At 69.8% G+C, this 97,887-nt stretch carries 84 protein-coding genes and 3 pseudogenes (1 of these 87 only partly in view); 48 read left to right on the top strand and 39 right to left on the bottom strand.

Annotation, left to right across the window (positions count from 1 at the left end; genetic code table 11):
• Positions 1-213 (top strand): annotated as a pseudogene (locus tag ABZ833_RS12400) (epoxide hydrolase); the annotation flags it as partial.
• A 30-nt stretch (positions 214-243) separates the two neighbouring features.
• Here ABZ833_RS12400 and ABZ833_RS12395 read toward each other — a convergent pair.
• Entirely contained in the window at positions 244-1,416 is a 1,173-nt protein-coding gene (locus ABZ833_RS12395; RefSeq protein ID WP_361044713.1) for a magnesium and cobalt transport protein CorA, read from the bottom strand.
• A 205-nt stretch (positions 1,417-1,621) separates the two neighbouring features.
• Here ABZ833_RS12395 and ABZ833_RS12390 point away from each other — a divergent pair, with 205 nt between their 5' ends.
• Positions 1,622-2,911, top strand: a complete 1,290-nt coding sequence (locus tag ABZ833_RS12390; RefSeq protein ID WP_361044710.1) for a winged helix DNA-binding domain-containing protein — start codon at positions 1,622-1,624, stop codon at positions 2,909-2,911.
• Between the two features lie 69 nt (positions 2,912-2,980).
• Here the strand turns inward: ABZ833_RS12390 and ABZ833_RS12385 are convergent, their stop codons facing one another.
• Positions 2,981-3,628, bottom strand: coding sequence for a LysE family translocator (locus ABZ833_RS12385; protein WP_361044708.1), 648 nt, complete (start codon positions 3,626-3,628; stop codon positions 2,981-2,983).
• A gap of 96 nt (positions 3,629-3,724) precedes the next feature.
• Complete coding sequence (locus ABZ833_RS12380) at positions 3,725-4,567, bottom strand: helix-turn-helix transcriptional regulator (RefSeq protein ID WP_361044705.1); 843 nt, start codon at positions 4,565-4,567, stop codon at positions 3,725-3,727.
• A gap of 160 nt (positions 4,568-4,727) precedes the next feature.
• Between ABZ833_RS12380 and ABZ833_RS12375 the strand changes: the two genes are divergently transcribed.
• Positions 4,728-6,434 (top strand): AMP-binding protein, encoded by a 1,707-nt coding sequence (locus ABZ833_RS12375; protein ID WP_361044703.1) that lies wholly within the window; start codon positions 4,728-4,730, stop codon positions 6,432-6,434.
• A gap of 117 nt (positions 6,435-6,551) precedes the next feature.
• Here the strand turns inward: ABZ833_RS12375 and ABZ833_RS12370 are convergent, their stop codons facing one another.
• Positions 6,552-7,505 (bottom strand): hypothetical protein, encoded by a 954-nt coding sequence (locus tag ABZ833_RS12370; protein ID WP_361044701.1) that lies wholly within the window; start codon positions 7,503-7,505, stop codon positions 6,552-6,554.
• Between the two features lie 200 nt (positions 7,506-7,705).
• On the opposite strand from ABZ833_RS12370, the gene ABZ833_RS12365 reads away from it, so the two are divergent.
• The gene (locus ABZ833_RS12365; RefSeq protein WP_361044699.1) at positions 7,706-8,542 is read left to right on the top strand and encodes an acyl-CoA thioesterase domain-containing protein; all 837 of its coding nucleotides are present in this window, start codon (positions 7,706-7,708) and stop codon (positions 8,540-8,542) included.
• A 122-nt stretch (positions 8,543-8,664) separates the two neighbouring features.
• On the opposite strand, the gene ABZ833_RS12360 is transcribed toward ABZ833_RS12365, so the two are convergent.
• Complete coding sequence (locus ABZ833_RS12360) at positions 8,665-8,787, bottom strand: hypothetical protein (protein ID WP_361044697.1); 123 nt, start codon at positions 8,785-8,787, stop codon at positions 8,665-8,667.
• A 181-nt stretch (positions 8,788-8,968) separates the two neighbouring features.
• Here ABZ833_RS12360 and ABZ833_RS12355 point away from each other — a divergent pair, with 181 nt between their 5' ends.
• Positions 8,969-10,615: an AMP-binding protein gene (locus ABZ833_RS12355; RefSeq protein ID WP_361044696.1), complete on the top strand. Its 1,647-nt coding sequence runs from the start codon at positions 8,969-8,971 to the stop codon at positions 10,613-10,615.
• On the opposite strand, the gene ABZ833_RS12350 is transcribed toward ABZ833_RS12355, so the two are convergent.
• From ABZ833_RS12350 to ABZ833_RS12340, 3 genes are all read right to left on the bottom strand, one after another.
• Positions 10,593-11,225 (bottom strand): GNAT family N-acetyltransferase, encoded by a 633-nt coding sequence (locus ABZ833_RS12350; protein ID WP_361044694.1) that lies wholly within the window; start codon positions 11,223-11,225, stop codon positions 10,593-10,595. The two genes, ABZ833_RS12355 and ABZ833_RS12350, sit on opposite strands and share 23 nt — an antisense overlap.
• A gap of 4 nt (positions 11,226-11,229) precedes the next feature.
• Positions 11,230-12,030, bottom strand: coding sequence for a hypothetical protein (locus ABZ833_RS12345; protein WP_361044692.1), 801 nt, complete (start codon positions 12,028-12,030; stop codon positions 11,230-11,232).
• A 156-nt stretch (positions 12,031-12,186) separates the two neighbouring features.
• Positions 12,187-13,065 (bottom strand): protein kinase, encoded by an 879-nt coding sequence (locus ABZ833_RS12340; protein ID WP_361044690.1) that lies wholly within the window; start codon positions 13,063-13,065, stop codon positions 12,187-12,189.
• 261 nt (positions 13,066-13,326) lie between these two features.
• Between ABZ833_RS12340 and gcl the strand changes: the two genes are divergently transcribed.
• Positions 13,327-15,114 (top strand): glyoxylate carboligase, encoded by a 1,788-nt coding sequence (gene gcl / locus ABZ833_RS12335; RefSeq protein ID WP_361044858.1) that lies wholly within the window; start codon positions 13,327-13,329, stop codon positions 15,112-15,114.
• Positions 15,115-15,200: 86 nt separating this feature from the next.
• A pseudogene (locus ABZ833_RS12330) lies at positions 15,201-15,767 on the top strand (YdeI/OmpD-associated family protein); the annotation flags it as partial.
• Positions 15,768-16,186: 419 nt separating this feature from the next.
• Here the strand turns inward: ABZ833_RS12330 and ABZ833_RS12325 are convergent.
• From ABZ833_RS12325 to ABZ833_RS12315, 3 genes are all read right to left on the bottom strand, one after another.
• Positions 16,187-17,644 (bottom strand): catalase, encoded by a 1,458-nt coding sequence (locus tag ABZ833_RS12325; protein ID WP_361044688.1) that lies wholly within the window; start codon positions 17,642-17,644, stop codon positions 16,187-16,189.
• 263 nt (positions 17,645-17,907) lie between these two features.
• Positions 17,908-18,798, bottom strand: coding sequence for a 2-hydroxy-3-oxopropionate reductase (locus tag ABZ833_RS12320; protein WP_249586932.1), 891 nt, complete (start codon positions 18,796-18,798; stop codon positions 17,908-17,910).
• Between the two features lie 78 nt (positions 18,799-18,876).
• Positions 18,877-19,704 carry a TIM barrel protein gene (locus ABZ833_RS12315; protein ID WP_361044685.1) on the bottom strand — a complete coding sequence of 276 codons (828 nt, stop codon included), beginning with the start codon at positions 19,702-19,704 and terminating at the stop codon, positions 18,877-18,879.
• Between the two features lie 125 nt (positions 19,705-19,829).
• On the opposite strand from ABZ833_RS12315, the gene ABZ833_RS12310 reads away from it, so the two are divergent.
• The 10 genes from ABZ833_RS12310 (at position 19,830) to ABZ833_RS12265 (ending at position 29,915) form a co-directional block, all read left to right on the top strand.
• On the top strand, positions 19,830-20,090 hold the full coding sequence (locus tag ABZ833_RS12310; protein ID WP_249586930.1) for a hypothetical protein: 261 nt from the start codon (positions 19,830-19,832) through the stop codon (positions 20,088-20,090).
• The gene (locus ABZ833_RS12305) at positions 20,087-20,455 is read left to right on the top strand and encodes a helix-turn-helix domain-containing protein (protein WP_361044683.1); all 369 of its coding nucleotides are present in this window, start codon (positions 20,087-20,089) and stop codon (positions 20,453-20,455) included. Before ABZ833_RS12310 ends, ABZ833_RS12305 begins: the two co-directional genes overlap by 4 nt.
• A 157-nt stretch (positions 20,456-20,612) precedes the next feature.
• Positions 20,613-21,125 carry a 2-oxo-4-hydroxy-4-carboxy-5-ureidoimidazoline decarboxylase gene (gene uraD, locus ABZ833_RS12300; RefSeq protein ID WP_361044681.1) on the top strand — a complete coding sequence of 171 codons (513 nt, stop codon included), beginning with the start codon at positions 20,613-20,615 and terminating at the stop codon, positions 21,123-21,125.
• Complete coding sequence (uraH, locus tag ABZ833_RS12295) at positions 21,125-21,514, top strand: hydroxyisourate hydrolase (protein ID WP_361044678.1); 390 nt, start codon at positions 21,125-21,127, stop codon at positions 21,512-21,514. The genes uraD and uraH overlap by 1 nt, the downstream gene beginning before the upstream one ends.
• Positions 21,515-21,519: 5 nt before the next feature.
• A complete protein-coding gene (gene pucL / locus ABZ833_RS12290; protein ID WP_361044676.1) occupies positions 21,520-22,443 on the top strand; it encodes a factor-independent urate hydroxylase in 924 nt (307 codons plus the stop codon).
• Between the two features lie 67 nt (positions 22,444-22,510).
• Positions 22,511-23,923: a nucleobase:cation symporter-2 family protein gene (locus ABZ833_RS12285; RefSeq protein ID WP_361044673.1), complete on the top strand. Its 1,413-nt coding sequence runs from the start codon at positions 22,511-22,513 to the stop codon at positions 23,921-23,923.
• Between the two features lie 48 nt (positions 23,924-23,971).
• Complete coding sequence (locus ABZ833_RS12280) at positions 23,972-25,360, top strand: 8-oxoguanine deaminase (protein ID WP_361044670.1); 1,389 nt, start codon at positions 23,972-23,974, stop codon at positions 25,358-25,360.
• Positions 25,361-25,713: 353 nt separating this feature from the next.
• The gene (locus ABZ833_RS12275; protein ID WP_361044855.1) at positions 25,714-27,072 is read left to right on the top strand and encodes a nucleobase:cation symporter-2 family protein; all 1,359 of its coding nucleotides are present in this window, start codon (positions 25,714-25,716) and stop codon (positions 27,070-27,072) included.
• Positions 27,073-27,209: 137 nt separating this feature from the next.
• The gene (locus ABZ833_RS12270) at positions 27,210-28,592 is read left to right on the top strand and encodes a nucleobase:cation symporter-2 family protein (protein WP_361044667.1); all 1,383 of its coding nucleotides are present in this window, start codon (positions 27,210-27,212) and stop codon (positions 28,590-28,592) included.
• Positions 28,593-28,706: 114 nt separating this feature from the next.
• A complete protein-coding gene (locus tag ABZ833_RS12265; RefSeq protein ID WP_361044665.1) occupies positions 28,707-29,915 on the top strand; it encodes an MFS transporter in 1,209 nt (402 codons plus the stop codon).
• On the opposite strand, the gene ABZ833_RS12260 is transcribed toward ABZ833_RS12265, so the two are convergent.
• Entirely contained in the window at positions 29,875-30,135 is a 261-nt protein-coding gene (locus ABZ833_RS12260; protein WP_361044852.1) for a DUF397 domain-containing protein, read from the bottom strand. The genes ABZ833_RS12265 and ABZ833_RS12260 overlap by 41 nt on opposite strands.
• Complete coding sequence (locus tag ABZ833_RS12255) at positions 30,135-30,965, bottom strand: helix-turn-helix transcriptional regulator (RefSeq protein WP_361044663.1); 831 nt, start codon at positions 30,963-30,965, stop codon at positions 30,135-30,137. The genes ABZ833_RS12260 and ABZ833_RS12255 overlap by 1 nt, the downstream gene beginning before the upstream one ends.
• A gap of 156 nt (positions 30,966-31,121) precedes the next feature.
• Between ABZ833_RS12255 and ABZ833_RS12250 the strand changes: the two are divergent.
• Positions 31,122-31,546 (top strand): annotated as a pseudogene (locus tag ABZ833_RS12250) (ATP-binding protein).
• Between the two features lie 592 nt (positions 31,547-32,138).
• On the opposite strand, the gene ABZ833_RS12245 reads toward ABZ833_RS12250, so the two are convergent.
• From ABZ833_RS12245 to ABZ833_RS12235, 3 genes are all read right to left on the bottom strand, one after another.
• On the bottom strand, positions 32,139-32,783 hold the full coding sequence (locus ABZ833_RS12245; RefSeq protein WP_361044661.1) for a LysE family translocator: 645 nt from the start codon (positions 32,781-32,783) through the stop codon (positions 32,139-32,141).
• 118 nt (positions 32,784-32,901) lie between these two features.
• Positions 32,902-33,714, bottom strand: a complete 813-nt coding sequence (locus ABZ833_RS12240) for a chitosanase (protein ID WP_361044849.1) — start codon at positions 33,712-33,714, stop codon at positions 32,902-32,904.
• A 192-nt stretch (positions 33,715-33,906) separates the two neighbouring features.
• Complete coding sequence (locus tag ABZ833_RS12235) at positions 33,907-36,090, bottom strand: alpha-N-acetylglucosaminidase (RefSeq protein WP_361044658.1); 2,184 nt, start codon at positions 36,088-36,090, stop codon at positions 33,907-33,909.
• A 171-nt stretch (positions 36,091-36,261) separates the two neighbouring features.
• On the opposite strand from ABZ833_RS12235, the gene ABZ833_RS12230 reads away from it, so the two are divergent.
• Positions 36,262-36,615, top strand: a complete 354-nt coding sequence (locus tag ABZ833_RS12230) for a helix-turn-helix domain-containing protein (RefSeq protein ID WP_361044656.1) — start codon at positions 36,262-36,264, stop codon at positions 36,613-36,615.
• On the opposite strand, the gene ABZ833_RS12225 is transcribed toward ABZ833_RS12230, so the two are convergent.
• Positions 36,584-36,994 carry a hypothetical protein gene (locus ABZ833_RS12225; protein ID WP_361044653.1) on the bottom strand — a complete coding sequence of 137 codons (411 nt, stop codon included), beginning with the start codon at positions 36,992-36,994 and terminating at the stop codon, positions 36,584-36,586. The genes ABZ833_RS12230 and ABZ833_RS12225 overlap by 32 nt on opposite strands.
• 212 nt (positions 36,995-37,206) lie before the next feature.
• On the opposite strand from ABZ833_RS12225, the gene ABZ833_RS12220 reads away from it, so the two are divergent.
• The 9 genes from ABZ833_RS12220 to ABZ833_RS12180 all read left to right on the top strand — a co-directional run bounded on the left by ABZ833_RS12220 (position 37,207) and on the right by ABZ833_RS12180 (position 44,297).
• Complete coding sequence (locus tag ABZ833_RS12220; RefSeq protein ID WP_361044651.1) at positions 37,207-37,641, top strand: cupin domain-containing protein; 435 nt, start codon at positions 37,207-37,209, stop codon at positions 37,639-37,641.
• A complete protein-coding gene (locus tag ABZ833_RS12215) occupies positions 37,638-38,717 on the top strand; it encodes a class I SAM-dependent methyltransferase (protein WP_361044648.1) in 1,080 nt (359 codons plus the stop codon). Before ABZ833_RS12220 ends, ABZ833_RS12215 begins: the two co-directional genes overlap by 4 nt.
• Positions 38,717-40,012 carry a beta-ketoacyl-[acyl-carrier-protein] synthase family protein gene (locus ABZ833_RS12210; RefSeq protein WP_361044645.1) on the top strand — a complete coding sequence of 432 codons (1,296 nt, stop codon included), beginning with the start codon at positions 38,717-38,719 and terminating at the stop codon, positions 40,010-40,012. Before ABZ833_RS12215 ends, ABZ833_RS12210 begins: the two co-directional genes overlap by 1 nt.
• Complete coding sequence (locus ABZ833_RS12205) at positions 40,009-41,250, top strand: beta-ketoacyl-[acyl-carrier-protein] synthase family protein (RefSeq protein WP_361044643.1); 1,242 nt, start codon at positions 40,009-40,011, stop codon at positions 41,248-41,250. The genes ABZ833_RS12210 and ABZ833_RS12205 overlap by 4 nt, the downstream gene beginning before the upstream one ends.
• Positions 41,229-41,657: a holo-ACP synthase gene (acpS, locus tag ABZ833_RS12200; RefSeq protein WP_361044640.1), complete on the top strand. Its 429-nt coding sequence runs from the start codon at positions 41,229-41,231 to the stop codon at positions 41,655-41,657. The genes ABZ833_RS12205 and acpS overlap by 22 nt, the downstream gene beginning before the upstream one ends.
• A 70-nt stretch (positions 41,658-41,727) precedes the next feature.
• The gene (locus ABZ833_RS12195; protein ID WP_361044638.1) at positions 41,728-41,982 is read left to right on the top strand and encodes an acyl carrier protein; all 255 of its coding nucleotides are present in this window, start codon (positions 41,728-41,730) and stop codon (positions 41,980-41,982) included.
• A 4-nt stretch (positions 41,983-41,986) separates the two neighbouring features.
• Positions 41,987-42,430, top strand: coding sequence for an SRPBCC family protein (locus ABZ833_RS12190; RefSeq protein WP_361044636.1), 444 nt, complete (start codon positions 41,987-41,989; stop codon positions 42,428-42,430).
• A gap of 49 nt (positions 42,431-42,479) precedes the next feature.
• On the top strand, positions 42,480-43,421 hold the full coding sequence (locus ABZ833_RS12185; RefSeq protein WP_361044633.1) for a PfkB family carbohydrate kinase: 942 nt from the start codon (positions 42,480-42,482) through the stop codon (positions 43,419-43,421).
• Between the two features lie 54 nt (positions 43,422-43,475).
• Positions 43,476-44,297, top strand: coding sequence for a cyclase family protein (locus ABZ833_RS12180; protein WP_361044631.1), 822 nt, complete (start codon positions 43,476-43,478; stop codon positions 44,295-44,297).
• 68 nt (positions 44,298-44,365) lie between these two features.
• Here the strand turns inward: ABZ833_RS12180 and ABZ833_RS12175 are convergent, their stop codons facing one another.
• Positions 44,366-45,031, bottom strand: coding sequence for a response regulator transcription factor (locus ABZ833_RS12175; RefSeq protein WP_361044629.1), 666 nt, complete (start codon positions 45,029-45,031; stop codon positions 44,366-44,368).
• Between the two features lie 434 nt (positions 45,032-45,465).
• Between ABZ833_RS12175 and ABZ833_RS12170 the strand changes: the two genes are divergently transcribed.
• Positions 45,466-47,334: an alpha-L-fucosidase gene (locus ABZ833_RS12170; RefSeq protein ID WP_361044626.1), complete on the top strand. Its 1,869-nt coding sequence runs from the start codon at positions 45,466-45,468 to the stop codon at positions 47,332-47,334.
• A 219-nt stretch (positions 47,335-47,553) separates the two neighbouring features.
• Complete coding sequence (proP, locus tag ABZ833_RS12165; protein ID WP_361044624.1) at positions 47,554-49,023, top strand: glycine betaine/L-proline transporter ProP; 1,470 nt, start codon at positions 47,554-47,556, stop codon at positions 49,021-49,023.
• 155 nt (positions 49,024-49,178) lie between these two features.
• Here proP and ABZ833_RS12160 read toward each other — a convergent pair whose 3' ends face one another.
• Together ABZ833_RS12160 and ABZ833_RS12155 are read right to left on the bottom strand one after the other, a co-directional pair.
• A complete protein-coding gene (locus tag ABZ833_RS12160; protein ID WP_361044622.1) occupies positions 49,179-50,111 on the bottom strand; it encodes a hypothetical protein in 933 nt (310 codons plus the stop codon).
• A gap of 101 nt (positions 50,112-50,212) precedes the next feature.
• Complete coding sequence (locus ABZ833_RS12155) at positions 50,213-51,706, bottom strand: MFS transporter (RefSeq protein ID WP_361044620.1); 1,494 nt, start codon at positions 51,704-51,706, stop codon at positions 50,213-50,215.
• 90 nt (positions 51,707-51,796) lie between these two features.
• Between ABZ833_RS12155 and ABZ833_RS12150 the strand changes: the two genes are divergently transcribed.
• Positions 51,797-52,192 (top strand): helix-turn-helix domain-containing protein, encoded by a 396-nt coding sequence (locus ABZ833_RS12150; protein ID WP_361044618.1) that lies wholly within the window; start codon positions 51,797-51,799, stop codon positions 52,190-52,192.
• Between the two features lie 115 nt (positions 52,193-52,307).
• On the opposite strand, the gene ABZ833_RS12145 is transcribed toward ABZ833_RS12150, so the two are convergent.
• The 13 genes from ABZ833_RS12145 to ABZ833_RS12085 all read right to left on the bottom strand — a co-directional run bounded on the left by ABZ833_RS12145 (position 52,308) and on the right by ABZ833_RS12085 (position 67,782).
• The gene (locus ABZ833_RS12145; protein ID WP_361044615.1) at positions 52,308-53,120 is read right to left on the bottom strand and encodes an SAM-dependent methyltransferase; all 813 of its coding nucleotides are present in this window, start codon (positions 53,118-53,120) and stop codon (positions 52,308-52,310) included.
• A gap of 111 nt (positions 53,121-53,231) precedes the next feature.
• On the bottom strand, positions 53,232-53,654 hold the full coding sequence (locus ABZ833_RS12140) for an acyl-CoA thioesterase (protein ID WP_361044613.1): 423 nt from the start codon (positions 53,652-53,654) through the stop codon (positions 53,232-53,234).
• Between the two features lie 42 nt (positions 53,655-53,696).
• Positions 53,697-54,350, bottom strand: a complete 654-nt coding sequence (locus ABZ833_RS12135; RefSeq protein ID WP_361044611.1) for a hypothetical protein — start codon at positions 54,348-54,350, stop codon at positions 53,697-53,699.
• Positions 54,351-54,449: 99 nt separating this feature from the next.
• Entirely contained in the window at positions 54,450-55,355 is a 906-nt protein-coding gene (locus ABZ833_RS12130) for a TIGR03619 family F420-dependent LLM class oxidoreductase (protein ID WP_361044608.1), read from the bottom strand.
• 114 nt (positions 55,356-55,469) lie between these two features.
• Entirely contained in the window at positions 55,470-56,054 is a 585-nt protein-coding gene (locus tag ABZ833_RS12125; RefSeq protein WP_249586897.1) for a TerD family protein, read from the bottom strand.
• Between the two features lie 53 nt (positions 56,055-56,107).
• Positions 56,108-56,701, bottom strand: coding sequence for a histidine phosphatase family protein (locus ABZ833_RS12120; protein ID WP_361044605.1), 594 nt, complete (start codon positions 56,699-56,701; stop codon positions 56,108-56,110).
• A 209-nt stretch (positions 56,702-56,910) separates the two neighbouring features.
• The gene (locus ABZ833_RS12115; protein WP_361044603.1) at positions 56,911-57,405 is read right to left on the bottom strand and encodes a hypothetical protein; all 495 of its coding nucleotides are present in this window, start codon (positions 57,403-57,405) and stop codon (positions 56,911-56,913) included.
• On the bottom strand, positions 57,405-61,895 hold the full coding sequence (locus tag ABZ833_RS12110; RefSeq protein ID WP_361044601.1) for a DUF6531 domain-containing protein: 4,491 nt from the start codon (positions 61,893-61,895) through the stop codon (positions 57,405-57,407). Before ABZ833_RS12110 ends, ABZ833_RS12115 begins: the two co-directional genes overlap by 1 nt.
• Positions 61,896-62,503: 608 nt before the next feature.
• Complete coding sequence (locus ABZ833_RS12105; protein ID WP_361044599.1) at positions 62,504-63,295, bottom strand: hypothetical protein; 792 nt, start codon at positions 63,293-63,295, stop codon at positions 62,504-62,506.
• Positions 63,295-64,596 carry a VWA domain-containing protein gene (locus ABZ833_RS12100; RefSeq protein WP_361044597.1) on the bottom strand — a complete coding sequence of 434 codons (1,302 nt, stop codon included), beginning with the start codon at positions 64,594-64,596 and terminating at the stop codon, positions 63,295-63,297. Before ABZ833_RS12100 ends, ABZ833_RS12105 begins: the two co-directional genes overlap by 1 nt.
• An 80-nt stretch (positions 64,597-64,676) precedes the next feature.
• Complete coding sequence (locus ABZ833_RS12095; RefSeq protein ID WP_361044594.1) at positions 64,677-65,879, bottom strand: FAD-dependent monooxygenase; 1,203 nt, start codon at positions 65,877-65,879, stop codon at positions 64,677-64,679.
• A gap of 59 nt (positions 65,880-65,938) precedes the next feature.
• A complete protein-coding gene (locus tag ABZ833_RS12090) occupies positions 65,939-66,571 on the bottom strand; it encodes a C39 family peptidase (RefSeq protein ID WP_361044591.1) in 633 nt (210 codons plus the stop codon).
• Positions 66,571-67,782 (bottom strand): pyridoxal phosphate-dependent aminotransferase, encoded by a 1,212-nt coding sequence (locus ABZ833_RS12085; RefSeq protein ID WP_361044588.1) that lies wholly within the window; start codon positions 67,780-67,782, stop codon positions 66,571-66,573. The genes ABZ833_RS12090 and ABZ833_RS12085 overlap by 1 nt, the downstream gene beginning before the upstream one ends.
• A gap of 84 nt (positions 67,783-67,866) precedes the next feature.
• On the opposite strand from ABZ833_RS12085, the gene ABZ833_RS12080 reads away from it, so the two are divergent.
• The 12 genes from ABZ833_RS12080 (at position 67,867) to ABZ833_RS12025 (ending at position 87,068) form a co-directional block, all read left to right on the top strand.
• Positions 67,867-68,511, top strand: a complete 645-nt coding sequence (locus ABZ833_RS12080) for a helix-turn-helix domain-containing protein (RefSeq protein ID WP_361044586.1) — start codon at positions 67,867-67,869, stop codon at positions 68,509-68,511.
• A 217-nt stretch (positions 68,512-68,728) separates the two neighbouring features.
• Entirely contained in the window at positions 68,729-69,547 is an 819-nt protein-coding gene (locus ABZ833_RS12075; protein WP_361044584.1) for an IclR family transcriptional regulator C-terminal domain-containing protein, read from the top strand.
• Positions 69,548-69,931: 384 nt separating this feature from the next.
• On the top strand, positions 69,932-70,201 hold the full coding sequence (locus tag ABZ833_RS12070; RefSeq protein ID WP_361044582.1) for a LuxR C-terminal-related transcriptional regulator: 270 nt from the start codon (positions 69,932-69,934) through the stop codon (positions 70,199-70,201).
• A gap of 138 nt (positions 70,202-70,339) precedes the next feature.
• Positions 70,340-71,884, top strand: a complete 1,545-nt coding sequence (locus ABZ833_RS12065; protein WP_361044579.1) for an acyl-CoA carboxylase subunit beta — start codon at positions 70,340-70,342, stop codon at positions 71,882-71,884.
• Complete coding sequence (locus tag ABZ833_RS12060) at positions 71,881-72,135, top strand: acyl-CoA carboxylase subunit epsilon (RefSeq protein ID WP_361044577.1); 255 nt, start codon at positions 71,881-71,883, stop codon at positions 72,133-72,135. The genes ABZ833_RS12065 and ABZ833_RS12060 overlap by 4 nt, the downstream gene beginning before the upstream one ends.
• Positions 72,136-72,205: 70 nt before the next feature.
• Positions 72,206-73,492, top strand: a complete 1,287-nt coding sequence (locus tag ABZ833_RS12055) for a wax ester/triacylglycerol synthase domain-containing protein (protein ID WP_361044575.1) — start codon at positions 72,206-72,208, stop codon at positions 73,490-73,492.
• Positions 73,493-73,535: 43 nt separating this feature from the next.
• The gene (locus ABZ833_RS12050; RefSeq protein WP_361044572.1) at positions 73,536-74,999 is read left to right on the top strand and encodes an MFS transporter; all 1,464 of its coding nucleotides are present in this window, start codon (positions 73,536-73,538) and stop codon (positions 74,997-74,999) included.
• Positions 75,000-75,060: 61 nt separating this feature from the next.
• Positions 75,061-76,410 (top strand): NAD(P)/FAD-dependent oxidoreductase, encoded by a 1,350-nt coding sequence (locus ABZ833_RS12045; RefSeq protein WP_361044570.1) that lies wholly within the window; start codon positions 75,061-75,063, stop codon positions 76,408-76,410.
• A 75-nt stretch (positions 76,411-76,485) separates the two neighbouring features.
• The gene (locus tag ABZ833_RS12040) at positions 76,486-77,949 is read left to right on the top strand and encodes an acyltransferase domain-containing protein (RefSeq protein ID WP_361044567.1); all 1,464 of its coding nucleotides are present in this window, start codon (positions 76,486-76,488) and stop codon (positions 77,947-77,949) included.
• A 60-nt stretch (positions 77,950-78,009) separates the two neighbouring features.
• A complete protein-coding gene (locus ABZ833_RS12035; protein WP_361044564.1) occupies positions 78,010-84,090 on the top strand; it encodes an SDR family oxidoreductase in 6,081 nt (2,026 codons plus the stop codon).
• Between the two features lie 66 nt (positions 84,091-84,156).
• Positions 84,157-86,568 (top strand): KR domain-containing protein, encoded by a 2,412-nt coding sequence (locus tag ABZ833_RS12030; protein ID WP_361044562.1) that lies wholly within the window; start codon positions 84,157-84,159, stop codon positions 86,566-86,568.
• A gap of 80 nt (positions 86,569-86,648) precedes the next feature.
• A complete protein-coding gene (locus ABZ833_RS12025) occupies positions 86,649-87,068 on the top strand; it encodes an ester cyclase (protein ID WP_249586880.1) in 420 nt (139 codons plus the stop codon).
• A gap of 46 nt (positions 87,069-87,114) precedes the next feature.
• Here the strand turns inward: ABZ833_RS12025 and ABZ833_RS12020 are convergent, their stop codons facing one another.
• Positions 87,115-87,594, bottom strand: coding sequence for a nuclear transport factor 2 family protein (locus ABZ833_RS12020; RefSeq protein WP_361044558.1), 480 nt, complete (start codon positions 87,592-87,594; stop codon positions 87,115-87,117).
• Positions 87,595-87,726: 132 nt separating this feature from the next.
• Here ABZ833_RS12020 and ABZ833_RS12015 point away from each other — a divergent pair, with 132 nt between their 5' ends.
• Genes ABZ833_RS12015 through ABZ833_RS12005 form a run of 3 tightly spaced genes read left to right on the top strand, consistent with a single transcriptional unit; the run spans position 87,727 to position 91,130 of the window.
• Positions 87,727-88,680, top strand: coding sequence for an SDR family NAD(P)-dependent oxidoreductase (locus tag ABZ833_RS12015; protein WP_361044555.1), 954 nt, complete (start codon positions 87,727-87,729; stop codon positions 88,678-88,680).
• Positions 88,677-90,173, top strand: a complete 1,497-nt coding sequence (locus tag ABZ833_RS12010) for a cytochrome P450 (RefSeq protein ID WP_361044552.1) — start codon at positions 88,677-88,679, stop codon at positions 90,171-90,173. Before ABZ833_RS12015 ends, ABZ833_RS12010 begins: the two co-directional genes overlap by 4 nt.
• Positions 90,174-90,224: 51 nt before the next feature.
• Entirely contained in the window at positions 90,225-91,130 is a 906-nt protein-coding gene (locus ABZ833_RS12005) for a HipA family kinase (RefSeq protein ID WP_361044846.1), read from the top strand.
• Between the two features lie 115 nt (positions 91,131-91,245).
• Here the strand turns inward: ABZ833_RS12005 and aceB are convergent, their stop codons facing one another.
• Positions 91,246-92,865, bottom strand: coding sequence for a malate synthase A (aceB, locus tag ABZ833_RS12000; protein ID WP_361044549.1), 1,620 nt, complete (start codon positions 92,863-92,865; stop codon positions 91,246-91,248).
• Positions 92,866-93,091: 226 nt separating this feature from the next.
• The gene (locus ABZ833_RS11995; RefSeq protein WP_361044546.1) at positions 93,092-93,691 is read right to left on the bottom strand and encodes a nucleotidyltransferase family protein; all 600 of its coding nucleotides are present in this window, start codon (positions 93,689-93,691) and stop codon (positions 93,092-93,094) included.
• Between the two features lie 210 nt (positions 93,692-93,901).
• Here ABZ833_RS11995 and ABZ833_RS11990 point away from each other — a divergent pair, with 210 nt between their 5' ends.
• On the top strand, positions 93,902-94,216 hold the full coding sequence (locus ABZ833_RS11990) for a DUF5955 family protein (protein ID WP_361044543.1): 315 nt from the start codon (positions 93,902-93,904) through the stop codon (positions 94,214-94,216).
• A gap of 40 nt (positions 94,217-94,256) precedes the next feature.
• On the opposite strand, the gene ABZ833_RS11985 is transcribed toward ABZ833_RS11990, so the two are convergent.
• The gene (locus tag ABZ833_RS11985; RefSeq protein ID WP_361044540.1) at positions 94,257-95,723 is read right to left on the bottom strand and encodes a PLP-dependent aminotransferase family protein; all 1,467 of its coding nucleotides are present in this window, start codon (positions 95,721-95,723) and stop codon (positions 94,257-94,259) included.
• A 120-nt stretch (positions 95,724-95,843) separates the two neighbouring features.
• On the opposite strand from ABZ833_RS11985, the gene ABZ833_RS11980 reads away from it, so the two are divergent.
• Positions 95,844-96,377 carry a universal stress protein gene (locus ABZ833_RS11980; RefSeq protein ID WP_361044538.1) on the top strand — a complete coding sequence of 178 codons (534 nt, stop codon included), beginning with the start codon at positions 95,844-95,846 and terminating at the stop codon, positions 96,375-96,377.
• A 407-nt stretch (positions 96,378-96,784) separates the two neighbouring features.
• Here ABZ833_RS11980 and ABZ833_RS11975 read toward each other — a convergent pair whose 3' ends face one another.
• Both ABZ833_RS11975 and ABZ833_RS11970 read right to left on the bottom strand, forming a co-directional pair.
• Positions 96,785-97,474 carry an ABC transporter ATP-binding protein gene (locus ABZ833_RS11975; RefSeq protein ID WP_361044535.1) on the bottom strand — a complete coding sequence of 230 codons (690 nt, stop codon included), beginning with the start codon at positions 97,472-97,474 and terminating at the stop codon, positions 96,785-96,787.
• On the bottom strand, positions 97,471-97,887 hold the final stretch of the coding sequence (locus ABZ833_RS11970; RefSeq protein ID WP_361044533.1) for an ABC transporter permease. It continues 669 nt past the right edge of the window; the window shows 417 of its 1,086 coding nt (coding positions 670-1,086); its start codon lies beyond the right edge, outside the window; its stop codon occupies positions 97,471-97,473. The genes ABZ833_RS11975 and ABZ833_RS11970 overlap by 4 nt, the downstream gene beginning before the upstream one ends.

The raw sequence follows: 97,887 nt of genomic DNA, 5'->3' as shown, positions 1-97,887 counted from the left end.
GACCCCGAACTTCGGGTCGACGTCCCGTCGGCCATCACCATGTATCCCCGCGACATCGAGAAGTGTCCGCGCCCCTGGGCACAGGAGCGGTACCGCCGGATCGTCCGATGGAGGTCACCCGAAAACGGGGGCCACTTCCCGTCGCTGGAGGTTCCCGAGTATTTCGTCAAAGACCTGCAAGAGGGCCTCGCGGAAGTGCTCGCGTGCCGCTGAGGGCGGAGCGCTGCCGTGCGTGCGGTGCGCCTACAGCCAGTCCCGCCGCTTGAAGATGAAGTACAGGCTCACGCAGACCACCGCCATCAGCAGGATCGCGAAGGGATAGCCGAACGCCCAGTCCAGCTCGGGCATTTCGTCGAAGTTCATTCCGTAGATGGTTCCCACCAGCGTGGGAGCGAACAGGATCGCCGCCCAGGACGAGATCTTCTTGATCTCCTCGTTCTGCTCGAACCCCGCCTCCGCCAACGCCCGCATCTCCGCGTTCTGCTGCTGCGTGACGAGCGTGGAGTTGACCGTGAGGATGTCGGTGAGGGCCTGGCGGAAGCCGTCCACTCGTTCGCTGGTGTGCGTGACGTGGTCGGCCACGTCGCGTAGGTAGCGCTGGAGTTCCTCGTCGGTGCGGTACTTCGCGAAGCCCGCCATCAAGGAGTGCAGCATGGCCACCAGGGGGCGGGTCGCGCGCTGGAACTCGACCATTTCTCGGGAGAGTTCGTAGATGCGGCGTGAGGCCTCCGGGTCGCCGCTGAAGACCTCGGTCTCGATCTCGTCGATGTCGTTCTGGACACCGGCGACGACCGGGGCGTACCCGTCGACCACCGCGTCCAGGATCGCGTACAGGACCGCTTCCGGGCCCAGCTTGAGGAGTTCGGGGCTCTCCTCCATGCGGCGGCGTACGCCGGTCAGGTCCGGGGCGGCGCCGTGGCGCACCGTGATGACGAAGTCGGGGCCCACGAACACGTGCAGCTCGCCGAAGTCGACCTCTTCGGTGGCGTCCAGGTAGCGGGCAGCGCGCAGGACGACGAAGAGGGTCTCCCCGTACCGCTCGAGCTTCGGCCGCTGGTGGGCCTCCATCGCGTCCTCGACGGCGAGCTCATGCAGGTCGAACTCGGCTGCCAGGGTGAGGAGTTCGGCCTCCGTCGGCCGGGCGAGGCCGATCCATGCCATGCCGTCGTGCTGCTCGCGCAGCTCCCGGAAGGTGTCGGCGAGGGAGGCGGGCGTCGCGACGCGGACCCCGTCGCGGTAGAGCGCGGCCTGGACGACGCTCGCAGCCTCCACCGGTGCGGGGGAGGGGGGAGCCGGCGTCGCCTCGGGGCTTCCGGAGTCACCGTTCCCTGAGGTCGAAGCGGGCTTGGCCGGGGCGGTGCGCCGCCAGCCGTGCCTCTTCGCGCTCGGTACGGGCCGGGCCCGACGCTCCGCCATGCTGGCTGCCTCCGATGTCTGATGGTGACTGGTGGTGTCTGGTGGCGCGCCTGGTGGTGTCGGGTGGTTCCTGGCGCTGTCGAACGTGCGTCTTGGTCGCTGATGGCTTCGAAGCAGGATATACGTCCCAAAAGTCGCGGGCGTGGCGACATCTCGGCGCGCTTGCGGACAGCAGATGTCCGCAACCCCCGCTAGCGTGCGGAGCATGACGAAGACGACTGGTGCGGCGGAAACGGTTGGTGCGGCGGGAACGGCTGGCGCGGCGGAGACGGCTGGCGCGGCGGGAACGACTGGCGCTGCGGAAACAGCTGGTGCGGCCAAGGCGACGGGCGCGCGGCCGAAGGCCGCTCGGGCGCAGGCGCAGCCGCACCCCGCCCCCGCCCCCGTACTCGGCACCCGCGCCCTCAACCGCGCCACCCTCGACCGTCAACTCCTCCTGCGCCGCTCTGCCGACCTCTCCGTCGATGGCGCCGTCGCCCACCTCCTCGGCCTTCAGGCGCAGAACGTGAAACCGCCCTACTTCGCCCTCGCCGCCCGGCTCGAAGGGTTCGACCCGGAGGACCTGTCGGGGCCGCTGGCCGCGCGCGACCTCGTACGCATCGTCACCATGCGCTCGACCATCCACCTGCACACCGCCGACGACGCCCTCACCCTGCGCCCGCTGGTGCAGGCCGCGCGCGACCGCGAGCTGCACGCCTTCCGCAAGGGGCTCACCGGAGTCGACCTGAAGGAACTCGCCTCGCTCGCCCGCGCCGCCGTCGAGGAGGAGCCCCGGACCATGAAGCAGCTGCGCGAGGTCCTGCTGCCCCGCTGGCCCGACGCCGACCCGCAGTCGCTTGCCGTCGCCGCCCGCTGCTCGCTGCCGCTGGTCCAGGTCACCCCGCGTGGCCTGTGGCGGCGCAGCGGGCAGGTCGCGCTCACCACCGCCGAGCACTGGATCGGCCGCCCGAGCGAGCCGGTGCCCGCGCCCGACGCCACCGTCCTGCGCTACCTCGCCGCCTTCGGGCCCGCCTCCGTCAAGGACATGCAGACCTGGGCGGGCCTGACGCGGCTGCGCGAGGTCTTCGAGCGGCTGCGGCCCCAACTGCGTACGTTCCGCGACGAGAACGGCGTCGAGCTCTTCGACCTGCCCGACGCGCCCCGCCCCGACGCGGACACCCCGGCTCCGGCGCGCCTCCTGCCCGAGTTCGACAACCTCCTCCTGTCGCACGCCGACCGCAGCCGGGTCGTGCCGCCCGAGTACAAGGGCCGCACCTGGAAGGGGAACCTCGCCTACAGCGTCTTCCTGATCGACGGCTTCCTGGAGGGCGTGTGGCGCATGGAGGAGGGCGCGGGGGATGGCAAGGACTCCGCCGTCCTCACCATCGAACCGTTCGGCACCCTGACCAAGGCGCAGCGCCGTGAACTGACCGATGAGGCGGAGCGGTTGCTGCGCGGCCCGCTGTGCGGGGCCACCACGTACGACGTGCGCTTCGGCACGGTCATCGAGCGCTGACCGGCGAAGGCCTCGGTCCGCACTCGGCCGTCGCCGAGGCCTCAGTCCGCCCCGCCCATCACCGAGGACTCAGTCCGCCCGCCCCGTAGCCGCGACCGTCACGCCGAGCCCGATCATCGTGACGCCCCCGGCCCCGCCGATCAGCGAAAGGCGCCGGTCCGAGCGCGCGAACCAGGAGCGGGCCGCGGAGGCCGTAAGCCCCCACAGCGTGTCCGTGACCAGGCCGATGCTGATCGGGACGAGGCCGAGCAGCAGCATCTGCGCGGGCAGATGACCCGCCGCGTGGTCGACGAACTGGGGCAGCACCGCCGCGAAGAACACGATGCCCTTCGGGTTCGTCACGCCGACGAGCGCCCCGTCCAGGAGCGTGCGCAGGTCGGTGCGCGCCTCCCCCGAGGACTCCGTCCCCATGGACTGCGCCCGCATCTCCTTGCGGTGCCGGAACGCCTGCACGCCGAGGAAGACCAGATACGCGGCCCCCGCCAGCTTCACCGCCATGAACACCGCGGCCGACCGCTCGACGAGCGATCCGACGCCGAACGCGACCGCGACGACCAGGGCGTACGACCCGACGACGTTGCCGAGTGCCGTCGCCACGGCAGTGCGCCTGCCATGGGCCAGGGCCCGGCCGATCACGAACAGGACGCTCGGCCCCGGGATCACGATCACCAGCAGTGACATCGCCGCGAAAGCGAGAATACGGTCGGTGGACACCATGTCCGTCACCCCCTCCGCGGCCCATTCAATCCGCTGCCACCGCCGCGGCGTAAGTGCCACCGCCACCGGCACCGTCACCGCCGCCGCGCATGGTGCTCACGGCAGCAGTCCCGCCCGCCGCGCCGCCACCACCGCCTCAAGGCGCGTGTGCGCCCCCAACTTCCGCATGGCCGCCCGCAGATACCCCTTCACCGTCTCGGGCCGCAGCCCGAGCCGCTCCGCCGCCACCGCGTTCGTCACGCCCCCGGCCACGCACGCGAGGACGTCCACCTCGCGCGGCGCGAGCGACACCGATCGCTCGCGTCCCGGCGGCAGCGTGGCCGCCGACGCCAACCGGCCGCACACCAACAGTATTTCCGCCCGCAACGCCGGGTCGGTGATCCGCGGGGCAAGACCCCGGAGCGCACCGTGCGCCTCGCGGACCTGCTCCCAGGCCTGCCCGGCGCCCGTCTGCGGTTCCGGTTCCCGCGCCGCCACGAGCAGCGCGCGCACCTCGTCACGTACGACAAGGGCCTGCTCCACGTCCCGCGCCGCCGCCACGGCGGCCGACAGCGTCCGGTCGCCCAGGGGCTGGGCCGAGCGCAGGGCCCCGTACAGAACGCCTCGCACCCTGCGCCGTACCACCACCGGCACCGCGAGCACCGAGCGCAGCCCCTCGGCGGCCACGGCACTGTCGTACTCATGGCTGATGTGGCGTGAGTCGTGATAATCCGTGACCGCGCACGGACGCGAGAGCGCGACCGCCTTGCCGCCGAGGCCGTTCCCCGACGACACCGCGAGCCCGCTCAGCGCACGCGTCCCGGTGCCCGTCAGCTCGCCGATCCGCACCTGCCGCTGCCCCTCGACGAGGCCCCCGAAGGCCACCGGCAGCCCCGTGCCGCGCCGCAGCCGCAGCAGCGCGGCCCGCATCTCGACCGCCTCGCCTCCGTCAGCCGTCACGCGTATGACCTTTCACCTCGGGACACCCCCGTCCGGGGGTGGTGACACCCGCATCACGAATTACACGATGCTACGTAGCGTCCGGCAATGACTCCGGCAATGACTCCGGCGAACAGCCCGGCAAGGTGCCGGGTACCGCACCGGCGACGAGGAGAGCGCAATGACGACCACGGGCACCAGCGCCACGGAACAGTTCCGCACGGCGCGGGACTTCCTGCTGCGGCATCGGGAGGACTACGAGGCCGCGTACGAGGGTTTCGGCTGGCCCCGGTTCGAGCGGTTCAACTGGGCGCTCGACTGGTTCGACGCGATCGCGGAGGGCAATGACCGCACGGCGCTGCACATCGCCGAGGAGGGCGGTGACGAACAGCGCTTCAGCTACGCCGAGTTGTCGGCACGCTCGAACCAGGTGGCCAACTGGCTGCGGGAGCAGGGCGTCGCCGCCGGTGACCGGATCCTGGTGATGCTCGGCAACCAGGTGGAGCTGTGGGAGACGGCGCTCGCGGCGATGAAGCTGCGCGCGGTGATGATCCCGGCGACGCCGCTGCTCGGGACGGTTGATCTGCGGGACCGGATCGAGCGGGGCAGGGCGCGGCATGTGATCACTCGCGGCGAGGACGTGGAGAAGTTCGACGGTGTGCCGGGGACGTACACGAGGATCGTGGTCGGGGACGGCTCCCCGGGCGGGGACTCCCCGAGCCAGGGCTGGCTGGCGTACGCGGACACGGCATCGGCCGCGCGGAACTTCGAGCCGGACGGCCCCACGGAGGCCGACGACCCGCTGATGCTGTACTTCACCTCGGGCACGACCTCGCAGCCGAAGCTGGTGGAGCACACCCATGTGTCCTACCCGGTCGGCCACTTGGCGACGATGTACTGGATCGGCCTGAAGCCGGGCGACGTCCACCTCAACATCTCCTCGCCGGGCTGGGCCAAGCACGCCTGGTCGAACCTCTTCGCCCCGTGGAACGCCGAGGCGACGGTCTTCATCTACAACTACACGCGCTTCGACGCGGGCGGCTTGATGGCGGAGATGGACCGGGTGGGCGTCACCAGCTTCTGCGCACCCCCCACGGTGTGGCGGATGCTGATCCAGGCGGATCTGGGGCAGTTGGGCACTCCGCCGCGGGAGATCGTGGCGGCAGGCGAGCCGTTGAACCCCGAGGTGATCGATGCGGTCAACCGCGCCTGGGGCGTGACGATCAGGGACGGCTTCGGACAGACGGAGACCGCCGTCCAGGTGTCCAACTCCCCGGGCCAGCGCCTGATCCCCGGCTCGATGGGCCGCCCGAGCCCCGGCTACCGGGTCACGCTCCTGGACCCGGTCACCGGCGAACCGGGGGCGGCGGAGGGGGAGATCTCCCTGGACCTGTCGGCGCGGCCCGTCGGCCTGATGACCGGCTACCACGGGGACGCGGAGCGCACCGCGGAGGCGATGGCGGACGGCTACTACCGCACGGGCGACATCGGATCGCTCGACGCCGACGGGTACCTCACCTATGTGGGCCGGAGCGATGACGTCTTCAAGTCCTCCGACTACAAGGTTTCTCCCTTCGAGCTGGAGAGCGCGCTCCTGGAGCACGAGGCGGTGGTGGAGGCCGCGGTCGTGCCCGCGCCCGACGCGGTGCGGCTCGCCGTCCCGAAGGCGTACGTCGTACTGGCGAAGGGCTGGACGCCGGGCGAGGAGACAGCGGAGGCGATCTTCGAGTACACCCGATCGGTGCTGGCTCCCTACAAGCGCATCCGGCGCATCGAGTTCACGGAGGAGCTGCCCAAGACGATCTCCGGCAAGATCCGGCGGGTCGACCTGCGGGAGCGGACGGCGAAGGGGTCGACGGAGGAGTGGCTGGAGCGCGGCAGGCGATGAGCAAGTGACCTGACGAGCGGCCGCACGGCGTCCCACCCCGGATCGCCCGGGGCCGGGGCGCCGTCGCGTCTCACCCCGGATCACCTGGGGCCGGGGCGCCGTCGCGTCTCACCCCGATCAGGAATCGCCGATGTGCTCCTCGGGATGGAGAACCCGCCCCGCTTCCTTCACGAACGCCTCCAACCCCTCCGATGCCGGAATCAGCGTGGCCCGCACCATCCCCAACGGATCGTGATCGGGGAACTTCACCACGTGCGAGACGATCCGAGAGACGTCCCGCCTGTCCAACTGCCCGGCCTGGACTGCCGCTTCCATCGCACTGTGCGGGTCGTCATCCCTGAGCACGTCGACCAGCGCGGACACCTCCTCATAGGCAGGCGCGCCCTCGGGGTTACGGTCTCGTTCCTCCCGCCACTGCTCCCGGACGTTCACGCCCGGCTCCGACGCCCAGATGTGCGCGTGGTGCCGCCATTCCCCCGCCGGAACGTTCCGGGCGGCCCGGCGGATCGCCGCCATCTCCCGCTCCATCTCCAGGACCTGCTCGAAGTGATGGCCGTCATCCGTCAGCCGCAACTCGTCCAACTTGCCGAACGCCATCACCAGACTGGCGTACCCGGACCCGTGCGCCCGGCAGACCAATACCTGATCGATGAAGGCCTTGGCCGCGTCCCGGACCCTCGGAGGCCCCTCGATCGATACGACGTCGTACTCCCAGCGGGCCGCGTCCAACGCCGCCAGGTACACCGCCGTGTCGGCGTCCACGTCAGGCCCCGGCTGCATCACGTACCGGTGCAGTGCGTCGACCAGGCCCCTCCCCACTCGGGCGAAGTCGGCGTAGACCGCGCGGCGGGCGTCGGTGGCGGCCTGACTGGACAGCCCCCGGTTCACCTCGCGGGTGGCGGCCAGCGTGGCGCGGGTCTGTTCCTCCGCCGCCTTCAGGGTGGCGCGGCTCTGCTCTTGGGCCGCTGCCAGGGTGGCTTTGCCGCCGGCGCGGGCGCCGAGGTAGCCGAGGGGAGCTGCCAGCATGGCCCCGATCAGGGCCAGGGCACCCGCCACTCCCTCGGGGGACATCAGGGCATCCCACACGGATGGGTCTTTCGCAGGCATGAGCGTCTGACTTCCCTTCTCTCCGACGATGCATGTGCCGGGCCCTGGAATCAGCGCCCATGCGCGACACCGGCCCGCGGGGTGGATCTCATCGAAGCGCCCTCATGGCCATCACCCACAGAGCCCTCATGGCCATCGGCCACAGAGAGTGTGACCATCCCCTCATGACGCTCACGACCCTCACTGTGGAGACCCCGCTCGGAGAGCTGCGGCTCAAGAAGGACACGGAAGCCGAATTCACCGGGCACCTGCCGGAAAGCTTCTGCTTCCAGGGGCGCGGCTTCGGCGGCTATACGGCGGCTCTCGCCGCCTTCGCCGGAATGCACTGGGCATCCGGCCGCCAACTGACCGGCCTGCACGCCCTCTTCCCCAACGTCGCCGTCGCCGGGGACCTCACGCTCAAGGTCGTTCCCTTGGTGCAGGGGCGCAGTGCCGCGTCCTGCCAGGTACGCGTCGAGCAAGGGGACAAGCTGGTCGTCCTGGCCTCCTTCTGGTTCGTGGAGGAGAAGCTGCTGGGTGCCCCCGGGCCCCGAGCACGGACCCACCCGGTTCCCGCCCCCGAATCCTGCGAGGAAATACCCTGGGTCGCCGAAGTGGCCCTATTTCTCAAGGGACTTCACGCCCGTAGCGCGGACTACCCCCTGTCCCTCGACGCGTTCGAGACCGACTACCGGGACGGCGGAAACTCCATGTCCCTCTGGGCGGTTCCCGAGAACGCCGGTACGGATGCCACGGCCGGACGTCTCACGGACATCATGTTCCTCGACGCGCACATGGTCGACGCCGGACTGCGGGCAGAGGCGCCCCACACCACCATCGTCTCCCTCGACCTGTCCGCCACCTGGGCCCACCCGTCGGCACCGCCCGACGCCACCCTCATGGAGGCGCGCGCGGACACCAGCGGCGAGCTCTCCGTCCTGTCGGCGGACCTCGTGAGCCGGGACGGAAACATCCGGGCCACCGGCGCCAGCCAGTGCCGCCTCTACCGCCCGCAACCGTGACCGTAAGGAGAGGACCCAACTCGTTCCGGTTCGGCGGATACAACGTCAGTCCCGTCCCTGGCAGATGACGATACGTCACGATACTTGCCGATCAGCGCTGTTGGCCGGACTGTCAGTGGGTCCTATTCGCCCGGGCCCGCGGCGAGGTCGAGCGGGTGTGGGCCGATGACGAGAAGCTCGACCGCATGGTCGAGCTGCCGTGGGCCACGCTGCTCGGCCGGACCGCTCTCGACGCCTGCACGCACGAGTTCACGGCCCGTTCTCGAAGGTGGATCGCGACCCGCTCGCCGTCCGCCTGGCCCGCCGCGTCGGCCACCGGGTACAGGGGGGAGACAGCCCCTGACCGGCACACAAGGGTCGACGAAGCGCTGACACCCGGGTCACACTTGGCCCGTGCTTCACAAGGCCCGCGTGGGAGGACTTCCGGTGAGTGAGCAGAGTGAACTGGGCGGACCGGGCGGGTCCGGCGGAGGTCTGTCGTATGCCCACGGTGCCAGTACGACGCCGCTGCTCGGCGACACCATCGGGCGCAACCTCGACCGGGCGATCGAGGCCTGGCCCCAGCGCGACGCGCTCGTGGACGTGGCGGCGGGGACGCGCTGGACGTACGCCGAATTCGGCTCCGCCGTCGAGCGGTTGGCCCGGGGGTTCATGGGGGTCGGAGTCGCCAAGGGTGATCGCGTCGGCATCTGGGCGGTGAACTGCGCCGAGTGGGTGCTCGTGCAGTACGCCACCGCGCGGATCGGCGCGATCATGGTGAACATCAACCCGGCCTATCGTGCGCACGAGTTGGAGTACGTGCTCAAGCAGGCCGGGGTGACGGTTCTCGTCGCCTCGCAGTCGCACAAGTCGAGCGACTACCGCGCGCTGGTGGAGCAGGTGCGGTCAGGCTGCCCCGAGCTGAGGTCCGTCCACTACATCGGGGACGGTTCATGGGACGAGCTGCTGGACGCGGCGGGGGCCGTGGATACGGGTGAACTCGCCGTACGTGAGGGGGAGTTGAGCTGTGACGACCCCGTCAACATCCAGTACACCTCGGGCACCACCGGCTTCCCCAAGGGGGCGACCCTCTCCCACCACAACATCCTCAACAACGGCTACTGGGTGGGCCGCACGGTCGGCTACACGGAGCAGGACCGGGTGTGCCTGCCCGTCCCCTTCTATCACTGCTTCGGCATGGTCATGGGAAACCTGGGCGCTACGTCCCACGGCGCCTGCATCGTCATTCCGGCACCGTCCTTCGACCCGGCCGCCACGCTGCACGCGGTGGAGCGCGAGCGCTGCACGTCGCTGTACGGGGTGCCGACGATGTTCATAGCGGAGCTGAACCTCTCCGGCTTCGCTGCGTACGACCTGAGTTCGCTGCGCACCGGCATCATGGCGGGCTCGCCCTGCCCGGTCGAGGTGATGAAGCGGGTGGTCGCCGAGATGCACATGGAGGAAGTCTCCATCTGTTACGGCATGACGGAGACGTCCCCTGTCTCGACGCAGACCCGCCGCACGGACGACCTGGAGCGGCGGACCGGAACGGTGGGGCGCGTCCTGCCGCACATCGAGGTGAAGGTCGTCGACCCGGTCAGCGGCGTGACGCTGTCCCGGGGCGCCTCCGGTGAGCTGTGCACGCGGGGCTACAGCGTGATGCTCGGCTACTGGAACGAGCCTTCGCGGACGGCGGAGGTGATCGACGCCGGGCGGTGGATGCACACGGGTGACCTGGCGGTCATGCGCGATGACGGCTACGTCCAGATCGTCGGCCGCATCAAGGACATGATCATCCGGGGCGGCGAGAACATCTACCCGCGCGAGATCGAGGAGTTCCTGTACGGCCACCCGAAGATCGCGGACGTCCAGGTGGTGGGCGTCCCCGACGAGCGCTACGGGGAGGTGCCGCTGGCCTGCGTGATCCTGCGGGACGCGGAGGATCCGCTGACGGTGGAGGAGCTGCGGGCCTTCTGCGAGGGGCAGTTGGCGCACTACAAGATCCCGGCCGGGCTGCGGATCCTGGAGAGCTTCCCCATGACGGTGTCCGGGAAGGTGCGGAAGATCGAGCTCAGGGAGCGGTACGGGGCGTAGTGCCGCCGGGGGTGAGCTCGCGGCGCATGGCCACGCGCGGCCAGCGGTCGAGGCCGAGCTCGGCCTCGTGGGCGCGGATCTTTCGGAGCCCCGGGGTGAGTTCGGCCTCGGCGAGCACGTGGAAGCCGATGCGGGCGTAGTAGGGGGCGTTCCAGGGGACGTCCGCGAAGGTGGTGAGGGTGAGGGCTTCTCGCCCCTCTTCGCGGGCGCGCTCCGCTGTGTGCTCGATCAGGGCCTGGCCGATGCGGTGGCGCGCCGCTCGGGGGTGGACGGTGACTTGCTCGATGTGCTCTGCCGTGTCCACGGGTTCGCTGAGGAGGTACGCGACGGGGGTGCCGTCGCTCTCGCCCTCGCCTGCGGCTACCCAGGCTCTGCCTGCGTGGCGGAATTCTTCCAGGAGGGCGAGGGCGGGGGGCTCGTCGTCGGCGATTGCCGCCATGCCGAGGGCGCGGAAGGGGGCGCCTGCGGCGCGCTCGATGTCCTGGAGCGTGGGGAGCTCGGCTCTCGTGGCTGGGCGGATGCGCATCTGCCGAGTATGGCTGTCTCTTGCCTGGCGGCTCCCGGCTTTTCTGTCCCGCCGCTTCGCGGCGGATGTTTCCCACCCACCCACCCGATTACCCCGCGGCCATCAGCTCGTCCGCCGCGCTGTTCACCGGCTGTGGCGTTCCCGTGAGGTCTATGACGAACAGCGGGATCGACAGTGCGTCCGCCCGTGCGCGGGCCGGTTCCTCGTAGCCCGCGAGGGAGAAGCAGACGCAGCTCACGGACTCGGTCATCGCGCTGAGCCATACGCACTCCACGTCACGCAGCGAGGTCGGCTGCACGGACGGCTCGATCAGCGCGATCATGCCCCGCGCCGCGACCCGTACCCCGGAAGGCGCCCGCTTGACCGCTCCCCGGATCTCCCCGTACCCGAGCCACCGCAGATACAGCGCCGCCACCGTCACCGCGTCCCGCGCCGTGCGCACCGGCACCGGCTGGAAGGCGGGCCGAGGTGTCGGAGCCGTCCGGGGCAGCGAGATGTGCGCCGGGGCTTCGGGCGGGGTCGGAGCTTCCGGTGTTGCCGGAGACGTCGGGCCGGCCGGTTGCGCCTCAATCGCGGGGCCGGTCGGCTGTGCCTCCACCACGGGGTCGGTCGGCTGCGCCTCCACCGCTGAGTCGTTCGACGGGGTCTGCACCCCGGGGTCGTTCGGTAGGGCCTGTGCCCCGGGGTCGGCCGGCGGGGCCTGTACCGCGGGGTCGGCCGGCGGGGCCTGTACCGCGGGGTCGGCCGGCGGGGCCTGTACCGCCCGCACCGGAATCCGCAGCACCGCCCCGCACCCGCACCCCAGCTCGGGCTGTGGCCACTGATCGCGGCGGCCGCACATCCGGCACCGCACGGTCACCCACTCCTCCGCCCACGTCCGGTCCGTCACCGGAGTCACCGTCGCGCCGCGCGCCACGGGCGGCACCACGGGGGCGCCGCACACGCAGGGGTAGGACGGAGGGGCGTACACATGCTCGCGCCGGCAGACCGGGCACCGTACCGGGACGCCGCTGTCCGTCATCACCCTCACCCGTCACCGTAACCGTCACCGCTCGCCGGTTCGTGACCTCCATCGTCCACCAAGTGGGCCTGCCTCGGCAGCCAGTTGAGCCAAGAACAGCGTGCCCGCCAGGGTCAGGGCGCGGCGGCGGCTGCCCGGCAGGGGCAGGCCCGCCATGCGGGCGACGGTGCGTGGGGCCGGTCTGGCCGCGGGGTGCCCGGCGAGGCAGGCGGTGATGAGGGGGAGCAGCTCCCTCGGTACGCCCGGCAGTGCCGGGTTCCCGCCTTCGGGGGTGAAGCCGCCTCGCCCCGTCGCCGCGAAGGCGAGTACCGCGCCGAGCGCGAAGACGTCCGCCGGCGGCTTGGCCACCCCGCCCCGTGCCGCCAGGACCTCGGGCGCCGTGTACGACGTCCCCCCTCCCCGCGTCCCTCCCTGTGTTCTCGTGCCGAAGTCGACGACGCGGGGCCCGTCAGCGGCCAGGATCACCTTCGACGGCCGCAGGCCACCGTGCACGAGCCCCGCCCGGTGGATGTCGTTCAGCGCCCCGGCGAGTGCGCTCGCCAAGGCGCGCAGCTCCGGCGCTCCGAGCGGCCCGCCGAGATCCCGTACCCGCGTGGCGAGCGTCGGTCCTGGGACGTACTCCGTGGCGAGCCAGGGCACCGCACCCCGCGGGTCCGCGTCGACGAGCGCGGCGATCCGGGGCCCCCTTACCGCGCCGATCGCGTGGACCTCGCGGGCGAAGCGCGTACGGAACTCCTGGTCACCGGCGAGTGAGGCGTGCACGACCCGGAGGGCGGCGGCGCGCCCCGCCCCGTCGTGCGCGAGGAAGACCGGCCCGAGGCTGCCCTGCCCGAGCAGCGGGCCCGCCGCCCAGCGGCCGTACCTGTGTCGGGTGAATGACGCCGCGTCCGGTGAACTGGCCACGCTCGACCCCCCGATGGTGTGGCCGAATTCCATGCGAATTCAACGACTGGGACGCGCCCCTCGGGCAGGCCGGTTCCCGGCCATCTCTTGACGGTCTCCACTGGACCCGCCTACATTGCTTCCATATAGCAGAACATCTTTTCCACAATGCGGAAACAGAAGCTCACCGCGGGGCGCGACGGGAGCCGGATCCGCCAGCCGTATCCGTCAGCCGAAGAGCTGATCAAGCTGTCGAAGCTGTTGTCGAAGCAGGAGAACCCCATGGCCCGTATGACCGCTGTCCGCGCGGCAGTTGAGATCCTCAAGCGCGAGGGCGTCACCAACGCGTTCGGTGTGCCCGGCGCGGCGATCAACCCGTTCTACAAGGCGCTCCAGCAGGGCGGTGGCATCGACCACACGCTCGCGAGGCACGTCGAGGGCGCCTCGCACATGGCCGAGGGGTACACCCGCGCCAACCCCGGCAACATCGGCGTCTGCATCGGTACGTCGGGCCCGGCGGGCACCGACATGATCACCGGTCTGTACTCCGCGACCGGTGACTCGATCCCGATCCTCTGCATCACCGGCCAGGCGCCCACGCACCTGCTCCACAAGGAGGACTTCCAGGCCGTCGACATCGCGTCGATCGCCACGCCGGTCACGAAGATGGCCGTCACGGTCCTGGAGGCCGCGCAGGTCCCCGGCATCTTCCAGCAGGCGTTCCACCTGATGCGCTCGGGCCGCCCGGGTCCGGTCCTCATCGACCTGCCGATCGACGTCCAGCAGACCGAGATCGAGTTCGACATCGACACGTACGAGCCGCTGCCGGTCTACAAGCCGTCCGCGACCCGCGCGCAGATCGAGAAGGCGATCACGTACCTGGTCGAGTCCGAGCGTCCGCTGATCGTCGCCGGCGGCGGCATCATCAACGCCGACGCCTCCGACCTCCTGGTCGAGTTCGCCGAGATCACCAACACCCCTGTCGTGCCGACCCTGATGGGCTGGGGCACGATCCCCGACGACCACGACCTGAACGCGGGCATGGTCGGCCAGCAGACCGGCCACCGGTACGGCAACGCCACGTTCCTGGAGTCGGACTTCGTCCTCGGCATCGGCAACCGCTGGGCCAACCGTCACACCGGCTACAAGCTGGACGTGTACACCCAGGGCCGCAAGTTCGTGCACGTCGACATCGAGCCGACCCAGATCGGCAAGATCTTCGCGCCGGACTACGGAATCGCGTCGGACGCCAAGGTCGCGCTCGAGCTCTTCGTCGAGGTGGCCAAGGAGCTCAAGGCCGCCGGCAAGCTCCCCGACCGCTCCGAGTGGGTTGCCTCCCACCTGGAGCGCAAGGAGACGCTGCAGCGCCGCACGCACTTCGACAACATCCCCATGAAGCCGCAGCGCGTCTACGAGGAGATGAACAAGGCCTTCGGCCCGGAGACGCGTTACGTCACCACCATCGGCCTCTCGCAGATCGCGGGCGCCCAGATGCTGCACGTCTACAAGCCGCGCCACTGGATCAACTGCGGCCAGGCGGGCCCGCTCGGCTGGACGATCCCGGCCGCGCTGGGTGTCGCCACCGCGGACCCGGAGACCCCGGTCGTCGCCCTGTCCGGCGACTACGACTTCCAGTTCATGATCGAGGAGCTGGCGGTCGGCGCGCAGCACCGCATCCCGTACGTCCACGTCCTGGTGAACAACGCCTACCTCGGCCTGATCCGCCAGGCGCAGATCGGTCTGGACATCAACTTCCAGGTCAACCTGGAATTCGAGAACCAGAACAGCCCCGAGCTGGGCGTCTACGGCGTCGACCACGTCAAGGTCGCCGAGGGCCTGGGCTGCAAGGCCATCCGCGTCACCGACCCGAACGAACTGGGCGAGGCCTTCGAGCAGGCCAAGAAGCTGGCCCAGGAGCACCAGGTCCCGGTCGTCGTCGAGGCGATCCTGGAGCGCATCACCAACATCTCCATGAGCCCCACGGCCGACATCAGCGCGGTCAAGGAGTTCGAGGAGATCGCCACGGAGCCGGGCCACGCGCCCACCGCCATCAGGCCGCTGAAGGTCTGACGGCAGCGCCACACGGCGCTCTGAGGGGCGGTCCACCCGAGCGGGGTGGACCGCCCCTTCGGTGTGTGCGGACTTAGTGTGTGCGGATGGAATCGCTTGAGGGTCTGCCGGTCATGACCTGCGAGGACCGGGCGGAGCTCGACGCCTGGCTCGACGCGCACCACGGCACCGCTCCTGGCCTGTGGCTGATGGTCGCCAAGAAGGCATCGGGCGTGCCGTCGGTGACGGCGGGGGAGATCATCGACGTGGCGCTCTGCCACGGCTGGATCGACGGCCAGCGCAGGTCGTACGACGGCGTGTACTACCTGCAGAAGATCACCCGGCGCAGGCCGCGCGGCCTCTGGTCGAAGGTGAACGTGCAGAAGGTGGAGGCCCTGACCGCCGCAGGGCGCATGCGCGAGGCGGGCCTGGCGGAAGTGGCGGCGGCCAAGGCGGACGGCCGCTGGGAGGCGGCCTACGAGTCCCAGCGCAACGCCACGGTGCCGGACGACCTGACGGCGGCGCTGGCGGCCAGCCCGGCGGCTCGCGAGACCTTCGAGGCCCTGGGCAAGTCGGACCAGTACGTGGTCCTGCACCGCCTGATGACGGCGAGAACCCCCGCCACACGGGCCGCCAGGCTGGAACGGATGGTGGCCAAGCTGGCGTCGGGGCGCCCCGAAGGGGCGCGGGGAACTGCGCGACAAGCCACGACGAACCCGCGGACGCACAAAGGAGCGCCGGGTAGGGGACCGTCCCTACCCGGCGCTCTGCCTGAGGAGTTGTAGCCGTCCGACCGCGCGCGACTGGCGGAACATGCATACGCGCTGCCGGACGGAGTCATATGGGTCCAAGGCCCAGGGGCCCGAAAGCGGCTGGGACCGCGGCGGCTGCGAATGGACCGGCGGTGTTCCCTTCCCTCAGGTCGAGAAGGGAGCCGCCTGACCTTTACCACCGCACTGGCTCGCAGAGCCGCCGCGGTCCTCGTCCGGCCCGGTCACACCACGGGACCACCCCTCATCCGGGTCCGTGATGGTGCGGGCGCAGCACCAGTGAACTGACCTCCCGTCAATTCACCGGTGCAGTCCGGGAGTTCTTAGTCCTCGCGCAGGGCGCGGACGGCCTCCTCCACGCGCTTGCCGTACTCGGCGTCGGCGGCGTGGAAGTGGGCGAGGTTCTTCTCGATGACGTCGTCACGGGTGACCTGCGAGAGGCCGCCCGCGATGTTCGCCACCAGACGGGCCTGCTCCTCGGCCGACATCAGGCGGTAGAGCTCACCCGCCTGGAAGAAGTGGTCGTCCTTGGTGTGCAGCGGGGCCTCGTGCGTGCCCGTGTGGCCGTTGACGGCCAGTGGGGCGGAGAGCGCCTGGCCGGTCTCGACCGGGCCGTCGTACGAGTTGGGCTCGTAGTTCTTGCGGTCACGGCCGTACGCGTTGGACGCCATCAGGCCGTCACGGCCGTAGTTGTCCGCGGTGGTGGCCTTCGGCGCGTTCACCGCGAGCAGCGTGTGGTTGACGCCCAGGCGGTAGCGGTGCGCGTCCGCGTAGGCGAACAGGCGGCCCTGCAGCATCTTGTCGGGCGATGGACCGATGCCCGGAACGAAGTTGTTCGGGGAGAAGGCGGCCTGCTCGACCTCGGCGAAGACGTTGTCGGGGTTGCGGTCCAGGACCAGGCGGCCCACGCGCTGCAGCGGGTAGTCGCTGTGCGGCCACACCTTCGTCAGGTCGAAGGGGTTGAAGCGGTAGTCGGCCGCGTCGGCCGCCGGCATGATCTGCACGTGCAGCGTCCAGGACGGGTTCACACCACGCTCGATGGCCTGGAGGAGGTCCGTCTGGTGCGAGTTGGCGTCCTTGCCCGCGAGCTCGGCACCCTGCTCCGCCGAAAGGCTGCGTACGCCCTGGTTCGTCTTGAAGTGGTACTTCACGAAGAAGGCCTCGCCCGCCTCGTTCGTCCACTGGTAGGTGTGCGAGCCGTAGCCGTTCATGTGGCGGTACGACGCGGGGATGCCGCGGTCACCCATCAGCCACGTCACCTGGTGCGTCGCCTCGGGGGCGTGCGCCCAGAAGTCCCAGACGTTGTCCGGCTCCTGCTTGCCCGTGAAGGGGTCGCGCTTCTGGGAGTGGATGAAGTCGGGGAACTTGATCGGGTCCTTGATGAAGAACACCGGGGTGTTGTTGCCGACGAGGTCGTAGTTGCCCTCTTCGGTGTAGAACTTCAGCGCGAAGCCGCGCGGGTCACGGACCGCGTCCGCGCCGCCGAGGCTGTCCGCCACCGTGGAGAAGCGCAGGAACGTCTCGGTGCGCTTGCCGACGGTGTTCAGGAAGTCGGCCGAGGTGTACGCGGTGACGTCGTCGGTCACCTCGAAGTAGCCGTACGCGCCGGAACCGCGGGCGTGCACCACACGCTCCGGGATGCGCTCGCGGTTGAAGCGGGCGAGCTTCTCGAGGAGGTGCTGGTCCTGGAGGAGAAGCGGGCCACCGACGCCGGCGGTGGCTGAGTTCTGATTGTCGGCGACGGGGGCGCCGGACTCGGTCGTGAGCACACGCTTCGACATGGTGGCGGGGTTGACCTTCCGTACGGACTGCTGAAACTGCTGAAGTGACGTGAGCGTAAGTACGCCTGAACAGCTACGTCAACAGTTTGTTGAAGTTTTGGGTGGGGCTTGTTCACTGGTGGTGCGCTGGTGCGTGATGCAGTTTTGAGTTCCGCTTGAAGCGTTGAGTTCCGGGCCGCGGCGACGCCTGGGCGCGACAGGACAGGTGTCAGCGCCGCCGCGGCCCGGAAGTTGAGGGAGCTCCTGAAGCCTCTGAGGGCTTCTTAGAGCTCGGCGCCCGAGAGGCGCTCCACGCCGCGCAGCAGCGCGGAGTGGTCGAGGCCGCCGTCACCCTGCGTGCGCAGCGAGGCGACGAGCTGGGCCACCACGGCACCCACCGGGAGCGAGGCACCGACATTGCGGGCGGCGTCGGTGACGATGCCCATGTCCTTGTGGTGCAGGTCGATCCGGAAGCCGGGCTTGAAGTCGCGGTTGAGGAAGTTGTCCTTCTTGCGGGTCAGGACGGTCGAGCCCGCAAGCCCCCCGTTCAGGACGTCGAGGGCGGCGGTCAGGTCCACCCCGGACTTCTCCAGGAAGACGACTGCCTCGGCGCACGCCTGGATGTTCACGGCGACGATGAGCTGGTTGGCGGCCTTCACGGTCTGACCCGAGCCGTGCGGACCGCACAGCACGATGGTCTTGCCGAGGGCGTCGAGGAGCGGCTTGGCCTCGTCGAAGTCGGCCTGCTCACCGCCGACCATGATGGAGAGCACGGCCTCGATGGCGCCGGCCTCGCCACCCGACACGGGGGCGTCCAGGACGCGGATGCCCTTGTCCTTGGCGGCCTTGGCCAGGTCCACGGAGGTCTGCGGGGTGATCGACGACATGTCGACGATCAGCGCGCCGGACCGCGCGTTCTCCAGGATGCCGTTCTCGCCGTACGCGATGGCCTCGACCTGCGGAGAGGCGGGCACCATCGTGACGATGACGTCGGCGTCCTTGACGGCCTCGGCGATCGACTTGGCGGCGACGCCGCCGGCCGCGGTGAGGCGGTCCAGCTTGTCCTGCTCAAGGGTGAAGCCGGTGACGGAGTAACCAGCCTTGATCAGGTTCTCGGACATGGGGGAGCCCATGATGCCGAGTCCGATCCACGCGATCTTGGGAAGGTTGCTCATGGTGGAGCCTTTCTAGCTACGGGGTGATGCGGGGCAATCGGGTGGGTGGGCGGGAAGAATCCGCCGCGAAGCGGCGGCCTAGTCCGCAGCCGGCAGCCAGCCGAAGGCCTCGGAGCTGGGCCGGTCCCCGGCCTTGTACTCCAGGCCGACGTACCCCTCGTAACCGGCCTTCTGGAGCTGATCCAACAGCTCCTCCAGCGGAAGCGACCCCGTGCCCGGGGCCCCCCGGCCAGGATTGTCGGCGATCTGTACGTGCGCGGTCTGGGCGACGTACCGATCGATGACGGCAGGCAGGTCCTCGCCGTTCATGGACAGGTGGTACAGGTCCATGAGGAACTTCGCGTTGCCGAGCCCGGTGGCGGAGTTCACCTTGTCCACCACGGCGATCGCCGCGTCCGCGCTGACGATCGGGCAGCGCGGCGACTCCGGCTTGTTCAGGGCCTCGATCAGCAGCACCGCGCCGACGCGGTCGGCCTCGCGGGCCGCGAGCACCAGGTTCTCCAGGGCGAGTTCGTCCTGGACGGCGGGGGTTACCCCCTCCACCCGGTTGCCGTACAGCGCGTTGAGCGCCTTGCAGCCGAGGGACTGTGCGAAGTCCGCCGCCACCGAGAGGTTCGCGCGGAACTTGTCGCTCTCCTCGCCCGGAATCGACAGGGCGCCGCGGTCCGGTCCCGGCAGCTGACCGGCGTAGAAGTTCAGGCCCACCAGCTGTACGCCGGCGTCCGTGATCGCGGCCCGAAGGGCGTCGAGCTCGGACTGCTCGGGGGTGGGGGCGTCGACCCAGGGCCACCACAGCTCGACCGCCGTGAAGCCCGCCGCGGCGGCAGCCGCGGGGCGCTCCAGGAGCGGGAGTTCCGTGAAGAGGATCGACAGGTTCACATTGAAGCGCTGGTCGGAGTATCCCATGGGGCTTCCGCGCTCCTTCCGTATTGCGGAAGTTAATTTCTGTCTGATGGAAGATTGCCGTCGAGGATCCGCCCTTGTCAAGAGGGGGCTGCCGGAAAATCACCACACGGCAGTAGGTTGTGCGCGTGCGATTGAGAGTGGAGTTCACGACCGAACCCTTCGACCTGGACGAGGCGCCCGCCCATGCGGTGGTCGCCCGTGACGTCATCCAGGGGGCCGAGCTCGACGCCGTGGACGTCGGCCCCTTCGGCAATACCGCGGAAGGCGGCGCCGACGAGGTCCTGACCGCCGTCGACGCCTTGCTGCGCAAGGCCCTGGAGGCGGGCGCCACACGCGTCTCGCTCCAGGTGAACGTGCTCGGAGAGTCGGGGGAGGCCATCGAATGACCGGTCCCAGAGACGACCGCGACCCCTTTGTGGCCGCCGTCAAGCCGCTCGTGGACGCCATGGGCGGCGAGATCGTGGCGCCCGACGAGGCGGGCACCGACGACGTCGTCCTCGCCTGGCAGGGCGAGGACGTGCTCGCCGTACGCCTGCCGCAGCTCGCGGACTCCCTCGACCACATCCTGCTCGCGCTCGAGCGCAAGCGCGGGGTGCCCCTGTCGGATCTTGACCGCAAGGCCAAGCAGGAGGTCGTACGGATACTCGAGGCGCGAGGCGCCTTCGCCGTGCGGCACGGAGTGGAGACGGTGGCGGGCGCGCTGGGCGTCTCGCGCTTCACTGTCTACAACTATCTCAACCGGTCCACCTGACGTCCCAGGTCAGAGCACCCCTGAAGGCCGTCGTCCGTTAACCGGACGGCGGCCTTTGTTACTCGAAGTTTTCAACAAAGTGTTGACGTGGTGTTTCGGCTGGCGTTAGCTATCCGCAGCCCGTCCAGCACAAGGCCGTATGGCCACGGAGGCACCCGTGACTTCGAGCTCGACGCCGGGCCCAGCCCGGTTCAACGCCTTGACGGAGAGTGCGGCCACCGCCGCCCTCCACGAGGCCTGCGCCTCATCGGCCTGGGGAAGCAAACTGCTCTCCCAGCGCCCGTTCCCCACTGTCGAAGCCCTCTTCGCCGCAAGCGACGCCGCCATGGCCGAGCTGACCGCCGAGGATCTGGCCGAGGCGATGGCAGGGCACCCGCCGATCGGCCGCCCGAAGCCCGGGGACCCCACGTCGTCCCGCGAACAGCGCGGCATGGCGGGGGCCTCCGAGGAGCTCAAGGCCGAGATGCTCGAACTGAACCTGGCCTACCAGGAGAAGTTCGGTCATGTCTTTCTGATCTGCGCCACCGGCGCGACCGGTGAGCAGATGCGCGATGCGATGAAGGCCCGGATCGGCAACACCGCCGAGCAGGAGCGCGAGATCGTGCGCACCGAACTCGGGAAGATCAACCGAATCCGGCTGACCCGTCTCGTAGAAGAGGACAAGGACTGATGAGCACTGACACCACCGCCTCGGTGTCCACGCACATCCTGGACACCAGCGTCGGACGCCCCGCCGAGGGCGTCGCCATCTCGCTCACCGCCCGCAGTGGCCGTGACGCCGAGTGGGTGGCACTCGGCGGCTCCGCGACCGACGCGGACGGGCGCTGCAAGGACCTGCCGGCGCTGCCGGAAGGCACCACCCATGTGCGGCTCGACTTCGAGGTCGAGACGTACTTCTCCAAGAAGCAAGCCGAGGCGCAGCAGGACGCCCCCCGCGTAAGGGACAGCGGTGCGTTCTTCCCGGAGGTGGCGATCACTTTCGCCGTCAACCCGGGCGAGCACTATCACGTACCGCTGCTGCTCAACCCGTTCGGCTACTCCGTTTACCGAGGGAGCTAGCAGACATGCCCACGATTCTCGGCCAGAACCAGTACGGCAAAGCAGAGAACCGCGTCGTCAAGATCACGCGGGACGGCGACACCCACCACATCAAGGACCTGAACGTCTCGGTCGCCCTCTCCGGCGACATGGACGACGTGCACTACTCCGGCTCGAACGCCAACGTCCTGCCGACGGACACCACCAAGAACACGGTGTACGCGTTCGCCAAGGAGTTCGGCATCGAGTCCGCCGAGCAGTTCGGCATCCACCTCGCCCGGCACTTCGTCACCACGCAGGAGCCGATCAAGGTCGCGCGGATCCGCATCCAGGAGTACACCTGGGAGCGCATCGCGACGTCGGACAACAACTCCAGGTTCATCGGCTCGGACGAGGTCAACCACTCCTTCGCCCGCAAGGGCCAGGAGCTGCGCACCACGCAGATCACCTTCGACGGTGAGAACTGGGAGATCATCTCCGGGCTCAAGGACCTCACGGTCATGAACTCCACCAACTCGGAGTTCTGGGGATACGTCAAGGACAAGTACACGACGCTGAAGGAGGCGTACGACCGCATCCTGTGCACCGACGTCGCCGCCGCCTGGCGTTACAACTGGACCAGCGACGCGGACCGGATGCCCAACTGGGAGAAGTCGTACGAGCAGGCCAAGAAGCACATCCTGCAGGCCTTCGCCGAGACGTACTCCCTCTCGCTGCAGCAGACCCTCTACCAAATGGGTTCGCGCGTCATCAACAGCCGGAGCGAGATCGACGAGATCCGCTTCTCGCTGCCGAACAACCACCACTTCCTGGTGGACCTCGAGCCCTTCGGGCTGAAGAACGACAACGAGGTCTACTTCGCGGCGGACCGCCCCTACGGCCTCATCGAGGCCACGGTTCTCAGGGACGGGGTCCAGCCGAAGATCCCGGTCGACATGACCAACCTCTGACGCGGGACGCGCGCCCCCGCCCGTCCGCAGCGGACGGGGGCGCGCCACACCGGAGGGAACAGCAGCAATGGCACAGCCTGCAAAAGGGTCTACGAGCGGCCCGTGTTCCACCCCATCGGACATAGCCGACGGCGAGTCAACTCCCGCCTGTCATCCGGTGGATGAGAAGCTTCACCCCTCGCGGCTGGTCCCCGCCGCGCTCCAGCACATCGCCGCCATGTACGCGGGCGTCGTCACTCCGCCGCTGATCATCGGCCAGGCCGTCGGCCTGGACACGGTCGCGCAGACACGCCTCATCGCCGCGAGCCTGCTGATCGCCGGACTCGCCACGATCCTCCAGACGCTCGGCGTCAAGGGCTTCGTCGGCAACCGGCTCCCCTTCGTGAACGCCGCGTCATCCGCGGGCATCGCACCCATTCTCGCCATCGCCGAGAACAGCGCCAAAGGCCACCAACTCCCGGCCATCTACGGCGCGGTGATGGTCGCGGGCGTCTTCTGCCTCGCGGTCGGACCCTTCTTCGGGCGTCTCCTGCGCTTCTTCCCGCCGCTCGTCACCGGCGTCGTCATCACCCTCATCGGCGTGACGCTAATGCCCGTGCCCGTCACCTGGGCGCAGGGCGGCGACAAGACCGCCGCCGACTTCGGCGCCATGAAGTACCTCGCGCTCGCCGCCTTCACGCTCGTCGTGATCCTCTTCTTCCAGCGCTTCGGCCGCGGTTTCCTCAAGCAAGTCGCCCTGCTCCTGGGCATGTTGATCGGCACGCTGGCCGCGATTCCGTTCGGGATGGCAGACTTCGGCGCCCTCAAGTCCGCGCCGGTCGCAGCCCTCCCGACGCCCTTCGCCTTCGGCGCCCCGGAGTTCCAGCCCGCCGCGATCCTCTCGCTCTGCATCGTGATGCTGGTCCTGATGACCGAGTCGTCGGCCGGCATGCTCGCCCTCGGCGAGATCTGCGACCGCAAGAGCGACGGAAGGACCATCACCCGCGGCCTGCGCACCGACGGCATCGCGACCCTGGTGGGCCCGGTCTTCGGCGGCTTCCCCACCTCTGCCTTCGCGCAGAACGTCGGTGTCGTCTCCTTGACACGTGTCCGCAGCCGCTATGTAGTGGCCGTCGCGGGCGGCGCCCTCATCGTGCTCGGCGCCTTCCCGATGCTCGGCGCGGTCGTCAGCCTCGTACCGATGCCGGTCCTCGGCGGCGCGGGCATCGTCCTCTTCGGCTCCATCGCCGTGAGCGGCATCCGTACGCTCTCCGAGGCGGGCCTCGACGACAGCTCCAACATCATCCTGGTGGCCGTCGCGCTCGGAGCGGGCATCATCCCGCTCGCCGCGCCCACCTTCTACGCCGAATTCCCGGCCTGGGCGCAGACCGTCCTCGGCTCCGGAATCAGTGCGGGAGCGCTGACCGCGGTCCTGCTCAACCTGTTCTTCAACCATCTCGGCACCCGCAGCCCCGCGGCCGCGGCACTCAAATCTTCCTAGGGTCATGCCGTGCCCACATCGCCACACGCAAGAGAAGGAAGAAGCACCATGGCAGCACCGGCAGACCTGCAGCGCATCGTCATCGAGAACTGCGCGATCGCGACCGTCGACGCCGACGACACCGAGTACGCATCGGGACACGTCGTCGTCGCGGGCAACAAGATCGAGTCCATCGGCGCAGGAAAGGCCCCCGAGGGCCTTCAGAACGTCGTACGCCGCGTGGACGGGACCGGTCACCTGGTGACCCCCGGCCTGGTCAACACGCACCACCACTTCTACCAGTGGATCACTCGCGGCCTTGCCACCGACCACAACCTCTTCAACTGGCTCGTCGCGCTCTACCCGACCTGGGCGCGCATCGACGAGCAGATGGTGAAGGCGGCCGCGCAGGGCTCGCTCGGCATGATGGCCCGCGGCGGTGTCACCACCGCGATGGACCACCACTACGTCTTCCCGAAGAACTCCGGTGACCTGTCCGGCGCCATCATCGGCGCCGCGAGCGACATGGGAGTGCGCTTCACCCTCGCCCGCGGCTCCATGGACCGCAGCGTCAAGGACGGCGGCCTGCCGCCGGACTTCGCCGTCGAGACCCTCGAAGGCGCGCTCGCCGCGACCGCCGAGACCGTCGACAAGCACCACGACGCCTCCTTCGACGCGATGACCCAGGTCGCCGTCGCCCCCTGCTCCCCGTTCTCGGTCTCCACCGAACTCATGAAGCAGGGCGCCGAGTTGGCGCGAGCCAAGGGCGTACGTCTGCACACCCACGGCAGCGAGACGGTCGAGGAGGAGAAGTTCTGCCACGAGCTCTTCGGCATGGGCCCCACCGACTACTTCGAGTCGACCGGCTGGCTCGGTGACGACGTGTGGATGGCGCACTGCGTCCACATGAACGACTCCGACATCGCCGCGTTCGCCCGCACCGGCACGGGTGTCGCGCACTGCCCGTCCTCCAACGCGCGTCTCGCGGCCGGCATCGCCCGCGTCCCCGACATGCTCAAGGCGGGCGTCCCGGTCGGCCTCGGTGTCGACGGCACCGCGTCCAACGAGTCCGGCGAACTCCACACCGAACTGCGCAACGCGCTCCTCATCAACCGCCTCGGCGCGCACCGCGAAGCGGCTCTGAACGCACGTCAGGCCCTGCGTCTTGGGACCTTCGGCGGCGCCCAGGTCCTTGGCCGCTCCACGCAGATCGGGTCGCTCGAGCCGGGCAAGCTCGCCGACCTGGTCCTCTGGAAGATCGACGGCATCGGGCACTCCTCGATCGCCGACCCGGTGACCGCCATCGTCTTCGGCGCGGCGGCCCCGGTCACGCTCTCCCTCGTCAACGGCAAGCCGGTCGTCGAGAACAGCCGACTGCTGAACGTCGACGAGGACGCCATCGCCCGCTCCGCGCGGGACGAGGCGCAGCGCCTCGCGCGGATCGCCGCCGAGGCCTGACCCAAGAACTCCGGTCAAGGGGGACGGCCCTTGACCGGACTTGAGCAGCCGAGCGGGTTGCTCAAGTGCCGCCCCGGAACGTGGCCCAAAGCTTCACGTTCCCGGGGCGGTCAGTACTACCTGGGCGCACCACCCACAACTTCATACCGAGCAAGTCCTTGCACCACGCACCACCTCCCAGAAGCGAAAAGTGCCGGCAATGCGGCCCGTACTGGAAAACAACCGGAGGAGCCACAGTGGCCACTCAGCCCAGGTTCACCAAGCAAGGCACCACCCCAGACCCATCCGAAGCCGACGGCGAAAGCGCCATACAAGAGATCCACCCCGTCGACCAGAAGCTCCCCCCGCTCAAGATGGCGACGACCGGCCTCCAGCACGTGGCGGCCATGTACGCGGGCGTCGTCGCCCCGCCGCTCATCGTGGGCGCGGCCATCGGCCTCTCCGCGAAGGAACTCACCTTCCTGACCGGCGCCTGTCTGTTCACCGCGGGCCTCGCCACCTTCCTCCAGACGCTCGGCATCTGGAAGATCGGCGCCCGACTGCCCTTCGTCAACGGCGTCACCTTCGCCGGTGTCGCCCCCATGCTCGCGGTCGTCGACTCGACCAAGGACAAGGACGACGCTCTCCCGATCATCTTCGGGGCGGTGATCGTCGCGGGTGTCCTCGGCTTCATCGCGGCCCCCTTCTTCTCCAAGCTGGTGCGCTTCTTCCCGCCGGTGGTGACCGGCACGGTCATCACGCTCATCGGCATCTCGCTCATGCCGGTCGCCTTCGGCTGGGCGCAAGGGCCCGTGCCGGGCGCCGACGACTACGGCTCGATGAAGAACCTCGGCCTCGCGGGCATCACCCTGGTGATCGTCCTGCTCCTGCGCCGCTTCACCACCGGCTTCGTCAAGCAGATCGCGGTGCTCCTCGGTCTCGTCGTCGGCACGGTCATCGCGATCCCGTTCGGCGTCACGGACTTCAGCCCGGTGGGCGACGCGGACATCGTCGGCTTCCCGACGCCGTTCCACTTCGGCGCCCCGCAGTTCGCGGCGGCGGCGATCGTCTCCCTCTGTGTCGTCATGGTCGTCTCGATGACCGAGTCCACCGCCGACATGCTGGCGCTCGGCGAGATCGTGGAGCGCCCCGCCGACGAGAAGACCATCGCGGCCGGTCTGCGCGCCGACACCCTCGGCTCGGCGATCAGCCCGCTCTTCAACGGCTTCATGTGCAGCGCGTTCGCGCAGAACATCGGCCTGGTCGCGATGACGAAGATCCGCAGCCGGTACGTCGTCGCCGTGGGCGGCGGTTTCCTGGTCCTGATGGGCCTGTGCCCGATGGCCGCCTCGCTCATCGCCGTCGTACCGCGTCCGGTGCTCGGCGGCGCGGGTGTCGTCCTCTTCGGCTCGGTCGCGGCGAGCGGCATCCAGACGCTGGTCAAGGCGAACCTGGAGCGGGACAACAACGTCCTGATCGTGGCCGTCTCGCTGGCCGTCGGCCTCATCCCGATCGCGGCGCCGGAGTTCTACCACGCGTTCCCGGAGACCGCGAACATCATCCTCGACTCGGGCATCTCCACGGGCTGTGTGGCGGCGGTGCTCCTGAACCTGGTCTTCAACCACATCGGCAAGCGCGGTGAGGACGACGACGTGACCAACCCGATGGAGCCTGGGGGAGAAATCGCTGAACAGAGGGTGCACGAAGGGTCTTCCGCAGCGGGGGCCCACTGACGTAACGTGCGTGACGCCGCCCGCATCGCGGAAGTTACTTTCCAGTCGGACTGATGGTCGGTCCCGCCGCGCGCCTCGTGAACTCCCGCGCGGCAGGGCCGACTTCCGGCGTCACGCACACGGAAGAAGCGCCACCCATGAGTTCTCAGCTTCCCCCTGCCGACAAGCCCGCACCGGCTCCTGAGGTGCACCCCGTCGACGAGATCCTGCCGCCGGGCCGGATGCTCGTCGCAAGCCTCCAGCACGTCGCCTCCATGTACGCGGGCGCGGTCTCGGTCCCGCTGGTCGTGGCCGTCGCCGCCAAGATGTCGCCGGGGGACACCGCCGTACTCATGGGCGGGAGCCTCCTGATGGCGGGGATCGCGACCCTGCTCCAGACCCTTGGCATAGGCAATTTCATCGGCTCCAAGCTCCCCTTCGTCAACGGAGTCTCGTTCGCGGGCGTCGGCGTGATGCTGACGATCCTCACGACCCAGGGCGGTGTCGAGGCGGGGATGCCCGTCGTCTTCGGCGCGATCATCGTCTCGAGCATCTTCGGATTCCTGGTGAGTTCGTACTTCTCGCGCCTGGTCCGCTTCTTCCCGCCGGTGGTGACGGGGTCGGTCATCACCCTGATCGGCGTCTCGCTCATCCCCGTCGCGTACGACTGGATCGTGGACGACTCCCCGACGGGCACCCCGGAGCCGGGCAGCATCGGCCTCGCCGGTGCGACGGTCCTGGTCATGCTGCTGCTCCAGCGCTTCACGCGCGGCTTCCTCAAGCAGATCAGCATGCTCTTCGCGATGATCTTCGGTACGTTGCTCGCGATCCCGATGGGCCTCGCCGACTTCTCCAAGCTGGACGACGCGGCCCTGGTGGGCATCCCTTCCCCACTCCACTTCGGCGCACCTGAGTTCAACATCCCGGCCATCATCTCGATGTGCGTCGTGATGCTGGTGATCCTCACCGAGTCGACCGCCGACATGATCGCCCTGGGCAAGATCGTCGACAAGGAGGTCGACGAGAAGACCATCGCCCGCGGCCTGCGCGCCGACGCGCTCGGTTCCGCGCTGAGCCCGCTGTTCAACGCCTTCCACGCGAGCGCGTTCGCGCAGAACATCGGCCTGGTCGTGATCTCGAAGGTCCGCAGCCGCTTCGTGGTGGCTCTCAGCGGCGCCATCCTCGTCCTGATCGGCCTCAGCCCGGCAGCGGCGGCACTGATCTCGGTCGTGCCCATGCCGGTCCTGGCCGCCGTCAGCCTCTTCCTCTTCGGCTCCATCGCGGTCAGCGGCATCCAGACACTGCTCCAGGCGGACCTGCACCGGGGCGACAACGCCCTGATCGTCGTGGTCACCCTCGGCGCGGGCCTGGCTCCCGCGCTCTCGGACGGCTTCTACGACGCGTTCCCGGCCTGGGCCCAGATCGTGCTGGGGTCGGGGATCTCCACGGGCTGCCTGCTCGCCGTCGCCCTGAACCTGGTCTTCAACCACCTGGGGAGCAAGGCGAGTTCGGCCGAGCCGGAGCCCGCGGTCACCCACTGAGCCCAGTGGCGCGGCGAGGGCGGGACGCGGGAAACCGACGTCACCCTCGCCGCGCCACGTTCGTGTCGCATACGTGCCAGACCGGGGCCGTACGGCGCTGTTGAACTCGGCGGCATGCCCGCACCCGCCGCAAAGGCCCCGTTCGCAGCCTCCTCCGCCCGCCCACGGCAGGGCGGTTGGCCGGCCGTCATCGCCGTCACGCTGGGGATCTTCTCCATCGTCACCACCGAGATCCTGCCGATCGGCCTTCTCACCCCCATCGGCGACACCTTCGCCATCTCGGACGGCACGTCCGGCCTGATGATGACCCTGCCCGGCATCCTCGCGGCCGTAGCCGCACCGACCGTGACGGTCACGACCGGCCGCGTCGACCGGCGCCGCATGCTCTGCGCCCTGATCCTGGTCCTCGCCCTCGCGAACTTCCTCGCGGCGATCGCGCCCGGCTACTGGCTGATGCTCGTCTCCCGCGTCCTCGTCGGACTCGTCATCGGCGCCTTCTGGTCCATCGGGTCGGGTCTCGCGGCCCGCCTGGTCCCCGAGGCGCAGGCCGGGCGGGCGACCGCCGTGATCTTCTCGGCGGTCCCGCTGGGCTCCGTGCTCGGCGTTCCTGCGGGGACTCTGCTGGGTCAACTCGCGGGCTGGCGCGCGGTGTTCGTGGTGATGGGCGTCCTGACGCTGGCCGTCCTCGCCGCGCTGGTGGTGACCGTGCCCTCGCTGCCGCCGAAGAGCGTCACCCGGCTGACTGTTCTCCGTGACCTGCTCGGCTTGCCCCGCGTCAGGGTCGGCCTGGCCGCGACCTTCCTCATCGTGACGGCGCACTTCGGTACGTACACCTACGTCACCCCGTTCCTGGCGGACGTGACGCATGCGGGCCCGCAGCTCATCACCGCATTCCTCCTGGCATACGGCGCTGCGGGCATCGTCGGCAACTTCGTCGCGGGCGCGTGGGTGAGACGCGAGCCGCGCGTCACGTTCATGGTGGCCGCGTGCTTGCTCGCCGCCGCGACGCTGCTGCTGCCCGTCCTCGGCACGGGAAAGGCGGGCGCGCTCGCGCTGCTCCTGGTCTGGGGCGTCGCGTACGGGGCCGTGCCGGTCTGCTCGCAGACGTGGTTCGTGACGGCGGCGCCGGGTGCGCCCGAGGCCGCGTCCGTGGTGTTCACGTCGTCGTTCCAGGCGACGTTCGCGTTCGGCGCGCTGGCGGGAGGCGTGGGGGTGGACGCGGCGTCCACGTCCGTGGTGATGGCCCTTGGGGGGATCGCTGCGGTGCTGGCTGCGGTGACGGTTACTGTGCCTGCGCCTCGCCGGCGGCGGCGTAGGTGGTGAAGTTCTGCCAGGCGGTGGGGGTGAGGGCGAGTTGGGGGCCCTCGGGGTTCTTGGAGTCGCGGATGTGGATGGTGGTGGGGCAGGGGGCTACTTCTAGGCAGTCGCCGGAACCGCCGCTGCTGTAGCTGGACTTGCGCCAGTGGAGGGCTACTTCTACGCAGTCGCCGTCGCCGCCACTGCTGTAACTGCTCTTGAACCAGGCCAGTTCGGGGGTGCTCATCATGCTCCTCGCATCCGCTGCAGCAGGCTCACTGAGTCTTCCAGCGTAAGAGCCTGTGAGCGCATCCTGGCATACCGCGTTTGCAGCACGCTGATCTCTCCCGGGTCGGAAATGAACTGACCGCCACGCTGCCCCTCGCAGTATGCGAACCATTTATTGTCCGGTGTCTCCGACAGCTGCATCGGACCGTCCAGTCCCGCATGTGTCTCCCGCACCAACGGCATGACCTGAAGCTCGATGTTCCTACGTGCTGCCAGGCCGAGCAGATGCTCCATGAGCCCACGAGTCACCTCCTCCCCACCCATCCGCCGCAGCAGCAGGTGCTCTTCGAGGATGAAGCTGTACGCCGTGTTGGGCCGCTCTGTCAGGAGCCTCTGCCGTTCCTGGCGCGCTGCGAGCTGAGCCTCGATCTGCTCGTCGCCGAGCGGCGGAAGCTGGTTGGTGAACAGCGTCCGCGCGTACGCCTCCGTCTGTAGCAAGCCCGGAATCAACCGGCATTCGTACGTGTAGAGATTCAGTGCTTCCTGCTCGAGCTGGGCCCAGCGGCGGAACCACGACGCGAGGCCCCGCTGCCTTGAGAGCTGATTTGCCATCAGTCGCAGCGTTCCGAACGCGTCCAGACTGACCTCAGCCTGGTCGACGAAGCGAGGTGGAGGAAATCGCCGCCCCTGCTCGATCGAGGCAAGGAAGTGCGTGGAGTAGCCGATCTCAGGCGCCAGCGCCTCCTGGGTGAATCCCGCCCGCTTGCGGAAGCTCTTGACCGCAGCGCCGAAGGCCTTGAGCCCATCCGTCGGTTCGGGCTCGTTACTGCCCTGCGTACTTGACGACATCACGGGTATCCCCTGACGCTCGCTTACCGGTCCCCGCCAACTCGCCCATGGTCACGGTCGGTTACGCGTACTGTCCACACTTCGTACTCGTACAAATACGGAGCGTACGAGTTGCGGTCCTGGTGGGAGCGGTGCTGCGAGGCCACGGTGGGCGCCATGCCACAGCGAGCGCAAACCGCGACCTCCGTAAATGTGTTCACGCAGCGTTTCAGTGCGACGCCCCGAGGCGCGCGCCTCGCCAGGCGTCTGGCGCGATACCACCTCGACGAGTGGGGCGTGCCCTACGGCTGCGAACTCTCCGAGACGGCGGCGCAGATCGTCGCCGAGCTCGCGGCGAACGCGGCGACACATGGCCGGGTGCCAGGCCGTGACTTCGAACTGCGGCTGGCGTACGAGGCCGGCGGCGTACGCATCGAGGTGAGTGATTGCCGGTCGGAGTGCGGCCCGCCGCCGGTCCCTCAACTGCCATCCCCTGAGGAGGAGTCGGGGCGGGGCTGCTCTTGGTGGCGGCGCTGGCGAGTGAGTGGGGCGTGACGGAGCGGGCGGTCGGCAAGACGGTATGGGCACGGCTGGTCTGGTAGTGCGCCGGACGTCTGCGGTGGCTTTGCCGGGCCGGTGTCGGAAATGGCACCGGGGCCGCCCGGTTGTCCCGAGGTTGGCGGTTGCGGGCCGGGAGTCGTGCCCTTCACGCGGACAGGGCGCGCGCCCTGTCCGCAGCCGCTCCGGGGGTGGGCGCTGCTCTCGTCAAGCGTCTGCCGACCGGGCCACCGCGAGTGGCCTGCCGGGGGGTCCGGCACCTAATTTCAAGAAGGCGCACCACGAGACGCGCGCGCCCCCCTTCTGTCAGAACACAACTTCGCGAAAGTAGGTGCCGGTGGGTGTGGCTCTTCCTCGCACACCTTCTCCGTGACGGCCGCCCCGGAAGATCCGGTCGGCAGCCGCTTGACGAGACCGGCACCCATCCCCGAAGCGGCTGCGGACCGGGCGCCCGCCGTTCTCCCCGTGGGGGCCACCCGCAATGAGCCGGGCCGCACCCGGCATTGAGAGCCCGACGGCCCGACGGGAGTGGTCGAGAGTCCCACCCCGTGGCGGCCCGGAACCGCCAACCTCGGGACAACCGGGCGGCCCCGGCAACAAGTCAAAGCCACCGGCCCAGCAAAGCCCCCCTGTTCCTCACGCCGCCGCGGCCGGCGCCCGGTCCGTGGCCAGCTTGACGGCGAGGGCGCCGAGCACCGTGCCCATGACGTACCGCTGGACCCGCAGCCAGGTCGGGTGGCGGGCCAGGAACACCGCGATGGTGCCCGCCGCCATGACGATGGCGAGGTTCACCCCCAGGCTGACGGAGATCTGGATGCTGCCGAGCGCGAAGCCCTGCATGAGGGTGTTGCCGGACGCCGGGTCGATGAACTGCGGTATCAGCGAGACGTACATGATGGCGACCTTCGGGTTCAGGAGGTTCGTCAGGACTCCCATGGTGAAGAGGCGCCGGGGCGAGTCGGGGGACAGCTCCTGGTGGGCGAAGACCGATGTGCCGCCCGGCTTGAGCGCCTTCCAGGCCAGCCACGCCAGGTACGCGGCCCCGGCCAGCTTCACCGCCATGTACAGCTGGGGGACCGCGAGGAAGACCAGGGACAGGCCCAGGTTGGCCGCCGTCAGATAGACGACGAAGCCGACGGCGACCCCGGCCAGGGAGATCGCTCCGGCGCGCCTGCCCTGGGTGATGGTCCGCGAGACGAGGTACATCATGTTCGGTCCCGGCGTGAGCACCATGCCGAGGGAGACCACCGTGACGCCGAGTGCCGCGCTCATTCCGATCATTGACCAAGGATCGGACGGCCACACCCTTCAGCACCAGCGAAGAATTCTTCACGCATCGCGTAAGCGTTGCTACATCGGCGCGGGGTGCCGGTGGGTGCCCCGCGCCGATGCGGCCGGCTCAGCCGATGCGGTACGGGTCCCCGTACACCTTCCACTCCAGCGGAGTGTTCAGGTTCAGGTTGCCCTTCCGCAGGAACACCCGCTGAGCCGTGTCGACACGGCTGGTGTCCTCGTGCGCCTCCTCCTGCTTCATCGCCCAGACGCGCGCGTCGAGGAAGGCGTCGAGGTACGTCACCTCGTCACCGCCCTGGGCCGGCGGCTTGGCCGAACTCAGCGCGCGCTTGCGGATGTTGCGGAAGCTGGTGCTGTCGCCGCCGTCGCCGTGCATGACGATCGCGTCGTAGTACGCGAACTGCCCGAGGACACCGATGCCGTCCGCCTTGCCCTGCTTGACGGCCGGGTTGAAGTAGACGCGGTCGCGCTCGTCGTTCTGCGCCTTCTGGAACTCGGGGTCCTCGGCGGCCTCCTCCCAGTCGGGCTTGTAGCCGGGGTCGAGGCCTTCGTGGGAGTCGGTGCCGTCCACCTCGCGCAGCGCGGGGAGGTACTTGGCGAGGACGTTGTCCGGCTTGCGCTCGGTGTAGAGCTCGACGAGGTCGAGCATGTCGCCGGTGCCCGAGCAGAAGCCGATGATCCCGGCGGTGTAGCCGCGGCCGTCGCCTATGTCCTCGCAGTAGCGGTAGTAGTCCTTCCAGTTGAGGTCGGAGTTCTCGGCGCTGCAGACGATCTTCATGGCGATCTCCTTCTTCGCCGGATCGTCGAGCCCGCCCGCCTTGGGAGTGGGGGCGGCGCCTGCCGTCTGGGACGCGATGACCGGGCCCGCCACGAGCGAGGCGCCGATGAAGGCGAGCAGGGTGCGACGTGAGGTGTGGATGCGGGGCGTGGGTGCGCGATGGGGGGTGGGCACGGGGCCTCCAAGGTGGGGGAGTTCGTCGATCCGGGTCGGTCCGATGACGCTTGGGCTCTTCCGCGTACTGTTAGGAAGGTTTCCTACCAGAGTTTGAGGATGACGTATACCCGTCAAGTAAGGGCGAGTTGGCGATCTTGGAGGCCCCGCGCCCGCCGACTACCGCGTCCCGGTCAGCCGTTCGCGCACCTGAACAGCGATTTTGTACGTGTCTCCGGTCGGCCGGGTCGCCAGGCGCCCCGGGTCACGAATCCACCCGTCCTCGATCTCGAACCAGTCGACGGCCTTTGGGGCGCGCCCTTCGTCGAGCGCCGCCCGCAGCTCCTTGAAGTACGTCTCCCAGCGCAGCCGGTAGAGCCCGCCGACGAGCCCGGCCCACTCCCGGTTGGCGTAGTCACGCAGCCCCGCGTCCGCCCCGGACCGCGTGCCCCACACGGTGAGCAGCGACAGCTGGTCGTACGCGAGCCGCTCCCGCTCCGTCGCGTCGGCGCCCCACGAGCGCGCGTCGGCGACCCAACGCCCCAGGAGATGGCGGGAGTCGGTGGCCACCAGCTTGTCGAGCAGGGCCATGAGACCGAGCCAGGTCCGGGTCAGCTCGTCGAAGCGGGCGGTGTCCCGGTCGTCGTACGCCTGCTTGATCCGCGGCAGGAGCACCCGGCTGCGGTTGGACAGGGCCTGGCGCGCCACGTCCAGTACGTCGCGGCGGTAGGCGGAGGAGTCTCGCAACTCACGTCGTACGTCGAGAAGTTCGGTGAGGGCGGGCTCGAAGTCCGACGGCTCGTACCGCATCGCCTTCGGCGACCAGGCCGCCGCCGACTTCGCCGACAGGTCGGGCCGTGCGCCGAACAGGCCGTCCGCGCCCTCGGCCCACTCGTCGGCGCGGGTCGTGCCGTACGCGGTGCGGCGCAGGATGTCCCAGGCGGCGGCCGCGTGCGGGTCGGCCGCGCCGTAGCGGGCCACGGACCAGTCGGTGAACCAGGCGTCGAGGTCCAAGTCGCCGGTGCGCCAGGCCAGTTCGGAGAAGAGCTCGAAGGCGGCAGGGTTGTTGTCGGCCGCCTCCGGCATCAGGGAGATGCCGCGCTGCGTGCTGCCTTCCTTGGTGCGCCACTTCTCGTAGAGAGCTGCCCAGTCGGGGGTGTTGGCGCCGAGGGTGGTGTGCCCGCCGAAGTTCCAGATCGAGCCGAAGGTGTACGGGGTCGCGTTCCAGTCGGACTCGCGGTCGGTGACCTTCGGGAAGCGGTCGGAGAGGCCGTCGACCACCAGCATCCTCGACTTGTCGACGGCGTCCACGATCGCCTTGGGCGGATTGCTCTGCCAGCCGAGGATCACCCAGGTGGCGCCGGGGTGCGCTGACTGGAGGGCCTTCTCCACGGCCTTCGCCGCGTCCGGGACCGGGACATCCCCCGGCTTCCCGCCCTCGTGGAGGAGGTCCATCTTGTACATCGTCGACGCGCCGAACAGCTCGTCCTGGGCGCGGTAGAACGCGGCGGCCACCCGGCCGAAATGCTCGGTGCGCGGGTCGAGCCAGTCCGGCCGCGTGAAGCCGACCCAGTCGCCCTGCGGCACGGTGCGCGCGCCGGGATTCTTCGCGGTGAAGCCGGGCGGCACCGTCCCGAAGTAGCCGGGGAGGACGGGCGTCATGCCGAGATCGCGCAGCCGGTCCGCGATGCGGCGCCCCAACGCGGCTCGTTTGTCGATGAGTTGCCGCGAGACGGGGTGCGGGAAGGCGGACATGTTCTGGAGCAGCCACCACGGCTGGTGGGCCGGGGCCGGTATCCACTCGCGCAACTCCCGGTCGGAGTAGCCGAACTCCTGGAACACACGGTGGTAGAGCGCGTCGGCGCCGACGTACACCAGGACTTCGTTGTAGCCGTGCAGCGCGAGCACGTCGATCTCGCGCTCCCAGTAGGACCAGTCGTGGTACGCCCCCGTGTAGCCGTCGTTCGTGTCGTTCAGGACGAAGCGGTGCGGGGCGTTGGCGCGTCCGGTCACCGGCTTGTCGAGGCCGGGGAGCCGGTCGGGCAGGTCGAGCTGATCGCCCGCCCAGGTGATGTTCGCGTGCGCGGTGTGCTTCAAGTAGTGGCGCAGGCCCGTGAGTTGGACGGCCGGGGTCGGCCCGGCGACGGTGATGTGCCCGCGCCGCCCGGATATCCCGAAGGTGTCGGCGGGACCCGCGGTCGTGAACGTCAGCTGCTTCCAGTGTCCGGGCAGCAGCCGCCGGGCGGCCTTGACCGCGGGCGATGGGGAGGTCGGGGCGCCGTCGGCGGTGGAGCCGGAGCAGGCGACGGCGGCGCCGGTCGTTCCGGCGAGAGCGGTGAGGAAGGTGCGGCGGGCCAGGGGCATGACGTAGGGATACCCTCCCGGTTCGGCGACGCTCGGGCGGGCGCCCGAGCGGTGCTGGACGGCGCACCACGATGAACCGCCCGCGAACCATGGTCAAGAAGGCCTTCCGGGGCGGACCCCGCCCGCCGTGCACTACCCCGATGGGCGAATCCCCGGTGTTAGCGTCGGCGGATGACCGCACCCCTGCCCGGCAAGCCGACCCGCGCCTCCACCACGGGACGCCCCCTGATGGCCGCCCTCGACCTGTTCGGGCGGCGCTGGAGCCTGCGGATCGTCTGGGAGCTGCGGGCCGAGCCGCTGGGGTTCCGCGCGCTCCAGGAGCGGTGCGACGCGATGTCGTCCAGTGTGCTGCGCCAGCGACTGACCGAACTGCTCGAAGCCCGACTGGTGCGGCAACTGCCCGACAGCTCCTACGCCCTGACCGCGCTCGGCGGCGAGGCCCACGAGGCCCTGCGCCCGCTGGACGCCTGGGCCGAGCGCTGGGCCACCGAGGTCAGCGCCGACTCGGCAGAGGGTCGGCGCTGAGCGCGTCGCGCATCCGGGAGACGGCGGCCGTCAGCGTGCCGAGCGGCCGAAGCAGCAGGGTCGCCTCCGTCAACTGCCCCTCGGAGTTCACCTGTTGCACGAAGGCGCCGTACACGGACTCCTCGCCGACACCGGCGGTGAAGGTCGTCACGGTCTGCCGCTCCTCCCCGCCCTTCCCGCTGCCCGTCCCGGGGTCGGTGAACTCTCGCAGCGGTTCGATCCCGGTCAGGCACTCCCCGATCTTCGGGAACAGGTGCGCCACGTCGTCCCGCCCGCTGTAGTCGGCGACAGGGCTGTGGAAGACGACGTCCCGCGCGAGCAGGAGCCGGGTCCGGTCGGGTGCGCCGGGTGCCAGTACGTCACGTACATCGAGGCTCATCGGTATTGCTCCTCCTGACTGCTTCGGTTTCCGAAGCGCTTCCCCGAGCGTAGCCCGGCCGCCGGGACTTTGTCCCGCCCTCGTGGGCCGACATCCCGTGCGAGCCCGGCTCCAGATCCCGGATCCGGCGGCGGTCCATGCCCATAGCTGCGCTCGGCACGCCTGACTACTTTCGATGTCAGAAATCCGCACCTTTCCGAGAAAGGCAGCACATGAAGCGCGTGCACAGGACCGCGGTCAAGGCCGAAATAGTCCGCGAACCGGGAGCCAAGGAGACCACCCACCGGAAACTCATCGACACACCGGACGGCGCGGACCGCTTCGTCCTCACCGAATTCGAGGTGTCGCCGAACGGCTCGACCCCGCCGCATTTCCATGAGTGGGAGCACGAGATCTATGTGCTCGAAGGCTCGATGGGGCTCGTCATGCCCGAGCTCGGAAAGACCGAGGAAGTCGGCCCCGGCGACGCCATCTTCATCCCCCGGGGCGAGCCCCACGGCTTCGTCACAGGCCCGGACCAGACCTGCCGGTTCCTGGTCGTCGCGCCCTGCGAGCGGCCCCCGGTACGGAACGTCTTCCTCTCCGAGGACCCGTACGAGTACACGCAGAACCCCGAGTACGTGAGCCTCCTGGAGGCAGGCAAGTGAGTGTGCCGACGGACGCGGCAAGCAGCCGCGCCCTCGCTCCGTACGAGGACGCACCGGACCCCGGTCCCCTCCTCGCCCTGAACTTCGGCTTCGCCCGCGCCAGGGTGCTCGGCACGGCCCTGGACCTCGGCGTGTTCACCGGCCTCGTCCGGGGCCCGCGTGACGCGCGCGGCCTCGCCGCCGAGCTCGGCTGCGACACCGAAGGGCTGCGCGCACTGCTCGCGGCCCTCGAGGAGCTCGGCCTGGTCGCGGGCGGGGCCGAGGAGAGCTGGACGCTCACGGATACGTCCCGCGCCCATCTGGTCGAGGGCGGCCGCGGCTACCTCGGCGGCCACTTCGCCGACGTACTCGCGGAGTGGGACCAGTGGAGCGGCCTGACCGAACTGGTGCGGGCCGGCGGGCACGGCGGCGGTGAGCTGGGCGCGCCCGAGAACCGCGGGCTCTACCCGGGGATGTTCGCGGGGATCTTCCCGGTGGGGGTGCGCACCGCGTTCCGCGTGGTGCGGGAGCTCTCCCGGCACGACCCCTCCCTGCCGGAGGCGGGCCGCGTCCTGGACTTCGCGTCGGGTGCGGGCGAGTGGGGCATCGCCCTGGCCGCCGCCGACCCGGAGGCACGGGTGGTGGCCCACGACGCCCCGGAGCTGCTCGGCGTCGCGCGTGAGCGGGCGGCGGAGTTCGGCGTGGCGGAGCGGTTCCGCTTCGTGCCCGCCGACTTCACCAGGGACTACGCCGGTGACTTCCCCAGGGCGCCCTTCCCCGACGGCTGCTTCGACACCGTCGTCCTGGCCCACCTGAGCCGCTTCGCGGGCCCTGACGCCACGGAGCGGCTCGTCCAGGAGTGCGCACGGCTGCTGCGCCCCGGCGGCACCCTGCTGCTCGTCGACGTCATGCGCCAGGAGCCGGGGCGGCCCGCCCTGCACCGCCCGATGATCGCGCTCAGCCTCCTGGTGAACACCGAGGCGGGCGGCGTCCAGGAGGAATCCGCGTACCGCGCGGTCATGGAGAAATACGGGGTGACGGCAAAGGAGTCCGTCACACCCGGCCTCATCACCGTCCTGACAGGAGAAAGGCGTTAGTGGTTCACGTGCGAGAAGTGGTGGTCACCGGGTTGGGAGTGGTCAGCCCGGCCGGAATAGGAACAGAAGCGTTATGGGAAACCATCTCCGCGGGAAAGAGCGTCACGAAACCCCTTTCCGACATCACGAGTTCGGCGCTCTTCGGAGACTTCGACTTCGTGTCGGACTCGATCGCCGAGGTCTCCGGATTCGAGGAGCAGATACCGGCTCTTCCGCCCGAGGTGCAACGGCTCGACCGGTACACACAGTTCGCCGTCGCGGCCGCGTACCAGGCCGTACGGGACGCCGGGCTCGCCCAGGGAACGTACGACCCGGAGCGCGCCGGACTCTCGCTGTCCACGGCGGTCTGCGGCACCCCCAGGATGGAGGAGGAGTTCCTGCGGGTCACCGACGAGGGCCGCGGGCCCATCGACCCGGCCAAGGCGGGCCGCGACCTCTACCTCGCCTCCATGTCCAACACCCCGGGCACCATCCTCTCGGCGCTGCTCGGCATGCAGGGCCCCTGCGTGACCCTGTCGACGGGGTGCATCGGGGGCGTCGACGCGGTGGGCCATGCCTACGAGGCGATCCGCCACGGGGACGCGGACGTGATGATCGCGGGGGCCACGGAGGCGCCCATCACCCCGGTGACGGTCGCGTCCTTCGAGATCATCAACTGCCTCTCGCGCGCCCACGCCGACCGGCCCGACGCCGCGTCCCGGCCGTACGACGCGGGCCGCGACGGCTTCGTGCTCGGCGAGGGCTGCGGCATCGTCGTCCTGGAGTCGCGCGAGCACGCCGAACGCCGGGGCGCCGCGCCCTACTTGACGGTTGACGGCTTCTCGCACACCTCGAACGCGGCGCACATGACCGACCTGCTCTCCGACGGCGAGGACCTGACCCGCGCCATGACACAGGCCGTCGCGGAGGCCGGCCTGCGTCCGCGGGACATCGACCACGTCAGCTCGCACGGCAGCTCGACCCCGCAGAACGACACCTGCGAGACCAGCGCCCTCAAGCTCGCCCTCGGCGAGCGCGCCCGTGAGATCCCGGTGAACTCGGCGAAGTCGATGGTCGGCCACGCGCTGGCCGCCGCGAGCGCCATGGAGATCGTGCTCTGTGCCCTCGCGGCCAAGCACTCCTTCGTCCATCCGACCGCCAACTACGAGAACCCCGACCCGACATGCGACCTCGACTACGTCCCGGGCGAAGGGCGCCCGTGGCACGGCGAGGCGATTCTCAAGGGCGCCAGCGGATTCGCGGGGCTGCACGCCGCGCTCGTCACGCGGGCCGTGCGGGAAGGGGCGCACCGATGAGCGTCGTCATCACCGGAATCGGCGCGGTCACGCCCGCGGGCACCGGCATCGACCCCCTCTGGGACAGCGCACGCGCGGGCATCCCGCAGATCGCCGCCATCGACCGCTTCGACGCATCGGGATACGCCACATCGGCGGCGGGACAGGCGGACTTCGACGCGGGCGCCGAACTGCCGTCCCGCTTCGTCAAGCGCACCGACCGCTTCACACACCTGTCCGTGCACGCCGTGCGCCAGGCACTCGCGGACGCCCGTGTCACCGTGGGCGAAGAGGTCTCCGCCGAGCGCACCGGCGTCATGGTCGGAAACATCCTGGGCGGCTGGGAGTTCGCCGAACGCGAGCTGCGCCACCTGTGGACCGAAGGGCCGCGCGCGGTCAGCCCCTACCAGGCGACCGCCTGGTTCCCCGCGGCGCCGCAGGGCAACATCTGCATCGACCAGGGGATCAAGGGCCCGGCGCGTACGTTCGTCGCCGACCGGGCCAGCGGTGCGTACGCGCTGATCGGGGGAGCCGAGGCGCTCCTGCGCGACCGCGCGGACGTCGTGATCGCGGGCGGCGTGGAGGCGCCCCTTTCGCCGTACGGCTGGCTCTGCATGGAGACCAGCGGCCTCGGCGCCAAGTCCCGCGGCTCGCTCGGCCCGCACGAGCTGTACCGCCCGTTCGACGCGGGCCACGGCGGCAGCGTCTTCGGCGAGGGCGCGGTGTTCCTGGTCATGGAGCGGCGCGAGCACGCCGAGAGGCGCGGGGCGCGGATCCTGGGCGAGCTCGCAGGCTGGGGCGTGAGCACCGACGGCTACATGCCGTACTACACGGTCGAACCGACCGGACAGGTCCTGGGCCGCGCGATGCGGACCGCCACCGAACGCGCCGGGATCCGGGGCGGCGACATCGGAGCGGTCTTCGCGCACGGCTCGGGCGTCCCCTTCGAGGACGTGACGGAGGGATACGCGCTGCACGAGGCGTTCGGATCCGCCACCGCACGCCAACTCCCCGTCACCGCACCCAAGTCGGGCTTCGGCCACCTCCTGGGAGCGGCAGCGCCCGCCGACGCGGCACTGGCACTGCGGGCGATGCGCGAGGGGGTCCTTCCGCCGACCGTGAACCTGGACCACCGGGCTCCCGGCATCGACCTCGACCTGGTCGCGGGGCAGGCGCGTCCCGCGGCCGGATGCGAGCACACGCTGGTGGTCTCGCGCGGCCTGGGAGGTGTCAACGCATGTCTGTTGCTGAGGCGTTGACCGTGCGAGGGGCCCTGCCCCAGTCGCTCGGCATCCGCGCGGTGGGCATCGACATCGTCGACGTCGAGCGCCTGCGCGCCATGGTCGAGCGGCGAGGGCAGCGGCTCGTCGAGCGGCTCTTCACGGTCAATGAACGGGCCCTGTGCGAGGGCACGTCGCCCCGCCACCGGGCGTACTGCATGGCCGGGCGCATCGCCGCCAAGGAGGCCGTGCGCAAGGCGTTCGGCGGCTACGGCGAAGGCCTCGGCTGGCGGGACGTCGAGATCGGCCGCGACGCGTCGGGCGCACCCGTGCCGCGGCTGACCGGCCGGGCCGACGAGGCCTTCCGGCGCGCCGCGTACAGCGGGCTGCACGTGAGCATCTCGCACGAGGCGGGCGTGGCCGTGGCGATCGCGGTCGCCGAGTGACGGCGGTCCGGAACCGTCTCCACCACCAGCCGGAAACCATCTCCATCACCAGAAGGAGTACGTGAGTCACATGGACATCCGCGAGAACGTGGTCGCCGTCATGCGCGGCGCCGGATTCGAGAGCGAGGAGCTGACCGAGGACCGGCGCCTCGCCGAGGACCTCGACATCGACTCGACCGAGCTGGTCGAGGTCGTCGTCGCCCTGGAGCAGCACTTCGGCGTCAGCATCGACGCCGACGCCGAGGGCGGCTTCCGTACCTTCGGCGACCTCGTCGGCTGTGTGCGGCGCCTGCTTCTCGCCGGCGTCGCAGCGGTGGGGAGCTGAGACGATGCCCAGGATCGAGAACCGCGTCGTCATCGAGGCCGACGCCCGCAGTGTCTTCGACATCACCAATGACATCGGCCGCTGGCCCGACCTCTTCGACGAGTACAGCCACGCCAAGGTGGTCTCGCAGGAGCGGGACGGCCGCTGGACCGAGATTCTCTTCGAGCTGACCAACCCCGAGGGCTCGACCTGGAGTTCCTGGCGGCTCCTTGACCACCGCGAGCTCACGGCGGTCGCGGAGCGACGCGACCCGCTCTTCCCGTTCCGCTACATGCACCTCAAGTGGAGCTATCAGCAGGTGCCCGAGGGGACCCTGATGACCTGGGTCCAGGACTTCGAGGTCGACGACGCCTTCGATGTCCCGCTGCCGACCGTCGTGGAGCGCATGCAGCTGCACACCCGGCAGAACCAGACGGGCATCAAACGGAAGATCGAGTCCGGGGCCTGAGTTCTCCGTGCCCATCGCCGTCACGGGGGTCATCGCGATGGACCACCTCATGACCTTCCCGGGTCGCTTCCCGAAGAGTTCGGCGCCGGACCGGCCGCACGTCGCATCCCTGGCCTTCCTCGCGGAGCGGCTGGAGATACGCCGGGGCGGCGGTGGCGCCGACGTCGCCTTCGGCCTCGGCCGGATCGGCCTCGATCCGGTCCTGGTCGGCGCGGTCGGACCCGACTTCGCCGACTACCAGGTGTGGCTCAAGCAGCACGGGGTCGACACCGAGTCCGTACTCGTCGTGCCGGGCGAGCACACCGCGCGGTACATGTGCACGACCGACATGGAGGGGGAGCGGGTCAGCACGTTCCGGCCGGGCGCCCTGCGGGCCTCGTCCACCCTCTCGCTGCGTTCCGTCGCGGAGCGCACGGGCGGTCTGGGCCTCGTGGTGGTCGAGCCGGGCGATCCGGCGGCGATGCTCCGGCACACCGAGGAGTGCCGCGCGCTGGGGCTGCCGTTCGTGGTCCACCCTTCGTGGCAGATCGGAGGGCTGGGCCGCGCGGACATCAAGTACCTGGTGAATGGGGCTAGTTGCCTGTTCACGGACGAGGTCGATGCGGAGCGGCTGAGGGAGTCCACCGGCTGGAGCGGTCCGCGGATCCTCGAACGGGTCGGGGCGTGGGTCACCACGCTCGGTGCCGCGGGGGCGAGGATCGAGCGCCACGGTCATGAGCCGTCCCTCGTCCCCGCGCCCGGGTCGGTCACCGTGGCCGACCCGAGCGGGGCGGGGGCCGCGTTCCGGGCGGGCCTCGTCGCCGGGGCCGCCCAGGGAGCGCCGCTCGAACGGGCGGCCCAACTCGGCTGCGTGCTCGCCTCGTTCGCCCTGGAGACGGCCGGCACACAGGAGTACGCGCTGGACGTGCGCCGCCTCCTCAACCGGGTCAGGGAGACCTACGGCCATACGGCGGCGGCCGCGGTCCGCCGCCTGCTCACCTACGCCGCATGAGCCCTGCCGGCGGAACCGGCGGAGCGTACAGAGAGAGTGAGGAGCACCCGATCCATGTACATAGACCTGAGCATCCCCATCAGCCGCCACGCGCCCGGCGTGGAGTTCGAGCAGTGGCTCCACCGGGACGGCATCCGCCATCTGTCGCGCAGGATCAGGGCGTTGCCGGGGGACAGCCGCAAGGAGCGGCGGCGCAACTACTGGCGCTGGCTGACCGGAGTCCGTCGGCTGCGCGCACGCGATCTGCCCGACGGCTGCTTCCTCTCCAACGAGTTCTACCGGATGTCCGTGCACCAGGGCACGCACGTGGACGCGCCCTTCCACTACGGCCCCGAGTGCGCGGGCGAGCCCGCCAAGAAGGTCCTCGACCTGCCGCTGGAGTGGTTCCACGGGCCCGGAGCCGTCCTCGACGTGCGGGAGTGCGGGGGGCGCGTCACGGCGTCCGACGTCAAGAAGGCGCTGCACAAGGCAGGTTCACGGGTGGGGCCGGGGACGGTGGTGCTCTTCCGCACCGACTCGGATCTACGCCTGGGAACGCCCGCGTACTACACGGAGTCCACGGCCATCACGCCTGAGGCCGTCGACCATCTGCTGGATCTCGGTGTGAAGGTTCTCGGCACGGACTGCTGGAGTTTCGACGGCCCCGCGCGCGCGATGGTGGAGTCGTTCTACGGAACGCGCGACCCGGCGGCTCTCTGGCCCACGCATCTCCACGGCAGGAAAAGGGAGTTCATCCAGATCGAGGGCCTGGCCCGGTTGCGGGACCTCCCGCGAGGCGGTGCGTTCACCTTCACGGCCTTCCCCGTCGCCCTGGCCGATGCGGGTGCCGCGTGGTGCAGGGCGGTGGCCGATGTACCAGAACGCGTGCCGCATTGATTGGGTCAATTGCGCGGGCAATTGAGGCTTTTCCCCGCGCGGTGTCAGGGAGATGGCCGTCCTGTGCGTCACGGGTCCGTGGCAAGTCCTCCGTGGCGGCCCAAGGAGCGTTTCGCGTACAGCACGGTCTGGACACGGTTGGGGGTGCCCAATTTGGCGTAGATACGGCTCAGATAGTTGCGCACGGTCTTCGGGCGAATACCCAGGGCGGTGGCGATGCAGTCGGTCTCGTGGTCGTCGGCGACCAGCGAGAGGATCTGCCGCTCACGCTCGGTCAGCGTCGAGAGGGCCGCGTCGTCGCCGCGATGGCGGCCCGCCACGAGCTGCAGGATCTGCCCCGCGGTGGCCGCGGTGAACGCGGCGCCGTCGCGGTGCACGGCGAGGAGCGTCCCGCGCAGTTCGTCCGCGTCGATGCTGCGGGAGAGGTACGCGTTGGCACCGGCCACGAAGGCCTCGCGCATGTAGACCGGCTGCTGGTTGGAGGAGAGGATGACGATGCGTACGTGGCCGGACTCCCGGCGAATGGCCCGGATCGCGTCGACGCCGCCCGTTCCGGGCACGCCGAGCCCCATCACGACGATCTGCGGGCGGCGCCCCCGTAAGTGCTCCAGCGCCGCTGCGGCATCATGGGCGATGGACACCACGGAGAATTCCGTAAACCCGTCGAGAAGCTTTCGGAAGCCTTCGAGCACGAGTTGCTCGCTGTCGACAAGCAGGACCTTTATCGATGACATTGATGTCCCCCTGGGTTCTGCATTCACGGCGGTGAAAGATCAGAACATGGGGACGCCAAGTGTTGTGCTCCTTGCCCCCGTTGGCTGATTTTCATCGTCGACGAATTATCTGCCTGATTCGATGCTACACCACTTTCACAAAGGCTCTTCGGGTGAATAGTCAATGGTGAGGTCGACGTCACGCGGCGGTTTGTCGGAGTCACAGATTCCTTTCGCGCATTGATCGGAATTCGATGGAAATCCTTGGCGAAGTGCGATGCGGCGCGAGGGTGGCCAGGCAACGACGCGACGGGGCGGCGTGACGGGCAGTCATCGGAGCGATGTCGCGCGATCATGCCAACATCCGTCCGATCGGGGTCAGTTGGGCGCATTGACATCCGATGTATTCAACCCTACGTTCCCGAGCGACCCGTCAACCTCAGGGAGCCGCCCCCATGCGCACACAGCTCAGCCGCACCCGGCGAAGAGTCGCCGGGATCGCCCTGCTCCTCGCCTCGGCCCTCGCCGCGACCGCCGTCCCCGCGGCCGTCGCGGCGCCGACGGAACCCCCGGCCGCCGCGGCCCCGAAGGCCGAGCGGCCCGCGCCCACCGGCCCGGGAACCGACCACGCCACCGACGACCCCTTCACCGCCGACCGCACCAACTGGTTCCGGCAGGACCGCTTCGGCATGTTCATCCACTTCGGCGCCTACTCCAACCTGGAGGGCGAGTACAAGAAGGCCGACGGCTCCGTCTGCCGTGACGCCGAGTGGATCCAGCGCCAGTGCGACATCCCGAAGGCCGAGTACGAGAAGCAGGCCGCCACGTTCAACCCGGCCGACTTCGATGCCAAGGCCGTGGTCAAGGCGGCCAAGGACGCCGGAATGCGTTACATCGTCATCACCTCGAAGCACCACGACGGGTACGCGATGTGGCCCACGAAGGTCAACGACTGGAACCTGCGCGACCACTCCTCCTTCGACAAGAAGCGCGACATCCTCGCCGAGCTGAAGAAGGCATCCGACGACGCGGGCATCAAGCTCGGCTTCTACTACTCGATCTGGGACTGGCACGACCCGGACTTCCCGGACCCGGCCACCTTCCCCCAGTACGAGAAGCGGATGCGCGCCCAGCTCAAGGAGCTGGTCGACAACTACGACCCTGCGCTGCTCTGGTTCGACGGCGAGTGGGACACGGACAAGCCCCACAACCCCTGGACGGCCAAGGACGGCGAGAAGCTGGAGGCCTACCTCCGCGACCTCGACCCGGACCTGGTCATCAACAACCGCGTCGGCAAGCGCCGCGTGGTCGACGGCGACTACGGCACCCCCGAGCAGGAGATCCCCGGCGCACCGGTCGACGGCCAGCTCTGGGAATCCTGCATGACCCTCAACGGCCACTGGGGCTTCGCGCGCTACGACACCGACTGGAAGTCGTCGTCCACCCTGGTCAAGAACCTCCTCTCCACGACGTCCCGCAGCGGCAACTACCTCCTGAACGTCGGCCCCGACGCCCGCGGCCGCGTCCCGCAGCCGTCCGTCGACCGCCTGAAGCAGATGGGCGACTGGCTGCGTTCGTCGGGCCAGGGCAACGCGGTGTTCGGCGCCCGCTACGGCGGACTCGTCGATGAGCCGTCCTGGGGCTCGGTCAGCCGCAAGGGCGACAAGCTGTACGCGGCGGTCACCCAGTGGCCGGCGTCCGGCGCCGCCCTGCACCTGAAGGCGCGTACGGAGTTCAAGGTCACCTCGGCACGGGTGCTCGGCAGCGACCAGAAGGTGACGGTGACCAAGTCGGGCGACGGCTTCGACGTGAAGCCCTCCGGCGCGGCGACCAACGACACCGCCACGGTCGTCGAGCTGAAGGTGGACCCGGGCCCGACGGCCCGCCCCGGCAAGGGCAAGGGCCTGAAGCAGGAGATCTTCGACAACGCGGACCTGAGCGGCACCCCGAAGATCACCCGCACCGATACCACCCTCAACCACGCCTGGAAGTACGGGGGTTCACCGGCGGCGAGCATCCCCTCCGACAAGTTCAGTGTCCGCTGGACCGGCACGCTGGAGCCGCGCCGCTCGGAGACGTACACGCTGACGACCGTCTCCGACGACATGGCGCGGGTGTGGATCGACGGCAAGCTGGTCATCGACTCCTGGACGCCGCACGAGCCGAAGATCGACAAGAGCCAGGTCGCCCTCACCGCGGGCAAGCGGCACTCGATCAAGGTCGAGTACGCGGAACAGACGGGCGAGGCCCACCTGAAGCTGCTCTGGTCCAGCCCGGGACAGGAACAGCAGATCGTGCCGGCGACGCAGCTGTACGCGCGCTGAGCGGTCCGCGGGTCTCCCGCTGACCGAATCAGGCCCCAAGTCCTGCGGAGTCAGGACTTGGGGCCCTCGCCGTGAGGACCAATGGCGGGCACTTTCCGTTCTCCGGAATTGGCAGTGTTGATCGACGCCCAACAGGGCAGACGACCGAATGTCGATCTCCGGCCACCCAGGTCAGGGCATCGACGCACGCCCATCGCCGACCGAGAGAGTGACTGCCCCGTGAGCGCCCCCGAAGCACCCGAAGCCCCAGCACCCGCTCCGGAGGCGATAGCCAGGCACCGTGCGCTCTTCCGCGCGATCCACCGCCGGAAGAACCCGCGCCTGCGCCAGTCGGACATCACCGTCACCGAAGAGGCCCAGGTCAAGCGCGCGGTGAAGGCGACCGCCCTCGGCAACGCCATGGAGTGGTACGACTTCGGCGTCTACGCCTACCTCGCGGTGATCATCGGCAAGGAGTTCTTCCCCTCCGGCAACGACACCGCGCAGACGCTCTCCTCCCTCGCCACCTTCGCCGCCGCCTTCCTGGTGCGCCCCATCGGCGGCATGTTCTTCGGGCCGCTGGGTGACCGGGTCGGCCGCAAGAAGATCCTCGCGCTGACCATGATCATGATGTCGACGGCGACCCTGGCGATCGGCCTGATCCCCAGCTACGCCACCATCGGCTTCTGGGCCCCCGTCCTCCTCGTCCTCTGCCGCATGGTGCAGGGTTTCTCGACGGGCGGCGAGTACGGCGGAGCGGCGACCTTCATCGCCGAGTACGCGCCGGACAAGCGCCGCGGATTCTGGGGCTCCTTCCTGGAGTTCGGCACTCTGATCGGCTACACCGTCGCCGCGGTCCTCGTCACCTCCCTGACCCTGTGGCTCAGCGACGACGCCATGCAGTCCTGGGGCTGGCGCATCCCGTTCCTGGTGGCGGCGCCGCTCGGCCTCATCGGCCTCTACCTGCGGCTGAAGCTCGACGAGTCGCCCGCCTTCCAGAAGATGGCGGAGGCGGAGAGCGGCCCGGCCGCCGAACGCCAGAAGAAGTCCTTCAAGGACTCCTTCTTCGGCCAGTGGCGCGCGATGCTGCTCTGCATCGCCCTGGTGGCGGCGTTCAACATCACCGACTACATGCTGCTGTCCTACATGCCGACGTACCTGACCCAGCTCGGCTTCGGCGAGACCGGCGGCCTGATGTCCATCGTGGTCGTCATGCTGATCCTGATGGCGCTCATCAACTCGGTCGGCCGTCTCTCCGACCGCATCGGCCGCAAGCCGGTCCTGATGGCGGGCTCGGTCGGCTTCTTCGTGCTCGCGCTCCCGGCCTTCCTCCTCATCAAGCAGGGCGGCACGGTGGCGGTCTTCACCGGTCTGCTCATCCTCGGCCTCGCGCTCGTCTGCTACCTGGGCGCGATGTCCTCGTCGCTGCCGGCCCTCTTCCCCACGGACGTCCGCTACGGCTCGCTGTCCATCGGCTTCAACGTCTCGGTCTCGCTCTTCGGCGGTACGACGCCGCTGGTGGTCGCGGGTCTGATCGGCGTGACCGGCAACGACCTGATGCCCGCGTTCTACACGATGCTCGCGGGCCTGATCGGCATCATCGCGGTGGCCGCGATGAAGGAGACGGCCCGCAAGCCCCTCGAAGGCTCCCCGCCGTCGGTCGCGACGGACGAGGAAGCGCGCGAACTGGTGGCGGCGCAGCGGCTCTGACCCCTCAGCCGCGCCCGGCCTCCAGGACGCGCTCACCGGTTTCCCGTCGCGGTAGAAGAAGCTCGCCGGGCGTCTGCCTGGCCATGGCGGGGTCCATGGCCAGGCAGTGCGTGGCGCGGTGGCCCGCCTCCATCGGCGGGCGGGCGGCGCCGGGGTCAGTCGCAGAGACGGCGCGTGCTGAGGGAGCCGCCCGCGTTCTCGTCGTCCGTGCCGAGGGCCGCGAGACCGGAGCCGGGGACGCAGTGCACAGCCTCGATCTTGTGGCCCTTGAACCGCTCCAGGAGCTCGGGCGACCTGTCGACGGACAGCCGCACCTTCCCCGCGGGGGTGACGGAGAGCCTGCCCGCGTCGCTCACGGCGGAGTCGAACGGCCCGTCGTCCCCGGCGTCGGAGGCGGAACTGACCAGCAGACGGCCCGACTTGGTCACTTCGATGTCCGAGGCGTGGCGGACGTCTCCCCGCGGATACGGCGCACGGAACGTCGCCTTCCGCACCGCGCCGAACGTCGACTCACCGTAGGAGTTGATCGAGAACGGCGCCGCGTACAGCGTCGCCGGGCGGTCCGCGCCCGCACCCCGGTCCGCCCAGACCGCGGCCGTCTTGCCGTGCCGCGAGGTCAGGGTGAAGCTCTCGAAGTCGTCGCCCGCGCCGATCTCGGGCAGCGGTGCGACGTCAAGGACCTGCACGGCCTCACCGGCGTCGATCAGCTTGAGGTGGTAGGCGAGCCCGCGGCTGGCCAGGGCCACGTACTCGTCGGACGTGCCCGGCACCGCGTCGAGTGCCTCCAGGTCGATGGGCTCGGCGCCGCCCTGCCAGGTGATCGGCGTGACGGTGGCCGCCTGGCCGGGGCGGTAGACGACGTCGGCGATGCGGTTGTCGCCGGGCCGCTTGTTGTCGCGTACGACGAGGGCGTGCAGAGCGCCACCCGAACGCGAGGCGACGGCGAGACCGCTGATGCCGGACTTCACGTCCGCCCCGACCTGCTGCCATGAACCGGCTTCCGGCTGCGCCGATGACAGGCCGGTGCTGAGCACCACGGCAACTCCCGCGCCCAGGGCGGCAATTGCGGTCAGGACGGTCTTACGCATGGTCAGGGGCCTCTCGCTCGGTGCGTGACGCGCGTAGATTCGCGGCTGGCCGGACCGTAGTGGTCCGGCCGCCGTGAGGCAAGGGGGGTACCTGGACTGGCCTAAGGGGCGATTCGCACCGGCTCCTGCTTCTCCTCCGGCTCCTGCTCCTGGGTGGGGGTGACGGTGCCGGTCGTCCCGCGCTCCGGCCGGAGCAGTGTCGCCGCCAGGGCGATGCCCGCCGCCGCGACGCCCGCGGCCACCCAGAAGGCGAGCCGGTACCCGTCGGCCGTCGCCGCCACGGTCTGGCCGCCGTCCGCGAGCAGTCCCTCCGTGCGGCTGGCCGCCAGCGTGGTCAGGACGGCGAGACCCAGTGAACCGCCCACCACCTGCGTGGTGTTGAAGAGCCCGGAGGCGAGGCCCGCGTCCTCCTCGCGCGCCCCGGCCATCGCGAGCCCCGTCACGGCGGGCATCGCCGCGGCGAACCCGGCGCTGAGCAGCAGCATCGCGGGGAGTACGTCGACGGCGTACGAACCGTCGGCGGGCAGGCGGCCGAGGAGCGCGAGGCCCGCCGTGATGAGGACGAGGCCCGCGAGCACCGAACGGTACGGGCCGAAGCGCCCGATCACCCGGGCGGACAGGCCGAGCATCAGGACGCCGATGGCGACGGGGGCGGGCAGGAACGCGAACCCGGTCTTCAACTCGCCGTAGCCCAGGACCCGTTGGAAGTAGAGAGCACCGATGTACTGGAAGCCGAACATGCCCGCGATCATCAGGATCTGCACGACGTTGGCGCCGGTCAGCGTGCGGGAGCGGAAGACGCGCAGGCGCAGCAGGGGGCGGGCCGTGCGGGTCTGGCGGACGGCGAAGGCGGCGTACAGGGCGAGGGAGAGGGCGGCGAGCGCGAGCGTGGCGGGCGTCCCGCGCTCGCCGGAGCCGACGATCGTGTAGACGGTAAGCATCAGGGCGCCGGTGATGAGTACGGCGCCCGGGTAGTCCGCGCCCCCGGCGAGGCCCGTGCCGCGGTCGTTCGCCAGGACGCGTACGGCGGCGACGAGTGCGACGGCCCCGATCGGCAGGTTGATCAGGAAGATCCAGTGCCAGTTGAGGGTCTCGGTGAGCGCGCCGCCCAGGAACGTGCCGATCGCACCGCCCGCCGCGCCGACCGCGCTGAACACCGCGATGGCCTTGGCCTGTTCGCGCGGCTCGGGGAAGAGGGCCACCAGCATGCCGAGTACGACCGCTGATGTCATCGCCCCGCCGACGCCCTGCACGGCGCGTGCCGCGATCAGCAGGCCCTGGTCGGTGGCGACCCCGCACAGCACGGACGCCGCGGTGAACACGGCGAGGCCCGAGACGAACATCCGCTTGCGGCCGATGAGATCGCCGAGCCGTCCGGCGAGGAGCAGCAGTCCGCCGAAGGCGATGAGGTAGGCGTTCACGACCCAGGCGAGGCCCGGCGCCGAGAAGCCGAGGTCGTTCTGGATGGCGGGCATCGCGACGGTCACGATGTTGCCGTCGATGATCGTCATCAGGAGGCCCGACGACAGCACGGCGAGCGAAGCCCGGCGCGAACGTGGTGAAGCGGACGGGGCCTGAGCCCTGGCATCGGACACGACGAAAACCTCCATGAACTGCATAGGTGCACGACTTGTAACGGGGCTCATCGTGCGTGACCATGGAGGCCGCGAGAAGGAGGAACTTCGATGTCCCAAGGGAACACCGGTGTTACGGCGCAGGTGGTGAACGCGCAGGCGTGCCCGCTGCGCGAAGTTCTTGACAGGGTGGTGGGGAAGTGGAGCATCCCGATCCTGGTCGCGGCGGCCCACGGGCCCATCCGCTTCACCGAACTGGAGCGCAGCATCGAGGGCATCAGCCGCCGCATGCTGACCCTGACCCTGCGGAACCTGGAGCGCGACGGCCTGCTCACGCGCACGGTGTTTCCGACGGTGCCGCCGAAGGTCGAGTATGAACTGACGCCGGTCGCACAGGAACTGCACGGCACGCTGCTGACCCTGACGGGGTGGGCGGAGCGGCACCGGGTGACGATCGCGCAGTCGCGGGCGGACTACGACGAGCGGCGGGGGCTTGTGGACGCGTGAGCGCCCGGTAAGGGGCGCGGGGAACTGCGCGACAAGCCCCCACCGGCCCGCGGATCGATCACCGCGGATCGATCACCGCGTCTTCAGCGGAAGTCCAGCGGGGGCCCAGCGGAAGCTAGGGCTTGCGGGCCACCGCTCCATACGCGTCGACGGGCGTCGTGTCCTCGGATTCGGGGCGCCAGCGGGTGACTTGGGCGACACCGGGATCCACAAGATCCAGGCCGTCGAAGAAGCCGGCGATCTCCTCGACGCTGCGCACGTGGTACGGGATGGCGCCGCTCTTGTTGTACGCGTTCGACGCCGCGATCATGCCGTCGCTGGTGGCGGTGCTGTCACTGATCACCAGATAGCTGCCGGACGGCAGACCCGCCATGAGCCGGGACACGAGGTCGCGTCCCTGCGCGTAATCGCCCACGTGGCCAAGGGTGTTGAGGATCATCAGGGCGACCGGCCGGGAGAGGTCCAGGGTCGCGCTCGCCGCCCGCAGGATCGCCTCGGGGTCGTAGAGATCGGCGTCGATGTACGCGGTCTCGCCCTCGGGCGTGCTGGTGAGCAGCGCGCGGGCGTGGGCCAGGACGAGCGGGTCGTTGTCGACGTACACGATCCGGGAGTCCGGGGCCGCGCGCTGGGCGACCTCGTGCGTGTTGTCGGCGGTCGGCAGGCCCGTGCCGATGTCCAGGAACTGGCGGATGCCCTGCTTCGTCACCAGGTGCCGGACCGCGCGGCCGAGGAAGTTGCGGCTCAGGCGCGCCACGTCGACCAGGCCGGGGTGGATCTCCTTGATGTGGTCGCCTAGTTCGCGGTCCTTCTCGTAGTTGTCCTTGCCGCCCACGAAGTAGTTCCAGAAGCGCGCGGAGTGCGGTGTCGTGGTGTCGATGCGCGCGCGTATGTCCTCGGCGGCGTCGGCTTGGGGGTCACGGTCCGACACGGGGGCCTCCTGTGGGTGAGCGGTCCTGCTCCTGCTGGGTACTTGAAAGAACGATCACCCGCCAATCTAGTTCCCGATCCCCGGAAACGGGGCTCAACGGTGAGAGGTGGGTCAGAGGCCGATCACCTTCGGATCGTCGGCCAGCGCCCTGAAGTACTCGCGCGGATCCGCCACCATCTGCCGTGCGTCGAGATCCAGGAGGCCGCCGATGGAGTGCAGCTCGGCGGCCTTGGTGCCGTCCGTCTTGGTGATCGACTGCTCGATGCGGAACGTCTTGCGCTCGCCCCACACGAAGACGCAGGTCACCTCCACCTCGTCACCCGCGCGCAGTTCGCTGAAGTAGCGGATGGTGTTCTCCAGGGCGACCGGGCCCACCCCCTTGGCGAGCAGGTCGGCCTGCTCGATGCCTGCCGCGCGCAGCACCGACCAGCGGGCGTGCTCGGCGTACTGCAGATAGACGGCCTGGTTGAGATGGCCCTGCGAGTCCGTCTCGTACCCACGGACGCTGATGCTCACGGAAAACGGCTCTGCCACGGCATTCCCTTCAACGGTTCGACACGGTCACTTCTTCGGCGCTCAGTGTCTCTGGCCCCTCCGGGGCGAGGCGAGGAGATAGCGCACCCCGCGGGGCCGCTCGGCATGTTCGCTGACCTGCCATCCCGCGGCCTCCAGCGCGCTCGCGCACGCCCGCAGCTCCTCCGGCGCCGCCACGCGCACGGCGACGGCCTCGGGCTGCGGGGTCTCGCCCACCCGATAGCCGTCAGGCCCCGGCGGGCAGCCCGCCGCCTCCAGGGCAAGCGCGGCGGCCTGCACCAGATGCGTCCGCTCCCAGGCGCAGGGGCGGTCCCGCGCGCCGTCCGGATTGGTCATGCGGCGCATCTCCAGGAGCCCTTCCCAGGCGCTGCGTACGTCGCGTGCGCGGGCCGGGCCTTCGGATCCCGACGGCGGCATCGGTTCGGTGCCGGTGCGGGCGGCGAAGAGGCCGGAGGGAGCGGGGGCGGCGGCCGGGGGCGGGCCGGGGTCCTCGGCGGTGGGGCCGCTCTCCGTGCCTTCCCGCACGCGATGGCCCGTGGGCGTCAGGAAATAGGCGTGCGGCGGACGGGGGTGCCGGAAGGCGAGGCGGTGGCGCACGAGCCCCGCCAGCTGCGCCTCGCTCCCGGTGAGACGGCCCGTCGCCGGGTCCGCGGCCTCGATGATCCGCCGCTGAGCGGCCGTCGGAGGCTTCGTCATGAGCCCACCACTTCCCCAGGTCCTCTTCCGCCTGGTTCCGATAGTGCCTCGTGCCACTGACAACGGCCGCAGGACCTCAGCTGTCCGCCGTCTGCCGGCTCAGCGAACTGTTCCCGTGGCGAGGTCGACGACCTTCTCGGCGACGAGCTCCAGCGTGCGCCGGTCGTCGTCGGCGGTGCCGCGCTCGTCGGGCGTACCGGGGTAGGTGTCGAGCAGGACGTCCGTGGCCCCGAGCTCGGCCAGCGCTTCCAGGTCGGCGCGGAGCTGGTCGACGCTGCCGTGCCCGAGGGGACGCTCCGCGGTGTCCGGCTGCGGGGTGAGCCGGAGCTGGAGGCGGGGCACGAGGTCCGGCACGGGGCGCCCGGCGGCGTCGGCCTCGGCGGCGATCCGGGGCAGCGCCGTCCGCACGGCTTCGAGCGTCGGCATGAACGGGTGCCAGCCCTCGCCGAGGCGGGCCGCGCGGCGCTGGGCGGCGGGGGAGTTGCCGCCGACCCAGACGGGCAGGGGCGTCGCAGGGGCGGGGGCGTTGCGGATGTCTTCGTAGGAGACGTACCGGCCCTGGAAGGAGGTCGTCTCCTCGGCCCATGCGGCGCGGATCGCGGTGAGGTACTCGTCCGTGATGGCGCCGCGCTCCTCGAACGGGACGCCGAGCGCCTCGTACTCGGCGCGGGACCAGCCGACACCGGCGCCGAGGATGAACCCGGCTTCGTTGAGCTGGTCGATGTTGGCGGCAAGGCGGGCGGTCTGGAGCGGGTGGCGGTAGGGGATCACGGTGATCGTCGTGCCGAGCCGCAGCCCCGGTACGCGGCCCGCGAGATGTGCGGCGAGCACGAACTGGTCGTAGAACGGGGCCGGATAGACCGCGTGCACGTCGGGGGTGACCGTTATGTGGTCGGAGATCATCGCAAAGCCGAACCCGATGTCGCGGGCGTCGGTCGCCTGGCGGACGAGGGAGTCGGGGGTGGTGCCGGAGCCGAAGTTGAGGAGATTCACGCCGTATCGCATGGCCGCAAGTCTTGATGATCTTCGGGGTGTGTGTCGAACCGGCCCCTGACATCGACCGGGCGGGTCCTGACATCGACCGGGCCGACCGGCGATACCGGTCGGCCCGGACGTCCGCTACTTGCTCATGGCGAAGCGCATCAGGGCCTGCTCGTCGCCCTGCTTGATCTTCCCGGTCTCGTTGATGACCTCGAGCTTCCAGGTCGCACCGTCCCGGATCGCCTTGGCCACGGCGCAGCCGTTGTCGTTGGTGAGCAGGCTCGGCCAGATGTCGGCGACCTGCTGGGTGCTGCCGCCCGTAGCGTCGTACACCTTGAAGCTGATGTTGCGCGCGTTCTGGAAGGCGCTGCGCTTCTTGTACGCGGCGGCGACGAACACGATGGACGTGATGTTGTCCGGCACGCGCTCGAACTCGACGGTCACCGTCTCGTCGTCGCCGTCACCCTTGCCGGTCTGGTTGTCGCCGCTGTGCACCAGCGAGCCGTTGCCCAGCGGGTCGAGCGAGTCGAGACCGGCGAGGCGCACCGGGTCGGCCCCGGACATCGCGATGGCGATCAGGTCGAGGTCGGTACCGGCCTTCTGGCGGAGCTTCCCCATGAGTCCACCGCTGCTGCCGACGGTGGGGTCCCAGGACACACCTATGGACAGACGGGTCACTCCGCCGAGATCAGCCGGTCCGTCTTCCTTCTTGAGCGTGATCATTCGCGATCCTTCTTGGTGGTGAGAGAGCTATATGGGACAGAGTGTGCCTGGTTTTACGGGCGAATGTTCCAGCTCGCCACCACCGGGCGCCCGTGCTCCGTGCTGAGGCGGCAGACCGTCCCCGTCGCCAACTGGAACAACGCCCCGCCCGAGACCGGCAGTCCGAGGCGCCGGGCCGTGAGCACCCGCAGGAAGTGGGAGTGGGCGAAGAGGACCACGCTGGCCTCGTAGTTGGCCAGAGCCGCGTCGACCTTGGCCAGCATCCGGTCGGCCCGCTCGCCGACCTGCTCCGGAGTCTCACCCGGGTGCTCGGCGGGGCCGGGAGCCACTCCGTCCGTGAACAGAAACCAGTCGGGGCGTGTGCGGTGGATCTCCACCGTCGTGACCCCTTCGTACGCCCCGTAGTCCCACTCGCCCAGATCGGGATCCACCCGGGCGTCCGGGAACCCCGCCAACTCCGCGGTGTCCCGTGCCCGCTCCCGGGGGCTCACGAACGCGGCGCCGATCCGGAACCTCCCGACCAGCGGCGCGAGCCCCCGCGCCTGCTCCCTGCCGTTGTCGGTGAGCGGGATGTCCGTCCAGCTGGTGTGCTGCCCGGTCATGGACCACTCGGTCTCGCCGTGCCGGACGAGGAGCAGGTCACCCATGGTGCGCAACTTCCTGAACCGTGGAGGCAGGACTCAGGGCAGGGCAGCAGCCTGCTCTGCGGGCACTGGTGGGAAAGCGCGTTTCGGTGATCATGGCTCCTGATCCTGCTCCAATTTCACAATATTTCATACGCTACGCCTCCATTCGTCACTCGCGAGGCGGTGCCTCTGGCGCGCCTCGACAAGTCGCGCACGGAGTGTGGAGAGAGCTACGGATTGCCGCCACGGGACAGGACGATCGACCAGAGAGAACCTGGCTGCATGCCGCCGGGTGAGGACTCGTCAGTCACGTACAAGCAACTCCCGGTCAGGGGTTCCCGGAACTGACGAAACCCCCCGGTGGAGGGATCCGCGACCTCTTCGAGGCTGCCTCCCTGGCCCTGCAACACCTCATGGAACAGATCGAACGGCATGAGCTCGGCGAATGCTCCATAGGTATGCGTCAGCGGCGGCGGGACGATGTCTTCGAGACCGCGTGCCATGCGGTGGATCTGAAGCGAGGCCGTCATCGATTCCCAGACGCCGTCACGTTTGACGAACGCCACTTCAACCAGGCCGTAATCCCTGCGCATTCGCGACTTCCGGACGTCGTCCAGAAAATCACCGCCGAGGCTCGCTTCCCAATCCTCCGGTGATGCGCCGAGCGGAACGCCAAGGATCTCGTTCTGCAACGTTGCCCCGACATAGAAATCAACGTCGGACATCAGCCACCCTCCGCCTTGTTCATCTTTTCGAGATTCTTGATGATGAAATGCATTTCAGCTGCGCGATTCTGACTCATCCCGAATTCGCCCTTGTTCATGCTGTTACGCGCAGATGTGGCCTTCGCGATGATGTCATCCCGTAGGGATCGGTTCGAATGAATCTCGTCCAAGACCTTCTGCACCTCGCGGTCACTGGCCGTGCCGTGCTTAAGCCTGATGGGTCTGCCGCCGATCCCTCCCTTGTCATCGGGGAAGATCTGTACCTCATTGTTCTTGATATGGATGTGCGCACCCTTGTTTCCCCAGTCTTGATAGGCCACCGACGCGTGGATGTTGTAGGGGGCGAGCCCGAGCGGGTCAACCCACGTATGTGGGTTGCTGACGTAGGTAACAGGGTTTGGCGCGGCTTCCAGACCGAGCGGGTCCGGTGTCAGGTAGCGAGCTGTCTCGGGGTCGTAGTGGCGGAAGTAGTTGTAGTGGAGTCCCGTCTCAGGGTCGTAGTACTGACCGGGAAAGCGGAGGGGGGTGTACGCCGCTGCGTCGCTGTTCCAAGCTGTTGTGCCCCAGACGGTGCTGCGTGTGTGCCAGGCGATTTCACCCTGCTCATCGACAAGTTCGCTCGGTGTGCCGACGAGGTCGGTGACGATCGCAAAGAAGCGGGCGTCGATCTCCTCCTGTCGAGCGTCTGACGCTGTGATCCGCTCGGTCTGTGCGATGGGCTGGAGCCCATTGTGGTCCCAGGTAAGTGTGACGGGTTCCGGCAACTCAGCTGTGATCGTCGTCTGTTCGCAGAGAGTCGAACCGTCCCACGTGAAGTCCACGCGTTCCAGGGCGCTTTCGCCGTCCGCGGCCATCCGGAACTTGGCAGTGCGTCGGCCGAGCGGGTCGTATGCGTAGCGCCAGCAAGTCCCATCGGGAGTGACGACTGAGGTGAGACGGTCTTCCACGTCCCACTCATAGCGCCAGGTGTCCGGCTTGCGCGACACACGGGTCTTCTGGCGGAGGGTGATGCGGCCCAGGGCGTCGTGCTCGTAGCGGACACGCCCGGCTCGAGTGATGTGGGTGCCGGTATAGGCGCGGGCGCCGGCGGCTTCATGGCCAGGGTGTTCGACGGGCCATGAAGCGGATTGCTGGTTGCCTGCTGTGTCGTAGTCGTACGTCTCTGTCCACTTTGCGGCGTGGACCGCCGTGACACGCCCCTCCGCTGTGAGATCAAATCGGCGCGGACCGGACAGTTGGTCGTCGATACCTGTCAGATGGCCGTCGGCGCGATAGGTGTAAGCGCGGGACTGGAAAGGAGCTTGGGCGCCTCGGGTTGATAGCAATTGTCCGGTCAGGCGGTCCGTTTCGTCGAATGTACTCACCATGGAGAAGTCACCTATGTGGCGGGCGAGTTCACGACTGGCCGGGTCGTATTCGAAGTCGACGGCACGGCCGGATGCAACCAGCTGGGTGACTCGCCCTGCGGCATCGTATTTCCAGGAACTGGTCGCACCAGACGGTGTGACACGTTCGGTGCGGCGGCCCGCTTCGTCGTAGGTGTAACGAAGTTCGCGGCCATTCACCGTCTCAGCTGTCACACGGCCACGTCGGTCCCGGATGTAGGTGACGGTGCTGTCAGCGCTGGCGGCCTTTGTGATCTGGCCTGTCGGGTCGTACGCGAAGGTGGTGAACCGGCCGTGTGCGTTCTTACGTATGGTCCGGCCGAACGCGTCGCGTTCGAATGTAATGGTCTGGCCGAGGGCGTTCGTCAGTGAGGTCAGGCGGCCGGCCTCGTCGTGGACGTAGATGGTCTCGCAGTCGTCGAAATCTGTCTCACAGGACAGGCGCCCTGCGAGATCGTAGACGTAATTCCACGTCAGACCCTGAGGGTTGATGACCTGAGTGAGGCGCAGGGAGGCGTCGTATTCAAATTCGTGGCGGGACCCGTCGGGTCCTGTGCGTGCCGACAAGGCATCGAAGTGTGTGTACTCAGATCGAGAAATCTGTCCCAGTTGGTCGGTGTGGCTGGTGCAATTGCCCTCGCCGTCATACGTCCACGACTCCGTTGCGCCGTCGGGTGTGGTACGCCGCACGAGTTGGCCATCCGCCGACCAGGACAGGCGGGTGGTGTGCCCCAACGCGTCGCAATGAGCCACGGGTCTGCCCCAAACGTCACGTTCCCAGGCGGTGGTACCGCCAAGCGGGTCGGCGACCTCCAGAGGCAGGCCCGCCGTGTCGCAACGCACAGTGGTGACGTGCCCCAGTTCATCAGTGATCCTCAGGGGGTGGCCAGCCGAGGTGTACGCGGTGCTGGAGGTGATGCCGGCCGGATCTGAGGTGATGGTGCAGTTGCCGCGGTCGTCATAGGTGTGCCGCCATGAAGTGCCATCGGGCAGGTCGATGACGGTAGCCAAGTTCAGGTCGTTGTATGTCACGCGGACGACTGCTCCATCGGGACGAGTCACCTCGATCGGCTGTCCCAACGCGTTGTTCGCCAGCGTTGTGGTGTGCCCGAGTTGATCCGTTGTCGCGACGACGTGCTGGTGGGCGTCGTAAACCGTGGTCAGCGTGCCGCCCAGAGGATCGACCTCGGCGACGACCAGGCTTCGGTCATCGATGGCGAAACGGGAGGTTGCTCCCTCGGCAGTGGTGAGCTCTGTGACACGACAGTCTGGCCACGCCGGGTCGACCATGTCGTAGACGAAGGTATTGGCCAGGTGCCCTGCCACTCCCCACTGGCCGGTGCAGCGGTCCTGCTCGTCATAGCTGTAGTTGTATCGGCTGTGGTTGGTGTCTTCCCAAGAGGTGATGCGTCCGCGCTCGTCGTAGGCAAACCGCATCGGCAACCCCGAAGGGTTGATGACCGCAGTCAGATGGCCGTCGGTATAGCTGTAGCGCTTGATCACGACGTCGGAGCGGTCCTCACCCCCGCCGACAAGGCTCAGTGCAGACACTCGCTCGTCGGTGATGGTCAAGGCGAGGTGATAGCCACCGCAGTGGCGGATCGCCTGTGGGGCTCCTTCGGCGTTGTAGTCGAAGTCGATGGTGTTGTGATTCCGGTCTGAGATCCGGGTCAGCTGCGCCACATCGTCAGTGGGCAGGGCGAAGTGGCGGCTGTGCCCGGTGACCGGGTCGGTGACGCGGTAGCCACCGTCGTCCAGGCGCTCCAGCGGCCAACGCGGACCGAAGTCGGGCAGCACTGGGGCATCCGGCCCCTGTGGGTGCGGATACTCGAGCAGCATGCCGTCATCGGTAACGAACACGACGCCCTGTTCGTCGATCTCCAGGCGTTGGTCGATGGTGGACGTCCAGGTAGGCCCGAACCAGCCGCCTGATCGGTAGCCCGACGCAACGCGCCGAGTGAAGACCAACGGGAGCGTGCCGGGCAGTGTGAGGTCGGTTACGTCCAGGAACATCTGCCCGGTGGCCACATCCACTGGGTCACCAAGGCCCTTGATCTTGGTCTTCACACGGTTGTAGGTGCCCTTCGCCCCCTTCGCGATCGCGCTCCGGGCTGATTTCAGGCCCTTCAGCCCGGCCTTGAGGCCCTTCATGCCCTTGGCGAGGCCGCGGAGGGAGGTGAGGCCCTTCATGCCGGGGATGCAGTCCAGGGCAGCGAAGGCGACATCGAGCAGCCCTGCTTCCCCGTTGGCGTATTTGTTGAGGGTGTCGGCGAGGACGACGAGGGCGGCGATGAGGACGATGGCGCCGAGGATCGGCCCGCCGATGATCATGGCGATGATGCCCAGGACGGCGACGACGACTTTGCAGACGGCGACGATGGTGTCCCAGTTGTCGGTGACCCAGTCCCCGACTTCCTCCCACCACTTGCGGTTCTGGATACCGGCGTCGGAGGCGTCTTCGAGTTTCTTCTTCGCGGTGCCTGCCGCGTCCTCGCGCATCTTGCGCGCGTCCTCGGCCATCTTCTTGGCGGCGTCGAGGTTGGACTTCGCGGCGGAGACATCCGACTTGGCCGCCGTCTGGGCCTTCTCGGCGGAGTTGGCGTTGCGGGTGGCGGCCTTGACCTTGTCGGGGTCCGGCTTGGGGACGTCTTTCCCGGAGTCCTTGTCGTCCTTGTACTTGTCGGCTTCCTTGCCCGCCTTGTCCATCCACGAGTCCGCGGAGGTCAGCCGGGTCTGGGCGCTGCTCAAGTCGCCTTGCGCTTCGCGGCCCTTGACCAGGGCCTTGTCCGCCAGGGCCTGGGCGCGCTCCAACTCCGGCCAGTAGGTGGAGAGGGCGTCGCCGGCCATCTCGTAGCTCTTCTTGAGCTTCTTCAGCTTGCCGGGCGCATCCTCGAACTCCGAGGTGAACGATTCAGCGGTCTTGCCCGCCCAGGTGAGGATGGCATCCTCGCCCGCCATCCCCTTGATGTCGCGCAGCACCTTGGACACGTCGTCGGCGAAGTCGTGCAGATTCTTGGCCAGGTTCCGGACCCGGTCCGGATCGCCGGGAGTCGGGTCCTTGTCCAGGTCCAGGACATGCCAGTCTGCTGGGCGGTTGCCCCCCACGTCGTAACCCCCGTCACGTTCGTATCGTCGTCCATTGCTTGATGGACTGGATTTCTTGGATCTCCAAGTCCTGGGCGGTCTCGAAGGTGCGGTCCGGGGCGTCTCCCCTGGATCCGCCGGTGCCTTCCCAGTAGATCTCCCGGGTGACGGAGGCCTTAGCTGGTACGGCATTCGGTGCAGATGGTTTCATGAGGCGTTTCTCAAGCGCGGGGTCGGGACCACGGTGTGACCGACACGCTGCGCACCCAAGGTGTGCAACTCAGACATCACCATGTGAACAGGCCGACGACATTTCAAATGCGAACGTCTCAGTAAGATGCGCTGGTGCGCAGGGGGAGCGGGCTGTGCGGCTCGTCGCATGCACCGTGTGGCTCTTCTGAACCTCTGATGCCGAGTCGGCGGAATCTGTACGTGGCGCAGGTCCTGCTCATGCCGTCGCCGCCAAGCAATCGCAAGGCCGACCGCTCGCACTGTTGTTCTGAGGCATGGGGAGAAAGCCTCTCATTGGTCAAGGCAGCGAAGACGACGTGGCGAACGGAATCCTGTTCTGTCTCGGTGGTGGCCGGACCGGAAGGCCCGGTCCGGCCACCACCGAGACTAGATCCCCGCTAGATCCCCGCAGGTACGCGCGCCGGGCGGCCCGAGCCGCGCGTCAGGCAGTAGCCTCCGATGCCCGCGAGGGCGCCGAGCACGCCACCGGCCGCCGTCCACAGCCAGCGGGACGACCACCAGCCGGAGGACCAGCCGTCCTCGGGCTCACTGGACGCCGCCTCCGTCTTGGTGCCGACCCCCGGCACCAAGGGCTTCGCGAGGGCGCCGTCCACCGCCTGGGCGCCGCCCGCTTCGGTCGACGTGACCTCTGCCGAGGCCTGCATCGGCAGGCCGAGGTCGTCCGCCTTGAGGTCGGTGACCGTCAGGCGTGCGTAGTACGTGCCGGGCAGCGGGTCGTTGGACCAGGGCTCGGCCCAGCCGCGCACGGTGCGCAGCGTGCAGGACAGTTCGACCGTGGCGGCGTCCTGCGCCGCCGTCCTGGTCTGTGCGCCGAACCGGCACGCCTGGTGGCGCCGCAGTCCGTCGTACACGTCTACCTGCCAGGTGGATTCGCCGTGCCGGGCGGCGCCCTCCGGCAGCTTCACCGTTGCGTGCACGGTGGCGCGCTGTCCGGCGTCCGCCGGGAACGACCAGTACAGGTAGTCGCCGGTGGATGCCTCCGCCGTCGCCTCCTGGTCCGGCTGGATCGCCGTCGCCGTACGGAAGGACGTACCGGCCTCCGTCGGCGCGGCGGACTTGTTCTCACCGTCGGCGCTGTCGGCGAAGGCCGTGGCCGCCGTCCCGGCCAGGGTCAGCAGTGCCGCACCGGCCAGCACGCCGGCCCTGCTCAACACACGTGTCGTACGCATCAGTTGGTCCTCCAGACCGCGAGGCGCCAGCGAGAGACCCAGCCCCAGACCAGACCGGCGAGGAAGCCGGTGAGGATCAGCGCGCCGAGCAGCCACCAGCCGTTGCCCAGGCCGAAGGACGCCACGTCCGACGCCTCGTCGGGCGCGTCCACCAGGTCGACGGCCAGCTCGACGGGCAGGCCCGGAGTCGTCTTGACGGAGGCGGGCGCCGAGAAGGAGTTGCTGACCTGGAGACACACGGTCTCGGGGGCGGGCTCGCCCTCGTCCGTCTCCTCGTCGTCGTCACCCTCCGGCTTCGGGTAGCGCAGGCCGGTCGAGATCACGTCCGTACGCCCGTCACCCGCCTCGGAGCCGCGCACGATCTCGCGTCCGTGCGCGGTCGAGGCCCGCAGCAGCACTCCGTAGTCCTGGTTCACCGCGCGGTCGGCGCCGACGCTGACGGAAGCGCGCAGCTCCTGGCCGGGCTTGACGTCGACGCGGTACCAGCGGTGCTCGCCGAACTTCTCCCGGTCGGTGTAGACGCCCGCGTTCAGCTTCGGTGCGTCGGAGCACTGGGCGGCGCCCTCGGCGGCCACCGGGGTGGCGACGGGGTCGGCCGCACGGTCGACCAACTGCTTGACGCGGCCGGAGAGTTCATCGGTGTGCCGCACCGACGTGTACGTCCCGCCGGTGGCCTCCGCGATGCAGCTCAGCTGGTCGCGGGTCTTGGCGTCCGGCACCAGGCCGAGCGTGTCGACCGTGAGGTGGATGCCCTCGGCGGCGATCTTGCGGGCCACCTCGCAGGGGTCGAGCGGCTGGCAGGTGTCCTCGCCGTCGGAGATGAGGACGATGCGGCGGCTGCGCTCGGCGTTGTCGTCCTTGAGGTCGTCCGCGGCCTTGAGGAGGGTCGGGCCGATCGGCGTCCAGCCGGTGGGCGCGAGCGTGGCCACCGCGGTCTTCGCGTCGGTGCGTCCGGCGCGGTCGAGCTCCGCGACCGGGTAGAGGAGCTCGGTGTCCTTGCAGCCCGTCTTGCGGTCGTCGCCCCGGTAGTTGGCGCCCAACGTGCGTATGCCGAGCTGGACTTCGTCCGGTGTGGCGTCGAGCACCTCGTTGAACGCCTGCTTCGCCGCCGCCATCCGGGACTTGCCGTCGATGTCGCGGGCCCGCATCGAACCGCTGACGTCGAGGACGAGCTCGACCTTGGGGGAGGGCTGTGCCGGTTCGTCCGCGTCGGCGGCGGCGGAACCCGCCGTGCCGAGTCCGGCGGTCAAGGCGGCGAGCAGGGCGAAGGCCCCGGCCGCCAGCCGTTGTCTTGTGATCATCGCCGGATCTTATTGATCTTGCCGTGCATACCCAAACCGGCAGGTGGGTATCAGCCCTCACCCGCCGCGGCCGCCGCCGGTCACCGCCTCAGCGCACGCCCCCCGAACGCCCCGCCCCCGTCGGCCTGCTTCCACCATGTCTCCAGCGCCGTCTGGTCCATCGACCGCCACGGCGGCGTCTCCTCGACGAGCGAGTGACCGAGGCGCCGCCCGAGGTCGACCATCGCGGCACCGGCGACCGTGCGGTCGGTGTCGTACGTGTCGAGGGCGTCCGGCCAGGTCGTGGCCGTGGCGAAGGCGGACTCCAGGACCGTCGCGTCCTGCAGCGCCTTGACCGCGCCCGCCCCGGTGTGCGGCCGGGCCACGGTGGCGGCGTCGCCCATCAGGAGCACCCGGCCCGTGGTGTAGCGGGGGGCCGTGTAGTCGTACATCGGCTGGAGGAAGAGTTCGTCAGGGGTGGTCGTACGGACGAGGTAGCCCCAGTAGGGCGGCAGCAACTCGTCGCACACATAGGTGAGATGAGAGGAGAGGGCCTCCGTGAGACCGCCGGGCGGCAGGCTGGTCGGGGCGGTGAGCCGCAGGTCGAGGCCGAGCCCCAGGTCGAGGTCCGGCGGCGGTGCCGTGTACAGGACCCAGTTGACGCGGTGGCCGCCGACGCCGTCCGGGATGCGGTAGACGATGGCGTGGCCGCCGGGGAAGACGACGTACACGCAGTCCTCCTCCGCCCACAGCTCCGGGTCCGCGAGCCGGTCCGCGGGGAAGGCGCCGCGCCAGGCGAGATAACCGGCGTACGCGGGACGCACACCGGCGAACGCCGCCGCGCGGACCACCGAGCGGTAGCCGTCGGCGCCGATCACGAGGTCGACGCGCTCGGTGCCTTCGGCGGTGTCCACCTCGGCCTCCTCGCCGCCCGTGCGCACCTGCTCCACCGCCACACCCGACCGGAAGGCCACGGAGTCGGGCACGCGGCCGCGCAACTCACGCCACAGAGGGCCCCAGTTGTACGTACGGAAAGGGAACGCCATCGCCCCGATCTCGTGACCGAGGGGCCCGGCCGCCGACCCGTCCCGCACATACCAGCGGCGCCGCTCCAGCTGCACCCACGGCATGTCCGCGTCCAGATACCCGGCGGAGTCCAGCTCCGCGTAACGGGAGTTGTGCACCGCGAGCCCGACACCGCGGTCGGCGAGGTGACCCGCGGCCCGTTCGTACACCGTGATCTCATCGGCGCCACCGCGGTACGCGGCGAGTGCGGCGGCGCATCCGGCGATGCTCCCACCCACGATGGCGACCCTGCCTCCACGCATCATCGCGCCATCCTGGCAGGAAGAATGACCCTCTGTCAGCGCAGGGAGACCCCGCGTCCGGCGAAGAACGGTTCGAAGTCCGAAAGTGACATGTCCGCCATCCGCGTCCCCGCGTCGATCCCGGACGGGTTGTGCAGGTGCAGACCCCCGTCCGCGGAACGCCCGGTGACCAGCACCAGGTGGCCGCCACGGCCGGGAGAGGGCCGGTTCGGGCGGCGGATCTCGTAGTGCACCGAGACCATCACCGAGCGGCCCTCGTCGAGCAGTGCGGTGATCTCCGTCACCGTGAGGTGCCGGTGCACCGTGGCGTTGACGCCGTGCACGTCGCGCACGTACTCGGCGAACGGGGCGTAGATGAGCCCGTGGATCGTGCCGTCGGCGTCCTCCGTGTACGCGCCGTACTTCAGCGCGCCGTCCCGCAGCTCGAAGAGCGAGGGCGCGGACGGGCCGAGCGCCATCCGCAGGCACGTCAGGCCGCACAGATGGCCGCACCAGCGCGCGTAGTCGTCGAGGGTGACGGCGCCCGAATCGGCCCAGGCGGGGTCGGCCGCGCGGTCGAGCTCGCCGTACACGATGCGCTCGACGAGGTCGGGCGAGGCGAACTGCGTGTGGGAGGGGACCTGGCAGGCGGAACAGAGCGACACACGGCCCCCGGCATCTCGTGCCATCACTGGCGGTATCCGCTCAGGAAGCGGCCGATGCGGCTGATCGCCGCGTCGAGGTCGTCAGCGTAAGGGAGGGTCAGGATGCGGAAGTGGTCGGGGCGCGGCCAGTTGAAGCCTGTGCCCTGGACGACCTGGATCTTCTCCTGGAGGAGCAGGTCGAGGACGAACTTCTCGTCGTCGTGGATGGGGTGGACCTTGGGGTCCAGGCGCGCGAACGCGTAGAGGGCGCCCTTCGGCTTCACGCACGAGACGCCGGGGATCTCGTTCAGCTTCCGCCACGCCATGTCGCGCTGCTCGTGCAGCCTGCCGCCCGGGGCGGTGAGCTCATGGATGGACTGCCGGCCGCCGAGCGCGGCCTGGATGGCGTACTGGGCGGGGGCGTTCGGGCACAGACGCATGGAGGCGAGCATGGTCAGCCCCTCCAGATAGCTCTTCGCGTGCTGCTGCGGGCCCGTGACGACCAGCCAGCCGGAGCGGAAGCCCGCGACGCGGTACGTCTTCGACAGGCCGCAGAAGGTCAGCACGACGAGGTCGGGGGCGAGGGCCGCGACGCTGTGGTGCACGGCGTCGTCGTACAGGATCTGGTCGTAGATCTCGTCGGCGAAGACCATCAGGCCGTGGCGGCGTGCGAGGTCGAGGATGCCTTCCAGGACCTCCTTCGGATACACGGCGCCCGTGGGGTTGTTCGGGTTGATGATCACGACGGCCTTCGTGCGGTCGGTGATCTTCGACGCCATGTCGTCCAGGTCCGGGTACCAGTCCGCGGACTCGTCGCACACGTAGTGGACGGCCTTGCCTCCGGAGAGGGTCGTGACCGCGGTCCACAGGGGGAAGTCCGGCGCGGGGATGAGGACTTCGTCGCCGTCCTCAAGGAGGGCCTGGACGGCCATGGTGACCAGCTCGGAGACGCCGTTGCCGAGGAAGACGTCGTCCACGGAGACCTCGTCGAGGCCGAGCGCCTGATAGCGCTGGGCGACGGCGCGGCGGGCCGAGAGGATGCCGCGCGAGTCCGTGTAGCCGTGCGCCTGGGGCAGCATCCGGATCATGTCCTGGACGATCTCCTCGGGCGCCTCGAAGCCGAAGAGCGCGGGATTGCCGGTGTTCAGGCGCAGGACGCTGTGGCCCGCCTCCTCCAGGGCGTTGGCGTGCTCGATGACCGGACCCCGGATCTCGTAACAGACCTCGCTGAGCTTGCTGGACTGCCGGAACTCCATGCGCTGTGCCTCCCGTGACGTGAGTTACTTGGTTTTACCAAGCTGGAGCTTGGAAAGTCCAACAACTTGCATAGACTGAGTCGCATGCCACCTGCACCCAGGCCCCGCCGAAGCTATGACCAGTACTGCGCTGCCGCTCGTGCCCTCGACGCCGTGGGTGACCGCTGGACCCTGCTGATCGTCCGGGAACTCCTGGTCGGCCCCCGCCGCTACACCGACCTGCACGCCGATCTGCCGGGCGTGAGCACGGACGTCCTGGCGTCCCGGCTCAAGGACATGGAGCGCGAGGGCCTGACGACGCGCCGCCGCCTGCCCCCGCCGTCGGCGGCGTACGTCTATGAACTGACCGAGCGGGGCCGCGAGTTGCTCCCGGTCCTCCAGGCGCTGGCGACCTGGGGCGCGCCCGCCCTCCAGGAGCGCGCGCCGACGGACGCGGTCCGCGCCCACTGGTTCGCGCTGCCGCTGCTGCGTGCCCTGGCGGGGCTCGGGGCCGAGGGCGTGCTGGAAGTGCGCCTGGACGAAGGGGAGTTCCACCTACGGGTCGGGGGCGCGGGTGAGTCCTACGGAGAGGGCGGGGCGCTCGCGGAACCGGATGCCCGCATCGTCATGGACGCCGGGACATGCGTGGCGGTGAGCGGGGGCGTCCTCACGGTGGGGGAAGGGGTGCGGGCGGGCCGCATCGAGCTGACGGGCGAGGGAGTCCTCGCGAAGGCGCTGCGCGCGTCCTGAGTCCGCCGTGACCGGGGTTCGCCCCTGTAACCGGGTTCCGGCCAGGCCGGGTTGGTCCCGTGTGTCTCCTCCGAACGTCCCAACGCGTGTGTCGCAGTGTTCATGATCAGCCAGTCGAACATCCCGGGCGCACAGCACTAGGGTCGTAAGGGTCCATGTCGTCTTTTGGCGTGGGCGGTGGCGTCAGCCAGGGCGCCCCAACAGGGGAACGGGGAACATGGCCAAGAACGGTAGTCAAGGAAGCAATCACGCCGTCCGGGTCTTCCGGGTCCAGAGTGCCTTCACCGAGCTCGAAGGGCAGGTGCACGGCCCCGGGGAATTGGCCGAGGCGACCGGCCTCGACGACTCGACGGTTCATCGCATTCTGCAGTCCGGTATTCGCGACGGCATCTTCGTCCGTGAGGGGCGCGGCCTGTACCGGCTCGGCCCCGGTGCCGCGCGGCTGGGTCTGAAAGCACTCACGCACGCACCCAACATCGATGTGACGCACGAGGTACTGGAGAGCCTGCGCAAGGCCACCGACGGGGGCCTGGTGTTCCTCTTCGGCCTCGCCCCCTTCGGCGGGGCCAGGAAACAGTGCCTGGACATGGCCGTCGGCGACTCCGACCTGGCGGAGCTCGGCATCAGTCGGCGTGCCCTCCTGACGGTCTTTCAGTCGTTGCGTACGGGCGCCTGCGGGCGGGCGATCCTCGCCCACCTGCCGGAGGTCATCCAGGAGGGTGTCCTTGCCGAGCCGCCTCCCGTGGAGGCGGGCCCGGGGGTGTTCCGGGACGAGGGCGCCCTGCTCGCCTCCCTCAAGGCCGTGCGCGAGCAGGGCGTGGCCACCGACTCGGAGGAGTGCGCCGCCGGCTGGAACGGACTTGCCGCGCCGGTCCGCTGGGACGGGCTCATCATGGGCTCCGTCGCGGTGCTCAAGCCCAAGGACGCCATGCCGCAGTGGCCGGTCGGCGTTCTGATGGCCATGAAGGAGGCCGCCGACGTGTTCACCGAGACAGGGGGCGGCGCCTGGTCGGCGCAGACTCCCAGCTCCTTCTGATTACGGCGCTGCTTATGATCGCCGAAACTCCCGCGTCATCCCGCCGAAACAAATAGCCGGGCGGTTGTCCCGCGGGTGGCGTGGCGTTCACGAGATATTCGTATCTCGGCACGTGAGAAACGGCCGCCGTTTCTCACGTGCCGGGATTCGCCTCGCTCGCATTCTCACCCTGCGGGAGAGGGATGGCCTTTCTTGACAAACCGAGGTGCCGGTGGCCAATACTCGGGAAGTGGAAAGCCGGAGTACTCGTGTTCCGGATTCGCCGTCAGGGGGGTTGCCTTGGTCCGCGCAGTCGCTGTCCGTCCGCACGCGTCGCAAGACGGGGCGGGAGGTGCTGGTCCCGTCCGCGAGGACCGTGGTGAACAGCCATCGGGTGGGCAGGCCATGAGTGAACGGAACGCGTGGCAAGCCGAGTTGAGGAGAGTTCCGCTGCTCTCCGCGCGTGAGGCAGAAGTGTTCCAGCTGCTGGGTGAGGGCTATTCCAACCGCAGCATCGCGCGCCGACTCGGCATCGCCGAGCGCACGGTCAAGTTTCATGTGGCGCAGGTGCTGAGTAAATTGGACGTTGAATCCAGATTACAAGCAGGGCTTGTAGCCTTCTCCGGTCGGCGCCTGTACCAAAGTGCAGTTCCCCGCCGAAAGAAAGCCGGATAGTTTTTCTCTGGAAGGAAAAGCGCGAGGCCATGGGCCCGGCTTTTCTCCAGACTCTCCGGAGACGCGCCCCGCGCAAACCCCGGTTCTTCGCGGAATCGCTGCTCTCCCCCTTCGTGGTGACGGAGAAAGGACACGCCCATGCCGACCAAGACCGCCACCCTGCGCGCCATCCGCCTCGCCGCCGAAGAAGGGCCCGGCGCGCACGCCACCGAGCAGCAGCACGCCCGGGGCAAGCTGACCGTCCGTGAACGTCTGGAACTCCTCTTCGACGAGGGGTCGTTCACCGAGATCGAGCAGTTGCGCCGACACCGGGCCACCGGCTTCGGTCTGGAGAACCGCAGGCCCCACACCGACGGAGTCGTCACCGGCTGGGGAACGGTCCACGGACGCACCGTCTTCGCCTACGCCCACGACTTCCGCATCTTCGGCGGCTCCCTCGGTGAGGCGCACGCCACGAAGATCCACAAGATCATGGACATGGCCGTCAAGGCGGGTGCCCCGCTGGTGTCGCTCAACGACGGCGCGGGGGCCCGTATCCAGGAGGGCGTCTCCGCGCTCGCCGGGTACGGCGGCATCTTCCGGCGCAACACCAGGGCCTCCGGTGTCATCCCGCAGATCTCGGTGATGCTCGGCCCCTGCGCCGGCGGCGCCGCCTACTCGCCCGCCCTGACCGACTTCGTCTTCATGGTCCGCGACACCTCCCAGATGTTCATCACAGGACCCGACGTGGTCCAGGCGGTGACGGGGGAGGAGATCACGCAGAACGGCCTGGGCGGCGCCGACGTCCACGGCACGGTCTCCGGCGTCGCCGCGTTCGTCTACGACGACGAGGCCGAATGCCTGGAGGAAGTGCGCTACCTGCTGTCGCTGCTGCCCTCCAACAACCGGGAGATGCCGCCGTCCCAGGAAACGGACGACCCCGCCGACCGCCGGACCGACGCGCTCGCCGATCTGGTCCCCGCCGAGGGGAACCGGCCCTACGACATGCGCGCGGTGATCCAGGAGATCGTCGACGACGGTGAACTCCTGGAGACGCACGCGGGCTGGGCGGGCAACATCGTCTGCGCCCTCGCCCGGATGGACGGGCGGCCCGTCGGCGTGATCGCCAACCAGCCGTCGCAACTGGCGGGCGCCCTGGACATCCACGCCTCGGAGAAGGCCGCCCGGTTCATCACCACCTGCGACGCGTTCAACATTCCGCTGGTCACCCTCGTCGACGTGCCGGGGTTCCTGCCCGGCGTGGACCAGGAGCACAACGGCATCATCCGGCACGGCGCGAAGCTCCTCTACGCGTACTGCAACGCCACCGTGCCGCGCGTCTCCCTCGTGCTGCGCAAGGCCTACGGCGGGGCGTACATCGTCATGGACTCCCAGTCCATCGGCGCCGACCTGACGTACGCCTGGCCGACGAACGAGATCGCGGTGATGGGCGCCGAGGGCGCAGCGAACGTCGTCTTCCGCCGGGAGATCGCCGCCTCCGACGACCCGGAGGCGACCCGGACCCAGCTGGTCAAGGAGTACAGGACAGAGCTGATGCACCCTTACTACGCCGCGGAACGCGGACTCGTCGACGACGTCATAGACCCCGCGCTGACCCGCTCGTCCCTCATCGGGGCGCTGCGTGTCCTGGATGCCAAGGACGTCGACCTGCCGTCGCGCAAGCACGGCAACCCGCCCGCATGACGGGCACACGGAACACCGCGCTCACGGTGGTACGAGGACGCCCCGACGACCTCGAACTCGCCGCCGTCACCGCCGTCCTGAGGGCTGTGGCCCGACAGACGGCCCAACAGGCGGACGTGCCCGCACCGCCCGTGCCGGACCCCGCGCACGCCCGCTGGGAGGGCAGCAGCCGTACGCGTCCCGCCGGCTCCTGGCGCTCCGCCGGCAGACACCGGCCGGGCCCCGCAGGCCGCGCCCGCGCCACGGCATGACCTTCCGAGTCACGGCGTGAGCCGCCGTACCGACGCCGGATTCCCCCACACACTCGACTGGGAGCGGATAGTGAAACATCCACTCAACCCGATCGACGAGGTCTTCCTGGACATGGACCAGGACATCGGCCTGGTCCAAGGGCAGTTCCTGCGCTTCCGCGGACAGGCCCCCTCGCTGGAGCAGCTCCACGGCCACCTGGCGGAGCGGCTGCCCGGCCTGCCCCGGCTCACCCACCGGGCGGTGACGGGCGGCCGTGGCGGGTTCCGTGCCCCCAGCTCCCGCTTCGACCTGCGTGACCACGTACAGCAGATGAGGCTCCCGGCCGGCACCCCGCTGGACGAGGTGCTCACGGCTATGGTGCGCCGGCCGCTGTGCGAGAGCGGCCCCCTGTGGACGATCCACCTCGTGCACGGCTACTCCGACGACGAGTACGCCGTCTGCTACCGGGTCCACCACGGCCTCGAGGACGGGATGGGGGCGGCCCACGTCGCCGCCGTCCTGTTCGGCACCCCGCAACCGGGACGCACTCCGAAGGCGGGGGAGCGGGACGGGCGCACCGGACCGCTGTTCACCGCCGGACCCCGCGAGCTGCTGCAGGGTGCGCTCAGCGTGGGCGCCGGAATGACGCGCGGTCTCGTGCCCGGCAGGCTCTGGCCCAGGGCCCAGTCCCCCGCTCCGGAGCACCTGGCCATGTGCAGCACGAGCGCGACCCGGCGTGAACTGAGCGAGCTGGGCAGGGGGTTCGGCGGCACGGTCAACGACGCCTTCCTCATGGCGCTGTGGGGCGCGCTGTCCGCCTGGAGCGCGACGGGCGACGGGCACCACGACCTGCGCTCGGTGTTCCGCACGTCGCCCGTACCGGTCCGCATGCCGCTGAGCACCCGGCACGAGGGCGAGGAGGGCGCCGTCGGCAACCACCTCACGACGACCGTGGTCACCCTGCCCTGCCAGAGCGTGCCGCCCGCCGAGGCGTTCGCGCAGCTCGTCTGCAGCACCCAGCGGATGCGGTCCAACGGTCTGCGTCCTGCCAGCAGGGCCCTGGTCGCCCTGCTGCCCAAGGCCCTGATCCGCTGGACGGTCAGGCGTCTGCTCAGCCCTCGCTCGTCACCGCTGTACGCCTCCAACTACGCGCTTCCCGCCTGTCTTTCCTTCCGCGACGACCCGGTCGTGGACGCCGTACCGCTCGGTGTGCTCCTGCCGGGCAACGCCCTGTCGGTGACGCTGCTGTCCTGCGGATCCCGGGTGCAGGTGAGTTTCCTGTACGACCGCAGGCTGCCGGGCGCCCAGCGGCTGGCAGCGCTCTGGCGCGAGGCCCTCGACGAGCTCGACTCGATGGACGCAGTTCCGGCCGCCTGAACGGCCTTCCCCCACCAGCCACCCACTCTTCGGAGGGATTTGTATGTCGAGTCGGTCCAGTTCACGCGGTCATGCCGTGTGGACCCTGATCGTGACCGGCCTCGCCGTCTTCATGGCGGCGCTGGACAACCTGGTCGTCATCACCGCCCTGCCCGCCATTCAGGAGTCCCTCGACACGAGCCTCCAGGACCTGGAATGGACGGTGAACGCCTACACCCTGTCCTTCGCGGTCTTCCTGATGGCCGGTGCGGCGGCCGGTGACCGATTCGGCCGCCGCCGGATGTTCGTGGTGGGGCTCGTCATCTTCACCGCGGCGTCGGCGGGATGCGCCCTCGCCGACAGCTCCCAGCAGCTGATCATCGCCCGAGCCGTGCAGGGCCTCGGCGCCGCCATCGTCATGCCGCTGACGCTGACCCTGCTCACCGTCGCCGTGCCGCCGAAGCGGCGCGCCATCGCGCTGGGCATCTGGGGTGCTCTGAGCGGACTCGCCGTCGCGCTCGGACCGCTCATCGGCGGCGCCGTCGTCGAGAAGATCTCCTGGGAGTGGATCTTCTGGGTCAATGTGCCGATCGGCGTGGTGGTCCTCGCCCTCAGCCTGTGGAAGCTCGCCGAGAGCAAGCACCCGCAGAGCACGCTCGACCCGGTGGGCACCGTCCTGGTGAGCCTCGGCATGTTCGGAGTGGTGTTCGCCCTCGTACGGACCACCGAGTACGGCTGGGGCGGCAGCCAGGTGCTGCCCTACCTGATCGGCGGAGCGGTGATCCTCGCGGCCTTCGTCCTCTGGGAGCTGCGCACACGCCATCCGATGCTGCCGATGCGGCTCTTCCGCAACCGTTCGTTCAGCGCCGTCAACTCCGCCAGCCTGCTGATGTTCGCCGCCATGTTCGGTCTGGTGTTCCTGCTGACCCAGTTCATGCAGAACATCCAGGGCTTCTCGCCGCTCGAAGCGGGTGTGCGGATGCTGCCCTGGACCGCGATGCCGGTCCTTGTCGCCCCGCTCACCGCTCTGCTCTCCGGGCGTCTGGGCAACCGGCTCGTGGTCGCCGCGGGTCTGCTGTTCGAAGCCGTCGGTCTCGGCTGGCTCGCCATGGTGACCGAGGTGCACACCGAATACGCCGACCAGGTCCCCGGCCTCGTGCTCGGCGGCATCGGGCTCGGTCTCTTCTTCGCGCCCGTCGCCGAGATGGCGATGAACATCGTCGCCCCGCGCGACCAGGGCATCGCCTCCGGAGCCAACAACACCTTCCGGGAGCTCGGCGGTGTTCTCGGCGTGGCCGTACTGACGTCGGTGTTCACCGCGCAGGGCGGATACGCGTCGCCGCAGAACTTCGTGGACGGACTTGTCCCCGCCACCTGGATCGGCGCCGGAATCGCCGCCCTCGGCTGCGTCGCCATCCTCACCGCACCGCGCCGGTCCAAGGAGAACAACTCCGCGTGGCAGGAAGAGGAGCGCCCGGACACCGGAAGGACGGACCCGGCGGACCTCCTTGAGCCCTCGCGGCGCTGACGGCCCCCGGACCCCGGCACGTAATCGCCCGCAGTCGACCAGCCACTGGCAGGGAGTCGAGATGTACGACGCAATAGTTGTCGGCGCACGGATCAGTGGCGCCTCCACGGCCATGCTGCTCTCCCGGGCGGGCCACAAGGTCCTGCTGCTCGACCGGGCCGTGTTCCCGGGCGGCAAGGCAGCCGCGACCAACCTCGTCCACCCGCCGGGCATCCTGCGCCTCAAACGCTGGGGCCTGCTCGACGAGTTGACGGCCACCGGCTGCCCGCCCATCACCGAGTACGGGCTGCGCAGCGGACCGGTGGAGCTGATGGCACGGCTGCCCGCCGTGGACGGAGTGGGCGAGGCGTACTCGCCGGAGCGCAGCAGGCTCGACCAGATCCTCCTCGACGCTGCGGTCAAGGCCGGTGCGGAACTGCGCTCCGGCGTCTCGGTCCGGGAGCTGGTCACCGACGACGCGGGCACGGTGACCGGTGTGCGGGGGGAGACGTCGGACCGTACCCCCGTCGTCGAACACGCCCGCGTCGTGGTCGGCGCCGACGGCTCCAACTCGACCGTGGCCCGGCTCCTCGACGCACCGAAGTACGAGGCCCACCCGGTGCTCAACAAGAGCCACTGGTCGTACTGGGAGGGCCTGCCGCACGACGGGCGGGTCCGCACCTATCGCCACGCCGGCAAGCACGCGTTCACCTGGCCGACCCACGACGGGCTCACCATCGTCGGAGTGGCCCTGCCGGTGGCCGACTTCAAGGCCACGAGCGACGAGGACCGCGACCGTACGGTCATCTCCGCGTTCGACGAGGTGGACCCCGAGCGGGCCGAGCTGCTGCGCGCGACCAAGCGGGTCGACCGCTGGATGACCGGGTCCGTACCCAACTTCCTGCGCCGCTCGCACGGCCCCGGCTGGGCCCTGGCCGGGGACGCCGGCTACACCCGGGACCCGATCACCGCCGCCGGGATCACCGACGGGCTCCGCGGTGCCGAACTCCTCGCCGCCGCCATCGAGTCGGGTCTGTCCGGCGGCGAACCGCTGGAGGCCGCACTCGCCGGGTACGCCCGTGACCGCGACGCCCTGGTCACCGGGCACTACCGCTACACCCGCGACCACGCGACGATCGCGAACCACTCCCGGGAGGAACTGGCGTTCATCCAGGCCATGAACCGCAGCCCCACGCACGGCCGCGACATGGTCGGCATGTTCGCCACGATCGTTCACCCGGCGGAGTTCTACTCACCGGCCAGCATCCACGCCCTGCTCGACCACCTGGAGCCCGGAGCCGGTCCCGGCTGGAAACTGCGCATGGTGCGCTGGCTGGCGCGCGGGCTGCCCCGGCACCTGCCCGGCGCGACCCGCACGGCCGACCGCCTCGTGGCGAAGAACCTCGGGCCCATGGGGCAGTACCTGGCCTGAGCCGGGCCCGCCCCGTAGCGCGATCCCGCGCGTACCCAACCCTCTCCACCTCACCACCAGCATGGAGGCACGATCATGACCGTCCACACCTCTACGGACCTGCGCACCACCTTCCTCTTCCCCGGACAGGGCGGCTTCGACGGCGCGGCCCTGCGTCTGGCCAAGGAGAAGTACCCGCAGGTCAGGCAGGTCTTCGAGCGTATCGATGCGGAGACCATGAACCTGTTCTCGCGCCGAATAACCGACGTGCTCTTCGGGGACCACGACACCGATCTGCAAGAACTCCTCAACGACGACGCATGGGCCTCCCAGGTGGCCATCTACGCCGCCGGCCTGGCCTCGTACGAGATCCTGGACGCGCAGGGAGTGCGTCCGGACGTCCTCGCGGGACACAGCCTCGGCGAGATCACCGCACTCGTCGCCGCCGGGGCCTTCTCCGTCGAGGACGGTGTGCGGATCGTCGCCCAGCGGGTGGCGGTCATCCAGCGGCAGAACGGCATCGAGGGCCGCATGGTGGCCCTTTCGGCGGGCGCAGACCGGGCCCGCCGCCTCCTTGACCTCCTCGACGACCCGATGCTGGCCGTCGCCACCGAGAACCACGACGAGCAGACCGTGGTGAGCGGTCCCGGCGAAGCGCTCGACCGGGTGATCGCGATCGCCGGACAGCTGGGCATCGGCGCCATCGAGATCGACACCCCCTTCCCCTTCCACACCCCGGCGCTCGCCCCCGCCGTACCCGAATTCGCCTCCTACGTCGGCAAGTTGGACCAGCACCCCCTTCGGCACCTGGTGTACTCGCCGATCCTCCAGCGGTACTACGAGCCCGACGACGCGCTGGCCGACCGCCTCGCCGAGCACTTCGTCACCCCGGTGCGGTTCGCGGCGGCCGTGCGCCATCTCCAGGCCGCGGGTGTCACGACGTTCGTGGAAGCGGGCGGGCGGGCCGCCCTGTCCAAGCTCGTCGTCCGGCTGACCAAGGGCTCGGACGTACGCGCCCTGTCCTCGTTCTCGATCGACGCCGACGGCGGCCTCGCGCTCGACGCCACCCTGCGGATCCTGCGGGACGCGGGCCTCGCCGACGCGACCGGGGCCCCGGGCCTCGCCGAGCTGCTCGCCCCCACGGTGCCCACCGACGTGTTCGAGGCGTACTGGAGCGAGCACGGCGACGAGGTGCTCCGGCGCATCGCCGACGACCTGGGCTCCTTCACCCCGCGGCCCGCGGCCGCTCCCGCCGCACCCTCGGCTCCGGCCCCGTCCGCCGGGGCGCCGGACCGTGCCGAGATCCACGCCGAGCTGCGGACCCTGTACGCCGAGGCCCTCGAGTACCCCGAGGAGGTCTTCGAGGACGGCGTCCAGCTGGAGGCCGAACTGGGAGTCGACTCGGTCAAGCAGGTCGAGCTGCTCGCCCGCGCCTCCAAGCAGTACGGCCTGCCCACGCGGGAGGCCGGATTCCGCCTGGAGAACTACAACACCATGGACAAGATCGTCGACTTCGTGGTCTCGGAGCTGTCCGGCCGGGAGGCGGTCGCGGCGGGCTGACGGGGCCCCTCGTCCCGCTGCTTCCGCTCGTCCTCCCGGCTCCAGAAGGGCACGTGTTCCATGAACGACCTCACAGGCAAGGTGGCCCTGGTCACCGGCGGATCGAAGGGGATAGGCAAGGCGATCGCGCGTGAACTCGCCACGCGCGGCGCCGCGATCGTCCTCAACTACTTCCACTCCCACGACCAGGCCAAGGCCACCCGCGACGAACTGACCGCGGAGGGCCACCGGGTCGACCTGGTCCGCGCCTCAGTGGCCAGGCAGGAGCAGGTCGACCGGATGTTCGCGGAGATCGACCGGCTGCACGGCCGGCTCGACATCCTCGTCAACAGCGCCGCCGACGGCGCGTTGCTGCCGGCGGACTCGGTCACCGACGAGCACCTCGACAAGGCCATCGAGATCAACTACAAGGGCGGGCTGCGCTGTGCGCGCGCCGCCGCACCGCTGATGGCCAGGGGCGGTGGCGGCTCGATCGTCACGGTCTCCGCACTCGGCGGCTCCCAGATGGTGATGGCCAACTACCTGGCCTGCGCACCGGCGAAGGCCGCTGCCGAGGCCGCGTCCCGGTATCTGGCCGTGGAGCTGGCGCCGCTGGGGATCCGGGTCAACACGGCGTCCGCGGCCATGCTGAGCAGCGAGGTGGCGGACAAGTTCCCCGACGCGGCCCGGATGCAGGACGTCATCGCCCGGGCCACGCCATGGGGGCGGCTCGGCACGCCGGAGGAGTTCGCCACCGTGGTGGCCTTCCTCGCCTCCGACGACGCCCGCTGGATCACCGGCCAGGTCGTCCTCGCGGACGGCGGCCTCACGCTCGGCGCGGCCCTGCTCTCGCCTCCCGCGGAGGACCGGGTGGTGGATCGCGTGGTGGAGGACCGGCCCGCGGAGGCGCCGTCGGTCACGGCAGGTGCGCCGGAGCCGGCAGCTGAAGCACCGCTCCCGGAGGCGAAGTTCTCAGCGGCGGAGTTCTCGGAGGCGGAGTTCGGGGACGACTCGATCGCCGTCGTCGGCATGGGTCTCGCCGTCGCCGGGGCGAACAGCCCCGAGGAGTTCTGGAAGCTCCGCATGACGGGGGACGAGCTGTTCGTCAAGGTCCCCGAGGACCGCTGGCAGCACGAGAGCTTCCACTCGGCGGACACCGACGCCGAGGACAAGGCGTACGCCGACCGCTGCGTGTTCATCACCGGCTTCGAGCCCGTCGAGGGCGCCCTCGACGGCATGGAGGGGAGCGCCGACGACCAGGAGCTCACCACCCAGTGGCTGCGCCACAGCCTGGTCCAGGCACTCGACGGGGTCCGCCGCACCGACACCGACAACTGCTCCTTCGTCGTCGGCTACACCCCGGACGGCAGCCAGCACCTGGAGGAGGCCGGGGTCCTCGACAGCGTCACCAGGATGACGCACGACATCATCGACGACCTGGCGCTCTCCGACGACGAGCGGCAAGAGCTGCGCGGGGGCATCGACACATCCCTCGCCGGCCGCTACCGGCGCGGCGGCCAGAACCCCTCCCGGTTCCTGCCGCACCGGGTCGGAGAGCTGGCCATGCAGGGCATCCTGCCGTCGTCCACAGAGCTCCACATGGTCGACACCGCGTGCTCCTCGTCCCTGTACGCCATCGACATCGCGGCCAAGGGCCTGCTGATGGGCAAGCAGGACATCGCGGTGTGCGGCGGGGCCTTCGCCCTGGCGCCACGCGGCACCGTGCTCTTCTCCAAGCTCCAGGGACTGTCCAAGAGCGGTGAGGTGCACTCCCTGGACGAGGCGGCCGACGGTGTGATCTTCGCCGACGGCGCCGCCCTGGTCGTACTCAAGCGGCTGAGCAAGGCCCAGGAGGACGGCGACCAAGTGCTCGGCGTACTGCGGGCGTTCGGTTCGTCGTCGGACGGCAAGGGCAAGGCGATCTACGCGCCGAACTCGGCCGGCCAGAGCCTCGCCGTGCGGCGCGCGCTGGAGAACGGCGACGTCGACGGCGACGACGTGGACTGGATCAACGCGCACGCGACCGGTACCCCCGCCGGTGACCTCGCGGAGTTCTCCACCCTGCGGGAACACTTCGGCACGGCACGGGCGACCGCGGTCACCTCCAACAAGTCCCTCATCGGGCACACCGGTTGGGCGGCCGGTGTCGTCTCGCTCATCGAGAACCTCAAGGGCCTGGAGAAGCAGACCATCCCCGGCCAGTTCCGCTTCACCAACCCCCGCGCGGACTTCCGCCTCGCCGAGACACAGCTGGACATCCCTTTCAAGGCCGAGCAGTGGTCCGGGCGCAGTGACCGGCCCCGGCTCGCCGCCGTCTCCGGGTTCGGTTTCGGCGGGACCAACGCGCACCTGATCGTCGCCGAGAACCAGCCCCGCGTAGAGGCCTCCCAGGTGGAAGCCCCCCAGGTGGAGGCGCCGGAGGCGCTGGAGGCTCCCGCCGGGACGATCCCCGCGACCAAGAAGCCGGATCCCGACAGCCGGGTGGTGATCGTCGGCTGGTCCTCGCACCTGCCGGGCCTGACGGACCGCGACGAGGTGTCGGGCTGGCTGGCCGGCGGGAAGCCGCCGCTCGACAGCTTCGGCGCCGCCTATCCGTCGCCGCCGTTCAACGAGGTCCGGCTGCCGCCCAAGACCATCAGGGCCCTGGACCGGTGCCAGCTGATGATCCTGCAGTGCGCCCACCGCCTCCGTGACCAGATGCCCGAGTTCTGGGGCAAGCAGGCCGACAACACCGGTGTGTTCGTCGGGCACATGGGTCCGACCCGGGCCGCCATGCTGTACGCGAACCGCTGCTACCTGGACGACATCGGGCAGGCCGTCGCCGACTCGCCGCTCGCCGGATCACCGGCCGCCGGGCAGGTCCTCGAGCGGTTGCGCGAGCAGGTCCGGTCGATGATCCCGGAGTCCAACGAGGACGCGTTCCCCGGGCAGATGCCCAACATCATCTCCGCCCGCGTGGCGAACTACTTCGACCTCCACGGCCCGAACATGACGATGGACTCGGGATTCGCCTCCGCGCTGTCGTCGATCACGTCGGCCGGACGCTACCTGCGCACCGGCGAGCTGGACTTCGCGCTGGCCGGCGGCATCAACGGCAACAGCCTGCCCGAGTACCGCTCCCTGATCGGCGGCCTGCTCCCGGAGCAGCAGCGGGAACTCGCCGAGGGCGCCTTCCTGTTCGCCCTCACCACCGAGGAGCGGGCCGAGCGCGAGGGCCTGCCGGTCCTCGCGTACGTCGACGAGCCGCTCGGCAGCGCCGCCGCGCAGACCGGCACCGCATCCGCGAGGGACTCCGTCCGGTGCACGGAGCCCGAGCACGCGCGCTACCTGGGCGCCGCCGGGGGTCTTGCCGTACTGAAGGCCCTGCACGGGCCCGCGGGCACGGTGGAGGTCTCCTGCGACCAGACGGGCGGCGCACCTGGCGCCCGGCTGCGGCTCACCGTCCCCGGCCCCGCCGACCCCGGCCCGGAACAGGGCGAGGAACGTGGGGCAGGCGTCACCGGCACCCTGCCGGCGAGCTTCGTGTCGGACACCCACACCGGGGAAGGCGCCCCTCTGCGGGTGCGCCGCCAGATTCCGGTGCTCGACGAGACACCGGCCCGGCAGGTGCGGGAGCCCATCGCGTTCCTGCCGGACGGCGCCCTCGTCGTCACCGACATACCCGGCCCGCTGGCCGAAGCGGTGGACCCCGGCACCGCGCTGACCGTGCTGTCCACCACCCCGCTCACGGCCCCCCGGCCCGGCTGGCACCACCTGCCCGAGGTCACCCCCGACGCCGTCCGTGCGGCCCTTGCGGACTCCGGGCGACCGGTCGCGCACCTGCGGGTCCTGTCAGGCCTCGGCGCCTCCGCGCCCGCCGGGCAGCCGCTCACCGAGGGCTCGGCGCCCGTGCTCGCCCTGCACGACGCGACGTACCTGGCACTCCAGCAGACCCACGCAGGTCTCTCCACCGCCGAGTCCACCGTCGTCATGCTGTTCCTCGACGCGGTACCCGGCGGCACCCCGCATCCCTACTCCGGCCTGTTCACCGGTCTGCTCAAGAGCGCGGGACGCGAACTGACCGACAGCACCAGCTTCGCGCTCCTCACCTCGGCCACCGAAGTGGCCGACGGGGCACGGCGCGTGGAGGAGGAGAGCAGGGCGCACCGGGACTTCCCCGTCGTCGTCGACGCCGAGGGGGTGCGCCGCACTCCGCGGCTGCACGACGAGCCGGTCGCCCTGGACGCCTCCACCCCGGCAGTGCTCGACCGGGACTCCGTGGTCGTCGTCGCGGGCGGCGCCCGGGGCATCACCGCCGAGGTGCTCAAGGCGGTGGCCGCGGAGTTCGGCCCCCGTATCCATGTGTTCGGCAGCAACGACCTGGACAGCTACCCGCCGTCGGTCTTCGAAGGCAGCGACGAGGAGTTCGCGGCGGGCCGGGCGGCCTACATCAAGGCGGAACTCGCCAAGGGCAAGGGCAAGGGCGGGGGCAAGGGAAAGACGAAGGGCAAGGGCAGCGGCGCGGGCAAGCGCCCGTCGGTCGCGGACCTCAACAAGTCCTTCGACCGGATGCTCAACGCCAGGGACGCCCGCCACAACCTCGACGCGATGGCGGAGCACAGCGGCGCGGGCCGGGTCAGCTACGTGCAGTGCGACATGCGCGACGGAGCCCAGGTGGAGAAGGCCATCGGTGCGGTGCTCCAGGAACACGGCCGGATCGACCTGTTGGTGAACGCCGCCGGGCTCCAGCGCTCGGCGCTCATCAAGGACAAGGACTTCGCGGAGTTCACCTCCATCCGTGACCTGAAGGTCGAGTCGTATCTCAACCTCAAGTACGCGCTGCGCGACGCCCCGCCCCGCACCTGGTGCAACTTCGGTTCCCTGCTCGGGTACTTCGGGCAGCTCGGCGAGTCCGACTACGCGTCGGCCAACGACTTCCTGGGCAGCGCGGCCACTTACGCGGCGGCCACCACGGAGCTCGACGAGTTCACCGTCGGCTGGACGCTGTGGGCCGGTGTCGGCATGGGCGCCAACGAACTGACCAAGGCGTACTACGAGCGGGCCGGTTCCTACAGCAGCATGGCCGTCGCCGAGGGCGTCCACCACTTCGTGCAGGAACTGCACGCGCCCGTCCGGCGGGCATCCCTCGTGCACTTGGGGGACGCCGAACGCGCGACCGTCGAGGAGTTCTACCCCGGCTACCTCACGCGGGACCCGGCCGCCGGTGACGCGGCTCCCGCCGTGCCGGAGCCCGGCTTCTTCCTGCGCCGGGTCGTCGGGTCGACGGCGACGTCCGCCGAGTTCGAGTGCCGCTTCGACCTGGACACCGACGGCTATCTGGAACACCACACGGTGCGCGGCGAGCCGACCCTGCCGGGTACGTTCGTCACGGAAATGGCCGCGGAGGCCGCCCGGTACCTGGTCCCGGACCAGCGTGTCGTCGCCTTCGAGGACCTGCGGTTCGAGCACTTCCTGCGCGTCTACCGGGATCTGCCGACGGCCCCCAAGCGGCTGTACGCGCACATCGCCGCGTCCGACGGCTCCACGACCGCCGTCGAGGTGCGGATCACCGAGGACGTGGTCTCACCGACCGGCGTCGTACTCATCAAGGACCGGGTGCACTTCACGGCCCGGGTCCTGCTCGCCGACGCACTCCCCGCCGCCCCGCACTGGGAGGCGTGGGACACCGCGGACGACACCCCCGTACCCGATCCCTACCACCAGCCCGGCTCGCCGGTGCAGCTCACCGGTCCGTTCGTGTCGACCACGGACACCCGTATCCACCCCAAGGGCAAGCGGGGCCGCTACGCCCTGTCGCTGCCCGCCGACGACCCGACGTGGCAGCGGTTCACCGTCCCCAGCATCCTGCTGGACGGCCTGGCCCGGGTCGGGGTCCTCGACCTCGTCGACGGCCATCTGATCCCCGTCGCGGCACCGCTGTCGATCCGCCGCATCGACCTGTACGAGGACACGAACGACCTGTCCCTGTCCGGATCCGACGAGGCCATCGAGTTGTATGCCACGCCGCCGGGCTTCGACCTGTCGGCGGACCTGGTCGACAACCGGTTCGTCGCGTCCCGCCCTGACGGCCGGATGGTCCTGCAGATGAAGGACATGCAGGCGACGCTGATCGGCTATGTCGACGCCCGGACCGGCGAGGCCGTCGCGGCCGACCGTGACTGACGGGACGGGGCCGACCGTGACTGACGAGACGCCGCAGTCCATGACCGACGAGGAAGGAGTCGCAGCATGACGTCCGTACGCGAACAGCCGTCCCCGCCGGTGTCCGCCGACGACGCGGGCAACGCTCCGGTACAGGCGGTGAGCCGGATGGAATGGCAGCTCACCGCCCTGCCGGCGCCCACCGCCGACCCCGCGCGGCTCAGGGGGATGCGGGTCCTGCTGCTCGGCGGCGACCGGGAGACCGCCGCAGCCGTGGCGCGCGAACTGACCGGGCACGGAGCCCTGGTCCGCCGTCACCCGGAGGCCTCCGGGACCGGTGACGGCGCCGTCGACGCGATCGTCGACCTGACCGTGGGCTCCGCGTCCGCCGACCCCGGTGAAGCCTGGCGCGAGCCGCTGTTGGAGACGGTGGCCGCGCTGCGCGAGCACTACGAGGACTGGTCCGGCGAGACATCGGCGCGACGCCTGTACTACCTGGCCGTGACCTATCTGGGCGGCGGGATGGGCCACCACCCGCAGGACGACCTGGCGCAGCCGCTCGGTGGCATCTGGGCGGGTCTCGCCAAGACGCTGCACCGCGAACTGCCGAACTGCAACGCACGCGTCGTCGACACGAGCCTGACCGCCGTGCGGGACCTGCCGGGCATCGTCGCCGCCGAACTGGGCAGGCCCGGCGAGCTGGAGGTCGGCCACCGCGAAGGACAGCGGCTGACCCTCACCCCCGTCGCCAAGGACGCCGGGGAGCCCGCCGTCCCGCTGGGCCCCGACGACTGCGTACTGATCTCGGGCGGCGGCCGGGGCATCGGCTGGGAACTGGCCCGCTCGCTGGCCGCCACCTACGGCCTGCGGGTCGTGGTGACGGGCCGGGAGGAATTCCCCACCGGTGACGAACCGTGGTTCGGCGTCGGCGAGAGCGAACGCAAGGCGTACGAGAAGGAGTTGTGGGCCGGGCTGCGGCAGGGGGCGACGCCGACCGGGATCAGGCGGGACATCGCCCGCGTCCGCCGCCTGTGGGAACTCGCCACCAACATCACCGAAGCCAGGGCCGCCGGGCTGCGCGTCGACTACGCCCGGTGCGACTTCACCGACCTGGAGCAGGTGCGCGCCCTCCTGGCACGTGAGGGCCACGCGCTGACCGGGGTCGTGCACAACGCGGGCGTGGACACCGCGGCGAGGCTGCCCAAGAAGAGCGACGACGAGATCCTGCGGACCGTCCGCACCAAGATCGGGGGCTTCCTCAACCTCTTCGAGGAAGTGCGGGAACACCGGCTCAAGTTCTTCTGCAGCGTCGGCTCCCTCACCGGGCGGCTCGGCGGGATGGTCGGCCAGCTCGAGTACGCGGCGGCCAACGAGGGTCTTGCCCGGCTCGGCCGGTGGGCGGGACGCCGCGCGGACTTCCCCGTGATGACGCTCGCCTGGCCGACCTGGGACCGCATCGGTCTGATCTCCAACTTCTCGGCGACGCTGCGCTACATGGCGGCCATCGACATCACCGAAGGACTCGCCAAGTGGCAGGCCGAGCTGCGGGCGGGATCCGAGGGGGAGGTCACCTTCGTGGGGCCGCTCGGCAGGGCGATGAGCCCCGGCCAGGCGACCGACTACCCCGTCGTGCCCGACCTGCCCGGCTTCACCGGCACCTATCCGCGGATCTTCCACCTCGGAGAGGTGACCACGTACGAACCGCACGTCCGCATGGTGTCGCAGGTGACGTTCGACCCCGACCGGGCGCCGGTCCTCGGCGACTTCCTGGTGGACGGCACGGCGGCCGTCCCCGTGAGCGTTCTCCTGGAGAGTGCGCTGCGCGGCGCGGAGTGGATCGTCCCCGAGGACTACCGGGTGCTGCGGGCCGGGTCCATCGAGGAGGTCGTCGTACCGCTGGACCTGCTGCGGCTCGACGCGGGACCGACCGTGTGGGAGCGGGAGGTGAGCGGCTCCTTCGAGGGGGACACCTGGGTGGTCACGGTGAGGTTCCGGCGGGCGTCGGACGCCGGGGACGGGCCCGGGGCCGGCGAGGCGAGCCTGCGCGTCGTCCACGACTCCGCCGACACCCGCTCACCCACCCCGCCGCGGCGCGACGTGAAGCCGACGACCGTATGGCGCTCCGGCCCGCCGCTGCTGAGCTGGCGTGCGTCGGTGGTGCCCGCCGCCGTCTGGTCCGAGGGCTCGGACGGCCGCCTGACCGCAGTGGTGCGGCCATGCGTCCCCAACGATCTGTGGGCGACGCTCCACGCACCGCGCACGGCGCTTTCCGTCTCCGCCCTGGAGAACGTGGTCCGGGCCTGCGCCAGCCAGGGCGAGGGTGTCTCGGTCGCGAAAAACCCCTTGGTCATCGGCCGTATCGCACTCCATTCCGATGAGCGCGGAGATTCCCTCATCGAAGGGGATCCGGCCCTCGGTGTATGGCGAGTGAAGAATTCGGAATCCGGGGCTCCTGTCATGACCGTTTCCGGCCTGCGTGGGCCGGTCGGGAACGGCTGACCGCCCTTTCGGGAACCGGAATGCAGCACCGATCAAAATAATGCAAGAAATGAACCGCACGGAAATCAGGGAAGGTGCACATGTCGAATCTGCTGGAGAACAAGGCCGTACTGGAGCGCTACTACGAGGAGTGCCTCAACAAGGGCAACCTCGACGTGATCTACGAGGGCGCCGGTGACGAGCACATCAGCCATGGAACGGCTCCGAACGGCAAGGAGGGCGTCGAGCACCTCAAGGAGTGGGTGCGGCTCCAGCGCGCGTCCTTCCCCGACCTCCATGTGACGGTCGACGACTGGATCCTGGAGGACGAGAAGGTCGTCAGCCGGTTCACCGCGCGCGGCACCCACACCGGGGAGCCCTACGAGGGCGTGCCGGCCATCGGGCGGGAGTTCGCCGTCAGCGGCATCGTGATCGACGCCTTCGAGGGCGGCAAGATCGTCGAGAGCTGGTTCTCCCTCGACGGACTCGACCTCGCCAAGCAGCTGGGCGCCCTGGGGTGAAGCCACCGGCCCCGGCACCCGAGGGTGCCGGGGCCCGCGTGCGACGTCAGCCCTGACGGACGGAGCGCGCGTACGCGTCGGTGATCGGTTCGGCGTGTGCCTCCGCGTTGCCGGAGGCGGCGATGGAGTCCAGCGCCCGCTGGAGGACGACGGTGTCCTCCAGGGTGTGGATCTCGGTGATCTTGCCCCACTTCAGATACATGAACTGGGTCATCACGTTGTCGTAGCGCGTGCCGTCGGGCAGCGGCCCGCCGATGCGTACGCGGGTCGCCACCTTGGTCATCCAGGGGCCGCCGGAAATGATGATCTCCAGCGGCTCGAAACCGGCGTCGGGAATCAGCCTGAAGACCCGCTGCCACCACAGGCTCATCGCCTCGACCGTGTGCCGCTCGCCGGAGAGAGCGTGCTCGCCGTAGAACACGTAAGTGAAATCCGGTGCCAGCGTGTCCACCATGGACTGCCAGTTCCCGGCATTGATATCGGCAAAAGCGCCGCGGAGCTTGGCGGCGACGATTCGGTGATACATGAACTGCCTCCCGAACATGCGGGCCGTTTTTCACAGCCCTCAGAATTATTTTCCGCTGACGCTTCAATTGATACCACGGCGCCCCGTACGGAGATATACCGCGATGATCGGGGCGGAGAATAGGAGAGTGGGATGACGACCCCCCTGCCCGTGCTCATCACCGGCTGTTCCTCCGGGATCGGCCGCGCCTGCGCCCTGCGGATGCACCGGTCCGGTCTGACCGTGTACGCCACGGCGCGCAGGCCGGAAACCCTTGCCCCCCTGGCGGCCGAAGGCATCCGGACGCTGCGCCTTGACGTCACCGACGAAGCGAGCATGCGTGAGGTCGTCGACCTCATCGAGGCCGAACACGGCTCGGTCGGCGCCCTGGTCAACAGCGCCGGATACGCGATGTCGGGCGTCGTGGAGGAGGCCGGACTCGACGACATGCGGCGGCAGTTCGAGACCAATGTGTTCGGGCTCGCCCGCCTCAGTCAGCTCGTGCTGCCCGCGATGCGGGCCGCGCGGCGCGGAACCATCGTCAACATCTCGTCGATCTTCGGCCGTTACGCGGTCCCCGGCGGTGGCTTCTACCAGGCGTCCAAGCACGCGGTCGAGGCACTGAGCGACGCCCTGCGCCTGGAGGTGGCGGACTTCGGCGTCAAGGTCGTCCTCATCGAGCCGGGACCGGTGCGCACGACCGACTTCGGCGCCACCTACGTGGCCAACTTCAAGTCCGCGGGCAAGGACTACGACGCGTTCCGCCTGCAGACGGCCGAGTACTTCGACGCCATCTACACGGGCAGCCGCCGCAGCCTGGCGGGAACCTTCGCCATCCAGGCCGACGACGTCGCCCGGGTGGTGGAGCGGACGGTCCGCAGCGCCCGCCCGAGCGCCCGCAGGCCCGTCGGGTTCCTCGCCCGCAGCACCCTCCTCCTGCGCCGCCTCGCTCCGGACGTCGTCTTCGACAACCTCTTCGTGCGGCGGGTGTTCCCGGTGCCCCGCGACGAGGCCCGCCGCGGCGCCCGTGCGGCCACCCCGATCGGCGAAGCCCGCAGGACAACGCCCCCGTCCCCGCAGCCCCGTCACGAAGGAGAACGCCGATGACCGCCACCACGGCCCCCGCCACCACGCCCCGCGGCGCCGCCCGCGCTCCCGGCCCCAAGGGAGTCCCGCTGCTCGGCAGCCTCGGTTCCTGGCGCCGCAACACCGCCGAGTTCCTTCTCGGCCTGCAGCGCGACTACGGCGAGACCGTACGCATGAGGCTCGGCCCGATGACGGTCCATCAGGTCACGGGGCCCGACGCGGTGCAGCAGGTCCTGGTGAAGAACAACGGAAACTACGTGCGCGGCCCGCTGTACGAGCAGTTCAGCGTCGTCATGGGCAAGGGCCTTCTCACCTCGGACGGAGACTACTGGCGCGGCCACCGCAGGGCGGTCCAGCCCGCGTTCCAGAAGAACACCATCCTCGACATCGTCCCGAACATCGTCACCGCCACGAACGAGATGCTCGACGAGTGGGAGGCCAAGGCCGCGCGCGACGAGCCCGTCGACCTGATGACCGAGATGCTCAGGCTCACCCTGATCACGCTCAGCCGCTCGCTGTTCGCCTACGACATCAAGCCCTCGTCCAAGGTGCTCAAGCACATCGTCGACGACGTGGTCGAGGTGATGTTCCGGCGCGGTACGCCGTCCGAGATGCTGCCGTCCTGGCTGCCGACCGACCGCAAGCACAAGATCGCCCGCATCCACCGCGTCTTCGACAAGATCGTCGCCGATGTACGGGAGAACTACGGGCGCACCGGCGAGGGTTCACTGATCTCCCTGATGGAGCAGGCAAAGGACCCCGTCACCGGTGAGCCCTGGACGGATCAGGAGCTGCGCGACGAGCTCCTGACCATCTACCTGGCGGGGCACGAGACGACCGCGGTGTCGCTGTGCTGGACCCTGCTCTCGATCGCCAACCACCCGCCCGTGCAGGAGGAGCTGGACGCGGAGATCGCTCAGGTCCTGGGCGGCGGCCTGCCGGACCGGCAGAACACGGACGCGCTGACGTACACCAGGATGGTGGTGGACGAGAGCCTGCGGATGCACCCGCCGATCTGGATCTTCCCCCGGGCCGCCGTCGAGGCGGACAGTCTGGGCGGTTACGACATCGAAGCCGGCTCGTCGATCCTCCTGTCACCGCTCGTGTCCCACCACAACCCGTCGCACTGGGACAACCCGCTGGCCTTCGACCCGAACCGCTTCACCGAGCAGGCCGTGAAGGAACGCCCGCGCATGGCCTACTTCCCGTTCGGCGCGGGGCCGCGCCAGTGCATCGGCAACACCATGGCGCTGCTCGAACTGCGGACCATCGTCACGATGATCAACCAACGGTTCAAGCTGAGCATGATCCCGGGCCACTCCCTTCAGTACGGCTCACCGGTGATCTCGCTGCGGCCTTTGCAGGACGTCATGGTGCGCCTGACGGCACGCGAAGGCAGGGGAGCGGGGAGCCGCACTGCGCCCGCGCCCGCACCCACGGCCACGGCTCCGGTCGGGCACGACACCGCCGAGGCCGCGCAGAAGTGCCCGGTCACCGGCGGCTCGGGCGGCTGATGACGAGGTGGTGACGCCCTATAGCCTGGGGAAGTGCTCAGACCTGGGGAAGTGCTCAGAGAAGTCACTGCGATCCGGTATGTGAACCCGTTGCGGACCGGGGGCTCCGTGCCCGGCGTCGTCGAGGCCGACGACCTGGGGACGTACGTCGTGAAGTTCACCGGCTCCGCGCAGGGCCGCAAGGCGCTGGTCGCCGAGATCATCGTCGGCGAACTGGCCCGCCGCCTCGGTCTGCGCTTCCCTGAGCTCGTCCTGGTCCACTTCGACCCGGCGGTAGCGGTGGACGAACCCCACCAGGAGGTCCAGGACCTGCTGCACGCCAGCGCCGGGCTCAACCTCGGCATGGACCTCCTGCCGGGTGCCGAGGACTTCACCCCCGAGGCGCTGGACGTGGACCCGCTGGAGGCGGGCAAGGTGGTGTGGCTCGACGCCCTCACCGCCAACGTCGACCGCACGGTGCACAGTTCGAACCTGATGGTCTGGCCCACGTTCGGCATCCAGCCGCCGAGGCTGTGGCTCATCGACCACGGGGCGGCTCTGGTCTTCCACCACCGCTGGGGCGCGACGGCGCCCGACAAGGCGTACGACTTCCGCCATCACGCCCTTGGGGGCTATGGACCGGACACGGTTGCCGCAGATGCGGAACTGGCTCCGCTTGTCACGGAGGCCGCACTCCGCGAGATCGTCGCCCTGGTGCCGGACGCGTGGCTGGCATCCGAGCCGGGGTTCGCGTCCCCCGCGGAGGTGCGGGAGGCGTACGTGGCCTTCTTGCTGGCCCGTGTCCGCTCCTCCGCAGCGTGGCTGCCCAGGGACTTCCCCAGCCGGGGTGAGCTCGCGGCTGCCGATGCCCGGCGTGCTGCCGCTACCGAGAAGGGCCGTCCGGCCTGGCTGAAGCGGGTGCCCGATCTGCATGGGAAGCCTGCGGCCGAACAGGACTGGTCGCGGCACATCGGCTAGCTGCGGGCCGTTTGTGGCTGGGCGCGCGGTTGCCCGCGCCCCTGACGGGGCGCCCATGACGAGGCCCCCGGCGCTGTGCGGTGCCGGGGGCCTCGTCATGAACTCCGCAGGGAAATCAGCGCAGCTGCTCGTAGGCCGGGAGCGTCAGGAAGTCCGCGTAGTCCGCGTCCAGGGAGACCTGGAGGAGGAGGTCGTGGGCCTGCTGCCACTTGCCGGCCGCGAAGGCCTCGTCGCCGATCTCGGCGCGGATGGCGGCCAGTTCCTCGGCGGCGACCGTGCGGGCCAGGTCCGCGGTGGCGCTCTCACCGTTCTCGAAGACGACGCCCGCGTTGATCCACTGCCAGATCTGCGAGCGCGAGATCTCGGCGGTGGCCGCGTCCTCCATGAGGTTGAAGATGGCGACGGCGCCGAGGCCGCGCAGCCAGGCCTCGATGTAGCGGATGCCGACCTGGACGGCGTTGACCAGGCCGTCGTACGTGGGCTTCGCGTCGAGGGAGTCGATGGCGATCAGGTCGCCAGCGGCCACGGAGACGTCCTCGCGCAGGCGGTCCTTCTGGTTGGGCTTCTCGCCGAGGACCGCGTCGAACGACTTCATCGCGATCGGGACCAGGTCCGGGTGCGCGACCCAGGAGCCGTCGAAGCCGTCGCCCGCCTCGCGGTCCTTGTCGTTCTTGACCTTCTCGAACGCGACCTTGTTGACCTCCGCGTCCTTGCGGGACGGGATGAACGCCGCCATGCCGCCGATCGCGTGCGCGCCGCGCTTGTGGCAGGTGCGGACGAGCAGTTCGGTGTACGCCCGCATGAAGGGGGCCGTCATCGTCACCAGGTTGCGGTCCGGCAGGACGAACTTCGAGCCGCCGTCACGGAAGTTCTTGACGATGGAGAAGAGGTAGTCCCAGCGGCCCGCGTTCAGGCCCGACGCGTGGTCGCGGAGCTCGTAGAGGATCTCCTCCATCTCGTACGCGGCCGTGATCGTCTCGATGAGGACCGTGGCGCGGACGGTGCCCTGCGGGATGCCGACGTAGTCCTGCGCGAAGACGAAGATGTCGTTCCAGAGGCGGGCCTCCAGGTACGACTCCGTCTTCGGGAGGTAGAAGTACGGGCCCTTACCGAGCTCGATCAGGCGCTTGGCGTTGTGGAAGAAGTACAGGCCGAAGTCGACGAGCGCGCCGGGGACCGGCTGGCCCTCGAACTGCAGGTGGCGCTCGTCCAGGTGCCAGCCGCGCGGGCGCATGACGACGGTGGCGAGCTCGTCGGCGTCCTTGAGGGCGTACGACTTGCCGGTGCGGTCGTCCGTGAAGTCCACGCGCCGCTCGTAGGCGTCGGTGAGGTTGAGCTGGCCCAGGACCACGTTCTCCCAGGTGGGCGCCGATGCGTCCTCGAAGTCCGCGAGCCAGACCTTGGCGCCCGAGTTCAGGGCGTTGATGGTCATCTTGCGGTCGGTCGGCCCGGTGATCTCGACACGGCGGTCGTTCAGGGCCGCCGGGGCCGGCGCCACCTTCCAGGAGTCGTCCGCGCGGATCGCCGCGGTCTCGGGAAGGAAGTCGAGCGTGGAGGTGCTTGCGATCTCGGCGCGGCGCTCGGCGCGGCGGCTGAGGAGCTCGTCACGGCGGGGCGTGAAGAGCCGGTGCAGCTCGGCCACAAAGGCGAGGGCCGCGTCGGTGAGGACCTCCTCCTGCCGCGGCAGAGGCTCCGCGTCGACGATGGCCAGCGGGGACTGCGCTGGTGCGGACATGAGCTGTCACTTCCTTCAGCGAGCTTCACAGGTGGTGCCTTGGCGACCGCCGGGCATTCGCAGTGACACTCAGTGCCACCGGAGCCGAGATACGGCCGTGGGCCCCACTTGAGGGAACGGGTGCTTCTGAACAGTGGATACTAGTTTCCTCATAGTGGAAGTTCAATCGTCTGTTGATGTCGAGATTCTCTTCATCGACAGAACGTGTCGCTGAGTGCCATGCCGGTCACTCAAGGTGGATCAGGTCGGCGGGTGTGTCGATGTCGTACGCCTGGGCCACGTCCCCGCACTCGACCAGGGCTATCTGCGCGGAGTGTTCCTTCAGATAGGCGCGCGCCCCGCGGTCGCCCACCGCGCTCGCCGCGATGCCCGCCCAGTGGTCCGAGCCGAAGAGCACGGGGTGCCCGCGCTCCCCGTCGTACGCGGCCGCCGCGAGGGTGGCGGGCGAGCGGTAGGCGGCGTGGACGCGGGCCACCGCGGCCGGGCCGATGCCCGGCTGGTCGACGAGCGAGACGAGCGCGGCGTCGGCCTCGGCGGCATCCTCGCGCAGGGATGCGAGGCCCGCCCGCAGCGACGAACCCATCCCCTCCGCCCACTGGGGGTTGTCGATCAGTACGCAGCCGGGGAGCGAGGCCTTCTCGCGTACGACATCGGCGTCCGCGCCGAGCACCACGTGCACGCGCGTGCAGCCGCCCTCGCGCAGTACGCGGACCGCGTGCTCCACGAGGGGGCGCCCCTGGTGGTCGAGGAGCGCCTTCGGGCGGCCGCCGAGGCGCCGCCCGCCGCCCGCCGCGAGGAGAAGCCCGGCGATCATCGGATTCGTCATGGCTCCTGCATACCGCACCCTGCGCGCCCAGTCGCGACAGGCGGAGGGGCCTTCCGCGACCGGGGCGGTGTGTTCCGGCCAGAAAGTGGCGCGTCCTGCTTCCCGTGGCGTTTACTGGCCCGCGGCCCCCAGGCGTCTGACCAACGCCGTCGTGGGGTCGGCAAGATCTGCACGAGAACATGCGCACGACGTCGTGCGAGGGGGAGAGCTGTGTTGCGGAGCGTGGGGCAGAGGCAAGTGACCGGCAGTGATGAGGATCCGCGAGTCGCGGAGCTGGGCACCGCGGTGTCGCGGCTGCGCCGTGAGCTCGCCGCGCATCCGGTCGAGTTCCCGGACCGGGGCATCGCCGAGGACGAGCTCGCGGCACTGGCCGCGATGGCGCTGAGCGGCGCCCCGGAGGTGCCGAGGCTGCGGCGGTCGCTGCTCCTTGTCGCAGGAGCGATCGGCTCCGTCAGCGCGCTGGCCGCGGGCCTCGCGGCGGTGCGGTGCGCGGTGGAGCTCTTCGGGGAGCCGGGGGCCAGGTAAGAAGGCCGTCCCGCTGATGCGGGGCGCCGTGAGCCGCGCGTCAGGCGACCCAGTGCCGGGGACCCCCGGTCGCTTCGTGGCCCATGCCCCCGCCGAGCGCGGCGGCGAGGCGTCGCACGGCCTCCTCGCCCGATGCCGCGGGCAGCGTGTAGGGAATCCGCAGCCGGTGCTCATGCGTGCCGGGGTCCGCGCCGAAGCGGGCGCCGCCCTCGATGCGTACGCCGTGGGCGAGCACCGCACGGGCCAGGGCCGATGCGACCGGCCGGCCCAGATCCACCCAGAGCGACAGGCCGCCCGGCGGCGTCCGCCAGCGCCACTCGGGGAGATGGTGGGCGAGCGAGGCGCCGAGCGCGTCCCGCTGGGCCCGCAGGCGCGGCAGCCGGTCGCGCAGTACGTCGTCCATGCTGCCGATCAGATGCAGCGCGACGAGCTGCTCGATCACCGGGGTCGACATGTCGGAGGGGACGCGCGCGGTCGCCAGCTCCGTGATGAGCCGTGAGCCCGCCCGCACCCAGCCGATGCGCAGCCCGCCCCAGTGCGTCTTGCTCAACGACCCGACGGTGACGACCTGTTCGCCCACGCCGTGCGGGGCGAGCGAGGCGAAGGGCGCGGGGGCAGGACCGTCCAGCGCGATGTCGGCGATCGTCTCGTCGATCACGAGCCAGCTGCCGGTGGCGCGGGCGGTCTCCAGGATGCGTACGCGCTGCTCCCTGGGCATCAGGCTGCCCGTCGGGTTCTGGAAGTCGGGCACCAAGTAGGCCATGCGGGGGGCGGCCTGACGGAGCGTCGACTCGACGAGGTCGGTGTCCCAGCCGGTGTCCGTGACCGGCACGGGTGTGGGGCGCAGCCCTGCGCGGCGGATCGCGTCGAGCGCGTTCGGGTACGAGGGGTTCTCGACCAGGATGCGGTCGCCGGGCCTGCCGAGCAGGGAGAGGGTGAGGGACAGTGCGTGCTGGGCGCCGGTGGTGATCAGAATCTGGTCGGGGAGAGTGGGCAGACCTCGCCGCGTGAAGCGCTCGGCGACGGCCTCTCTCAACTCCGGTAGCCCGTAAGGGTGGTAGCCGGGCGTGGAGGCGTGCCGGGGGAGTGCGGCGGCCGCGGCGGCGAGCGCGTCGGTCAGCTCCGCCTCGGGTGCGCCGGGTGCGGCCACCGCCAGGTCGAGCATGCCGTCGCCCGCGGGGAACGCGGCCACGCTGGAGGGGCGGCGCCCGTCGGGCAGCTCGGTCCAGGTGCCGGCGCCACGCCTGCTGCGGGCGAAGCCGCCCTCGCGCAGGAGGTCGTACGCGGCGGTGACGGTGGCCCGGCTGACACCGAGTGCCGTGGCGAGCTCGCGCTCCGCGGGGAGCCGGGTATGCAAGGGGATGCGGCCGTCCAGGAGGAGGGTGCGGATGCCGTGGGCGAGGGCGCGGTAGCCGGGGTGGTCGCCGGCGGTACCGGTCACCAGCTGGGACAGCTGTCTGCTGCCGAGCCGCCGGTCCACTTCGTGGACCACGCGTACGTCTGCCATGCCACCTCCCGTTGATTGGCCCTGCTGGCCAGGCCAATCAGCGTACAGACTCCGGGGGAGCGGGCTGGATTGGCCTGGTGGGACGAGGTCCGTGAGGGCCACGAGGGAGAGGGGCCGGCCGTGGGAGCGCGGGTCGTCGTGGGGGTGAGCGGGTCGCTGGCGAGTCTGGCGGCGTTGCGGGTGGGCGTGGAGGAGGCGCGGAGGGCCGGGCGCGTGCTGGTCGCGGTGATCGCGTGGGAGCCGCCGGAGGGGGAGGGGCTGTACGCGCGGCGTCCGGACCGGGCGTGGGCCCGGCACTGGGAGGCGGAGGCCCGGGGGCGGCTCGACCGGGCGTTTGAGGAGGTGTTCGGCGGGGCGCCGGAGGGGGTCGTGGTGGAGCGGTGGGTGGTGCGGGGCGCTGCGGGGCGGGCGGTGTGCGAATTCGTCGGGGCGGCGGAGGAGGACCTTGTCGTCCTTGGCGCGCGGAAAGGGTGGGGGTGGGGGAGGGTGAGCCGACACGCGCAGAGGCGTGCGGGGTGCCGGGTCATGGTGGTGCCGGGGCCTGTTGCGCCGCGGGGGATGCGGCGGGCGCTGCGGAAGGCCAGACCGGAGGATTTCTCCCCCGGCCCACCCTCTCCCGAACTCCCGGCTCCACGGGCCCGTGGCTGGCGGTGATCACCGGCTCCGCGGGGTTCGTCCTCGGGCGCTGGAGGGGCTGAAGTCTCTGCTCCGTGGGGCCGTGGCTGACGATGATCACCGGCTCCGCCGAGTTCGTCCTCAAACGCCGGACGGGCTGAAATCCCCACGCCGCCTGCGTGGTCGGCGGCTGGTCGCCTGCTGTGGTGGGTTCGTTGGGGTGTGTCGGGCGGGCTGGTGTCTCTGTTCAGCCTGTTCGGTCGGCGGGGGCCCTGCTGTGGTGGGTTCGTTGTGATGCGTCGGGCGGGCTGGCGTCCCTGCTCCACCTGCCGGTCGGCGGCTGGTTGCCCGCTTTGCCGCGTTCGCCGTCATGCGCCCGGCGGGCTGAAATCCCCCACCTCCCCGTCCGTCCCGTCCTCCCCGTCCGTCCTCAACCGACGGACGGGCTAGGAGACGCTCGTGACCCCCACCCTCCCGTCCACCAACTCCACCACCCGGTCGGCGAGAGACAAGCGTTCCCGGTCGTGCGTGACCAGGACCGTTGCCGTCCCCCACTCCCGCGTGAGCCGCCCGAGGAGTTCAAGGACCGCCGCGCCCCGCTCGTGATCCAGCGCGCTGGTCGGCTCATCCACCAGGAGTACCGCCGGTTCGTTCATCAACGCCCTTGCGATGCCGACCCGTTGGCGCTGGCCGCCCGACAGTTGATGCGGACGCCTGTGTGCGAGCCCCGCAAGGCCCACGGTGTCCAGGAGATCCCGCGCCCGCTCCCGTACCTCGCGGGAGCGTCGGCGTCCGCGCCCGTCGATGCGCGCCATCAGTTCCACCTGTTCGAGCGCGGTCAGCGACGCCAGCAGATTCGGCTGCTGGAAGACGATCCCCATCCTCCGCCGCCGCAGCTCCGCCCGCTCGGCCGCCGACAGCGCACCCGTCTCCGTACCCCCGACCACCACCCGGCCCCGGTCCGGGGTGACCAGCGTCGCCGCCACCGCCAGCAGGCTGGACTTCCCGGAACCGGACGGGCCGACGACCGCCGTCAGGGTCCCTGCGGGGACGTCGAGCCCGACCCCGTCGAGCGCCGTGAGCCGCCCCTCGCCGTCCGCGTACGTCAGCGTGATGTCTTCGAGGGTCAGACTCATCGGGCACTCCCCAGCGCGGTCAGCGGATCAACGGCGGTGATCCGCCGGACGGACAGGCCCGCGCCCAACGCCCCGAGGGCGATCATCACGGCGGCGGGCCACAGCACGGTCGGCGGATCGAGGACGAAGGGGACGTCGCCGCCGCTGATCGCGGAACCGACGAGCGCGGCGATCCCCGTCCCCAGGGCCGTCCCGGCGGCGAGCATCAGCACGGCCTGGCCGAGCGCGTCCCTGAGCAGGTAAGGAGTGGACGCGCCCAGCGCCTTCAACACCGCGATGTCACCGGCGCGTTGGATCGTCCACACCGTGAAGAACGCTCCTATGACGAGCGCGGAGATGACGAAGAGGAAGCCGCGCATGAGCTGCAGCGAACCGTTCTCCGCCTGGTAGGAGCCGATGGCCGTCAGCGCGCC

This window comes from Streptomyces sp. NPDC047525 (assembly GCF_040643025.1).
Classification (GTDB): Bacteria; Actinomycetota; Actinomycetes; order Streptomycetales; family Streptomycetaceae; genus Streptomyces; species Streptomyces durmitorensis.
This window is presented reverse-complemented; position numbering and strand designations above follow the sequence as displayed.

What these genes read in the sequence shown, in the direction of transcription:
- ABZ833_RS12395 (WP_361044713.1), bottom strand. Translation starts at nt 1,416, where the DNA reads ATGGCGGAGCGTCGGGCCCGGCCCGTACCGAGCGCGAAGAGGCACGGC.
- ABZ833_RS12390 (WP_361044710.1), top strand. Translation starts at nt 1,622, where the DNA reads ATGACGAAGACGACTGGTGCGGCGGAAACGGTTGGTGCGGCGGGAACG.
- ABZ833_RS12385 (WP_361044708.1), bottom strand. Translation starts at nt 3,628, where the DNA reads ATGGTGTCCACCGACCGTATTCTCGCTTTCGCGGCGATGTCACTGCTG.
- ABZ833_RS12375 (WP_361044703.1), top strand. Translation starts at nt 4,728, where the DNA reads ATGACGACCACGGGCACCAGCGCCACGGAACAGTTCCGCACGGCGCGG.
- ABZ833_RS12370 (WP_361044701.1), bottom strand. Translation starts at nt 7,505, where the DNA reads ATGTCCCCCGAGGGAGTGGCGGGTGCCCTGGCCCTGATCGGGGCCATG.
- ABZ833_RS12365 (WP_361044699.1), top strand. Translation starts at nt 7,706, where the DNA reads ATGACGCTCACGACCCTCACTGTGGAGACCCCGCTCGGAGAGCTGCGG.
- gcl (WP_361044858.1), top strand. Translation starts at nt 13,327, where the DNA reads ATGGCCCGTATGACCGCTGTCCGCGCGGCAGTTGAGATCCTCAAGCGC.
- ABZ833_RS12325 (WP_361044688.1), bottom strand. Translation starts at nt 17,644, where the DNA reads ATGTCGAAGCGTGTGCTCACGACCGAGTCCGGCGCCCCCGTCGCCGAC.
- ABZ833_RS12320 (WP_249586932.1), bottom strand. Translation starts at nt 18,798, where the DNA reads ATGAGCAACCTTCCCAAGATCGCGTGGATCGGACTCGGCATCATGGGC.
- ABZ833_RS12315 (WP_361044685.1), bottom strand. Translation starts at nt 19,704, where the DNA reads ATGGGATACTCCGACCAGCGCTTCAATGTGAACCTGTCGATCCTCTTC.
- ABZ833_RS12305 (WP_361044683.1), top strand. Translation starts at nt 20,087, where the DNA reads ATGACCGGTCCCAGAGACGACCGCGACCCCTTTGTGGCCGCCGTCAAG.
- uraH (WP_361044678.1), top strand. Translation starts at nt 21,125, where the DNA reads ATGAGCACTGACACCACCGCCTCGGTGTCCACGCACATCCTGGACACC.
- pucL (WP_361044676.1), top strand. Translation starts at nt 21,520, where the DNA reads ATGCCCACGATTCTCGGCCAGAACCAGTACGGCAAAGCAGAGAACCGC.
- ABZ833_RS12285 (WP_361044673.1), top strand. Translation starts at nt 22,511, where the DNA reads ATGGCACAGCCTGCAAAAGGGTCTACGAGCGGCCCGTGTTCCACCCCA.
- ABZ833_RS12280 (WP_361044670.1), top strand. Translation starts at nt 23,972, where the DNA reads ATGGCAGCACCGGCAGACCTGCAGCGCATCGTCATCGAGAACTGCGCG.
- ABZ833_RS12275 (WP_361044855.1), top strand. Translation starts at nt 25,714, where the DNA reads ATGGCGACGACCGGCCTCCAGCACGTGGCGGCCATGTACGCGGGCGTC.
- ABZ833_RS12270 (WP_361044667.1), top strand. Translation starts at nt 27,210, where the DNA reads ATGAGTTCTCAGCTTCCCCCTGCCGACAAGCCCGCACCGGCTCCTGAG.
- ABZ833_RS12265 (WP_361044665.1), top strand. Translation starts at nt 28,707, where the DNA reads ATGCCCGCACCCGCCGCAAAGGCCCCGTTCGCAGCCTCCTCCGCCCGC.
- ABZ833_RS12260 (WP_361044852.1), bottom strand. Translation starts at nt 30,135, where the DNA reads ATGAGCACCCCCGAACTGGCCTGGTTCAAGAGCAGTTACAGCAGTGGC.
- ABZ833_RS12255 (WP_361044663.1), bottom strand. Translation starts at nt 30,965, where the DNA reads ATGTCGTCAAGTACGCAGGGCAGTAACGAGCCCGAACCGACGGATGGG.
- ABZ833_RS12245 (WP_361044661.1), bottom strand. Translation starts at nt 32,783, where the DNA reads ATGATCGGAATGAGCGCGGCACTCGGCGTCACGGTGGTCTCCCTCGGC.
- ABZ833_RS12235 (WP_361044658.1), bottom strand. Translation starts at nt 36,090, where the DNA reads ATGCCCCTGGCCCGCCGCACCTTCCTCACCGCTCTCGCCGGAACGACC.
- ABZ833_RS12230 (WP_361044656.1), top strand. Translation starts at nt 36,262, where the DNA reads ATGACCGCACCCCTGCCCGGCAAGCCGACCCGCGCCTCCACCACGGGA.
- ABZ833_RS12225 (WP_361044653.1), bottom strand. Translation starts at nt 36,994, where the DNA reads ATGAGCCTCGATGTACGTGACGTACTGGCACCCGGCGCACCCGACCGG.
- ABZ833_RS12220 (WP_361044651.1), top strand. Translation starts at nt 37,207, where the DNA reads ATGAAGCGCGTGCACAGGACCGCGGTCAAGGCCGAAATAGTCCGCGAA.
- ABZ833_RS12205 (WP_361044643.1), top strand. Translation starts at nt 40,009, where the DNA reads ATGAGCGTCGTCATCACCGGAATCGGCGCGGTCACGCCCGCGGGCACC.
- acpS (WP_361044640.1), top strand. Translation starts at nt 41,229, where the DNA reads ATGTCTGTTGCTGAGGCGTTGACCGTGCGAGGGGCCCTGCCCCAGTCG.
- ABZ833_RS12195 (WP_361044638.1), top strand. Translation starts at nt 41,728, where the DNA reads ATGGACATCCGCGAGAACGTGGTCGCCGTCATGCGCGGCGCCGGATTC.
- ABZ833_RS12190 (WP_361044636.1), top strand. Translation starts at nt 41,987, where the DNA reads ATGCCCAGGATCGAGAACCGCGTCGTCATCGAGGCCGACGCCCGCAGT.
- ABZ833_RS12185 (WP_361044633.1), top strand. Translation starts at nt 42,480, where the DNA reads ATGACCTTCCCGGGTCGCTTCCCGAAGAGTTCGGCGCCGGACCGGCCG.
- ABZ833_RS12180 (WP_361044631.1), top strand. Translation starts at nt 43,476, where the DNA reads ATGTACATAGACCTGAGCATCCCCATCAGCCGCCACGCGCCCGGCGTG.
- ABZ833_RS12175 (WP_361044629.1), bottom strand. Translation starts at nt 45,031, where the DNA reads ATGTCATCGATAAAGGTCCTGCTTGTCGACAGCGAGCAACTCGTGCTC.
- ABZ833_RS12170 (WP_361044626.1), top strand. Translation starts at nt 45,466, where the DNA reads ATGCGCACACAGCTCAGCCGCACCCGGCGAAGAGTCGCCGGGATCGCC.
- ABZ833_RS12160 (WP_361044622.1), bottom strand. Translation starts at nt 50,111, where the DNA reads ATGCGTAAGACCGTCCTGACCGCAATTGCCGCCCTGGGCGCGGGAGTT.
- ABZ833_RS12150 (WP_361044618.1), top strand. Translation starts at nt 51,797, where the DNA reads ATGTCCCAAGGGAACACCGGTGTTACGGCGCAGGTGGTGAACGCGCAG.
- ABZ833_RS12135 (WP_361044611.1), bottom strand. Translation starts at nt 54,350, where the DNA reads ATGACGAAGCCTCCGACGGCCGCTCAGCGGCGGATCATCGAGGCCGCG.
- ABZ833_RS12130 (WP_361044608.1), bottom strand. Translation starts at nt 55,355, where the DNA reads ATGCGATACGGCGTGAATCTCCTCAACTTCGGCTCCGGCACCACCCCC.
- ABZ833_RS12125 (WP_249586897.1), bottom strand. Translation starts at nt 56,054, where the DNA reads ATGATCACGCTCAAGAAGGAAGACGGACCGGCTGATCTCGGCGGAGTG.
- ABZ833_RS12120 (WP_361044605.1), bottom strand. Translation starts at nt 56,701, where the DNA reads ATGGGTGACCTGCTCCTCGTCCGGCACGGCGAGACCGAGTGGTCCATG.
- ABZ833_RS12115 (WP_361044603.1), bottom strand. Translation starts at nt 57,405, where the DNA reads ATGTCCGACGTTGATTTCTATGTCGGGGCAACGTTGCAGAACGAGATC.
- ABZ833_RS12105 (WP_361044599.1), bottom strand. Translation starts at nt 63,295, where the DNA reads ATGCGTACGACACGTGTGTTGAGCAGGGCCGGCGTGCTGGCCGGTGCG.
- ABZ833_RS12100 (WP_361044597.1), bottom strand. Translation starts at nt 64,596, where the DNA reads ATGATCACAAGACAACGGCTGGCGGCCGGGGCCTTCGCCCTGCTCGCC.
- ABZ833_RS12090 (WP_361044591.1), bottom strand. Translation starts at nt 66,571, where the DNA reads ATGGCACGAGATGCCGGGGGCCGTGTGTCGCTCTGTTCCGCCTGCCAG.
- ABZ833_RS12085 (WP_361044588.1), bottom strand. Translation starts at nt 67,782, where the DNA reads ATGGAGTTCCGGCAGTCCAGCAAGCTCAGCGAGGTCTGTTACGAGATC.
- ABZ833_RS12080 (WP_361044586.1), top strand. Translation starts at nt 67,867, where the DNA reads ATGCCACCTGCACCCAGGCCCCGCCGAAGCTATGACCAGTACTGCGCT.
- ABZ833_RS12075 (WP_361044584.1), top strand. Translation starts at nt 68,729, where the DNA reads ATGGCCAAGAACGGTAGTCAAGGAAGCAATCACGCCGTCCGGGTCTTC.
- ABZ833_RS12070 (WP_361044582.1), top strand. Translation starts at nt 69,932, where the DNA reads ATGAGTGAACGGAACGCGTGGCAAGCCGAGTTGAGGAGAGTTCCGCTG.
- ABZ833_RS12065 (WP_361044579.1), top strand. Translation starts at nt 70,340, where the DNA reads ATGCCGACCAAGACCGCCACCCTGCGCGCCATCCGCCTCGCCGCCGAA.
- ABZ833_RS12060 (WP_361044577.1), top strand. Translation starts at nt 71,881, where the DNA reads ATGACGGGCACACGGAACACCGCGCTCACGGTGGTACGAGGACGCCCC.
- ABZ833_RS12050 (WP_361044572.1), top strand. Translation starts at nt 73,536, where the DNA reads ATGTCGAGTCGGTCCAGTTCACGCGGTCATGCCGTGTGGACCCTGATC.
- ABZ833_RS12045 (WP_361044570.1), top strand. Translation starts at nt 75,061, where the DNA reads ATGTACGACGCAATAGTTGTCGGCGCACGGATCAGTGGCGCCTCCACG.
- ABZ833_RS12040 (WP_361044567.1), top strand. Translation starts at nt 76,486, where the DNA reads ATGACCGTCCACACCTCTACGGACCTGCGCACCACCTTCCTCTTCCCC.
- ABZ833_RS12035 (WP_361044564.1), top strand. Translation starts at nt 78,010, where the DNA reads ATGAACGACCTCACAGGCAAGGTGGCCCTGGTCACCGGCGGATCGAAG.
- ABZ833_RS12030 (WP_361044562.1), top strand. Translation starts at nt 84,157, where the DNA reads ATGACGTCCGTACGCGAACAGCCGTCCCCGCCGGTGTCCGCCGACGAC.
- ABZ833_RS12025 (WP_249586880.1), top strand. Translation starts at nt 86,649, where the DNA reads ATGTCGAATCTGCTGGAGAACAAGGCCGTACTGGAGCGCTACTACGAG.
- ABZ833_RS12020 (WP_361044558.1), bottom strand. Translation starts at nt 87,594, where the DNA reads ATGTATCACCGAATCGTCGCCGCCAAGCTCCGCGGCGCTTTTGCCGAT.
- ABZ833_RS12015 (WP_361044555.1), top strand. Translation starts at nt 87,727, where the DNA reads ATGACGACCCCCCTGCCCGTGCTCATCACCGGCTGTTCCTCCGGGATC.
- ABZ833_RS12010 (WP_361044552.1), top strand. Translation starts at nt 88,677, where the DNA reads ATGACCGCCACCACGGCCCCCGCCACCACGCCCCGCGGCGCCGCCCGC.
- aceB (WP_361044549.1), bottom strand. Translation starts at nt 92,865, where the DNA reads ATGTCCGCACCAGCGCAGTCCCCGCTGGCCATCGTCGACGCGGAGCCT.
- ABZ833_RS11995 (WP_361044546.1), bottom strand. Translation starts at nt 93,691, where the DNA reads ATGACGAATCCGATGATCGCCGGGCTTCTCCTCGCGGCGGGCGGCGGG.
- ABZ833_RS11985 (WP_361044540.1), bottom strand. Translation starts at nt 95,723, where the DNA reads ATGGCAGACGTACGCGTGGTCCACGAAGTGGACCGGCGGCTCGGCAGC.
- ABZ833_RS11975 (WP_361044535.1), bottom strand. Translation starts at nt 97,474, where the DNA reads ATGAGTCTGACCCTCGAAGACATCACGCTGACGTACGCGGACGGCGAG.